We start from the raw sequence: 115,343 nt of genomic DNA, 5'->3' as shown, positions 1-115,343 counted from the left end.
GCGCCACCAGCCTGCGTCTGAAAGATGGCTCGCTGCTGGCTTTGCCCGCTGGCCTTCAGGTGGCCGACGGTCAGCAGGTGGTGTACGCCATTCGCCCTGAGCAGGTCAACGTCGTCCACGAAGCGCGCGACGATGCGCTGGCGGCGAAGGTGACGGCGGTGGAGAACACCGGCTCGGATATGCAGCTCTTCTGCGATACCGGCGGCGGAGCGTTTACCTCGGTGTTCAAACAGCGTCTGGCTGTAAAAGAGGGCGATAAGATCTGGCTGCAGCCGAAGCTCTCCGGCGTGCACCTGTTCGATGGACAAAGCGGCCAGCGCATAGCGTGCCGGGAGGAAAACTAAGGTGGCGATGAAGCTGTACACCCTTGACGAAACCTGCCTGGAAAACGCCCGGGCGGGCTTAAAGCAGCCGTTCTCGCCGCTGCAGCTGGCGTTAAGCAAGCTGGTGTCGGAGGCCGACATTCTGCGTCGAGAGGCGCCGGAAAGCGTGGTGCATAAAAAGCTGCGCCCGGCCAGCGGCGACGCGCACGATTACTACAGTCTGGGCACCTACTGGTGGCCGAATCCGCGGCGGCCCAACGGGCTGCCCTATATTCGTCGCGACGGGCATATCAATCCGCAATGTGAAAACAACGATACGGACACCTCGCGCATTATCCGCATGTGCGAACGGTGCCTGACCCTGGGGCTGGCATGGTACTTTACCGGCCAGCGCCAGTATGCGCAGGCCGCGGCTACGCAAATACGCTGCTGGTTCCTGGATGCCGACACGCGGATGAATCCGCATCTGAACTACGGCCAGGCGATCCCGGGGATTGTATCCGGTCGCGGCACCGGGCTTATCGATACTCGCTTAATGTGGATGGTGGTGGATACCATTGGCCTGATCAACACGGCGAGCGTGCTTGATACCGATGATATTATCGGCCTGCACCAGTGGTTCCGCGACTTTAACCACTGGATGTACTACAGCGAAATCGGCCACTCAGAGTACGTCTGGCACAATAACCACGGCACCTGGTACGACGCCCAGCGGACGGTTAACGCGTTATTCTATGGCGATAAAGGGCTGGCGGCGCGGATCATTGAGCAGGGAATTACCCAGCGTATGGCGGCGCAGATTGACCAGGATGGCCGACAAACGATGGAGCTGGAACGCACCATCCCGTTCCACTATTCGCTATTTAACCTGGAGGCGCATCTGCTGCTCAACCGCTACGCCGAACATGTTGAGTTCGATCGCTGGAACACCATCCGCGACGGGCGAGGGGTGAAGCAGGGCATCGACTATCTGGTGCCGTTTATTCGCGAGCCGGAGCTCTGGCCGTACAGCGATCTGCAGGGGATCGTGTGGGATAGCGCGCTGCGCGTACTGCTGCAGTCAGTGCGGGGTTATGCAAAGCAGTCTGCCAGCTATCGTGATGCGCTGAAGTGTGTGCCCCAGGAGACCTTACAGTTAAAGGAGCAACTGATGTGGTGTCCGGGCGGATAGAACAATGCTTCTTGCCTCCCGACGGCGCTGTGCCTGGTCGGCCTGGCTGATATGTAGCCCGATAAGGCGTTTACGCCGCTATCCGGGGAATGCGCCGGATAGCGGCTTTGGCGCGGCTTCTTCCCGGGCGGCGCTACGCTTGCCCGGGCTACGGGGCCTCGGCTGTCTTACACTGCGGCGATGATTTTAATCTCGACTTTATAGTTCGGATTCATCAGTTTCGCCTGTACGGTACAGCGTACCGGCGCATGACCGGCGACGACCCATGCATCCCAGGCCTGATTCATCGCCGCAAAGTCTGCACCGTCGGCGAGGAAAATAGTCGCATCAAGAATACGTGATTTGCTGCTGCCCTGTTTCTCCAGCACCGCATCGATCTGCGCCAGCGTATCAGCGGTTTGCGCGCAGGCATCGGCATCGAGGTTGGACGGTACGCCGGTGTAGTACAGCGTCTGGTTATGAATCACCACATCAGACCAGCGGGCTTCGGCATCAATACGCGTAATGGTCATGTTTATTTCCTCTCTGTTCCGGTTCATTAAGCTGCGGCAAGACTGCCATAATGTTTCATCTGCGTCACTACCTGCACTGGCGAAAACCCCTCCACCCTGACATAATCACTGTCCAAATAACCAGGGGGTAATGTGATCGACGATTTTGCAGCAGACGGCCAGCTGGCCAGCGCGATTGCCGGATTTAAGCCGCGCGAGCCGCAGCGCCAGATGGCTTTCGCCGTCGCCAGTGCAATTGAAGAAACTCGTCCGCTGGTGGTGGAGGCGGGCACCGGGACCGGGAAAACCTACGCCTACCTGGCGCCTGCGCTACGCGCCAACAAGAAAGTCATTATTTCCACCGGCTCGAAAGCGTTACAGGATCAGCTCTACAGTCGGGATTTACCCACTGTCGCTAAAGCGCTGAACTTCACCGGTAAACTGGCCCTGCTGAAAGGGCGTTCGAACTACCTGTGCCTGGAGCGTCTGGAACAGCAGGCGCTCGCCGGTGGCGACCTGCCGGTGCAAACCCTCAGCGATGTCATTCTGCTGCGCTCGTGGTCTAACCAGACCGTCGATGGCGATATCAGCACCTGCGTTAGCGTGGCCGAAGATTCCCAGGCCTGGCCGCTGGTCACCAGTACCAACGATAACTGCCTCGGCAGCGACTGCCCCTTATATAAAGACTGTTTTGTGGTGAAAGCGCGGAAAAAGGCGATGGATGCTGACGTGGTCGTCGTCAATCATCATCTGTTCCTCGCCGATATGGTGGTCAAAGAGAGCGGCTTTGCCGAACTGATTCCGGAAGCGGAAGTGATGATCTTCGATGAAGCGCATCAGCTGCCGGATATTGCCAGCCAGTACTTCGGCCAGTCGCTCTCCAGCCGCCAGCTGATGGACCTGGCGAAAGATATCACCATTGCTTATCGCACCGAACTAAAAGACACCCAGCAGCTGCAGAAGTGCGCCGACCGCCTGGCCCAGAGCACGCAGGATTTTCGTCTGCAGCTGGGGGAGCCCGGCTATCGCGGCAACCTGCGCGAGCTGCTGGCGGATAACAATATTCAGCGCGCGCTGCTGCTGCTTGATGATGCGCTCGAACTCTGTTACGACGTGGCAAAGCTGTCGCTGGGCCGCTCGGCGCTGCTCGATGCCGCTTTTGAGCGGGCCACCGTATACCGAGGCCGCCTGAAGCGGTTAAAAGAGACCAATCAGCCCGGCTTTAGCTACTGGTATGAGTGTACTTCCCGCAACTTCACCCTGGCGCTGACCCCGCTGACGGTGGCGGATAAGTTTAAAGAGGTGATGGCGCAAAAGTCCGGGAGCTGGATCTTCACCTCGGCGACGCTATCGGTCAATGACGATTTGCACCACTTTACCGATCGTCTGGGCATAGGCGACGCGCAAACGCTGCTGCTCCCCAGCCCCTTCGATTATGCCCATCAGGCGCTGCTGTGCGTGCCGCGCAATTTGCCGTTACCGAACCAGCCCGGCGCCGCGCGACATCTGGCGGCGATGCTCAAACCGCTGATTGAAGCCAACGACGGGCGCTGCTTTATGCTCTGCACTTCGCACGCCATGATGCGCGACCTGGCGGAACAGTTTCGCGCCACCATGACGCTGCCGGTTCTCCTGCAGGGAGAAACCAGCAAAGGCCAGCTTTTACAGCAATTCGTCAGCGCCGGAAATGCGCTGCTGGTGGCGACCAGCAGCTTCTGGGAAGGGGTGGACGTGCGCGGCGATGCGCTTTCTCTGGTGATTATCGACAAGCTGCCGTTCACCTCGCCGGACGATCCGCTGCTGAAAGCGCGGATGGAGGATTGTCGCCTGCGCGGCGGCGATCCTTTTGATGAGGTCCAGCTACCGGACGCCGTCATCACCCTCAAACAGGGCGTGGGGCGTCTGATTCGCGACATCGACGATCGCGGGGTCCTGGTTATCTGCGACAACCGTTTGGTTATGCGCCCCTATGGCGCCGTCTTCCTCGCGAGCCTTCCGCCTGCGCCGCGCACACGCGATATCCGTCGGGCGGTGCGTTTTCTTGCGGTGCCGTCGGCGAGGTAATCCGGCGCAAAATGTGGTAAGCTGCGCGCCATTTTGTCAATCTGCTAGAGCGAGAGCGCGACAACCCATGCGAATTTTAGCTATCGATACCGCCACGGAGGCCTGCTCCGCGGCGCTGTGGAATGATGGCACCCTCAGTGCTCATTTTGAAATCTGCCCCCGCGAACATACCCAACGTATCCTGCCTCTGGTGCAGGATGTCCTCAATGAAAGCGGCACGCTATTAACCGAGCTTGACGCGCTGGCCTTTGGCCGTGGGCCGGGCAGCTTCACCGGCGTGCGCATTGGTATCGGAATTGCACAGGGCCTGGCGCTGGGGGCCGAGCTGCCGATGATCGGCGTGTCCACGCTGGCAACCATGGCGCAGGGCGCATGGCGAAAAACCGGCGCCACCCGCGTGCTGGCCGCCATCGACGCCAGAATGGGCGAAGTTTACTGGGCGGAATATCAGTGCGATGAACAGGGCATCTGGCACGGCGAAGAGAGTGAAGCGGTGCTGAAGCCGGAAGCGGTTCGCGAGCGTCTGCAGCAACTGGAGGGGGAGTGGGCTACCGTCGGCACCGGCTGGCAGGCGTGGCCGGATATGGCTACCGGCTGCGGCTTAACGCTCGCCGACGGCGAAATTGAGCTTCCTGACGCGCAGGATATGCTGCCGCTGGCTTGCCATCTGTTTACGGTGGGAAAAACCGTGGCCGTTGAACACGCTGAACCAGTTTATTTACGCAATGAAGTGGCGTGGAAGAAACTTCCTGGCCGCGAGTGAATCTCAGTAACTATATGTCTGAGAAGAAGGAAGGAGTCGCGTCATGGCGGGTCAAAAAACGGTAGTGCGTTGGTTAGTCGCGGCAGCAGTGGTTGCTGCGCTGAGCGGGTGCGCTTCGGTACCGGATGCCATTAAGGGCACCACCCCGACGCCGCAGCAGGATTTAGTCCGCGTGATGAACGCGCCGCAGCTGTATGTCGGTCAGGAAGCGCGCTTTGGCGGGAAGGTCGTCAGCGTGCAGAATCAGCAGGGTAAAACCCGCCTGGAAATTGCCACCGTTCAGCTTGACGGCGCCGCGCGTCCGGAGCTGGGCGAGCCGTCGCGAGGTCGTATTTTTGCCGACGTAAATGGTTTTATCGACCCGGTGGATTTTCGCGGGCAGCTGGTCACCGTGGTTGGCCCGATCGTCGGCGTCGTCGACGGTAAAGTCGGCAATACGCCGTATAAATTCATGCTGATGAACGCTACGGGCTACAAGCGCTGGAACGTTGTCCAGCAGGTGGTCATGCCGCCGCAGCCGATGATGGACCCGTGGATGTTCGGCCCGCGCCCGTGGGGCTACGGATACGGCGGCTGGGGCTGGTATAATCCCGGTCCTGCCGAAGTCAGAAACGTTGTAACTGAATGATTTTGTAGTTTTTGTAAGTTCAAAGAAACAGCGGCTGGTCCGCTGTTTCTTCGTTTTCAGTCAAATAAGAAAAATAAATAGTGACGCGCTTCGCAACCTGTAAAACGCCTAATTAATAAACTGGTACGCTGAGTTAATATAATGTTAACAAAATGTTTGTTGATCAGGGGCTGTGATGACGACGAATAACTATTTCAGAGGTGATGCAGTGAAAAAGGTTTGGCTAAACCGTTATCCCGCAGACGTTCCTGCGGAGATAAACCCTGACCGCTATCAATCCCTGGTTGAACTGTTTGAACACGCCGTCCGCCGCTATGCCGACCAGCCGGCCTTTATTAACATGGGCGAGGTGATGACCTACCGCAAGCTGGAGGAGCGCAGCCGCGCGTTCGCCGCTTATCTTCAGGAAGGGTTAGGCCTGCAAAAAGGCGACCGTGTCGCGCTGATGATGCCTAATCTGCTGCAGTATCCGGTGGCGCTGTTTGGTATCCTGCGCGCTGGCATGATTGTCGTGAACGTCAATCCGCTTTATACCCCGCGCGAACTGGAGCATCAGCTTAACGACAGCGGCGCCGCCGCCATTGTGATCGTTTCCAACTTTGCGCATACCCTGGAAAAGGTGGTTGATAAAACCCAGGTCAAGCACGTGATTTTAACCCGCATGGGCGATCAGCTTTCCACGGCGAAAGGAACGCTGGTTAACTTTGTGGTGAAGTACATTAAACGGCTGGTGCCAAAATACCATCTGCCGGACGCCATCTCGTTTCGCAGCGCGCTGCAGCACGGCTACCGCATGCAGTACATTAAGCCGGAAATCGTCTCTCAGGATCTCGCTTTTCTTCAATATACCGGCGGCACAACCGGCGTGGCGAAAGGGGCAATGCTTACCCATCGCAATATGCTGGCGAACCTTGAGCAGGTGAACGGTACCTACGGGCCGCTGTTGCATCGCGGCAAAGAGCTGGTTGTTACCGCGCTACCGCTGTATCACATCTTTGCGCTGACCATGAACTGCCTGTTGTTCATTGAACTGGGCGGGCAAAACCTGCTGATCACCAACCCGCGCGACATCCCAGGCCTGGTCAAAGAGCTAGCGAAATATCCCTTCACCGCCATGACCGGAGTCAATACCCTGTTTAACGCGCTGCTTAACAACAAAGAGTTTCAGCAGCTCGACTTCTCTTCACTGCATCTCTCCGCCGGCGGCGGAATGCCGGTACAGCAGGTCGTTGCGGAGCGCTGGGTTAAGCTGACCGGGCAGTATCTTCTGGAAGGCTATGGCCTGACGGAGTGCGCGCCGTTGGTGAGCGTCAATCCGCACGATATCGACTATCACAGCGGCAGTATTGGCCTGCCAGTGCCGTCCACCGAAGCGAAGCTGGTGGATGATGACGATAATGAAGTTGCGCCGGGAGAGCCGGGGGAGCTGTGCGTGAAAGGGCCGCAGGTGATGCTGGGCTACTGGCAGCGCCCTGATGCTACCGCTGAAATCATTAAGGACGGCTGGCTGCATACCGGCGATATCGCGGTGATGGATGACGAGGGCTTCCTGCGTATCGTCGATCGCAAAAAAGATATGATCCTTGTCTCGGGCTTCAACGTCTATCCGAATGAAATCGAGGATGTGGTAATGCAGCATTCCGGGGTTCAGGAGGTTGCTGCGGTTGGCGTACCGTCCGGAAGCAGCGGTGAGGCGGTGAAAATTTTCGTGGTGAAGAAAGAGCCGACGCTGACGGAAGAGATGCTGATCGCTTTCTGCCGTCGCCAGCTGACCGGCTACAAGGTTCCGAAGCTGGTTGAGTTTCGCGATGAGCTGCCGAAATCCAACGTCGGGAAAATTTTACGTCGAGAACTGCGTGACGAAGCCCGTGCTAAAGTAGACAATAAAGCCTGAGCTAAGAGTGAATCGCCAGACGCCGGCTAAGCCGGCGTTTTTTATGGGCGCAAGTTAAGAGAGTATGATTTGAACTATCAGATGATCACCACCAACGATGGCCTTCGCGCCGTCTGTGAAGCGGCAAGCGCGGTTTCTGCCATCGCGCTGGATACGGAATTTGTCCGTACTCGTACCTACTACCCGCAGCTCGGTCTGCTCCAGCTGTTCGACGGCAACCAGGTCTCGCTGATTGACCCTCTGGTTATCACCGACTGGGAACCGATGCGTGAACTGCTGCTGAATAAAGATGTGACCAAATTTTTGCACGCTGGCAGTGAAGATCTGGAAGTATTTCTTAATGCCTTTCATTTGATGCCTCAGCCGCTGATCGACACGCAAATTCTTGCCGCTTTTTGCGGTCGTCCGATGTCCTGGGGCTTTGCGTCGATGGTAGAAGAGTATACCGGCGTGGCGCTGGACAAGAGCGAATCTCGTACCGACTGGCTGGCGCGCCCGCTGACCGAACGCCAGTGCGTTTATGCCGCCGCCGACGTCTGGTACCTGCTGCCGATTGCCGGAAAGCTGATGGCTGAAACCGACAGCGCGGGCTGGCTTTCCGCTGCCCTGGATGAATGCCAGCTGATGCAGCAGCGTCGTCAGGAGATTCAGGATCCTGCCGAGGCGTGGCGCGACATTGGCAATGCCTGGCAGCTGCGTACTCGTCAGCTGGGCTGCCTGCAGCTGCTGGCGGAGTGGCGGCTGCGTAAAGCGCGCGAACGCGACCTGGCGGTCAACTTTGTTATCCGTGAAGAGCATTTATGGAACGTGGCGCGCTATATGCCCACCAGCCTGGGGGAACTTGACAGCCTCGGACTCTCGGGCAGCGAGATTCGTTTCCACGGTAAGACGCTGATCGCCCTCGTCGAGAAGGCGCAGGCGCTGCCGGAAGAGGCGCTGCCAGAGCCGCTGCAAAATCTGATCGACATGCCCGGTTACCGCAAGCTGTTTAAGGATATCAAAGCGTTAGTTCAGACCGTAAGCGCCGAGAAGGGCGTGAGCGCGGAGCTGCTGGCTTCAAGAAGACAGATTAATCAGCTGCTGAACTGGCACTGGGGGCTAAAAAACGGCAACGGGCAGCCTGAACTGGTTTCCGGCTGGCGCGGTGAATTGATGGCCGATCGCCTGAATGCGCTATTAAGCGACTACCCGCGCTAGCGCCGATCGGCATAGTGAAAAAACCGGCTGCGCACAGCGTTGCCGGTTTTTTTATACCTCAGGCTCAGGGCTTCGACTCTTCAGTTTCCGGCAGGGTCACGTTCAGCTCCAGAATCGAAATATCACCGTCTCTCTGCTCCAGCTGTACGCTGACCATCTCCGGGTCGATTTGCACGTATTTGCAAATCACCTCAAGAATGTCTTTACGCAACTGCGGAAGATAGTGCGGTTCAGCGTCGCCGCGACGGCGCTCCGCGACGATAATTTGCAGGCGCTCTTTCGCAATATTGGCCGTGTTCTTTTTCCGCGAGAGAAAAAAGTCGAGTAATGCCATAATTTATCCTCCGAACAGGCGTTTGAGGAAACCTTTCTTCTCTTCTTCTACGAAGCGGAAAGGGCGTTCTTCTCCGAGCAGACGTTCAACCGTATCGGCATAGGCTTTACCCGCGTCCGAGGCGTCATCCAGAATCACCGGCTCGCCCTGGTTTGACGCGCGCAGCACGGACTGATCTTCCGGAATCACGCCCACCAGATTGATGCGCAGAATTTCCAGCACGTCTTCCATGCTCAGCATGTCACCCTTGTTTACGCGGCCTGGGTTATAGCGCGTCAGCAGCAGGTGCTCTTTAATTGGATCTTCGCCCCTTTCCGCGCGACGGGATTTGGAGGCCAGGATACCAAGGATACGGTCGGAGTCGCGAACGGAGGAGACTTCCGGGTTGGTGGTGATGATGGCTTCATCAGCAAAATACAGCGCCATCAGCGCACCGGTTTCGATGCCTGCAGGGGAGTCACAGACGATAAAATCAAAATCCATTTTTTTCAGTTCTTCGAGAACTTTGTCTACGCCTTCGCGGGTCAGGGCGTCTTTGTCACGCGTCTGGGAGGCCGGGAGAATATAGAGATTCTCCGTACGCTTATCTTTAATAAGCGCCTGGTTCAACGTGGCATCGCCCTGGATGACGTTGACGAAATCATAAACGACCCGGCGTTCACAGCCCATGATCAGGTCAAGGTTACGCAGGCCGATGTCGAAGTCGATAACGACCGTTTTCTTTCCCTTCTGGGCCAAACCAGTAGCGATGGCCGCGCTGGAGGTGGTCTTGCCAACGCCTCCTTTACCCGAAGTCACAACAATAATGCGTGCCATAGAAATTCCTTGTTAAAAAGGGATTAATTCAACGATTGAATCGTCAAAGCGCTGTCGTCTAAACGTAGACGGGCCGCTTTGCCATAAAATTCGGCCGGAATGTTATCACTCAGCCAGTATTCCCCCGCGATGGAAACCAGTTCCGCCGAGAGGTTGGTACAAAATATTTGGGCGTCTCTGTCGCCGCCTGCGCCAGCGAGCGCGCGTCCCCGCATCATGCCATATACATGGATGTTACCATCGGCGATAAGTTCAGCCCCGGCACTCACATGGTTTGTAACAATTAGATCACAGTGTGGCGCATAAATACGCTGACCGGAACGTACCGGCTGATCAATCAAACGCGTTTTTGTGATCTGATTAACAGCTGGAGGTGGGGCAACGGGTTCAGGCGCGGCCTGGCGAGTCACTTTTTCTTTCCCTTCGGTTAATAAAGGGATCCCGGCGCGGTCAATTTCCGTTTTCAGCCGGGGAAGTTTACATCCGCTTACGCCCATAATACGCAGGCCGGTAGCCGCGATCGCCTCATGCAGAGGGCGCCAGTCGACGTCATCTTCAATGCTGCTGATATTCACCACCACGGGAGCGTGCCGTAAAAAGGCGGGAGCCTGGGCGATTTTGTCTTCTAACGCCTGACGAATAACCTCGGGATTTGCATCGTGCAAATGAACCACAGATAAGGTGAAGCTACTGCCCTTAAGTTCGATTGGCGTATTTGACATCCTGGCCTTACTCAATTTGCTGTTTATCACTCGCTGAAGTGCGGTGATATTCCGAAGACTAAAAGGCATGTTATAGTCACTCATATATTGAGGCAAGTGACCACAGGTCTAATTCCGAGTAAAACTATGTTTTGTGTGATCTATCGAAGTACTAAACGCGAGCAAACCTATTTATATGTCGAAAAAAAGGACGATTTCTCCCGCGTTCCTGACGAATTAATGTATAGCTTCGGTACGCCCAAACTGGCAATGATTCTACCGCTCGATGGACGAAAAAAACTCATTCACGCCGATTTGGAGAAAGTGAAACAGGCGCTCACCGATCAGGGCTATTACCTTCAGCTGCCTCCTCCGTCTGAAAATTTACTCAAGAAACACCTGGCGGAACAGGGGAATAAATCTGATTAACCCACAGAGGGAATATAATGTACCAACATCATAACTGGCAGGGTGCGCTACTGGATTATCCGGTAAGCAAAGTGGTTTGCGTTGGCAGCAACTATGCAAAACACATCAAAGAGATGGGCAGTGCGACGCCGGAAGAGCCGGTGCTGTTTATTAAACCTGAGACGGCGCTATGCGACATCCGCCAGCCGTTGGTGCTGCCTGAGGGCCTGGGGTCGGTGCACCATGAAGTTGAGCTGGCGGTACTGATCGGCGGTACGCTGCGCCAGGCGACGGAAGATCATGTGCTGAAAGCCATTGCTGGCTATGGCGTGGCGCTGGACCTTACCCTGCGCGATCTGCAGGGAAAACTGAAAAAGGCCGGTCAGCCGTGGGAGAAGGCCAAAGGCTTTGATAACTCCTGTCCTGTTTCAGGCTTTATTCCCGCCGCCGAGTTTCACGGCGACGCGCAGAGTACTCCGCTGAGTCTGAAGGTGAACGGCGAAGTGCGCCAGCAGGGTTCGACCGCCGACATGATCCATAAGATTGTGCCGCTCATCGCCTATATGTCGCGCTTTTTTACCCTGAAAGCCGGGGATGTGGTGCTGACCGGTACGCCGGAAGGCGTAGGGCCGCTGAGCAGCGGAGACGAGCTGGAAGTCGGTTTTAACGGCTTTTCGCTGACTACCCGCGTGCTGTAACGTCCGCTTGCCGCCTTCTCCGGGCGGCAAAACTTGCATCGGCGTGCCAGAGTGGTTATAAGGTGCACCCTGAACTGCAATGACGGACATCCAAATGAGCGAACAACCTTTCTGGCAACAAAAAACACTGGATGAAATGAGCGATGCGGAGTGGGAATCACTATGCGATGGCTGCGGTCAGTGCTGCCTGCATAAGCTGATGGATGAAGATACCGACGAAATCTACTTTACCAACGTCGCCTGCCGTCAGCTCAATATCAAAACCTGCCAGTGTCGTAACTATGAGCGCCGCTTCGAGTATGAGCCGGATTGCATCAAGCTAACTCGCGACAATCTGCCTACGTTTGAATGGCTGCCGCCGACCTGCGCCTATCGTCTGCTGGCGGAAGGCCAGCCGCTGCCGCACTGGCATCCGCTGTTAACCGGTTCGAAGGCGGCGATGCATGGCGAACGCATCTCCGTTCGCCATATTGCGGTGAAAGAATCCACCGTGGTTGACTGGCAGGATCATATTCTGAATAAACCGGACTGGGCGCAGTAAGGCGCGCAGTTAGCCTTTCTTCGCGTGGAATAGTCCGCTTTCACCGTCGGCGTCATCTGCAACCCAAAAGTTAATATTGAACTGCGCGTCGTCGCTTAGCTCAATGCGGTGCCAGTACTGCGGCGGGCTGGTTGCGAACTGGCCAGCATTGATAACGACTTTTGCCTCAGGCTCTGTCGCCTGTTCATCGGCGAAACCATAGTAGGTTACCGTCCCTTCCATCACACAAAGCTGGCCGAAAACACCCGCTGCGGTGTTGTGGTGCGTCAGCAAAGCGGCGGGTACGTTCTGTTTAGTAAAGAATGGGGTGGAGCGTTTTACCTTCCAGCTAGCGGGAATACGCAAATGAGACATCATGTGCTCCTTAGTTAACATTTATAAGATGTATTTAATATGCAACTTTATGGCGGCAACGTCAACGCGCAGGCAAAAAAAACGCTCCCGGAGGAGCGCTTTATGAGCAATCGGTCTTAGCGACCAAACAGATCGCGCTTTTTAGGTTTAAACGGCTGAGCGATAAGCACCAGTACACCGACCACCAGATAGGCTGCGAAGATGCCGACCAGCCACTGCGGCATTTCCAGCGTCAGGAATTCCCACTGGCGTACGGAGCAGTCGCCGGTAGCGACAAACACCTGAGGCAGCCATTTATCCAGCGGCAGCCACGTTGGGAAACGAGCGGCGAAATCGCAGGTCTGGAAGGGGGAAGGGTGAAGCTGAATCATGGTGTGTTCCCATGACAGCTGCAGCCCGCGCAGGGCGCTGTAGAGCCAAATCACAATCGCGACGTAGCGCAGAGGGGTTTTTGGCGCAATGGCGCCGACGATACCGGCGCCCATCACGCCAAATAGCGCGCAGCGCTCGTAAATACACAGTACGCACGGCTGCAGCAGCATCACGTGCTGGAACCATAACGCCACCAATTCAAGAATAAACGCGGTTAGCGCCATCAGGAGCCAGGCACCGCGTCCCCTTGAGCACTGGTTTAAATATCGCAACATAATCATTTCCCTGGAACATGCTAAATCATGGCAGTGTAAACGAAAACCGTAGCGACGCCAGCAGCTAGTCTGAAAATATTACGTAAACGAATATGGAATGCCCGGCGTTTTGAGCCGGGCATGGATGATTTTATTTCAGCAGTTGTGGCGTCACCAGCCAACCGTGCTCCAGCATCCACTGGGTGGCCGGCATCAGGGTAAACTCGACGCAGGCCAGGCCGACGAGGGTCAGGACGAGAGTATAGGGCAGCGCCATCCACACCATCCGGCCATAGGAGAGGCGAATCAGCGGGGCCAGCGCGGAAGTCAGCAGGAACAAAAAAGCAGCCTGGCCGTTCGGCGTAGCGACCGATGGCAGGTTGGTGCCGGTATTGATCGCCACCGCCAGCAGCTCGAACTGCGGCAAACTGATGGTACCCTGCTCCAGCGCGGACTTGACCTCGTTGATATAGACGGTTCCAACGAAGACGTTATCAGAAATCGACGACAGCAGACCGTTAAACAGATAAAACAACGATAGCTGGGCGTGCGGCGATGCCTGAAGAACGAACTCGATCACCGGGGCAAAAAGGTGCTGGTCAATAATAACCGCCACCACGGCAAAGAAGACCGTCAGTAGGGCGGTAAACGGCAGGGCTTCGGTGAAGGCTTTGCCGATAGCGTGTTCATCGGTGATGCCGGAGAACGTTGTCGCCAGCACAATCACCGACAGGCCGATCAGGCCGACTTCCGCAAGATGCATCGCAAGGGCGATAATCAGCCAGACGCCGATAAGACCCTGAGCGATAAGACGCAGGCGATCCTGACGACTGCGGCTCTGGCGGCTGCGATCGTCAAAATCCTGTAGCACTTTGCGCACGGTTGGCGGCAGCGGTTCGCCGTAGCCAAACAGGCGGAATTTCTCCAGCAGCAGACAGGTGATCAGTCCGCATACCAGCACCGGCAGGCTAACCGGCAGCATACGCATGAAGAATTCGCCGAAGTGCCAGCCTGCCGCCTTGGCGATGATCAGGTTCTGCGGCTCGCCGACCATGGTCATCACGCCGCCGAGCGCGGTGCCGACCCCGGCATGCATCATCAGGCTGCGCAAGAAGCCGCGGAACTGCTCCAGGACATCGCGATAGTGCTGCTCAATATGGCTGTCGTCGAGCATATTGTCATCATCCGGCCGCGCCGAAGCGACTTTGTGGTAAATACCGTAGAAGCCGACGGCAACGCTTATCACCACTGCGACAACGGTCAACGCGTCGAGGAAGGCGGAGAGGAAAGCGGATGCGACGCAAAACGCCAGCGACAGCAGCATCTTGCTACGAATGCCAAGCAACAAGCGGGTGAAGATGAACAGCAGCAGCTGCTTCATGAAGTAGATCCCCGCGACCATAAACATTAGCAGCAGCAGGACTTCAAGATTACTGGCCACCTCTTCGCGGATATGCCCCGGGGTGGTCATGCCGATAAATACCGCTTCAATGGCCAGCAGGCCGCCCGGCAGCAGGGGATAGCACTTGAGCGCCATCGCCAGGGTGAAGATAAATTCGATAACCAGCAGCCATCCGGCAATAAACGGATGCAGATAAAAGACCAGCGGATTAACAATTAAGAAAATGATGAGAGCGAGTTTGTACCAGTCCGGGGACTGGCCAAGAAAATTGCGCCACAGGGCGCGGCCATAAGACATTTCCACGACAGACATCCTTTCTCCGTCAAATTCTGAAACATGATTTTATGCGTAACTATACGCAAGATTACCAGTTGCGCAAAACGAGACGCAACTTTCTTCGCATCACATTCTTTAGCAACAGAAAATGTGAAATGAAAAGTGGAAAATGAAACGGCGATCCCTTTTTAATTACTTTCTGGCGCTATCTGCCTTATGGCCGCTCTGGTATGATGAGTCGAATAGCAACGCTGTGTAATGGAAATCTTATTATGGTCATTAAGGCGCAAAGCCCTGCGGGTTTCGCTGAAGAGTACATCATTGAAAGTATCTGGAATAACCGTTTTCCCCCTGGTTCAATTCTTCCCGCTGAACGTGAACTTTCTGAACTGATTGGTGTTACCCGTACAACCTTACGTGAAGTGTTGCAGCGTCTGGCCCGCGATGGCTGGTTAACCATTCAGCATGGTAAACCGACAAAGGTGAACAATTTCTGGGAAACTTCAGGTTTGAATATTCTTGAAACCCTGGCGCGTCTCGACCATGACAGCGTACCGCAGCTGATTGATAATCTGCTGTCCGTGCGTACCAATATTTCGACCATTTTCATCCGTACCGCTTTTCGTCAGCATCCGGATAAGGCGCTGGAGGTACTGGCGAGCGCGCGTGAAATTGAAGACCACGCCGATGCGTTTGCCGAGCTGGATTACAATATCTTCCGCGGTCTGGCGTTTGCCTCAGGCAATCCCATTTATGGTCTGATCCTCAACGGTATGAAAGGCTTATATACCCGTATCGGTCGCCACTATTTTGCCAATCCGGAAGCGCGCAGCCTGGCGCTCGGCTTCTATCATCAGCTGGCTAAAGTTTGTGAAGAGGGCCTGCATGAGCAGGTTTATGACATCGTACGCCGCTACGGCCGCGACAGCGGTGAGATCTGGCATCGTATGCAGAAGAATCTACCGGGCGACTTAGCGATTAATATGCGTTAAGCCCACGGAATGAATAAAAAACGCCCGGTGATTTCCCGGGCGTTTTGCTTTTCAACGGCTACAGCGGGTTCTGCCGCGGCGGGGTGCGTTCCAGCAACTCGACGCTGCCATCGGCGTTTTGCTGCTCCAGAAGAACGTCAAATCCCCACAGGCGGTGAACGTGCTTAAGCACCTCACGGCGGCCTTTATCCAGCGGCACGCGGTTGTGCGGCACGTAGCGCAGGGTGAGCGAGCGGTCGCCGCGCAGGTCCACATTCCATACCTGAATGTTTGGCTCGAGGTTGCTCAGGTTGTACTGCGCTGAAAGTTTGGAACGAATCTCACGATATCCCTCTTCATTATGAATTGCGGATATTTCGAGATAGTTGTTGTGATCGTCATCCAGCACGGTGAAGAAGCGGAAGTCGCGCATGATTTTCGGCGACAGGAACTGGCTGATAAAGCTTTCATCCTTAAAGTCGCGCATCGCGAAGTGCAGAGTTTCAAGCCAGTCAGAGCCGGCAATATCCGGGAACCAGTATTTGTCCTCTTCCGTCGGCGACTGACAAATACGTTTGATATCCTGGAACATGGCGAACCCCAGCGCGTAGGGGTTAATACCGCTATACCACTGGCTGTTGTATGGCGGCTGGAACACCACATTGGTGTGGCTGTGCAGGAACTCCAGCATAAAGCGCTCCGTCACTTTACCTTCATCATAAAGGTGATTCAGGATGGTGTAGTGCCAGAAAGTCGCCCAGCCTTCGTTCATCACCTGAGTCTGCTTCTGCGGATAAAAATACTGGCTGACCTTGCGCACGATGCGCAGGATCTCACGCTGCCACGGCTCCAGCAGCGGCGCGTTTTTCTCCATGAAATAGAGCAGATTTTCCTGCGGTTCAGAAGGGTAGCGACGCGCGGCTTCGATGGTTTTTTCCTCTTCTCGCTTCGGCAGCGTGCGCCACAGCATATTCACCTGGCTTTGCAGATACTCTTCCCGGCTTTTTTGCCGCGCCTTCTCCTCCTGCAGCGAGATTTTTTGCGGGCGTTTATAGCGGTCAACGCCGTAATTCATCAGGGCATGACAGGAGTCGAGCAGTTTTTCAACTTCATCAACGCCGTAGCGCTCTTCACATTCGGTGATGTATTTCCGCGCGAAGATGAGATAGTCAATGATTGAGCTGGCATCGGTCCAGCTGCGAAAGAGATAGTTATTTTTGAAAAACGAGTTATGCCCGTAGCAGGCGTGCGCCATCACCAGCGCCTGCATGGTAATGGTGTTCTCTTCCATCAAATAGGCAATACAGGGGTTGGAGTTAATGACGATTTCGTAAGCCAGCCCCTGTTGGCCGTGCTTATAGGCCTGTTCGGTCTCGATGAATTTTTTACCGAACGACCAGTGCGGATAGTTAATCGGCATCCCGACGCTGGAGTAGGCATCCATCATCTGTTCGGAAGTAATGACTTCGATTTGGTGCGGATAGGTGTCAAGACGGTACAGCTTCGCCACCCGGTCGACTTCTGCCAGATAGGTCTCCAGCAGCTCAAAAGTCCAGTCGGGTCCATCGCTTAAACGGGTTGTGTCCTTGTTCATGGAATCAATCGTAGCCATTAGCGCGCCCTCGTTGTTGATGGTTCTCTCTGTACGGAAAACCTCTAAACAAGCATAGAACACGGCGTCGCAAACTGCGTCTTTCCGCATTTCCTTTCTTCGCGATTTCACAATCTTAAAGGCGCTGTTTTGCGCTTTAATCAGAATTTTATTCTGTAGAAAAATGAGGCGCAGCAGGAGATGGTAAAGCGACGGGGTCAGCGCTGGCGCAGAATCCTGTGAGATAAGTCACCATAAATAAAGCGTATGTTGAATAATATTTTCATCTGAGTTATCAATTTGTAATCAGATGATTGTTCTTTAACGATTACGGAGCCGCTATGCGCGTCGTCATACTGGGAAGTGGGGTTGTAGGAGTCGCAAGCGCCTGGTATTTAAGCCAGGCAGGACATGAAGTGACGGTTATCGACCGTCAGCCGGGACCGGCCGAAGAGACCAGCGCCGCTAACGCCGGGCAGATCTCCCCCGGCTACGCCGCGCCCTGGGCGGCGCCGGGCGTCCCTTTGAAGGCGATTAAGTGGATGTTCCAGCGCCACGCTCCGCTGGCTATCGGTCTGGATGGCACCCAGTTCCAGCTGAAATGGATGTGGCAGATGCTGCGCAACTGCGACATTCGCCACTATATGGAAAATAAAGGACGAATGGTGCGCCTGGCCGAGTACAGCCGCGACTGCCTGAAAGCGCTGCGCGAGAGCACCGGTATTCAGTATGAAGGGCGCCAGGGTGGTACGCTCCAGCTATTCCGCACTGACAAGCAGTTCGAGAACGCGACCCGCGATATTGCGGTGCTGCAGGATGCGGGCGTGCCTTACCAGCTGCTGGAAGCGAATCGCCTGCTGGAAGTTGAGCCGGCGCTGGCAGAAGTGAGCCATAAGCTCACGGGCGGTTTGCGCTTACCTAATGATGAAACCGGCGACTGCCAGCTCTTCACCACTCGTCTGGCCCGAATGGCGGAGCAGGCGGGCGTGACTTTCCGTTTTAATACTCCGGTGGATGAACTGCTCTATGAAGGGGATCTCATCTCGGGTGTGAAGTGCGGCGCTGAAATTATTAAAGCCGATGCGTACGTTATGGCATTCGGATCCTATTCGACGGCCATGCTGAAAGGGCGGGTGGATATTCCGGTCTATCCCCTGAAAGGCTATTCGCTGACGATCCCCATCGCGGAAGAGGACGGCGCGCCGGTTTCGACTATCCTTGATGAAACCTACAAAATCGCCATCACCCGTTTCGACAGGCGTATTCGCGTTGGCGGAATGGCGGAAATTGTTGGATTTAATAAAGAACTGCTGCAGCCGCGGCGTGAAACCCTGGAGATGGTAGTGCGCGATCTGTTCCCGCGCGGCGGCCACGTTGAACAGGCAACCTTCTGGACCGGACTGCGTCCGATGACTCCGGACGGTACGCCGGTGGTGGGGCGTACGGGGTATAAAAATCTGTGGCTCAACACCGGCCACGGCACGCTGGGATGGACCATGGCCTGTGGTTCAGGGCAGCTGATTAGCGACCTGATCTCCGGACGCACGCCGGCGATCCCGTATGACGATCTTGCCGTCGCCCGCTACGGACGCGGCTTTACGCCGGCCCGCGCTCAGCATCTGCATGGCGTTCACAATTAACAAGGAGCTTTCATGTCTCGTCCTGTAAAGGCCAGCATTGATATGTCAGCCTTACGCCAGAATCAACAAATTGTTCGCCGCGCGGCGCCCGGCTCGCGCCTGTGGGCGGTGGTCAAAGCCAATGCGTATGGCCACGGTCTGGCAAGGGTCTGGAATGCGCTTAGCGCCGCAGACGGTTTCGCGATGCTGAATCTTGAAGAGGCGATACTGCTGCGTGAGCTGGGCTGGAAAGGGCCGATACTGATGCTGGAAGGCTTTTTTCATGCCGATGAGCTGGCGTTATTTGATAAATACCGCTTGACCACCAGCGTGCACAGTAACTGGCAAATTAAGGCCCTTCAGCAGGCGAAGCTGCATGCGCCGCTTGATATTTACGTCAAGGTGAATAGCGGGATGAACCGGCTGGGGTTTATGCCGGATCGTCTGCAAATCGTCTGGCAGCAGCTGCGAGCGCTCAGCAACGTCAGTGAAATGACGTTGATGTCGCATTTTGCCGAAGCGGAAAATCCGGATGGCATCGCGGAGCCGATGCGGCGCATTGAGCAGGCGGCGGAAGGGCTGGATTGCCCGCGCTCGCTGGCGAACTCGGCGGCCACCTTGTGGCATCCGGAGTCGCATTTTAACTGGGTGAGGCCGGGGATCGTGCTTTATGGCGCTTCGCCTTCCGGCCAGTGGCAGGATGTGGCCAATACCGGGCTGAAACCGGTCATGACGCTAAGCAGCGAAATTATCGCCGTGCAGAATCTGAAAGCCGGTGAAGCGGTTGGATACGGCGCAACCTGGCGCACGGCTGAGGAGCGGCGAATCGGCATCGTTGCCTGCGGCTATGCCGACGGCTACCCGCGCTTAGCGCCCAGCGGAACGCCGGTGCTGGTTGATGGCGTCCGCACCGTAACGGTCGGGCGTATCTCAATGGATATGCTGGCGGTGGACCTGACAACCTGCCCGCAGGCAGGCATTGGCGCGCCGGTCGAGCTATGGGGTAAAGAGATCAAAATTGACGATGTCGCAGCCTCCTGCGGCACCGTCGGATATGAATTAATGTGCGCCCTTGCGCCGCGCGTGCCGGTTGTGACAGTGTAACCTGAACCGAGGCGGATCACTCCGCCTCATCTTCCGCCATCCGTACGCCAACCCGCAGAACGTGATCCTCTTCTTTTTCCGCCACAGTCCACACCATGCCGGCAAATTCCACCTGGTCGCCGACAACCGGGGCTGCGCCTAACAGGTGCTGTATGACGTCACCCAGCGACTGCTGACGATCGCGAAACTCTTCTCCCCCGTCAATGCCGTAAATCTGCGCCACGTCGGCGAACCTGGCGCTGGCATCGAGAATAAAATCACCGAAGAAGCGCTGATCGAGCGCCACCGGCGGCGACTGGCTGAACAGTTTACCCAGCGCGGGTAAATCGCGTTCGCGGCCAATCACGCAGAGAATATCGCCTTCCAGCAGGCGGGTGCTGCCGGTGGGGTGCAGCAGAGCGTTATCGCGGAATAGCGCGGCAATCCGCGTTTCCGGCGGCATATGCAGGTCGCGCAGCGCCGCGCCGACGCACCATTTCTCCGCGCTCAGCTGATAGACAAACTGCTCCCACGGATTTTCCGGATGGATATCAAGCCCGACGCGTGAGATGGGCGATCCGACCGGTGGCACTACTACTTTGGCTTTTTTGGCCGCCCAGGAGAGCGACGTACCCTGTAAAAGCAGCGAGACCAGCACCACGAAGAAAGCCACGTTAAAGAACAGGCGCGCATTCTCCAGGCCCGCCATCATCGGAAAGACGGCAAGAATAATCGGCACCGCGCCGCGCAGACCCACCCAGCTGATAAATATGCGCTCGCGCAGGTTAAAGCCGCGAAACGGCAGCAGGCCGGCGAATACCGACAGCGGACGGGCGATGAAAATCATCCACATCGACAGAATGAGCGCCGGGATGGCGATGGGCCACAGATCTGACGGCGTGACCAGCAGGCCGAGCACCAGGAACATGGCGATCTGCGCCAGCCACGCCAGCCCGTCAAAGTTTTGCAGAATGCCGTGGCGGTTGCGAATCGGCCGGTTGCCCAGCAGGAAGCCGCACAGGTAGACCGCGAGGATGCCGCTGCCGTCCAGCGAGGTGGTGGCGGCGAAAATCATGATCCCGCCGCTCAGCGCCAGCAGCGGGTAAAGCCCGGCGGGCAGCACAATGCGGTTAATCATCTGTAGCAGCAGATAGCCGCCGCCGAGACCGATGGCGATACCTAAGCCAAACTGCTGGACGATATGCACCAGGAACATCCAGCTCAGGCCGGTTTCATGCTGCTGAATCATCTCGATAAGCGTAATGGTCAGGAACACGGCCATCGGGTCGTTGCTGCCGGATTCAATTTCCAGCGTTGAGCCGACGCGTTCGTTTAGCCCTTTTCCGCCGAGCAGTGAGAACACCGCTGCGGCATCCGTCGAGCCGACAATCGCGCCGATCAGCATGCCTTCAATCAGGTCGAGTTTAAACAGCCAGGCCGCCATGAGTCCGGTCAGGGCCGAGGTAATTAACACCCCGACCGTGGCAAGCGACAGCGCGGGCCAAAGCGCTACGCGAAAGGAGCTGGCCTGGGTGCGCATCCCGCCGTCAAGAAGAATGACCGCCAGCGCCAGGTTACTTACCATGTAGGCGAAAGGGTAGTTGTCAAACGGAATGCCGCCGATACCGTCAATACCCGCCAGCATCCCAATGGCTAAGAAGATAACCAGAATCGGGATGCCGAGGCGTGAGGAAAAGGAACTTAATAAGATGCTACAGGTTACTAAAACAGAACCCAGGATAAACAGACTGATGACCGCAGCGGCGTCCAATGTTGACGTACTCCTTACCGGCGTGAAGATAAATTAAAAACTACACCATTTTAACAATCCGACGCCGATCAGGATATGCGTTAGAGGAATTTTTATTCTGTCAGTACCGGGTGGCCGCTGATGCTCAACGTCGTGGCAGAGGCGTTGTTGACCAGCAATGCTCTGGCGCCAAGCGGTAGGGTGACCGTGCGCTGCTCGTGGCCAAAATCCAGGCCGCTGATGACCGGAATGTTAAGCTGCTGGCGAAGGTAGTCGTATACCATCGGCAGATCGTATCCGGCATCGTAGTCGTTGGCGACAGCGCCGGTAAAGCTGCCGAGGATAATCGCCCGCTGGCGCGCCAGAATACCGCTATTAAGCAGCTGCAAGAGCATACGCTCAACGCGGAAGGGATGCTCGTTAATATCCTCCACAACCAGAACCCCGTCGCTAATCTTCGGCATCCACGGGGTACCGATAAGCGAGGTCAGCATCGCCAGGTTGCCGCCCCATAGCGTGCCGCTGGCGCGACAGTCGGGCCCCTCGCCGTGCCATTCAAGCGTAAACGCCGGGTTGCGCAGGGCCTGCCAGAAATGGTGTTCGGTAAATTCATTAAGCGCTTCGGCGCCAAAGTTTCCCGCCAGCATCGGCCCGCTAAAAGTGATTATGCTACCCTTTGCCAGCAGGCCCATCTGGATGGCGGTGAAATCGCTGTGGCCGCAAATGAGCAGCGGATCCCGCTGCTGACGGGCAATGAGCCCCTGCCAGTCAATTTGCGGCAGCAGGCGAGTCGCGCCGTAGCCGCCGCGTACCGCCAGCACGATACGGTTTTTGCCGTCGAGGGCGGCGAGCTGGTTAATATCGGCAAGGCGTTGGTTCTCAGTCCCGGCAAAGCGCAGCGCCCGGCGGGGAATGACTTCCTGGTGCGCCACCTGATGCCCGGCCTCCTGCAGACGTTGCACGCCGCGATTCGCCGCTTCCTGGTTGATGCAATAGCCGGAGGGGGCGATGAGATAAAACTGAGACATGACAATTCCTTGCTAAGAATGAAAGGGTTATCATGCCGCCTGGAGCGTTTATTGTCATCTCCGTGCGGCAAACTTCAGCCAATAAGGATAGATGTGTGAAATTGAGATGGTGTGTTTTTTTATTTGTATTGTTGGCCGGTTGTAGTTCAAAACACGATTATCGTAACCCGCCGTGGAATCCGGAAGTCCCGGTTAAGCGGGCGATGCAGTGGATGCCAATCAGCGAAAAAGCCGGCGCGGCGTGGGGCGTTGATCCCCAGCTGATTACCGCCATTATCGCCATTGAATCCGGCGGCAACCCGACGGTGGTCAGCAAATCCGGCGCGGTTGGCCTGATGCAGCTGAAACCCTCAACGTCCGGGCGCGATGTTTACCGGCGGATGGGCTGGAGCGGCGATCCTTCGGTGAGCGAACTGAAAAATCCCGAGCGTAATATTTCTATGGGGGCGGCCTACCTTAGCATTCTCGAGAACGGTCCGCTGGCGGGGATTAAAGATCCGCAGGTGATGCGCTATGCGGTGGTGGTTTCCTACGCCAACGGCGCGGGCGCGCTGCTGCGCACCTTCTCGTCTAATCGCCAGGATGCGATTGAGGAGATTAACGATATGGACGCCGATGATTTCTTTGAGCACGTGGTGAAGAAACATCCGGCACCGCAGGCCCCGCGCTATATCTGGAAGCTGCAGAAAGCGCTGGACGCCATGTAACGGGCGCTCCCCACTGGCTTAGCTTGCCGGGGGTCATCAGCCCAGCCGATTCAGGGACAGTAAAGTGAGAAAGACGCGCGGCGGAGTCCCGCCGCGCGAAGGGTCCCAGCGCGGCTTTTTTCTCCTCAACCGCAGCAGGCTGATGCGCGGCAGGCTGCGCCGAGCCGATATCGTCATTCGCCGCCGGGCGCGCGGTAGGCACGGAATCGCACGGCTTCTCTTTCGGGCACACGAGGTCCAGCATCTTCAGCGTGACGCCGTTGGTCCAGCCAAAGCCGTCCTGTAGCGGATACTCGCCGCCTCCGCCGCCGGTTCCCGTCGAACTGACATCATATTTTTCCACCAGCTTCTGTTTGCTGTCGTAAGTGTGCTGGACGTTGCTCAGGAAACGCCAGCTTACCTCCATCGCGATTTTTTGCTGGCCATATTTTTGCAAACCCTCCGCCGCGACCCACTGCAGCGGCGCCCAGCCGTTGGGGGCGTCCCACTGCTGGCCGCTATTCACCGTGGTGGTGGTCAGGCCGCCGGGCTTAAGTAGCCGCGTTTCGGTGGCGGCGGCGACTTTCGCAGCGCGTTCGCTGGAGGCGGCGTTAACGTACAGCGGGAACAGCGCCGCGGCGGTCAGCTGATTGCGCACCTTATGACTTTTAAGATCGTAATCGGCGTACCAGCCCTCTTTATCATTCCACAGGTAGTTTTCCAGCGCTTTCTGGCGGGCATTGGCTAACGCGTCATACTTCGCGGCTTTGGTCGAGTCTCCCGCCGCTTTGCTGGCGCGAGCGATGGCTTTTTCCATATGGAACATCAGCGAGTTCAAATCGACCGGAACAATAGAGGTGGTACGGATAGTGCCGAGCTGCTGCGGGTTATCCATCCAGCGTGAGCTAAAGTCCCAGCCGGATGCCGCGGCAGAGCGCAGATCGCGGTAGATTTCAGTCGCCGGACGATTGGGGTTATTTTTGGCGGTGGTCACATCGTCCAGCCAGGATTCCGGGCGCGGCGTGTCGTTATCATCCCAGTAGCGGTTGAGCAGCGCGCCGTCGGCCATGCGCACCACGCGCTTGCTGGCGCTGCCGGGCTGAAGCGCCTCAGCGCCATCCATCCAGTACTGGTACTCTTTCTCCATCTGCGGCAGCCATTTCTTGAGTGCCTCGTCGCCATCATGGGTGGCCAGCAGTTCAACCATAAACGGGAAGAATGGCGGCTGCGAACGGCTCAGATAGTAGGTGCGGTTGCCGTTGGGAATATGACCCCAGGCGTCGATCTCGGCGGCAAAGTTGGTCACCATATCTTCGATTTTATCCCAGTGGCCGCTCTCAGCCAGGCCAAGCATGGTGAAGTAGCTATCCCAGTAATAGACTTCGCGAAAGCGTCCGCCGGGCACCACGTAAGGTTTTGGCAGCGGCAGCAGCGAATCCCATTTTTCTACTTCAACGGTACTGCGGGTCAGCACTGGCCAGAGTCCATTGATATGCTGGCGCAGGGTTTGCCCTTTTGGCGGAACGTACTGGTCGTTTTCCTGAGGCAGGGTAAAATTAAGCTCGACAAAGTGCCGCAAATCAAAGCTGGTCTGATTTTTCTGCATCCGATAATCGGCAAGGATCATCAGCGGGTCGCCGTTAGGGATGGCGTCAGCGAACGTTTTCTGGTCAGAGAAAAGTTTGGCGCTTTGCACGTCGTTAAACAGCGGTCCGAGCAGGATATCGGGCGATTGCGGGGTAGGGCGGGTCTCTTCAGCCTGAGCCGTCAGCGTCGCCAGAGCGACAAATGCGCCCCCGAGCGCCAGACGAAGGGTTGCGGGGCGACGGGAAACCGGACTCGTCATAAATTGTTCTCCTTATCATTGCAGACTATGTGCCACTGCATTCGGCCATCAGAAAACCTTAGACGAATATCCGCCGCTGCGCGTGTCCGAGGTAACATTTTAAGTGAAAACAGAGTATTTACCGGGCATCGCTCTGTTCCGCGCCGACAAAATATTGGCGATTAAAACAGTGCTGTCTTGTATGGTACTTCGGAGGGCGCTGAATATCTGGTAATTGATAAAAAACATAATCCGTGAATAAGAAAAATAAATAGACAAGCGGCATGGTATTCCTATATGGCATTTTTATCGGCTCATCCCTGTCGCCTGAAAAAAGTTAGCGAAGTATTAAAACATGTGATCTGCCAAACAAAAAACCGGGTTCTAATACCATTGAAGGCTGACAGGATCACATAAATAAAAAAACATAAATAATTAATAAAAAAACATAATGGCATCTGTAGGAGGGAAAAGTAAAAAATGCAGACTTTACAGAAACCGGTTTCATTTTTTCGTAAAGGAGTGATGTATGTCTGCTGGCGACAAAATTTCTGTCAGAGAAAAAGTAGGTTACAGCCTGGGGGACGCAGCGAGCCATATTGTATTTGACTCCTCCGTTGCCATCTTAGCCTACTTCTATACCGATATTTATGGTCTACCGCCCGCCGTGATGGGGACGATGTTTTTGCTGGTTCGTCTGCTGGATGCGATTACCGATCCGATTATGGGGGCGATTGCGGATGCCACCTCAACCCGCTGGGGGCGCTTTCGTCCTTGGCTGCTGGCGATATGCGTCCCCTTTGCGGTGAGCTGCGTGCTGGTTTATTCCATTCCATCTTTCTCTGACTCGGGAAAAATTGTTTACGCCGTGGCGGCATATATATTCATGACACTGATGTATACCGCGATAAATATCCCTTACTGCTCGCTGGGCGCGGCGCTGACTTCCGATCCGCGTGAAAGCCTCTCTCTGCAATCCTGGCGTTTTGCCATCACGCCGATTGGCGGTGCGCTGGGTACCGCGTTTATTTTACCGCTGGCTGATCTTCTTTATCCGGGCGATCGGGCGACGGGTATTCAGGTCTCCATGGCGATATTTGGCGTTATAGGCTGCCTGATGTTTGTCGTCTGTTTCGCGACCACTAAAGAGCGCGTTCAGCCGATTAAAGAAGAAAATCTGAATATTGCCCGCGACGTGAAAATTCTCTTTCGTAACGATCAGTGGCGTATTCTTTCCGTTTACAATTTTATGATGCTGGTCGCCGTGGTGATTCGCGGCGGCGCCGTCGTTTATTATGTTAATAGCGTGCTGCACAAAGGCGCCGACGTGATTACGGTATTCATGCTTGGTGGGATGTTTGCCTCCATGCTGGGCTCGGTGCTGGCAAAACCGTTCGGTACGCGTTTTTGTAAAGTCAGACTCTCTTTCTGGATTAACCTGTTGACCGCTGCGCTGGGGGTCGTGTGCTTTATTGTACCGGTGCAATATTGGCTTCTGGTGCTTGGGGTCCATATTCTGATCTCCATTATTCAGGGCGGTAACGGCGCGCTGCAGTGGTCGATGATTACCGATGTGAACAACTACGGCGAATGGAAAACCCAGCGGCGTATTACCGGTATGAACGTTGCGGCCAATATCTTTGTGATAAAACTGGGCGTCGCCGTCGGTGGGGCGATCCTTGGCTGGATATTAGCCTATTACCATTACGCCGCTAACACCACGGTACAGCCGGCTTCCGCCGTACAGGGGGTGGTGCTGTTATTCACGCTGGTACCTTCTGTTTTTTATGTTCTTACCGCAGTCTCTATTAAATTCTATGGCTTAACTGAAAATAGAATGAACGGCATCGTTGATGATTTGAAAAACGGAACTTTTGCTGAATCCTGATTAAACACTAAAAAAGTGCAAGGGCTATCTGATTTATTGCCTCCGGATAGCCCGGTGGTATCCGGGATGACATATACAATAACGTAATTAGGGATGTTAAAAATGAAAGTGAAATATATCGCTCTGGTTATGAGTGCCGTATTTTCTGGCGGTCTGCTGGCCGCCCAAAATAATAACTCTGTGGATATTGAAAAACGGTTAGCACAGCTTGAACAGCGTTTAATTAACGCTGAACAGCGGGCCGCCGATGCGGAAGCGAAAATTCAGACGCTAACCCAGCAGCAGAACGTGGCGGCGAAAAATGCGCCAACCGTGAAGGTCGAGTCTGCGGAGCCCGTCGCACCGGGCGCGGCGCCAACGAAACTGACGCTCTCTGGCTATGGGGATATCAAGTTTTACGGCGATGTCGAATTCAACATGGACGGCGCCAGCAGCAGCGGTAGCCTGACGTCGGTAAAAACCTCTTCGAATAAAAACTGGGCGCCGGGTACTAAAGAACGTTGGGATATTAACGGCCGTATTCTGCTGGGCTTCGATGGTATGCGCAAAATGGATAACGGCAATTTCGCCGGTTTCTCCGCCCAGCCGCTGGCCGATATGACCGGTAAGATGAACCTTGATGATGCGGTATTCTTCTTTGGCCGGGAAGATGACTGGAAGGTCAAAGTTGGTCGTTTCGAAGCCTACGATATGTTCCCGCTGAATCAGGATACGTTTGTCGAATACTCCGGCAACACGGCTAACGACCTTTATAGCGATGGCTACGGCTATATTTACATGATGAAAGAGGGCCGCGGCCGTAGCAGCAGCGGTGGCAACTTCCTGCTCAGTAAAACGATAGATAACTGGTATTTCGAACTTAATAATCTGGTGGAAAATGGCAGCACGCTGTTCCGGGACTCCAGCTATCACGGCAATAACCTGGAAAATGAGAAAAACGTTGCCTATTTACGTCCGGTGATTGCGTGGAATAGCGGTCGCTTCTCTACCGCCGTCGCGATGGAAAAGAACGTCGTGAAGAATGCTTACGGTTATTACGACAATCGCGGCAGTTGGATCGACCAGTCGGACCGCACCGGCTATGGCTTGACGATGTCATGGAATGGACAAAAAACCGATCCGGAAGATGGGGTCACCACTAACCTGAACGTGGCCTATATGGATGCCTCCGATGAGAAGGATTTCACCGCAGCTATTAACTCCCTCTGGCATCGTTTTGAACTGGGTTATATCTACGCCCACAACAAAATCGACAAGTTCAACTCGGCTAATTATGTCTCTACTTGCGACGATGGCTGCTGGATCTCCAACGTGGGTGACTACGATATCCACACCATTCACGCGTCGTACCTGTTCCCCAATGTCATGGATATGAAGAACTTCAATATCTACCTTGGCGCTTACGCCTCGTGGATTGAAGCGAAACCAACGGATGGCGACAAACATGAAGACTCCCGCTACGGCGGCCGTCTTCGCTTCAAATATTTCTTCTGATCAAAGCCGAGCCCGCATTGCGCGGGCTCTGGTCATGATGCCATTACGCCTCCTGCGGAGGCTCGAGTTAACAGGACAACACCATGTATGACAGTAAAGCGGGGACCCCGCTGGAAGGGTTTGCCGAATTTGCCGCCGCCGCCGCTGCCGAGGGCGCGGTGCTGCTGAGAAACGATCGCGGCATGCTGCCGCTTGACGTTCAGCAGCCGGTTTCGTTATTTGGCCGTACGCAAATTGACTACTATCGTAGCGGTACCGGCTCGGGCGGGGCGGTAAACGTGGTGAGCCGAACCACCTTGTTGCAGGCCATGCGCGCGCGCAGCGGGGGGAAGCTCAATGCGCAGCTGGCCGCGCTTTACGAGAGCTGGACGCAACAGCATCCTTTTGACAACGGCGGCGGAGGCTGGGCAGCTGAGCCCTGGTATCAGCAGGAGATGCCGCTGAGCGATGAGCAGATTCGTCAGGCCCGCGCCGTCTCGACCCAGGCGGTGATTGTCCTTGGCCGTACCGCTGGTGAAGATCAGGATAACGCGGATGTTGAAGGCGGATACCGGCTCACGGCCGATGAAATGATGCTGCTACATCAGGTCTGCCGCGAGTTTGACGATGTGGCGGTCGTGCTGAATACCGCCGGGCTTATCGATCTCGCATGGGCCGACGATCCGCTGCTGCGTACTCGCATTCGCGCGCTGCTGTACGTGTGGCACGGCGGCGCCGACGGGGCGCAGGCGGCGGCTTCGCTGCTCTATGGTAAGGTAACGCCATCCGGCAAGCTGGTGGGCAGCATCGTCAAATCGCTGGATGACCATCCGGCATCGCCCTGCTGGGGAGCGGAAGCGCAAAACCTCTATCAGGAGGATATCTACGTCGGCTATCGCTACTTTGAAACCTTTTGTCCCCAGCGTCTGCAGTTTCCTTTTGGGTTTGGTCTCTCCTATACCCGCTTCACCCTGCAATCGGCGCGGGCGGAAGCCTTTGGCGACCAGATCAAGGCGACCGTCGCCGTAACCAACGACGGCGCGCGTTTTGCGGGCAAAGAAGTCGTCCAGATTTACCTTCAGGCGCCGCAGGGCGCGCTCGGGAAACCGGCCAGGGCGTTGGTGGCCTTCGCCAAAACCCGCCTGCTGCAGCCGGGTGAAAGTGAAACCTTAACGTTATCGATTCCGCTGGAGCGTTTTGCCTCCCTCGACGATAGCGGGGCTACCGGGCATCCCCATTGCTACGTGATGGAACCCGGACTGTATCGTTTATTGATCGGTAACAGCGTGCGCGATCTGCAACCTTTGCCGGTAGACGGAGAGGCGGGGTACACGCAGAAGACTCTGCGGATCCTCTCCCGCCATCAGCAGGTGCTGGTGCCAACGGTACCTTTCGTGCGCATTAGGCCCGCTGGCGATGGCGGCGATGGGCGCTACCAGATCGAATGGGAAGAAGTGCCGCGGCGGAAGATCAACCTGCGCTCGCGTATTGAGGAGCGCCTGCCAGAGAGCATCACTCTCACCGGCAACCAGGGGCTTACCCTCAGCGACGTTGCGGAAGGGCGCGCGACGATGAACGCTTTTGTTGCTCAGCTGTCGGTGGAGGAGCTGGCCTGTCTGGTGCGCGGGGAGGGCATGTGCAGCTACAAAGTCACCCCCGGCGTCGCGTCGGCCTTTGGCGGAGTGGCGGACAGCCTGCTGGAAAAAGGCATTCCGCTGGCGTGTGCCGCCGACGGGCCTTCCGGTATTCGCATGGATAACGGCGCAAAGGCCACTCTGCTGCCCAGCGGTACGCTGCTGGCCTCCAGCTGGGACCCGATACTCGTGGAGCGTTTATACGTGATGGAGGGCAAGGAGCTGCTGCGCAACGGTATCGACCTGCTGCTGGGGCCGGGGATGAACATCCAGCGCCATCCGCTCAACGGGCGCAATTTTGAATATTTTTCCGAAGATCCGCTTATCACCGGGATGATGGCGGCGGCGGTGGTGCGCGGCATTCGCAGCGGCGGCGGCGTGGCGACGCTTAAGCACTTTGCCTGTAATAATCAGGAGTTCGCCAGAGCCACAGCGGACTCGGTAGTGTCGGAGCGCGCGCTGCGTGAAATCTACCTGAAAGGCTTTGAGTACGCGGTGAAATCCGCCGGCGCCAGCGCGGTGATGACCGCCTACAACCCGGTCAACGGTTACCAGGCGGCCTCCAGCTACGATCTCACCACCACCGTACTGCGCGAAGAGTGGGGCTTTCGCGGGATCGTCATGACCGACTGGTGGGCAACGATGAACGATCCCATCGATGGCGGCGCGGCGAGCACCCGCAACACCGCGGCGATGATCCGCGCGCAGAACGATCTCTATATGGTGGTCAATAATAACGGCGCGGAGGTTAACGCTGCCGGTGATAACACCCTGGCGGCGCTGGCAAAAGGGGAACTCACGCTCGGGGAGCTTCAGCGCTGCGCGATAAACATCCTCGATTTTATGCTGCAGACTCAGGCCTTTAAGCGTGGGGAGGCGCCCCGGGCGAATGTGATTCACCTGGCGGCAGAACCGGCCTGCGCCGCCGGCTGCGAGGGGGCAATTAAAATCGCCGAGCAGTCGCGTTTGCGCTATGACGAGGACCTGGTGCTGAGCGTTGAACAGGCGGCAGTCTACGATGTGCTGGTCAGCGTGTACGCCGACGGCGCGCCGCTGGCGCAAACCGCCGGCAATCTGCTGCTCAATGACCAGTTCGTGGCAACGATACACACCCACGGCACGCTCGGCCGGGAAATGGTGCAGAAGCTGTGTCGGGTTGCGCTACAGCCGGGGAAATACCGCGTGGGGTTTGCCGTTATCAAGCCGGGTCTGGTGGTGGAGTGGCTGGAGCTGAGGCGCGTTAACGACTAACCGTGGCAGACGTTCAGGTCGCGTGCGGCCTCTTCGCGAGCCGTTATCTGGCGACGGATGCGGGCTATCGACCCGCCCGTTAACGCGGAAGCGAACGCCCCAATTTGGTGCGATTCTGGCTGACGGCAGAGCCTGAACAAGCATAATAACGGGTTGTTTTTTATTCAGATAAGCGCGGCGTTACGCTATGCCGCTGCGCTGTGCTACCTGGCATAATTAATGCTTATCTCTCCCGGGGATGACCTCAAAGTGAGTACAACCGGAGGAGACGACCATGATAAAAATAACGCTTCCTGACGGGCATTATTATGATGAGATGCTTACCGCACAGGGAGAGCAGCGTCAGCACTATAACGCCTGGTGGCAATGGTTTCGCAGTACCGATCAATTCTCTATCCGGCAGAAAAAAGAGCAGGCGGAGCTGCTCTTTCACCGCATCGGCATCACTTTTAACGTCTACGGCGAAGACGAGGGGACCGAACGTCTGATCCCTTTCGACAGCGTGCCGCGCATTATCCCCGCCGGCGAGTGGCAGCGAATCGACCGCGGCATCCGCCAGCGGGTGAAAGCGCTCAACGCCTTTCTTTACGATATTTACCACGATCAAAATATCCTGCGCGCGGGACTGATCCCGGCCGAACAGGTGCTGGCGAATGAACAGTATCAGCCCTGTATGCAGGGAATAAATTTACCCAATAACACCTATGCTCATATCACCGGGGTTGATATGGTGCGCAACAGCGACGGCCAGTATTACGTGCTGGAGGATAATCTCCGCACCCCCTCCGGCGTCTCCTACATGCTGGAAAACCGCAAAATGATGATGCGGCTCTACCCCGAAATGTTCGAACAGCATCGTATTGCGCCGGTAGAACGCTACCCCAGCTATCTGCTGCAAACGCTGCGCGAAAGCTCGCCCGTGGACGACCCGTGCGTGGTGGTGATGACCCCAGGGCGGTTTAACAGCGCCTATTTTGAACACAGCTTTCTGGCCCAGCAGATGGGCGTTGAGCTGGTGGAGAGCGCGGATCTGTTTATTAAAACCGGGGCGGTGTATATGCGCACCACCGAGGGGCCGCGGCGCGTGGACGTTATATACCGGCGGATCGACGATGCGTATCTCGACCCGCTGGCCTTTCGCGCCGACTCTATGCTGGGCGTGCCGGGGCTGCTGTCGGTGTACCGCGCCGGAGGCGTGGTGCTGGCGAATGCCATCGGCACCGGCGTCGCCGACGATAAATCGATCTACCCCTTCGTGCCGGAGATGATCCGTTTCTATCTGGGCGAGCAACCGATCCTCAGCAATATTCCCACCTGGCAATGCCGTAAAGCGGAAGATCTCAGCTACGTGCTGAGCCATCTTGAGCTGATGGTCGTGAAGGAGGTTCACGGCGCGGGCGGCTACGGCATGCTGGTCGGTCCGCGCTCGACCAAAGAGGAGCGCGAAGCGTTTCGTCAGCGTCTGCTGGCAAACCCGGCCAACTATATCGCCCAGGACACCCTGGCGCTGTCAACCTGCCCGACCTTTATAGAAGAGGGGCTGGCGCCGCGCCATATCGATCTCCGGCCCTTTGTCCTTTCCGGTCAGGAGATCCGCCTGGTTCCCGGCGGCCTGACGCGGGTGGCGCTAACCGAAGGCTCGCTGGTGGTGAACTCGTCGCAGGGCGGCGGCACCAAGGATACTTGGGTGATGGAGGAGGACGAATCATGTTAAGCCGCACAGCGAGTGAACTCTTCTGGATGGCGCGCTATCTTGAGCGCGCGGAAAGCTATGCCCGGGTGCTGGACGTGACCTGGAAGCTGTCGATGATCCCCCGCCACAGCCAGCAGTCGCGGGATTTAGCCTTGCCGCTAAATCTATCGTTGACCCACGAGCTGTTTCAGGCCCGGCACGCGCGTTTCACCATGAGCAACCTGCTTAATTTTTTCGCCCTCGACGGCAACAACCCGTACAGCATTTTTAGCTGCGTCGAGATGGCGTGGAACAACGCCCACGCGGTGCGCGGCAGCCTGTCGGCGGAAGTGTGGGAAAGCATCAACGCCACGCGTATTGAGCTGCGAAAACTGCGCCAGCAGGGGATCGGCGAGCTGGGCAACGACGCCTTCTTTGAGTGGGTAAAAGAGCGGGTTCATCTGTTTCGCGGGGCGATTCTCGGCACGCTGCTGCGTAACGACGCTCTGAGCTTTATCGGTATCGGGACGCTGATCGAACGGGCATCCGCCACCGCCCAGCTGCTGCTGATTAAGGATCAGCAGTTAAATAGCGATCCCGATCCGGTCCGCGAGTATTACCGGCTGGATACGCTGCTTAACGCGGTCAGCGCACGCGAGGCCTATAACAGCATCTACCGCCAGCCGGTCAGCCGCGAAACGGTGATGGAGCTGCTGATCCTGCGCAACGATGTGCCGAGATCGCTGCGAGCGAGCATTTCCGACCTCGTCGGGCAGCTGGAGCAGATTGCCAACGATCGTTCGCACCTGCCGCTGCGCCTGGCGCACCAGCTTAACGTCGACCTGCGTTTTAGCACCCGCGACGATCTGGCGCAGGCTGATTTGCAGGTCACCCTTAATGCACTGCTGGCGCGGATTAACGCGCTTTCCGACAGCATCAGACAAACCTATCTGGAGGCGTTATGAAACTGGTAATCGATCACCTGACCCGCTACGGCTACGATGAAGAAGTGAAGTTTTCAACCCAGTACCTGCGCCTGACGCCGCGCAGCAGCGGTCGGCAGAAGATCACCGCCTGGACATTAACCCTGCCGGACGGTTCCGCCGTCGCCACCACCGACGCGTGGGGCAACGTGCTGCACGTGCTGACGCTGGATAATCCGCATAAAGAGATTACCATCCGCGCCAGCGGGATCGTCGATATCGTGGAAGAGGGGGAAGAGATTGGCGCGGAGCCGCAGGAGCTGCTGTCGCCGCTGGTTTTCTTGCGCTGTACCCCGCTTACCCGCGCTGACGGCCCGATCCGCGAATTTGCCCAGCGCTGGTATCAGCCGGAGGCTCAGGAAGCGAGCCTGAACCGGTTAATGGCCGAGCTGCTGCTGAGAATGCCCTATTCGCCGGGCGCCACCCAGGTACAGGACTCGGCCGCCGACGCGTTCGCGCGATCGAAAGGGGTTTGCCAGGATCACACCCATGTGTTTCTCGCCTGCTGCCGGGCGCTGGCGATCCCGGCGCGCTACGTCAGCGGCTATGTCTACAGCGATAACGCCGAGCATGTCGCTATGCACGCCTGGGCCGAAGTATGGCTGAACGATCGCTGGCAGCCGTTTGATATCACGAACAATACCCGCCGTCTGAATCAGCATTTGCGGCTGGCGACCGGGCTGGACTATCTTGATGCGTGTCCGGTGCGCGGTACCCGCCTCGGCGGCGGCGGAGAAATTTTGTTAACTAACGCTGAGGTGCGCGAGCATTCACAGCAGGCGCAGCAGCAATAACCGCAGGAATGAAACGATGACCTATTGCGTGGCCATGTGTTTGTCAGATGGACTGGTGTTTGCCTCAGACTCCCGCACCAACGCGGGAGTGGACCATATTGCAACGTTTAAAAAACTGCACGTTTTCCATCAGGATGGCGAACGCGTCATGGTCCTGCAGTCTGCGGGTAACCTGGCCACGACTCAGAGCGTGATTAGCCTGCTCAGCGCCCGCATTCGTACCCAGCAGGAACCGAATCTGATGCAGGTGACTTCGTTATACGACGCGGCGATGCTGATCGGCAAAACGTTGCAGGAGGTGATTCAACGCGACGCCAGCAATCAGCAGAACTGCGGCAATACCAACTTCAACTGTAACCTGTTGCTCGGCGGGCAGATCGCCGGGGAAACGCACCGGCTGTTCCATATCTATCCGGAAGGCAACTTTATTGAAGCCACGCGCGACACGCCCTATTTCCAGATTGGCGAGAGTAAATACGGCAAACCGATCATCGACCGGGTCCTGTGCATCGATACCCCGCTTGAGCAGGCGATGTGCTGCGCGCTGATCTCGATCGACTCCACCTTGCGCAGCAATCTTTCGGTGGGACTGCCGCTGGACACGCTGCTCTACCGCAGCGGTAGCCTGAGCAGCGCCGGGCAGCATCGGATCACCGAAAGCGATCCCTATTTCAATACCATTCGCAAAGCGTGGTCCGAGGGGTTACAAAGCACCTTCCTGCAACTGCCGCCGTTCACGCCGGGCGGCCAGGATCAGGGGGCGAAATAGCGTCCCGGCGTCATGCCGGTCATGGTGCGGAAAAAGTAGATAAAGGCGCTATCGCTGGCGAAATCAAGCGTCATCGCGGTATCGGTAATCCGCTGCCCGGTAGCCAGCATCTCAACTGCCTTCATTAATCGCCACTGCTGACGCCACTGCTGGTAGGACATACCGGTATCGCGGCGGAACAGGCGGCTGATGGTTTTTTCGCTGGCGCCGCAGCGGGCTGCGAGCGTCCCAAGCGCCGGCGGTAGCGCATCGCCGGAAAGCTGCGCCAGCCGTTTATCCTGCGGCAGCGCCAGCATCATCGGCTCCTGGGCGGCGGCGCGAATTTCCGCCTGGCACAGGGCCGCGAGATGCCGCGCCGGCTCGGTTTCCCAGTCGGTATCCCAGGGGCTGGCGCTGATACGCTCTAAGAGTTCGCGCAGCAGTGGCACCACGTTGAGTATCGCCGCCTGCGTTGGCAATTGAGGGTAACGCTGCGGCTGAAACCAGACTGAACGATAATCGACAATATTTTTCATCTCCGCGCGATGGCTGATACCGGCCGGGATCCAGGCGGCGCGTCCCGGCGGAAGCAGGCACAGCAGCGCGCCATCGTCGAGCGTCAAACGTACGCATCCCTGACGGGTAAACAGGATCTGCGCCATCTTATGCTGGTGGCTGCCGGAGTCATGGTTACCCAGCGCCGACTGCACGCCAATCAGGCTTTTTATTAACGCATCCGGATCGAATGCCGCATCAGCGTCAAGCCAGGCCATAATGTCTGATTTCCGATATTTAAAGTCATTATATTTATAATGTTCGATAAACGGCTTACCTACAATAGCGCCTCTTGTTTATCAGGAGGTAGATATGTTGGGACGTGCCGCGCTGGTACTGGTTACTGCGCTATTGATGTTTCCGCAAATAGCGGAAACGATTTATAGCCCGGCGCTGACCGATATCAGCGCCCGGTTTTCCGTGAGCGCAGCGCAGGCGGCGCAAACGCTCTCCGTATACTTTATCGGTTTTGCCGTCGGCGTTCTGTTGTGGGGCGGATTCAGCGATCGCTACGGTCGGCGCCCGGCCCTGCTGGCGGGGTTAGGTGTCTACGCGGCGGGGTGCCTGCTGGCGCTGTGGGCCAGCGATTTTTCGCTGCTGCTGGTGGCGCGGATCGTCACGGCCGCTGGCGCGGCAACTGGCTCAGTGGTGACGCAGACGGTTCTGCGGGACTGCTATAGCGGGCGGCAGCTGGCGGGGATTTTTTCGTTTATCGGCCTGGCGCTGGCGGTGAGCCCGGCCATCGGGGTCTATATCGGCGGTGGGTTGACCGCCATCTGGGGTATGCGCGGTGTATTCAGCGCGCTGGCGATTTTTGCCGCCGCGCTCCTGCTGGGCTGCCTGTGGTTGATGCCGGAAACGCGCCCGCATAACCTCAGGGGAGGGTCTTTTCTTGACGTGCTGAGGCGGATGGCGGGCGACAGGCGTATCGCTCTGGCGGCAATTCTGGTGGCGGCATTTAACATCAGCCTGTTCAGCTACTACAGTCTGGCTCCCTTTCTGTTCGCCAGATTCGATCTCGATGCCCTGGCCTTTGGATACAGCGGCGTGGCGCTTGCCGCGGGTTCGCTGTTCGGCGCGCTGCTTAACCGCCGTCTGCTGCGTCAGAATGTCCCGCTGGGGCAAATGCTCGCGATCGCCTGCATCCTCCACCTGGCGGGCGCTGCCGCCGTGTACGTGCTGCGGGAATCGCTGTGGTTTGTGGCGCCGGTCGCGCTGGTCACCCTCGCGTATGCGATGGCGATCCCGCTGGTTCTGGGATCGGCGCTGAGCGCCTATGGCGACTGTCGGGGCACCGCCGGCGCCATTTTCGGCTTGTTTTATTATCTTCTGATAGGCGCCGGTCTGCTGGCGGCCGGATGGGGGCAATCGCTGGGCGCATCGCTGCTGCTGTGCGCTGGGGTAAGCCTCATCGCCGGGTGGCGCTATATGCACTCGCTCAACGACGCATAAGGCCGATTTCTGGCAAAGCTTAGTGATTTAATTTCTTTGTTATTTAACGCGTTATCTCACATCTTCGGGGGAGCAAAACGATAACGCGAAAAGGTAGCTTCAGGAATGGCAAAAAGCAGATCGGCCTATTTGCATCCGCAGCAGCGCGAGCGGATTCAGCAGTTGTCCCGCAGCTGGCTGTGGCGCAGCGAACTGCCGACCTGGCTATTGATTTTTGCGATCTACGGCGGCTGGTTTGCCTCGCTGGCCTGGTGGCGCGCGCTGGGGCTGTTCCCGGCCACGCTGCTGCTGGTCTGGTTCACCGCCTGGTATATGTCACTGCAGCACGAGCTCATTCACGGCCATCCCACTTCGCGGCCGTGGTTTAATCAACTGCTGGGGACCCTGCCGCTGGCGGTCTGGTACCCCTATGGTCTGTATCGCGACTCGCACCTGGCGCACCATAATCATCATCTGCTGACGCAGCCGGTTGACGATCCGGAATCCTACTATTTTACGCCGCAGAGCTGGCAGCATTTTGCCCCCTGGCAGCGCAGTCTTATTCATCTGCGCAATACGTTTATCGGCAGGCTGCTGGTAGCGCCGCTGCTGGATATTGCCCAGACGCTCAGCTGCGCGCTGACGGCGCTGCGTCTTCGGCGGGTGAAAACGCTAGCGATGTGGCTGGTTCACGGCCTGCTGCTGGCGGCGCTGTTCGCGTGGATGCATCACCTTGACTTTTCGCCGCTCTATTTCGTGCTGGCTGTCAGCTATCCTGCGCTGGCGTTAACCAAAGTGCGCTCTTTTCTTGAGCACCGCGCCGCGGACGATCCGCTGGCCCGTTCGGTGATTAACGAGGCGGGACTGGTCTGGCGGGTGCTGTTCCTCAATCTCAACTACCATTCAGTGCATCACGATTTGCCGGGCGTACCGTGGTACGGGCTGCGAAAAATCTATCTGCATAATCAGGCGGAGTATCAGCGGCGCAACGCCGGGTTTGTGGTGCGCGGCTACGGTGAATGGCTGCGGCATTTTTTTGCCAGACCGGTGGCGGTGAATGCGCATCCCGGGTTCAACCAGCAGGGTAAGGCGGATGAAGAGCATGAGTGAAAGGCTGGCGTTTCCGATGTACGCGGTGAATGACGAGGATACTCAGGCGCTCTGGCGGGCGGTGCGGCAGCTGCTGGCGGCTCGCGGCGTGGTGGATGAGGATGGGCTGTCATATACGGTACCTGAGGATCTGCTGGCGCACTGGCGCCATCCGGCGCTGCTGTTGAGCCAGACCTGCGGTTATCCGCTGGTGACGCTGTTGGCGAACGTGCAAACGGTCGGCTGTTTTCACTATTCGGCGCCCGGATGCGAAGGGCGGAACTACCGCAGCCTGCTGGTGGCGCGTGAAGCGGACGGAGGGAAGTCGCTGGCAGATTTTCACGGGCGTCGGGTCGCGTGCAATTCGCCGGATTCCCAGTCCGGCTATAACGTGCTGTTAAAAATGATCGCGCCGCTGTCGCGCGATGGGCGTTTCTTCTCAACGGTCGCGTTTAGCGGCAGCCATCGCCAGTCGCTGCGTGAACTTCAGCAGGGGACGGCGGATATTGCCGCCATTGATTGCGTGACCTGGGCGCTGCTGCAGCGTCATCAGCCGGAGGCGCTGGCGGGGCTGACGGTGATTGCCCATAGCCCGCTGGCCCCGGGGCTACCGCTGATTACGTCGGCGACGACGCCCGCGGCGACGCTGGAGTTGCTCAGAGAGGCATTGCAGCAGCTGGTGAGCGATGAACGCTATCAGCCGCTTTGCGAAGCGCTGTTTATCTGCGGCTACAGCGATATGCGGCGCGCGGACTATCAGCCGCTGCTGGCGTGGCGTGAAGAGGCCGCGGCCAGAGGCGTTGTGCGGCTATAGTTGGCAATTGCCCCGGGCCGCGGCGCAAGCGCCTTGCCCGGGCTACCCGATCGCAGGCGGCTGTGAACCCGTAGCCCGGTCAGCACAGCGCCACCGGGAAGCAAGTCGCAGCGCGGTCAGCGAGTCGAATTCAGGCGTTGACGTCAATTGGCGTAGGGGAGCGTCGGGCTGGCGAGCGAAGCGAGTTAAAACGCGCTGGGGCTGACGGCGTCGATCCTCTCTCCGCTAACCGGATGCACGAAATGCAGTTCGCTGGCGTGCAGCATCAGGCGCGGTGCCTGTTCTGTTCCCGGAAGCGCCATGCCGCCGTACAGATCGCAGCCCAGAATAGGGTGGCCAAGGTGCTGGCAGTGAATACGCAACTGATGGGTGCGGCCGGTTTCCGGAGTCAGCTGGACTCGCGTTACCGGCACTTGACCTTGATAGCGCAGGCGCTCCACGACCCGATAGCCGGAGCGAGCAGGTTTGCCGTGGCGCGGGCAAATCGTCATCAGCGGAAACAGCGCCGGATCTTTGGCTATCGGAGCGTCAACGGTTCCTTCATCATCCGCCAGATGCCCGCACAGCAGCGCGCTGTAGACTTTGCTCACCGCACGCTGGCTGAACTGCTGGCAGAGCGCGGCGTTGATGGCCTTGTTGCGCGCAATCACCATCAGCCCGGAGGTGCCGAAATCAAGACGGTGCGCCAGCGTGCAGCCGGGAAACTGTTGTACCAGTCGATAATGTACCGAGTCGAGATTCAGGGGATTTTTCCCCGACAGGCTCAGCAGGCCTGAGGGTTTATCGATCAGCAGCAGATGGTCATCCTGGTAGAGGATATCGATTTCAGCGTGGCACGGCGGGGCGATAAAGGTATCGATAACGGTAGACATCAGGCTGCACGGAGAGAGAGTGGAGGCGGATAATAGCGTATTATTCGCCTTCACGCGAGCTATGCGGTGACGGTACTCATGGCCTTAATATGCTGCCAGAAACGTTCGGCGGACTGGTTGAGCCGCGCACCGGAGCGATAAATATAGGCGCCGATCGGCAAGGACAGGCTCTCATCCATTATCGTCAGGCGGCCTTCCTCGAGCTCGCGCTTGATAGAGTATTGCGGCAGCCAGCCCACGCCGTCGCCGTTGAGGACCATACGTTTTAACAGCTCGCTCATTGAGGAGACAAAGGTCAGCGAGAAGGTAATTTCCGGCTTGCGGTCGATCACCTGATTCACCTGTCGTCCCATATAGCTGTCGTTGGCGTATTTCATCAGCGGCAGCACCCCGCGATGCAAATTAAAAAGCGGTCTGCCGTGCTTATCGCAGGGAGAAACGAGGTGCAACGCTGAGTCGAAAATTTTATGATTGATAAACGGATAGTTCATCAGCTCTTCATTATAAAACGACAGGATAAAATCACTTTTGCCTTCTTTAAGATTAAATACGGCATCGTTGACATTAATCGATTCAACATGAAAAGTTTTATTCTTCCGGTCGGTATAACCGGCGATAATTTCTGGCAGTAATAAAACGGAAAGCGACGGCGCGGCGTCGATTCTTATTTTCTGCGTGGTGTTGTTCAGCCCTTTAATTCGGCTGATCTGGAAGTCCATATCGTCGAGCATATTACGTGCGTAGCCAACGAAAATCTTCCCTCGGTTGGTCAGCTGCAGCGGGTTTGCCGAACGGTCGAAGATGCTGAAGCCCAGCGAAGACTCGAGCGCCTGAATGCGGCGGCTGAAGGAGGACTGCGAAATATTGCGGCTTTTGGCCGCGAGCGTAAAGCTTCTGGCTTCCTCAAGGGCAATCACATCGTAAAGCCATTTTACTTCAAGATTCGCCAGCACCGATCCATTCCTCATTCCTGCAATAAATGCTATGCAATTTTAGCATAACGCATAGAAACTATGCAATTAACATACTTACCTACAGGTGTTAACATTTTTAGCAGAGTTAGCTTATGAGGTATACGTGCCAACGATATTTCTAAAGTACAGGCGAAACCCTACACGAGCACGATTTTAAATCGCCGGCTCTGGTCTGTTCATCCTGGTTATTTAATTGCACGATGGTTTTTTTATTAAAATAAATCCATCTGCTGAACTGACGGGTTGAAATAACCGAATAGCATCTTATCCAGCCAATAGTTTGTCAGGAGTGCCATGTCACGTATTGAATCAGTAAAAGACGCTCTTCTTGCGCTCGGAATTCAGGAAAGCAGCGAGCTGTTTTATAACCCCGATTACGACTTGCTGATTGCGCATGAAACCAGTGCAGAGCTCACCGGCGCGGCGCGCGGCGTCATGACCGAGTCCGGGGCCGTTGCCGTGGATACCGGGATCTTTACCGGACGCTCTCCGCGCGACAAATATATCGTCAGAGACGAGCTGACGCGTGACACCGTCTGGTGGTCCGATTCCGGCCTTGGCCGCAACGATAATAAGCCGTTATCCACGGAGATTTGGGCTGACCTGAAGACGCTGGTTGCCGGACAGCTGAGCGGCAAAAAATTGTATGTTGTCGATGCCTGGTGCGGCGCCAGTCCGGCAACGCGCCTGGGCGTCCGCTTCGTCACCGAAGTGGCCTGGCAGGCGCACTTCGTCAAAAACATGTTTATTGCGCCGAGCGCGGAAGAGCTGGCTGAATTTACGCCGGACTTCGTCGTCCTCAACGGCGCGGGCTGCACCAACGACAAATGGCAGGAACAAGGGCTGAATTCCGAGAACTTTGTCGCCTTTAACCTGAGCGAAAAAATTCAGCTGATCGGCGGCACCTGGTACGGCGGCGAAATGAAGAAGGGTCTCTTCTCGGTGATGAACTATCTGCTCCCGCAGCAGGGGATCGCCTCGATGCACTGTTCAGCTAACCGCGGCGAAGCGGGAGACGTGGCGCTCTTCTTTGGTCTGTCAGGCACCGGCAAAACCACACTTTCCACCGACCCGCTGCGTCAGCTGATCGGCGATGACGAGCACGGCTGGGACGATGAAGGCGTGTTTAACTTCGAAGGCGGCTGCTATGCCAAGACCATTAATCTTGACCCGCATGCCGAACCGGAAATTTACGGCGCGATTCGTCGTAACGCGCTGCTGGAAAACGTGGTGGTCAGAGCCGATGGCAGCGTGGATTACGCCGACGGCAGTAAGACTGAAAATACCCGCGTTTCTTATCCGCTGTCGCATATTGACAACATCGTGAAACCGGTATCGCGCGCGGGCCATCCGTCGAAGGTCATTTTTCTTGCCGCCGATGCTTTTGGCGTGCTGCCGCCGGTATCCCGTCTGACAACCGAGCAGATGCAGTATCATTTCCTGTCGGGTTTTACCTCGAAGCTGGCCGGAACCGAACGCGGCATTACTCAGCCAACGCCAACCTTCTCCGCCTGCTATGGCGCGGCCTTCCTGCTGCTGCACCCGACGCAGTATGCCAGCGTTCTGGCAGCGAAAATGGCGGCATCGGGCGCCGAGGCCTGGCTGGTGAATACCGGCTGGAACGGAGAGGGCAAGCGCCTTTCACTACGCGATACGCGCAATATCATCAGCGCGATCTTAAACGGCACTACCGGTGAGCTGCGCGAGGAGACGGTCCCGGTGTTCGGTCTGTCTATTCCGCAAACCGTGCCAGGCGTGGATAGCGCGCTGCTTGACCCACGTAGCGGCTGGTCTTCCGCCGACAAATGGCAGGAGAAGGCCGAAAGTCTGGCGCAGTTGTTTATGGATAACTTCAGGCAATATAGCGATACCGAAGCCGGCGCCCGCCTGGCGTTAGCCGGTCCGACGCTGACAAAATCAGCCGTTACGGCCTAAGGCATTTTTTCAGCGACCAACCCGGGCAGCCGCCCGGGTTTTTTACGTTAGCCATCGCCGGGTGAATGGCGCAGGAACTTGACTCTGCCTGTTTAGCGATTATAAATAAAGGGATGCAGGGCTCAGGATTGGGTCAAAATAACCTCATGGCATTATTGTTATGAGAATTATCCTGGTAACTCCGCTGCGATGATCCCTCGATACGCTGATATCGATAAATAAAGGAATGACTATGAAACTCTGGAGTAAAACGCTAATCGCTTCTGCCGTATGCTTATTTCTTGCCGGCTGTGATGATTCCTCAAAGGTTGATGCTAATCTGGATAAAGCAAAAGATAACGCCCAACAAATTAAAGAGGCGGCGTCCGATAAAGCCGACGCAATTAAGGATGAAGCTGATAAACACATTGATGCAATAAAAAAACAGGCGGCGGACGAGGCCAACAATCTCAGCAGCCAGGCCTCCAGCATCAAGGCGGAGGCGGATAAAAAAGCGGAAGCAATTGCTCAGCAGGCCCAGGCCCAGGCTGATGCCGTCAAGCAGGATGCCCGGCAGAAAAGCGACCAAATCGTGCAGGAAGCTGGCAAAATTAAAGACAGCGCGATTGTTGATGCCAATAACCTGGCCAACGATGCGGCGAATAAAACAAAAGAAATTAAAGAGAGTATCGCTCCCGCTAAAACCGCAGAAGATGCGGCCAATGCGAACCAGCAGACATCACACTGATTATTTTTCGCCCTCCGCCTTATGCCAACATTATCTTCAGCGCGTTGGTTCGCTGAAGATAATGTGGATTCAGCCTTTTATCTGTGGGTCACCCAGACGAGTTTATCGACCGGGAAGCCCAACTTCCGCGCAATGCTCACATACTCCTGCTTCACGGAGTCAGGGATGGTCGGCGTGCGCGACAGGATCCACAGATAGCCGCGATCGGGGCCGCTGACCAGTGCATATTGATACTGGCTATCCAGCGCGATCACGTTATAGCCACCGTAAAACGGGCCAAAAAAGGAGACTTTCAGCGCCGCAGTATCAGGAGCGCCGGTGAAATAAGCTTTACCCTCGCTCTCGTTCCATTTTTGTTTCTGCGGATCGTAACCACGGTTAACTACGCTAATGCCGCCATCGCTGCGTTGACCGTAGGTCGCGGTGACCTGCTCCAGGCCGCGTTCGAAACGATTTTCAAGGCGGGCAACTTCATACCATTTGCCCAGATACCGACTCGCGTCAAAGTCGCTTATGGGCTGGACACCTTTGGGTGGCGTGGGGGATTTACAGGCGACAAGGGTTAATGCGATAGCAACGCCAGTCAGAACAGGCCATATCTTCATGTGAAGTCCTTTTGTGAACGCAGGAACAGGAAGTATAGCGCAGGCTTATTCTTTTCCCGATCGTTGAGGTTATATTCAGAAAAATCTATCGCCCCCGGGACGAATAGCATTCTGCGCTTGTTTCCATAACCGCGTTTATCACGAAAAATTGAATATATTTTCACAGCGCAGCTGCTAACGTTTAATTGTTATTATCCGCAACAGGAAAACATTGTGAAAAAATTATCCGGTCTGGTTCTGTTATCTGCTATGTCTTTCATCCCCGCAGCGTTTAGTGCTCCCACCGGGACGCTCAGCGTACATATTCTCAATCAGCAAACCGGGCTGCCTTCCTCGGGCGTGACGGTGACCCTGGAAAAACAGCAGGCGAATAAATGGACCGAGCTTGCAAGCGGCGTAACCGACAACGATGGCCGAATTAAATCGCTGTATCCGGCAGAAGAGGATATGCAGCCGGGGATTTACAAAGTGACCTTCAAAACCGGCGATGACTTCAATAAGCAGAAACTGGCATCATTTTTCCCGGAGATCCCGGTTCTCTTTACCGTGACGCGCACCAATGAAAAGCTACATATTCCTTTGCTGCTCAGCCAGTATGGCTATTCCACCTATAAAGGCAGCTGATCGCTCGCAATAAACACGCTTTACCTCACGCCATAATAAACAAAAGCCTGCTTACAAGCAGGCTTTTATCTGACGACTTTCGGTAGCGCGCCGTGCTTATTGGTTTTGCTGGAGGATCCTTAAAAAGTCCGCTTTATTGGCAATCAATGACAGCGCTCTGGCGATAACTTCATCGCTAAAGATTGACGCGACTTCTCTTAGCACATCAATGTGCTCACTCTCTTTAGCAATCACGCCAATGGCAATGAACATGACGTTATTTCTGTCCCAGATTACGCCGTCAGGGAACTGATAAATCTCAACGCCGGTTTTAACTATGATGTTTGTGGCTGATTTAGGCAGATGCGGCAGCGTAATGCCGTTACCTAAAAAGGTGGAGACCTGGCGCTCTCTTTCAGCAAGAAAGGCCACGCAATCTTCACTGACATAACCCCTGGCCTTAAAGTCAGCGCCAATCATCGCCAGCACTTCCGCTTTATTTTTCGCCCGGCATGACAGATGAAGATTATCTTGCGTAATGTTATCGATCATAATCCGCTTTCCTTTGTTGCTGCATTGAGTCGTGCTGAAGATTTATTGGCCGACAGCTCTTCTTCCAGCTGCTCCAGCGATTTATTTGATGTTTCAGGTAGCGCCGTGACGACAAAAATAATCGCCAGGTAGTTAATAGCGGCAAAAATCAGGAACACCGGGCCTAACCCGAGCTTGGCCTGCAATAATGGGAACAGATAGCTGACGATGGCGTTCATCACCCACATGAAAAATACCGATATGCCCATCGACAGTCCGCGGAACTTGAGCGGAAAGAGTTCCGCCAGCACCACCCAGGTGATAAAGCCCATCGTCCCCTGCATTACGCCAACGAACATCGCGCCGAGCAGCCAGATGGCCGTGGCTTTGATGTCGCCGACCAGGGTGTAGTCTACGCCGGCAATGATAAGGTGCAGGGTAGCCATGATCGCGAAACCATAAATAATGATGGTTTTACGCTTAAAACGATCGACCAGGAACAGAACGCCAAATAACATGCCGCCGACGGAGAACACGCCATTGAGTACGTTGCAGATGAGGGAGGTTCTTTCGGAGAATCCGGCGCTGCTCAGGATCTCAGTGCCATAGTACATGATGACGTTGACCCCGGTGGTCTGCTGCAGCGCCGCCCAAATCACCCCTACCAGCAGGAGTTTGAAAATCCATGGCGTCTGAAGGATGGTGATAAAGGCGTTTTGCGAATGGAGCTTTTTATCGGCTTCGGCCTTAATTAAGGTGGTGATATCGTTGAATTCTTTGGTTGCGCGTTCAAGCGGGCGGATTTGTTTTAAAATTTCCAGCGCTTCTTCATGGCGGTTTTTGCTAACGAGCCAGCGAGGGCTTTCCGGCGAACGCAGCATGCCGATAAACAGGCAGATAGCGGGAATGGTCTGTACCATCAGCATATAGCGCCAGACGTCGGGCAGATGGCCCCAGAGGATGCCAATAATGGCGTTGATGGCAAATGCGGCTAACTGGCCGATGACAATCGCGACTTCATTTAAGCCAGTGAGTTTTCCGCGCATTTCCGTTGGCGCGACTTCAGATATAAAGGTGGGGGCGGTGACCGAAGCGCCGCCGACGGCATAGCCGAGGATGAAACGTGAAATAAGCAGTACGGTGATATCTGGCGCCAGAGCGGACATCAGTGCGCCGATGAAAAAAATAAAGGATAAAAAAAGCAGGTATTTTCTTCTGCCAAAGAAATCGGCGAATTTTCCCCCGAACACGCTGCCTAGCGCAGCGCCGATCAGCAATACGCTCATGACCAGACCTTCAGTGGTCGGCGTCAACGCCATATATTGTTTCAGAGAGGAAAATGCGCCATTAATAACGCCGGTGTCATAACCGAATAACAGGCCGCCAAATGTCGCAACCAGGGTTATCTGGTGTAGTCGTTTTCTCTGCTGTAGGTTCAGATTCATAATAAGAGACATTTTTATACCTTTTGTTTTGATTAACGGCACGAGATAAAAACGTGTCATCCCATCCCCGTCATGGCCTGCCTTTGCGCCAGGCGAAGCACGGTCGGGATGAAATAATTTTTTGTTCTTAGTGCAACTATTTAGCGCGATTGCTATGCGCTAAATAAAACCGATCAAAGAGGTTTCTTTTTGATTAATGATGAATCATCGGTAGATGCGGGGCTGGGTCCTCCGGGATGGTCGACGTTCAGAAAGTCCCCGGCAGCGTGAGGGTGGAAAAGGGGTGGGCCAATATAAACGGTTCTGATAAATCCTGATCTCACTTCCTTCATTGCATCCTCCGGGGGGTTAGGATTTCTGCTGCGCCATTAAGGCGGGCAGAGTGCGTTTAGTGAGACGTTATTATTGACGCAATAAGTGAAATAAAAATGCAAACAGATCACATTTTGAAAGTTTTGTTTCGATTGTGTTTTGTGAGGTAAGTGTAGCAGCCTTGTTTATACAAGGGATTTGTTTATAATCATCTGATATATAGAGTAATTTTTTAGCTTGCAAATGGGGGGGGTAGCTATCAGTATGCCGATGTATTGTTAAAATTATGATATATATCACATTTGTTTACCGCATATTTTATGGAACTTAAATTCCATTATTGAAATTATTTTAATTTTTATTCGAAATTTGATGGCAAAAAGCTGCTGCCGTGGCGAGCGTTAACATTCACGGCTTAACCTCCTGAGTCCGCTTTTTGACCGCAAGCGAAGGCTGAGATCTATGTATGTCGTCAATGATTAGCGGCGGGGCGGCCCCGGGAAAGAGAATTGAGAACAACCGATTATCATAGTGATACGCCTGTTCTCTTTTTGATAATTACCCGGCAGGCTTATCCATGTCATATTATTTCAGCGGCAGGTTTTTTTAGAGATGCTTCACATAACTTACCCTCAAATAACCCTTTATTTATAGGTGGCATAGCCATTGCTTTATTCAGTCATCTTTCTTTGTGAGTGGAGACTGAATAATATGGATACAGTGCTTGTTGGCAGTGAGGTGCCCCGCGTAGACGGGCTCGCCAAGGTGACGGGTAAAGCTGTCTACGGCGATGACATCACCATGAATAATATGCTGTATGGCGTATGCCGCTACGTCGATATCCCTGCCGGGCGTATTGATTCTCTCGACCTGTCGGAGGCGGAAAAAGTCCCGGGGGTCGTGCGCATCGCCACCTGGGACGATATACCCGGCCAGCGCAAACTGGGGGCGATTGTTCCCGATCATCCGCCGATTATTGACAAGGAGATCGCCTACCGCGGCGACGTGGTAGCCGTCGTGGCGGCGGAATCCTATGAGGCGGCCTGCATTGCCGTCGATAAAATCAAAATCACCTATACCCCGTGGGAACCGATTACTTCGCCGGAAGAGGCCATGAAGCCCGGGGCGCGCCTTATCCACAGCGAACTCGATAGCAATATCATCAATCGCCACCACACGGCGAAGGGCGATATAGAAGCCGGCTTTGCCGCCTCCACCCATATCTTTGAACGTGAATATGAAGTGGGTTTTCAGGAGCATGGCTATATTGAGCCGGAGTCCATTACTGCCTATCTGGACAATAATGAACAGATCATGACCATTGAAGGGTCGATTCAGAACGCTCACCGCACCCGGGCGGTGATTGCCAAATATCTCGACCTGCCCCAGGCGAAAGTCAATATTAAGCGTTCGGTCCTCGGCGGCTCCTTCGGCGGTAAGGATGACATTATCGATAATGTCTCCTGCCGCGCGGCGCTGCTGGTGCACCTGACCGGACGGCCGGTTAAGATCTCCTATAACCGTGAACAGTCGATGCGCGAGAGCTACAAGCGCCATCCTTATAAGATGAAATACCGCATTGGCGTGGACGACGACGCGCGTATTCAGGCGATTAAAATTGACATCATCGCCGATGGCGGCAGCTACTGCGGCCAGACGGTGTTTGTCACCTGGCGCAGTTCCGTCCAGGCGGCGGGCCCCTATAATATTCCTAACGTGCGCGTCGATCTGGTGGGGGTGTATACCAACAACAACTACACTTCGGCCTACCGCGGCTACGGCGCGCCGCAGGTCATTTTCGCCAACGAATCGCTGATGGATGACGTGGCGGGCGAACTGGGACTGTCGCCCGTCGAATTCCGTTTGCGCAATATTCTCAAACAGGGCGATACCAGCATGGCCGGGCAGGTCTTCAGCGAACATACCGTCTCCGCGCAGGAGGTGCTGGAGAAGACGCTGCTCAAGGCCGAATACGAGGCCAAACGCGAGCACTATAAAAAACTTAACGCGGAAGGCGGCCCGATTCGCTACGGGATCGGCTTCGCACTGAGCCATCGCGGCTGCTCTCTGGGGGCGGAGGGGCTGGATGCGTCCTCGGCCCTGATTCAGGTGAATGCCGACGCCAGCGTGAACATTTCCACTTCGGTATCCGAGAACGGGCAGGGGCTGCAGACCACCATGTCGCTGCTGGCGGCGGAAGCGTTCGGAATTGCGCTCGACCGGGTGATGTTTAGCGAACCGGCCACCGCGATGATCGCCGACGGCGGCTCAACGGTCGCTTCGCGCGGTACCCTGATGGGCGGGCAGGCGATTCTGAGCGCGGCGAACAAAATTAAACAACGCATGGCGGACGCCGTCAGGGAAACGCTAAAAGCGCAGAGCATTGACGATATTGCCTGGCAAAATGGCAAAGTGTTCAACCGTCACAGCCCGGAGCTGAGTCTCAGTTTCCAGCAGGTGTGCGATATGACCCGGGCTACCGGGGCAAACCTCTCCGCCTACGGCTGGCACGTGGCGCCGAATATTCACTGGGATGAAGAGAAAGGCTGCGGCAGCCCCTATTTCACTTGGGTATACGGCTGCCAGCTGGCCGACGTGGCGGTGGATATGCGCACCGGTAAAATTACCGTCAATAACGTCGTCGCCACTCACGATGTGGGAAAAGTCATTAACCCGGTTGGCTTTAGCGGCCAGGTTTACGGCGGCGTGCTGCAGGGGATGATCGGCTACGGCATGCTGGAGGATTTCAACACCGAGCACGGCGTGGTGAAATCGGAAAACTTCGATACCTATCTGCTGCCGACCATCAAGGATATGCCGCACATCGATATCATCGCGGTGGAAAACTATGATAAAGCGGGCCCGATGGGGGCGAAGGTTATCGGTGAACCGGTGCTCGAACTGGGCGCTGCTGCCCTCAACAATGCGGTGAGCTTCGCCATCGACCGACCCAACCGGACCCTGCCGCTGACGCTTGAACAGGTTCGCCTCGGCTATAACCTTAAGAAGCCGGAACGCCAGAGCGAGCAGATGCTGGAATCGGGCGATAAGAAACAGGTTCACCGCCTCAACACCCTGTCCCTGAGCGTCCCGCAAACCCTGAAAGAGGCTCTGAAGCTGATGGCCGAGAAGGGGGCAATGCCTATTGCCGGCGGTACCGATGTGCTGGTTCAGGCCCGGATGCTGTCCGGCGAAGTGCCGCTTGTTAATATTGCCGGGCTGGCGGAGCTGAAGGAGATTTTTGACGTTGAGGGTGGCGTCTCAATTGGTTCCGGCGTCTGCTTTACCGATCTGGTTAAGCATCCGTTGATTCAGCAACGCTATCCGCTACTGGTCACTGCCTGTAAAACCGTCGGCTCCCTGCAGCTGCGCAATCGGGCAACGATCGGCGGCAATATCGTCAACGCCGCCCCGTGCGCGGACTCCATGCCGCCGCTCATTATCTATGATGCGGAAGTCGAGCTGCGCAGCGCGCGCGGAACGCGCCGGATGCCGGTCAGCGAATTCGTCGTGGGCGGCTATCGCACCCTTCTTGAACCCGATGAGCTGGTGGTCCGCTTTATCCTGCCGGCGCCGACGCAGCAACCGCTGATCAATCGCTATCTGCAGCTTGGCCGGCGCAATGCGTTGAACATTACGCGCCAGAGCTTAACCGGGCAGTTCATGGTCGATAAGGGCGTGGTTCGCCTGTGCCGTCTGGTGGATGGCGCGCTGATGGCTAAACCGCAGCGGCTGACTGAGGTTGAGCAGGCGCTCACCGGTAAGACGCTAGACGCCGCCACCATCGACTATGCGGCCGGCGTGCTTCACGACAAGGTAGAAAAAGCCATCGGCGGACGCTGGTCAGCCCCCTATAAAGTCCCCGTATTTATCGATATGTTCCGGCAGATGCTGCAGGAAGTCATGACAGAGCAGAAGAAATAAGGAGCCATGAACATGAACCATATTGAGCTAAAAGTGAATGGCATCCGCATTGCCCGCGATGTTAAAGACAATGTCCGCCTGATCGATTTTCTACGTGAAGATCTCAAGTTAACCGGCACCAAAGAGGGCTGTTCGGTGGGTGAGTGCGGCGCCTGCACCGTCATTCTGGACGGAAAATCGGTCTGCTCCTGCCTGCTGCTGGCCGCCCAGTGCAACGGGGCGGAGGTCACTACCGTCGAAGCGCTGCATCACGATCCGGTCGGCAAAAAATTGCAGAATGCCTTTATTCGTCACGGCGGCGTTCAGTGCGGCTTCTGCACCCCCGGCGTATTGATGAGCGCTAAAGCGCTGCTGGATGCCAACCCGGCCCCCAGCGACGATGAGCTGAAAGAGGCGCTGGAGGGAAATATCTGCCGCTGTACGGGATATCAGCCGATCATCACCTCGATTAAAGCCGTGCTGAAATCCTGACCGTCGTAAGCGCCGCCGTCGCCAGTTGACGGCGGCGCTTTTTCGGCTGCAGGAGGAGGATGACAATGAGCAAAAAAGTCGATAAGCAGTGCATTATGCTGGCTGCCGGGCTCTCAAGCCGCATGGGCAAGTGGAAAATGATGATGCCGTGGGGTGAAGGAACGATTCTGGATAGCGCCCTTGCCAGCGCCCTGGCGTTCTGCGATCGGGTGGTGCTGGTCACGGGGTTTCGCGGCGATGAGTTGGCCGCGTGCTATCAGGGCCATCCGGGCGTTGAGGTGGTCTTTAACCCGCGATATCAGGAGGGCATGTTCTCTTCGATTCAGTGCGGGGTGAGCCATATCCGCGCTTCGCGTTTCTTTCTGGCGCTGGGCGATATGCCGGAGGTCACGCCGGGCGTGTACCGCAGGCTATGGGCCAACGCCGACGCGGAAAGCTGCCTCATTCCGGCTTACGATCGCGGAAAAGGCCACCCGGTACTTCTGCCGCAGCGGGCGATATCTTTGATTAACCACGCGGCGGAAGAGGCCACCCTGAGGGAGGTCATCGGTCAGATGGCAGTACGCGTTATCCCGGTGGAGAATCAGGGAATTCACTGGGATGTAGACACTCCGCAGCAGTATCTTGCGGTCGCGCGCCGCTGCCGCAAGGATCTGACGGCTGTCGGATAGCGTTGATGGACGTCATCAGAAAAAATAAGCAGAGACAATATCGCCCCGGGGATTGACCGCCGGGGCGATATTTTTTACCCCGCGGCGCTTTCGCGCAGGCGGGCTTTCAGCTTGCTGTATTCCTCAATGACGTACCTTTCGGCGGCTTGCCGATCGGCAATGCGCTCAACGTTAACGGCGCAGTACTTGTACTCCGGGGTTTTGGTGATTGGGCTGAGATTCTCGGTGACCAGCTCGTTGCAGGCGCCGATCCACCATTGATAGGTCATATAGACGGCCCCTTTATTCGGCCTGTCGCTGATCTTCGCCCGGGAAATCACCTTGCCTTTGCGCGAGTTAACCCACACAAGTTCTTCGTCCTCAATGCCGAGACGTTTTGCGTCGGCGGTGTTGATCTGGATGTAGCCCGGTTCGTCCGCCAGTTTGGCCAGCGCCGCGCAGTTGCCGGTCATCGAACGGCAGGAGTAGTGGCCCACTTCGCGCACCGTGGAGAGCACCAGTGGATACTCGTCGCTCAGCTTATCGATCGGCGCTTGCCATTCGCAGGTGAAGAACTGCGCCAGCCCGTTCGGGGTGGAGAAACGTTCCGCAAACAGATACGAAGTGCCCTGGTCCGCCTCCGACTCGTCGCGACACGGCCACTGCACGTAGCCCAGTTCCCCCATTTTTTCGTAGGTCGCGCCGAAGAAGTTGGGGCACAAGTGGCGGAGTTCATCCCAGATCTGCTGGGTGTTGTCGTACTTCATCGGATAACCCATACGGGTGGCGATCTCGCAGATGATCTGCCAGTCGGTTTTCAGATCCCACTTCGGCTCTACCGCCTTGAAAAAACGCTGGAAGCCGCGGTCCGCTGCGGTATAGACGCCTTCATGCTCGCCCCATGAGGTCGAGGGCAGAATCACATCGGCCGCCGCGGCGGTTTTGGTCATAAAGATATCCTGGACGATGACCAGCTCCATCTCTTCGAAGGCCTGACGCACGGCGGAAAGCTCGGCATCGGTCTGGAGCGGATCCTCTCCCATGATATACGCCGCCCGCACTTCGCCGTGCGCTACGCGGTGCGGCAGCTCGCTGATGCGGTAGCCAGGGTTCTCCGGCAGGCTCCCGACGCCCCAGGCTTTGGCGAACTTTTGCCGATTCTCCGGAAATTTTACGTACTGATAGCCGGGATAGGTGTCCGGCAGCGCCCCCATGTCGCAGGCGCCCTGGACGTTATTCTGGCCGCGCACCGGATTAACGCCGACGTGCGGTTTCCCCAGATTGCCAGTGAGGATCGCCAGGCTGGTCAGGGAACGCACCGTTTCGACGCCCTGCCAGAACTGGGTCACGCCCATTCCCCACAGAATCATGGCGTTTCCGGCGGTGGCATACAGCCGCGCGCATTCGCGAATCTGCCTGGCGCTGACGCCGGTGATGGCTTCCACCGACTCCGGCGTATAGCCTTCGACGATTTTGCGATACGCTTCGAAACCTTCGGAACGCCCGGCGACAAAGGATTTATCGTAGAGATCCTCCGCAATAATCACCTGCCCGATGGCGTTGAGCAGCGCAATATTGGAACCGTTTTTCAGGGCCAGATGCAGGTCGGCAATGCGCGCGGTTTCGATTTTGCGCGGATCGCAGACGATGATTTTGGCCCCGTTGCGTTTAGCATTGAGGATGTGATTCGCCACGATCGGGTGCGAATCCGCCGGGTTATAGCCGAAAATAAACACCAGATCGGTATTATCGATCTCGGTGATGGCATTACTCATTGCGCCGTTGCCGACCGACTGGTGCAGACCTGCAACCGAAGGGCCGTGTCAGACGCGTGCGCAGCAGTCGACGTTATTGGTACCAATAACGGCGCGCGCAAATTTTTGCATGATGTAGTTGGTTTCGTTGCCGGTGGCGCGCGAAGAGCCGGTGGTCTGAATCGCGTCCGGCCCGTATTTCGCCTTGATGTCGCTGAGGCGATTTGCCACATAATCGAGCGCTTCGTCCCAGGAGACGGATTCCAGCTTGCCGCCGCGCTGGCGGCGGATCATAGGGGTTTTCAGGCGCGGCGTGAGGATCTGCGGGTCGTCAATAAAATCCCAGCCGTAGTAGCCCTTAAGGCACAGGGTGCCCTGATTGTTTTTCCCCATCGCGGCGTCGGCGTGGGTAATTTTTCCCTCCTCTACCGTGAGCTGCATTTTGCAGCCGGAGGCGCAGTAGGGGCAGACGGTCGTTACTCTCTTCATAGCAGTGGTCCTTAAACTTAGAACAGCAGGGCATAACTAAAGCGGCCGCTAAGGCCCTGCGCTATTCCCTGCTGCACGACGGGTATCGCCAGCAGCAGCAGGGTGATCAAGGCAAACAGGATTCGGGTGGGCATTACTGTCCCTCCTGGGCTTCTTCAGGCAGTCTCTCCTTCTGAACTTTGCGCAGCAGGAGCCACATTCTGACGGTTCTGACGGCCATATTGCGCGCCGCTGAGCTCGGCGGGGCCGGATCGGGGACCGGCGTTTCGTGGTTAACGCGGAAAGGTACGCTGCCGTTGAGGGTGAGGTTGGCGACGATAGCCGTCAGGGTACCGATGGTGATCCCGCTGTGCAGAAACAGCTGAACCATCGGCGGAAACTGGGTAAACAGATTGGGCACCAGCACCGGCATCATGCCGAGGCCGAGGGTCAACGCCACGACCATGCCGTTATTATTGTTGCGATAGTTCACCTGCCCCAGGGTACGAATACCGGAGACGGCCACCATACCGAACATGACGATGCCTGCGCCGCCGAGGATCGGCTTTGGTATCAGCACCACCAGCGCCGCCATCCTTGAGAACACGCCCATCAGAATCAGAATGATACCGGAGACCGACACCACAAAGCGGCTGCGTACCCCGGTTAAACCGATCAGGCCGACGTTCTGCGCGAACGCGGCGTAGGGAAACAGATTAAAAAAGCCGCAGATAGTGGTCGCGATGCCGCAGGTGTTAAGGCCGTTGCGCAGCATTTTCGCGTCAACTTTTTTCCCGACGATATCCCCGGTCGCCATCATTGAGGACATGGTTTCCACCATGACCACCACCATGACCATTGATAGCAGGGCGACGGGGATAATATGAAATTCAGGTTTGGCAAACGGCATCAGGGTCGGTAGATGGAGCCAGGGTGTGGCGTGGACCAGACTAAAGTCGAGAGGCTTAAAGCAGCTCCAGAGTACGGTGCCGATAATCAGGCCGATCAGTACCGACGTATTTTTCACCACGCCGGAGGCAAAGGTGTAAATATTAAGAATAATCACCAGAGTAATCGCCGCCATCAGCAGCGAGAAGGGGGCGCCAAAGCCGCTCATCTCGCTGCTGCCGCCGCCGATCCACCCGCCAGCGACCGGCATAATAGACATGCCGATAAGCGTGACGATGCTGCCCATGACCACCTTGGGAAAGAAGCGGATGAGCTTGCTAATCCACGGGGCGCAGCAGAGGATGAAAATACCGGAGACGATCACCGCCCCGGAAATACCGCCGATCCCATACTCCTTGCCGATCAACACCATCGGGATCAGCGCGGCGAAGGTACAACCCTGGATTAGCGGCAGCCGACAGCCGAGCCACTTACCGACCCCCAGCGACTGTACGATGGTGGCCGCGCCGCAGATAAACAGGTCGGCGCTAATCAGTAAAATAATGTGCTCCGGCGGGAGCCCTACCGCATTACCCACAACGAGCGGAACCGCCACGGCGCCCGCATACATCACCAGCACGTGCTGTAGTCCATAAAGAATCATTTGCGTAACGGGTAAAACCTCATCAACCGGTGCGGTTGAATGACCGTTGCGTGAGGCGGAATTGGCGATATCTTTCATGAAGTTGTTATCTCCTGTACGACTTCACTCCGTATAAACGTGAACGGAGCCGAAGTTACGATTCGAAGGCCGCTGCCTCCCTGAGCTGATGCGTTCACCAGCGTGTTGCGCGCACGTTGAGTGATATGCGTAAGATGTGCCAAAAATAAATATCCGGAGAATCGAAGAGGAATTGTGTGAAATAACTCACGGGAAAAAGGGCGGAATATCTCTCTGAGGGCCATATCTTTAAATAAGACGCGTTGGCAAAAAATGTGCGCTATCACATTGAGATAGGGACAATCTCATTTTGGTATTACGCACGATACGTTGAATTATCAACATGATTAAATCCAGAACGCAGCGAATAATTTTCCCTCAGCGCGCGTGGATAATTATCTCGCCGTTACGCTGAGGGGCACTTTTTTTTGAGGCGGCTCGCAAAAATGAGCAGCATATGAATACCCTGAAAAAAATCGCCTGATTATTGCATCGCTTCCCGGTGAGTCCTGGAATAATAAAGGGAAGCAAATGAATAAATTTATTGTTGCCGATTCTGCAAACTGTATTGGCTGCCACGCCTGTGAAGTGGCCTGCGTCACCTCTCATCGCCAGGACAGCTGGCCCCAGCAGCGCAGCGACTTTCTGCCGCGTATTCGGGTGTTCTTCCACCGCAACGCCAGCAGTGCGACAACCTGCCGCCACTGCAACGACGCTCCCTGCGTCGGCGCTTGTCCGACCCAGGCGCTGATCGTAGCCAACGACAGCGTTCAGTTTACAGAGGCGCTGTGCATCGGCTGTAAAAACTGCGTCATCGCCTGTCCCTTTGGGGCGATTGAGATGGTGGCCAACGATGACGACGCGCCGCAGCTGGCGCAGAAATGCGATCTTTGCCGTCAGCATCCTTCCGGTCAGCAGGCGTGCGTGGCCAGCTGTCCAACCCAGGCGCTGCGTCTGATGGATGAAGCCGCGGTTAACCAGCTGCGTACCGCGCGGCAGATCCGCTCCGCGCTGGAAACCCCGCTGGAAGCCGTTCGTGGCGTAAGACGTCGGGCGATACTCAATAAACCTCCGCGCGTTGGCGCAAAAAAAGTGCCCGCCGATGACCGCATGCAGCACTTCCGGGAAATCTATCAGCCGCTGAGCGAGTGCGATGCGGAGTATGAGAGCGAACGCTGTCTCTACTGCGCGCAGAAGGCATGGTGCAACTGGACCTGTCCTTTACATAATCATATTCCCGATTTCATTCGCCTGGTGAACGAGGGCAAGATTATCGAGGCGGCGGAGTTATGCCATCAGAGCAGCTCCCTGCCGGAGATTTGCGGCCGGGTCTGTCCACAGGACAGGCTGTGCGAAGGGGCCTGCACGCTCAAGAACGAAGGCGGCTCGGTCGCCATTGGCAACCTTGAGCGCTATATCACCGATACCGCGCTGGCGATGGGCTGGCGGCCGACAATCGGCAAAGTGGCCCCGCGACCGGAGCGGGTGGCGGTGATCGGCGCCGGGCCTGCCGGTCTGGGCTGCGCCGATATTCTCGTGCGCGAGGGCGTGCACGTTGACGTTTTTGACCGCCATCCGGAGATCGGCGGTCTGCTGACCTTCGGTATCCCGCCGTTCAAGCTGGATAAAAAGGTGCTTGAGATGCGCCGCGACATTTTTAGCGCCATGGGCGTCAATTTTCATCTCAATCAGGAGGTGGGTCGCGACGTGGCTTTTGCCGATCTGCTGAAAAACTATGACGCCGTCTTCCTCGGCGTGGGCACCTACGGTCTGATGGCCGCCGGTCTGGAGGGAGAGAACGCCCCCGGCGTGATTCAGGCCCTGCCGTTCCTGATTGCCAGCACCCGCGAGGTGATCGGGCTTGAAGAGAGCGCCGAGTATCCGCTGACCGACATCAAGGGGAAACGCGTGGTGGTGCTTGGCGGGGGAGATACGGCGATGGACTGTCTGCGCACCGCCGTTCGCCGCGGCGCAGCGAGCGTGACCTGCGCTTACCGTCGCGATGAACTGAGTATGCCCGGATCGAAAAAAGAGGTGGTGAACGCGCGGGAAGAGGGCGTGAAATTTGAGTTTAACGTGCAGCCGCAGCGCATTCAGCTCAACCGTAAGGGGCAGGTCTGCGCGGTGGAGATGATCCGCACGAAGATGGGCGAGCCGGGGCCGGACGGCCGCCGCCGGCCGCAGCCGATCCCGGATTCCGGGTTTGAACTTCAAGCCGATGTGCTCATTATGGCGTTTGGCTTTCAGGCTCACGAGATGCCGTGGCTACGCGGCCACGGCATTAAGCTGGACCGCTGGGGGCAGATAGTCACCGGTGGAAAAGGGCGCGGAACGACGCAAACCAGCCATGACAAAATCTTTGCCGGCGGCGACGCCGTGACCGGGGCGGACCTGGTGGTTACCGCCATGGTCGCCGGGCGGCAGGCGGCCAGCGAGATGTTGACGCAATTCAGGGCCCGGGAGGAGATATGACCAGTTTTATCGTTGCCAGTTCGCAGGCCTGCATCGGCTGCAGGACCTGTGAGGTTGCCTGTGCGCTGGAACATGTGGCGCCGGGGGCGGAGTTCCATCCCCGCCTGAAGGTGATGCGCCTCGACGATCTTAGCGTGCCGGTGATGTGTCATCAGTGCGAGAATGCGCCCTGCGTGGGCGCCTGCCCGACCGGGGCGCTGAGTATGGGGGCGGAGAAAGTTGAAGCCGACGGCGGACGCTGCATTGGTTGTCAGAGCTGCGTTGTCGCCTGCCCGTTTGGGGCGATTACCATCGAGGTGGAGGCCGGTCTGACGCCGGTTATCGTCAAGTGCGACCTTTGCGGTACCCGCGAGCGCGGCCCCGCCTGCGTTGATGTCTGCCCGACGGCGGCGCTGAGTATCATGACCGAAGAGCAGCTCAGAGCGCTGCAAAAGCAGCGCAATATCGCTACTGCCGCGCTGCTGTCGCTATAAACGTTGCGCCCGGCGGCGCGTAAGCTGCCGGGTCATTTCACGCGCGCTGTCTGCAAAAAAAACCGGCTTGTCAGGCCGGTTTAGCATTTTTGCACGGGCTATGCGGGGAGCGCATCCATTCGCGCCCACATTTTTTTCGCCACTTTCTGCGCTTCGCGGAATATCGGCTCGCAGTCGAAGCTGAACTGGCGATCCTCGTAGATCATCACGCCGTTCACCATCACGCTGCGCACGCTGTTTGCTCCCAGGCCGAAGGCGATATGTCCGGCGATATTTTCCGCGATCAGCGGCGTCGGCGCCATATAGTCGCAAATGGTGAGGTCCGCTTTATAGCCCGCCTCAAGGCGGCCAAAGTAGGCGTTGAAGTTGCGATTCAACAGTTCATTACCGTTACTCAGCGCCTTCGCGAAGCTGTCCGGCCACAGCGGCCCGCCGGCGTCGCGGTGTTTAAAGAAGGCAAACTTCAGCTCCTCGAACATATCGGAACCAATGCCGTCGGTGCCGAGCGCCAGATTACGGATCTGCGGCAGGTGGTAGTTGTAGCCGACGTGATTGTTCATATTGGAGCGCGCGTTATGCACCAGGAAACCGTCCTGCGCATTGAGCAGCTCCACGTCGGCATCGGAGATATACAGACCGTGAGCAATCAGCGTCTTACTGTTGATAAGGTCGAACTCCGCCAGCCGCACCAGCAGGTCCTTGCCGTAAAGGTGATGGCTGTGAGAAACATCGTAGCGGTCTTCCGCCGCGTGGATATGCAGGCCGCGACCGGTGGCTTTTAGCGCTTCGCGCAGCATCGCCAGGCCTTCATCAGGCACGGTGAACGGCGCATGGGCGCCGATATGGGCCTCCACCAGATAAGGTTGCTCTCCTTTTTCGCGGGCGGCGTCGATCTCTCTGGCAAAGCGAATGTTCTCCTCAACGCTGTCGCGCAGCTCGCGGCTGCCAAAGTTGCGGTCGGTCGTTTCGAAGCAGGTCATCCCGCGCAGCCCGATTTTGAGAAAAGCGTTGCGCAGTTGGCTCAGGGAGCCAGCGATATAGTGGGGCGACGCATGATGATCGATAACCGCCGTGCAGCCGCTACGCACGGCCTCCATGGCGCAGATCAGACCGCTGTAGAAAAGCGACTCTTCGTCCAGCGCCCGGTCAAGGCGCCACCACAGGTTTTTCAGCGTGGAGATAAAGTCCGGGCTGGGGGCGATATTAGCCTGAATCCCCCGGGACAGGCCGGAATAAAAGTGATTGTGCGAGCAGACCATGCCGGGCATTACCAGTTGCCCGCGCATCTCTTTCACCTGCGCCTGCGGATAGCGCTGGCACAGGCCGGGGCCGACGGCGAGAATTTTATCATCCTCAATGGCAATATCGACGTTCTCCCACACTTTCGCCGGATAGATCTGCGCGGCGGTGGCATTTTTCAGGATCAGGATACTCATACTTCAACGCCTCCCAGGAGATAGCTTTGATGCTGATGAATATGGCTTATGATGCGGCACATGGCGTCGAGCTGGGCCGGCACCTCGTTAAACTGGCCGCGGTCGTTAATTTCCAGCTGCCACGTCTGGTCGTTCTGACGCACTTTGACGCTGGCACCCTCGACGAAGAAGCCCGGATTGGTGCTGTTGACAAAATCCTGCTCGAGGCTGAATACGGTGATTTTGTCTTTATACGGTTTCCCCTGCCACGGGCAGAACTGAGCGCAGTTGCCGCATTCGTTGCAATAAGCGTCCAGGTGCAGGGTCTGGAAACGATTCTGGAACCCCGGGACGGCCACGGAAATATTGGCGCGGTTTGGACAGACGTCGACGCACTTGCTGCACACGTAGTTGCACTCCAGGCAGCGGCTGGCTTCCTGCTCGACAAAAGCCTCGCGCTGGTTTTTATCCACCAGCGTGACGGCGATAGCGCCTTTACGCTGATACACCTTCGCCGGATCGACATTGTTCCAGACTTTATTCCCGTAGCTGCTGGCGATATTCTCCCGCGCCAGGATCAGGTCCGTGGCCCGCCGCGCGTTGCCGATAGCGGAGACGATAGAAGAGGGGCCGCGCTGAACGTCGCCAATCAGAAAGACGTTCGGCTTGCTGGTCTCGCCATCGGCGTTGACCACCGGCCAGCCCTGCGGGTCGAGCGGGATCCCCATTGCCGACAGCGCTTCGCCGTCCTGCTGCTCGCCGATGGCGGTAATCAGGGAGTCGACTTTCAGCGTGCGAAGTTCATCGGTTTCTACCGGACGGCGGCGGCCTTTCTCATCCGGCTCGCCCAGCTTCATCACGCGTACGACGAGCGTTCCGTCGGCGTTAAACTGTTCCGGGTTGCATAGCCACTCGAAGTCGACGCCGTCGAGCAGCGCCTCATCGTACTCTTCGCGCCAGGCGGGCATCTCTTGCTGAGAACGGCGATAGACGATGGTTGCGCTCTGCACGCCCGGCACGCGTAGCGCCGCGCGGGCGCAGTCCATCGCGGTATTGCCGGCGCCGACCACGGCCACGCGTTTGCCCAGATCCAGTCGGTCGCCGCGGTTGAACTGGCGCAGGAACTGCAGCGACTTATGCACGTTCTGGTTATCGCCGCGCAGCTTCACGCCGCTGTTTTTATCGGTACCGGTGCCGACCAGCACATAACGAAAACCTTCCGCCTGCAGCTTTTCTACGCTCAGATGCGGGTCGCAGCCGTACTCAATTTTGACGCCGTGGGCGACGACAAAATCAATATCGTGCTGGATAAGCTCGCCGGGAATGCGGAACTGCGGAATGATATTCTGCACCACGCCCCCGGCGTTGGCTTCGCGTTCAAAAACCGTGACCGGATGCCCGGCGCGGGCGAGAAAGTATCCGGCGGCGAGACCCGCAGGGCCTGCGCCGATCACCGCTACCGGGTGCAGGGAGCCGGAGCCCGCGGGTTTGTGCCAGCGGCTGCGGTACTCGTCCCAGCCTTTCTCCAGCGCCACTTTTTTCAGCTCACGAATGTTGAGCGCGCTGTCGTAATCCAGGCGCGTACAGTTGTACTGGCACTGGTGGTCGCAGATATGGCCGGTAATGGCCGGCAACGCGTTACGCTGATAGATTAGCTCCAGCGCGTCGGCGTAGCGATGCTCGCCCAGCAGGCGAATATATTCCGGAATATCCTGCTTAATGGCGCAGGCCGTTACGCAGGGGGCGACGTAGCAGTCAAGCAGCGGCAGGGGCTCGCCGGTATCAATGCGCTCTTCCGGCTTCCACTGTTTCTGGGTGTAGTCCATGCTCACCGCTTTTTCCGCCAGTGCGTTGAGGCGCTCGACGTCGATCTGCGTCATGTTCCAGCCGTCGGCTTTTCCCAGCTCGCGCATGCACTCGCTCAGGCGCAGATATCCTCCCGGCTTCAGCAGGTCGGTGGCCATGGTGATAGGGCGAATGCCGGTTTCGAAAATTTCGCGAATATTCAGCTGGCTGGCGCCGCCGGAATAGGAGATCGGCAGCTTGCCGTCAAACGCCCGGGAGAGCAGGGCGGCCACGTTGATAGATAGCGGGAACAGGGCGCGGCCGGACATATACATTTCATCTCCCGGCAGCGCCCCCTTGTTATTGACGGTGCCGAGAGTGTTGGTCAGCTTGACGCCAAAGCCAAGGCTGCGCTCTTTCGCCAGCGCCATCAGGCGCGTCAGCATCTCCAGCGCCCGGTCGATCTTAAGGTCGTGGTCAAATGACTCTTCGCTAAGGCCGATATAGCCGAAGCCGCAGGCGTCGAGGATCTGGCGTACGCGTGGATAGCCGAGCAGGGTCGGATTGAGCTTCACAAAGGTGTTGAGGTTTTTCTCCGTCAGCATATAGCGGCAGATGGCTTCGATCTCATCCGGCGGACAGCCGTGCATCGTCGAGAGGGTCACCCCTTCAACCAGCCTGGCGGGCACGCGCTGGGCAAGGTTATCGAGCCCGTCTTTGCGCGCGCATGTTGGCAGGCGATCGATAAAGGTTCTATTTTGCAGCCAGCGGTTCAGGGTGTCGCGGTACTGGGCGAATTTAGGATGGGCGGAGGCGTCCATCATATTGTCGATAAATTCCTGCATTGGCGGCTGCTTAATACCGTCAAGGTTGTAGCCAACGCTCATATTGAAAATAAACGATTTGCTCTCTTTATGGGTGCCCAGCGGAAAGACCTGCTCGAGCAGATGCAGCGTGAACCAGGCTTTCAGGTATTCATCCCAGGCTTTCTTGAGGGTAAATTCGGTGGACCATTCGGTGTTAAAGCACTCATCTTCGGCATCGATACAGGGCTTTTCCAGCTCCAGACGGTCAAGGATCTGTACGGTTTTCAGCTCGATAAACCGCCCGCCGGTGAGCCATGCGGTAATGATGTTTTGCGCCAGCTGGGTATGCGGCCCTGCTGCCGGGCCGAGCGGCGTCGCACAGCTTTCGCCGAATACGCCGATCGACCTCTGCGCCTGCGGCGTGTAAAACTGTTGCTCGGGAATGCCAAAAATAGTCCGCTGACTCTGATACTCGTCGAAAATGCGCGTTAAAAGCTCCTCAAACGGCACGGGACGCATTATATCTCCCATAACCCTCTCCTTAGATATCATTGTAAGATCGACATTGCCGGTGGTAATAATCCCGACGGATAACGAAAGAGGAGCAACAATCACACCAGTTATTCAAACCGCGGCGGCGAAATAATTAATTTGTGAACCAGGTCGAAACTCGACGATGCCGGGCGAATAATTCCATAGCGGGTAAATGAGAACTCAAATCAATACGCTTTATCATTCGGCGAGATTTCTCAAAATCAGATCCGGAATATCAGAATGATAATTTATGTCGGCTATTCGGCGGTGATTTCAGCAGGCGGCTTATTTTTGCTGCGGCAACAGAGGAAATAATCGATGAGATACCATCGTTGCAGCGTCAATAGGGCTAACGAAATGACCTGGCTCACAATTTACGATGAAAAATAGCGGCTAAGTATAAATATTGCATAGTTGCTACGGGTCGCTGCGACGCTATTTCTACGCCGGGTAGACTCTCAAACTGAGAACCCGGGGAAATATCGCAGATAATCAAATAGAGCCGTAAACATCGCCTTTGAGGTTGGTATGAATATTTTTGCAGAAGCTGCACGACTTGAGGAGCAGAACCGTCCCTTTGCCCTGGCGCAGATTGTCGTAAGCCGGGGCTCTACCCCCCGACACTCCGCTCAGATGCTCATCCGGGAGGACGGCTCGATTGTGGGCACCATTGGCGGCGGGATGGTGGAGCGTAAAGTCATCGATGAGGCGCTGGAGGCGCTGAGCGAGCGGGAGTCGCGAATGTTCCACGGCCGCATGGCGCGCACCGGTAGCGACGCCGTGGGCTCCGACTGCGGCGGCGCGATGTCGGTTTATATCAGCGTTCACGGCCTGCGCCCGCGCCTGCTGTTGGTCGGCGCCGGGCACGTCAATCGTGCGGTTGCCCACGCCGCGGCGCTGGTGGATTTTGACATCTGCGTGGGCGATATCTATCCCGCCAGCCTTTGCCCGGAGGCTTTTCCGCTTTCGGCGAGGCTGGTCCATGACTCCAGCTTTACGGAAGTGGTCGAGGCGATGGCGGTGCGGCCGCAGGATTTCGTACTGATCGCCACCAACAACCAGGATCGCGAGGCGCTGGACAGGCTGATAACCCAGCCGGTAGCCTGGCTTGGGCTGCTGGCCAGCCGACGGAAAGTGCAGGCTTTTTTACGCCAGATGCGGGAGAACGGCGTGCCGGAGGCGGATATCAGCCGCCTGCGGGCGCCGATTGGTTATGACATCGGCGCCGAGACGCCAAACGAGATTGCTATCAGCGTACTGGCGGAAATCCTGCAGGTGAAAAACGGCGCGCCTGGGGGGCTTATGGATCAGGTGCGGCAATCTTGTCAGCCGGATTGTCTGGCTGAGGCGGTGGCAATCTGAAGAGCAGGGGAGAGTTGCCGGGAGGTTCCCGGCAACCCGTAGCGTACAGCTTATTGGCTTATGATGGTGCCCGTTTTTCCTTCTATCCCCTCTTTGGCTTTGCTTAGCATCGTGATCAGCGCTTTGCGCCCCGGGCCTGAGCGGGCGAAGGCGGCGGCGGCTTCCACTTTTGGCAGCATAGAGCCTTTGGCAAAGTGTCCCTCTTCGATAAAACGTTCGGCATCGCGCAGGGAGAGGTTATCCAGCCACTGCTCGTCAGGTTTACCGAAGTTGATCGCCACCTTCTCCACGGCGGTGAGGATGATCAGCAGATCGGCGTCGATCATCTCCGCCAGCTTCGCGCTGGCCCAGTCCTTGTCGATGACCGCGCTGGCGCCGCGCAGATGATTACCTTCGCGTATGACCGGAATGCCGCCGCCGCCGACGGTGATCACCACGTGGCAGTCATCCATCAGCGCTTTTACCGTTTGTTTCTCGATAATATCGACCGGCTTTGGCGACGCGACGACGCGACGGTAGCCGCGCCCGGCATCCTCTTTCATGATGTAGCCGTTTTGGCTCAGCTTCTCAGCCTCTTCTTTGCTGAAGAATGAGCCGATGGGCTTGGTCGGATTAAGAAAAGCCTCATCGTTAGCGTCCACTTCCACCTGGGTTATCAGGGTGGCCACCGGAATGTCCAGCTGGCGCGTGAGCAGTTCTTCACGAATCGCGTTCTGCAGGTCGTAGCCGATGTAGCCCTGGCTGAGAGCCACGCAGACCGACATCGGTAGCATCGGTGTGTGGGCTTCGGTTTTTGCCGCGGCCTCGAAGGCCTGATTAATCATGCCCACCTGCGGGCCGTTGCCGTGAGTGACCACCACCTGGTGACCAAGGGAGATAAGATCGACGATCGTCCGGGCGGTGTGCTGTACGGCCCGCATCTGTCCGGCGAGATCGTCGCCCAGCGCATTCCCGCCGAGAGCGAGAACAATTTTTTTACTCATAGCTTCCTCTCATTACGTTTCTGTTCCGCTGACGGTCTGGTGAGCGGTGGAAAAAGGTTGTCGGCGTAAAAAGCGGCCCTGTCCGGCGATGCCGGTAAAGGTGCCGTTATCGAAGATCACTCTGCCGTGGGAGAGCGTCTGGCGAATCGCGCCCTGGCAGATAAAGCCTTCATAGGGTGAATAGTCTGCGTTGTCGTGCAGCATGGCATGGCGGATGGTGGTCGTACGCTGTGGATCGATGATAACCACGTCGCCATCGGCGCCGGGCGCCAGCAGACCCTTCTGCGGCCACAGACCAAACAGCTTCGCCGGATTGGCGCTGGTGAGCGCCACAAAGCGCTCGGGGGTGATGCGCCCGCTCATCACGCCGTGCGAGAACAGCAGCAACAGGCGGTTTTCTACTCCGGGCAGACCGTTCGGACAGCGGCTAAAGTCGCCGCCGGAGATCTGCCTGCGCTGCTGGGCAGAGAAAGCGCAGTGGTCGGTGGCGACCGTGTCAATATCCCCATCATGGATGCCGCGCCATAGCGCATCGTTATTACTGGCGTTGCGCAGGGGAGGGCTGAGCAGGTAGTTAAGCGCATCTTCACGCTCGTAGCAGCGCTCGTCGAGCAGCAGATACTGCGGGCAGGTCTCTACCCACACCGGCTGGTGGCGTCTTCTGGCAAGACGTAGATACTCCAGGCCCAGGGCGTTGGAAAGATGAACAATATAGAGCGGCGCGTTTCCCGCCAGCCTGGCGAGGTTGATCGTTCGGGCGATGGCTTCCGCCTCGCACTCCAGCGGGCGGCTCAGGGCGTGATAGCGCGGCGCGGTTTTACCGGCGTTGATAAATTCCGCCCGGCGCTGGGCAATGGCGGCATCGTTTTCCGGATGAACCGTCGTCAGCGCGCCGGCGCGCTGCAGGTGGCGCATTGCCTGCAGCAACTCGTCATCGTTAAGTTTGTACTGGTAGGTCAGATAGAGCTTAAAGCTGCTGATGCCGCTATCCACCATCATCGGGATCTCGTCGAGAATGCCGTGGTTAACGTGCTGGATAACGCCGTGAAAACTGTAGTCGATAACGGCTTTATAGGCGGCGTAGCCGCGATAGACTTCGAACTGGTGGCGCAGGTGGCAGCCGACGGGGCCAAAGCCCATATGATCAACAATGGTGGTGGTGCCGCCGCAGGCCGCGGCCCGGGTTCCGGTAAAAAAATCATCGCAGCTGCGGGCGAGCCCCACGTCAATATTGAAATGAGTATGAACGTCGACGCCGCCGGGCATCACGTAGCAGCCCTCGGCGTCAATCACTTCGCAGGGTTGTTCTGCCTCAATAGAATCGGCAAGGCGCTTGACGAGGCCATCTTCAATGAGCAGGTCCTGCTTTACCTGTCCGTCGGCGTTGACGACGAGGCCATTTTTAATCAGTACGCGCATAGAAACCTCAACATACCGCCGCAGAGCGCGGCGGCAGACAGGACGAACAATTACTCCGTAGCCAGCCAGCTCAGCGGGATGGCGGCATACATTGCGGCGCAGGTCACCAGATGCGATTTCCAGGTTTTCTCATTTGGCGCGTGCGCTTCCGGCTCTTTCCCTGGCCCAAAACCGATAACCGGAATGCCGTGGCGGCCCATAATTGACACGCCGTTGGTGGAGAAGGTCCACTTATCCACCACCGGCGCTTTGCCGAACAGACCTTCGTAGGCGTTACTCAGGGCGCGGACGGTGAAGTGGTTCTCTTCCACTTTCCAGGTCGGGAAGTAGCATTCGGTCGGGTAGACCAGCCCGGTCCAGGAGGGGCGTTCGTAGTTGTACATTGAGACCACCGCGGCGGCTTTTTTCACCGCCGGCAGCGCGCGGATCTCTTCCAGCGCGCCTTCCCAGGTTTCGCCCCAGGTCAGACGGCGGTCAATGGAGACGGCGCAGCTATCCGCCACCGCGCAGCGGCTCGGCGAGGTGAAGAAAATCTCTGACACCGTCAGGGTGCCTTTGCCGAGGAACTCGTCGTAGCCCAGCTTCTGCGAAAGTTGTTCCAGCTCGGTGAGAATGGGGGCCATTTTGAAAATGGCGTTATCGCCGCGCTCCGGAGCGGAGCCGTGGCAGCTGACGCCCTGAACTTCCACGCGGATCTCCATACGCCCGCGCTGGCCGCGGTAAATCTGGCAGTCGGTGGGTTCGGTGCTGACGACAAATTCAGGACGAATGCCGGACTGTTCAATAATGTACTGCCAGCACAGGCCGTCGCAATCCTCCTCCTGAACGGTACCGGTCACCAGCAGGGTATACTCATCTTCCAGACCCAGATCTTTAATAATTTTACCGGCATAAACCATGGAGGCCATTCCGCCCTCCTGGTCAGACGCGCCGCGTCCGCCGATCAGCTCATCGGTCTCCATACCTTCGTACGGGTCGAAGTTCCAGTTTTTGATGTTGCCAATGCCGACGGTATCAATGTGCGCGTCCATGGCGACCAGACGCGGGCCGTGGCCGATGTAGCCCAGTACGTTGCCCATCGGATCGATTTCAACTTTGTCGAACCCGACTTTCTCCATCTCCTCTTTGATGCGGTGCACCACGCGCTTCTCATCACTGCTTTCGCTGGGGATGGCGATCATATCGCGCAGGAAGCGGGTCATCTCTTTTTCATACTGCTTTGATTTTTCCAGGATCGCGTTGAACGGAATTTGCTTAGCCATAAGGATGTTCTCCAGTTCTGAATACAGGTTTCCCGCCGGGCGGGAGGAATTTGATAAGTCGGCTACTGCGCGGCCGGATGTTTGCCTTCCCAGACGACTTCGCGATAGTGCTTAACGTCGGTGTCGCCCTCGGTGCTAATCACCAGCACCACGGAATCGCTATCCAGCTTGAGCTTGTGCATCAGCGCTTCGCGCTGCGGATGGAAATGAATCGCCGCCAGCAGGCCGAGACCGACGGCGCCGGATTCGCCGGAGATGATGCGAGGATCCTGGCCCGTCGGGTTTCCCAGCACCCGCATGCCGAGGGCGGCGACGGCGTCCTGACAGGAGACAAACTCCGTGGCGCAGTTGCGCAGCACTTCCCAGCCCAGCGGGTTAGGCTCACCGCAGGCGAGGCCGGCCATAATGGTGGCCATATCGCCGCTGACGTTAACGATCTGGCCCTTCAGGGCAGAGCGGTAGAGACAGTCGGCCAGCTCCGGTTCGACGATAATGGAATGGAGATGCTTCGCGCCGTAGACATCGGCCAGGTAGCCCAGCACGCCGCCCGCCATCGCCCCCACGCCGCCCTGCAGGAGCACGTGCGTCGGACGGGCGATACCCATCGAGGAGAGCTGTTCTACCGCTTCATCAGCGAGGGTGGCGTAGCCCTGCATAATCCAGGTCGGAATTTTTGTGTAGCCTTCCCAGGCGGTGTCCTGCACCACCTCCCAGCCGTTTTTCTGCGCGGTCTGCATGGTAAAGCGGACGGTGTCGTCGTAGTTCATGTCGGTGACGATACACTCGGCGCCGAGGCGCAGAATGGCATCAACCCGCTCCTGTGCGGAACCTTTAGGCATATAGATAACGGCGTTCTGGCCTAACTGGCGGGCCGCCCACGCCACTCCGCGGCCGTGGTTGCCATCGGTGGTGGTGGCGAACGTCATCTTCTCTTTAATGCTGGATTTGAGCGTTTCGAAGGAGAGGTCGTTGATATCTAAATGGTATTTTTCACAGAGCAGCCTGGCAATAGCGTAAGAGCCACCGAGCATTTTGAAGGCATTGAGGCCAAAGCGTCGTGACTCGTCTTTGACGAGGATTTTTTGCACGCCAAACAGGGCGGAAAGCTCGTTCAGCGCCACCAGCGGCGTAGGCTTATAGCCGGTAATTTTTTGATGAAAGCGGCGAGCCTGCTGCGCCTGCTGGCGTGAAAACAGCGGCGAAGTCTCCCCGTTGAAAAAACGGTTTTCGGCAATATCCATTTTCAGTGAGAAAGCAGACATACTCGATCCTTATCCTTTTATGGGCGAAGTCATGAGGCTGGCCCGCAGGCCAGCCTGGGGATTATTTGATGCGTTTCTGCGCTTCCTTGAGCAGCTGCTCCAGCACCTTGCCCGGATTGGCGTATTTGCGGCACACGATCATCGCGGCGATGATATACGGCTTCCAGCTGGCCTCTTTGTAGGTCGGGATACGGTACTTCTCGAAGACGCCCTCGGTGACTTCGCCCGCGTCGCAGGAGACGCCGGTGATATCCGCCGGCAGGCAGTGCATGTACAGCGCGTCGCCGTCGCGGGTGTGTTTCATCATCTCTTCCGTACAGTGCCAGTCTTTATGTCCGGCGTTCTGTTCAAGGCAGGCTTTTTCCAGCGCCTTCAGGCCTTCATGGTCATTCGCGCGCAGCAGCTCGGTGCGTTTTTCCATCACCTTGTACGGCGCCCAGGATTTCGGGTAGACGATATCGGCGTCTTTAAATGCTTCTTCCATGCTGTTTACCTGGCGGAAGCTGCCGCCGGAAGCTTTGGCGTTGTTTTTTGCCACTTCAATAACGTCCGGGATCAGGTCGTAACCTTCCGGGTGGGCGAGGGTAACGTCCATTCCGAAGCGGGTCATCAGGCCGATAATGCCCTGCGGTACCGAGAGCGGTTTGCCATAGCTCGGCGAATAGGCCCAGGTCATAGCGATTTTCTTGCCCTTCAGGTTCTCCAGCGAACCGAAGTGCTCGCGCAGCCAGGCGAGATCGGCCATGGATTGCGTCGGGTGGTCGATATCGCACTGCAGATTGATCAGCGCCGGACGCTGCGGCAGGACGCCCTGCTTGTGGCCGTCATCCAGCGCTTCGCCTACCTCACGCATGTAGGCATTGCCCGCGCCAAGGAACATGTCATCGCGGATGCCGATGGCATCGGCGCAGAAGGAGATCATGTTGGCGGTTTCACGGACCGTTTCGCCGTGGGCAATTTGCGATTTTCCCTCATCCAGATCCTGCTGGGCCAGACCTAACAGGTTGAGCGCGGAGGCATAGGAGAAGCGGGTGCGGGTTGAGTTATCGCGGAATACGGAAATACCTAATCCGCTGTTAAACACTTTGGTGGCGATATTTTCATCGCGCAGGGTTTTCAGCGCGGCGGCGACATCCAGCACCTGCTTCAGCTCATCCGGCGATTGCTCCCAGGTCAGCAAAAAGTCTTTCTCACTGAGATGAGAGTTAAGTTTATTGATATCCTTAATCAGTTCGTTAACAGTTTTCATGTTTCAATCCTGGTCGTGAATGACGGCTTAATGATTGCTGTGCGGTCGGATATGCAGAGTTGCCGAATTAGCGACTGCCAGCGCTGTATAATCACTAACAATAAGCGTGCCAAATCCTCCGCAGGAGGCGACGGTCAAAATTGAATGGTTGAGATTATGCTAACTCGGTCACGAATTCAGGCGTGTTTCTCCGGCAGGGAAACGCTGACATTTGTGCCACTGGCGTCAATTCCAGCAGTACAGGCAAGGGAGGGCGCAGTGAATAATACGATTATCATCTTCACACTGCGCCAATATGATAAAATCCGCTGTGAATTTATCATATTGATAAGGAACTGTGATAGCTATTGCATATTTAAGATAAGGTGGGGGGATCGGCCCTATCTATATCAATGCTCGTCGCTAAAGGGAGTGGTATCATTCTTCAGAGATAAATAAAACCGCCTCGCTCGATGCCGATCAGGTGAGCAATAATAGAAGGCCGATATACATGATACCGTCCAAAGCACCTTCCATTTTAATGCAGATTCAGCCTACAATTCAGAAGTTTGCAAGGATGTTGTCCAGCGTACTACAGTTGGAGGTTGAGATTGTCGATAACGAATTATACCGCGTTGCGGGAACCGGGGCTTATAGTAAGCAGATTGGCTATAAATTAAATTCAAATTCACGGCTTCTTCGTTACATTATTGAAACACAGAGCGAAAAGGTCGTCACTCATTCCCGCTTCGATCCTCTCTGCAAAGATTGTAGCAATAAGGACAAGTGCGAAGAGAAAGCGTTCCTCGGCACTCCGGTGATGTATCACGACCGCTGCGTTGGCGTTATTAGCCTGGTGGCGCTAACCCGCGAGCAGCAGGAACGTATTAATGAGAACATTCAGGAATTTTCAGATTACGTTCGCCACGTCTCCAGCATATTCGTTTCCCGCTTTTTACAGGAACGGGCGGTTGGCGATAATATCCACAAAATATTTTTAACCATGATTGAAAATATGGACCAGGGCGTGCTGGTGGTAGGCAACGATCAAAAAGTTAAATTTGCCAACCAGGCCGCGCTGAAAATAATGAGCGTGACGCAGGGCCACGTTATTGGCAAGTCCATCCAGTTTCAGCCTTTGACCTTCGAAGATAATTTCAAGCACGGCCATATGCAGCACATTATCTCCTTTGACGATCGCAAGGAGCTCATTATCGGCCAGCTGCACGCGGTGCAGGATCAATGGCTGTTTTTAATGGCCTTTCACCAGTCGCACTCTTCTGGCGATTTCAGCTGCGGGCAGGAAGGGCCGCAAATTGAAGCGATGGTTGGCGAGTGTCGGCCTATGCGGCAGTTGAAAAAGCTCATCAGCCGCGTGGCGCCAAGCCCGTCCAGCGTGATGATAGCCGGCGAGAGCGGGACCGGGAAAGAGGTTGTTGCCCGCGCTATCCACAAGCTCAGCGACCGCCACACGAAGCCCTTTATCGCCATTAACTGCGCCGCCATACCCGAGCAGCTACTGGAGAGTGAACTGTTCGGCTACGTGAAGGGGGCGTTTACCGGCGCATCGGCTAACGGTAAGACCGGCCTGATTCAGGCGGCCAACAGCGGAACGCTATTCCTGGATGAAATTGGCGATATGCCGCTCACCCTGCAGGCCAAGCTGCTGCGGGCCATCGAATCACGAGAGATTCAGCCGGTAGGCGCCAGCCATCCGGTTCAGGTCGATATCCGCATTATTTCCGCAACCAATCAAAACCTTGACCAGTACATTGCGGAAGGGAAGTTCCGCGAAGATCTCTACTATCGCCTGAACGTCATCCCGCTGCGTCTGCCGCCGCTACGCGAACGCCAGGACGACATTGAGCTACTGATTCACTATTTTCTGCATTTGCATACCGGTCGGCTCAACCTGGTTTACCCCGGCGTCGCGCAGGATGTGATCGATTTCCTCAAACGCTACCGCTGGCCGGGCAATATTCGCGAACTCAGCAATTTGATGGAGTACCTGGTCAACGTGGTGCCCTCGGGCGAGATTATCGATATGTCCCTCCTGCCGCCCAATCTGTTGAGCAGCGGTGAACTGGCGAGCCAGCCGACAGCGCCTGTTTCAGCGGCAGCGACCATCGCCCAGGAGGAAAACGTAACGGCGCTGGAAGAGATGGAGCGGCAGATGATCCGTGACGCCCTCTCTCGCTACAGTAATAAAAAGCAGGCAGCGGACGAGCTGGGTATCGGCATCGCCACGCTGTATCGCAAAATAAAGAAATATTCGCTGGCGGCGGGTCAGAACTGACGGGAACGGCGGCAATAAAAAATCCACGCGAGAGCGCGGATTTTATGACTGGTCTCAGAGCGCAGAAAGGCTTAAACGTTGAACAGGAAGTTCATCACATCGCCATCTTTTACGATGTAGTCTTTACCTTCAGCGCGCATTTTCCCGGCTTCTTTGGCACCCTGTTCGCCTTTGTAGGTAATAAAGTCTTCATAGGCGATGGTCTGCGCGCGGATAAAGCCCTTTTCGAAATCGGTGTGGATTTTACCTGCGGCCTGCGGAGCCGTTGCGCCGACCGGGATAGTCCACGCGCGAACTTCCTTCACGCCTGCGGTGAAGTAGGTCTGCAGGTTCAGCAGTTCGTAACCGGCGCGGATAACGCGGTTCAGGCCAGGCTCTTCAAGACCCAGTTCGGCCATAAACTCATCGCGGTCGGCATCGTCCAGCTCGGCGATATCGGACTCAACGGCGGCGCAAACGGCGACGACCACCGAACCTTCGGCAGCGGCGATTTCGCGGACTTTATCGAGATAAGGGTTGTTCTCAAAGCCGTCTTCGTTGACGTTGGCGATATACATGGTCGGCTTCAGGGTCAGGAAGCTCAGGTATTTAATCGCCGCTTTGTCTTCGTCGGTCAGATTTTTCAACGAACGCAGCATACCGGCATTCTCAAGGTGCGGCAGGCATTTTTCCAGCGCCGCCAGCTCGGCTTTCGCGTCTTTATCGCCGCCTTTGGCTTTCTTCTGCACGCGATGGATGGCGCGTTCGCAGGTATCCAGGTCGGAGAGCGCCAGTTCGGTATTGATCACTTCAATATCGTCAGCCGGGTCCACTTTATTGTTAACGTGGATAATGTTGTCGTTTTCGAAACAGCGCACCACGTGACCGATAGCTTCGGTTTCGCGGATGTTGGTCAGAAACTGGTTGCCCAGGCCTTCGCCTTTGGAGGCGCCTTTGACCAGGCCCGCGATATCAACGAATTCCATCGTGGTCGGCAGAATACGCTGCGGTTTAACGATTTCAGCCAGTTTGTCCAGACGCGGATCGGGCATCGGCACGACACCGGTGTTCGGCTCAATGGTACAGAAGGGGAAGTTGGCCGCTTCAATACCCGCTTTGGTGAGCGCATTGAACAGGGTGGATTTGCCGACGTTGGGCAAACCGACGATACCGCATTTGAATCCCATGATTTAAATCACCTTAATCTTTGGATAATCAACCTGTTACAGTGAACAGATTGTAGAAAAGTAAATAACTTCGCCTATTATACACGGTGCGTGACAAAAATTCCGCACGCCGACCGGTTATTGCGCTTTAAAAGCGTGTAAACGGTTGGTCGCTTTGGTCAGGCCATCCTTCATCCACACTTCGGTGCAGCGTACCGCTTCGTCAACGGCCTCATCAATCAGCTTCTGCTCGCTGGCGGGCGGCTTGCCCAGCACAAAACCGACAACTTTATTTTTATCGCCCGGATGGCCGATTCCCACGCGTAAGCGGTGAAAGTTCGGGTTATTGCCCAGCTTGCTAATGATGTCTTTCAGGCCATTATGGCCGCCGTGACCGCCGCCCAGCTTGAACTTAGCGACGCCAGGCGGTAAGTCGAGCTCATCGTGGGCGACCAGGATTTCATCCGGATTAATGCGAAAAAAGGTCGCCATCGCGCAGACGGCTTTACCGCTCAGGTTCATAAAGGTCGTTGGGACCAGCAGGCGAACATCCTCGCCCGCAAGGTTAATCCGCGAGGTATAGCCGAAGAATTTGCTCTCTTCGCGCAGCGGCGCGCGGTAGCGTTCTGCCAATAAATCCACGTACCAGGCGCCGGCGTTATGTCGGGTCGCTGCGTATTCAGCGCCGGGGTTCGCCAGGCCGACAATCAGTTTTATGCTCACTTTTTTATCCTGCTTGGATCGTTCTCTGGCGCGTAGTGTACTGTCTGCGCGCGCGGTTGACAAAATTCTGCCAGCGAAGCGCGGCCGGAACGGATAATCACGGCTTTGAACAATTAGAATTTGATGTTGTTCAGTAGGTTATTTGTAAACTTTTGTTGGCAAGATGTTCGCTTATGTGATCGTCCACGCAATCGCTATATTGGCTATTGTCTATACTACACCTATAAGATTTGGGGATATTCCCATGCAACCCAAGGTTCCGGAGGTGACATATGAAACGCAGAAACGCTTCGTTACTCGGTAATGTGCTGATGGGGTTGGGGTTGGTCGTCATGGTTGTCGGCGTTGGTTATTCCATTTTAAACCAGCTTCCGCAGCTTGACCTGCCGCAGTTTTTCGCACACGGCGCGATATTAAGTATCTTTGTCGGCGCGGTACTGTGGCTGGCGGGCGCGCGTATCGGCGGTCATGAACAGGTCAGCGACAGATACTGGTGGGTTCGCCACTACGATAAACGCTGCCGCCGCGATCAGCATCGCCACAGCTGAGTGAATTCTTTACCACCAGCCGTTGTCAACGGCTGGTGCGTTTTCATGCAGCCTGGTCAGGCTGTCTTTTTGCTGTCGTCTCAATTCCTTATTTCTCTCATTGTGCTTCTTCGGCATAGTCTGCTTAATACCCTCCCCGTATTTAGCGCTTGACCCTGACGTCACGTCAGGCAGCAGAGTCGTGCCACTGGTATACGAAAGGAGCCGTCATGTTAATTCAGGTGGGAGAACTGGCGAAGCGCGCCGGAATGACCGTCCGCACGTTACATCACTATGAACAAACGGGGTTGCTGACGCCTTCGGCCAGAAGCGCGGCGGGTTACCGGTTATATAATCTGGCGGCCGTTCAGCGGCTGCATATGATTAAAGCGCTGGCGCAGGCCGGGCTGGAACTCGCCACAATTAAGGACTATCTCGACCGGGACGCCTTCTCGCTGTCCGATCTGCTGGTCAAGCAGATCGCCACCCTCGACCGACAGCTGCAAACTCTCTCAACGCTGCGCCAGCGCCTGGCGCTGCTGCGCGAAGAGCTGGACAGCGGAGGCGAGCCCGATCTCGAGTCCTGGGTACAAACGCTGGAGCTGATGAAAATGTACGATCGCTGGTTTAGTCAACAGGAATTACAGGTGCTGCCGTTTGCGGAGCAGGATGAGCAGCGTAACCAGACATGGCTGGAGTTGGTGGGGGAAGCGCAGCAGCTCATGGGCGAACGCTGCCCGGCAGATGAGCCGCGGGCGATTGCGCTGGCAACCCGCTGGATGGAGCAGCTGGAGCAGGATACCGCCGGCAGGCCGGAGTTTCTGACTCGCCTGAATGAGATGCACGCCGCCGAACCGCAGATGCGTGAACAAACCGGGGTGACGCCGGAGATGATTGATTTCATTACCCGTGCTTTTGCCGAAAGCAAGCTGGCCATCTGGGCGCGCTATCTGAACGCCGAAGAGCTGGCCTTTACCCGGCAGCACTATTTCGATCGCCTGATGGAGTGGCCGGCGCTGGTGGCCGACCTGCATCGGGCCTGTCGTGAGAAGCGAGACCCGGCCTCCCCGGAAGGTCAGCAGCTGGCGCAGCGCTGGCTGGCGCTGTTCCAGTCTTACGCGGGTAAGGATGCGCAGACGCAGCAGAAGTTTCGCTATGCCATGGAGCAGGAGCCGCATTTGATGAAGGGAACGTGGATGACTTCGGAGGTGCTCAGCTGGCTTCAGCAGGCGATTGGCGTGATGATGCGGCAGGCGCAGGGGCCTGCCGCCGAATAATTAAATATCCGCCAGCGCGGCGTTGCGGTCCGGGTAGAAGCTCAGACGGCCCGGAATGGGTTTAACGCCGGCGCGCGCCAGCGTGCGCAGCGGCTGAAACTCCAGATTCGACACGCGCAGTTCACAGCCTTCCGGCAGCTTATTCACGAAGCGCTGGAAGGCATCCAGCCCGCCGGCATCCAGCACCGGCACCGCATCCCATTTCAGCACCACGATACGCTTACCTTCCACTCTGGTTTCGAGGTCGGTAAATAGCCCTTCCGCAGCGGCGAAAAATAGCGGGCCAATCACGCGCAGCACCAGCACGTCGTCAGGAACTTCGACGTTCACCGGCGCGAGGCGGGTCATACGCGCGATCCGGCGCATAAACAGCAGGGAGGCCAGCACAATACCGACGCTGATCGCGATGACCATATCAAACAGTACGGTCAGCGACATGCACATCAGCATGACGATAATGTCGTCTTTTGGCGCATAGCGCAGCAGGTTAACAACCTTGTGCGCTTCGCTCATATTCCATGCCACCATCAGCAGCAGTGCCGCCATAGCGGAAAGCGGCAGCCAGGAGAGCAGGGGAGCGAGGATCAGCAGCGCCATAATGACCAGCAGCGCGTGGATCACGGCGGAAATCGGCGAAGTCGCCCCGGCGCGAACGTTGGCCGCCGAGCGGGCGATGGCGGCGGTGGCGGTAATGCCGCCGAAGAACGGAGCGACGATATTGCCCAGCCCCTGGCCAATGAGCTCGCTATTGGCCTTATGTTTGGTGCCGGTCATGCCGTCCAGCACTACGGCGCACAGCAGGGACTCAATCGCCCCGAGCATGGCCATGGAAAACGCCGCCGGCAGCAGCGCCCGCAGCGAGGACCAGCTAAGCGTGAACTCCGAACCGGGCATATCCCACGGCAGCACCAGCTGCGGCAGCAGCTGCGGAATACCGTTGCCCTGACTGCCGTCGGCGAGAATATAGTGGAACTGAGAGCCGATGGTGGCGACGCTGCCGCCGAGCAGATTAACCACGCCCATGACCGCGCAGCCTGCCAGCAGCGCCGGCAGGTGGCCCGGCAGACGAATACCCAGGCGAGGCCAGATAATCAGCGTGCCCAGCGTGACAATACCGATGGCGGCATCGCCGGGATTAATCGTCGGCAGCGCCATAACCAGCGCGCCGACTTTCTGCAGATAATGTTCAGGCACGTGCGCCATCTGCAGACCGAGAAAATCTTTAATCTGCATGGTACCAATGGTGATACCGATCCCGGAGGTGAAGCCGAGGGTAACCGATAGCGGGATATATTCAATCAGCCGGCCAAAGCGTGCCAGGCCGAAAAGAATCAGGAAGATCCCAGACATCAAAGTTGCAACCAGCAGTCCCGCAAGGCCGAACTGCTGCGAGACCGGGTAGAGAATGACCACAAAAGCGGCGGTTGGCCCGGAAACGCTGAAGCGCGAGCCGCCGGTTAACGCAATCACGATCCCCGCCACAGCAGAAGTGTAGAGACCGTACTGCGGCGCCACGCCGCTGCCAATTGCCAGCGCCATCGCCAGCGGGATAGCGATAATCCCGACGGTAATCCCGGCGATCGCATCACGGGTAAACCGCGAAGCGGTATATTTTTCTTTCCAACAAGCGTCGATGAGGGCGCGGAAAGGCATCACATGTGAGGAAAATAATCTGTTCACAATAATGTTTCATCCATGAGCGCATCATCTGTCAACTAAATGGCAGGTGAAGGAGGCATTGGTCATATCCACGCCATCCTTCGGATGCCTCTCTGTTGGCTGCGTTCATTTACCTCGATCACGTACTGCCGGTACGCTCCCGGGGATTCATTCACTTGCCGCCTTGACGCATGCCGAATGATATTGTGGAAGAATAAAAGGTTCAGAGACAAAAAAACCCGCCGCAGCGGGTTTTTGTGCCGGGCTCGATTAATGTTCGAACATAGCAGAGATAGATTCTTCGTTGCTGATACGACGAATCGCTTCGGCCAGCATACCAGACAGCGTCAGAGTACGTACCTTTTCCAGCGCTTTGATTTCCGGCGTCAGCGGAATGGTATCGCAGACGACGAATTCGTCAATCACAGAGTTTTTGATGTTCTGGATGGCGTTGCCGGAGAAGATCGGGTGCGTTGCGTAGGCGAATACGCGTTTAGCACCGCGCTCTTTCAGCGCTTCTGCGGCCTTACACAGGGTGCCGCCGGTATCGATCATATCGTCAACCATCACGCAGTCACGACCAGCGACGTCACCGATGATGTGCATCACCTGAGAAACGTTAGCGCGCGGACGGCGTTTGTCGATGATAGCCATATCGGTATCGTTCAGCAGCTTGGCGATAGCGCGAGCGCGAACCACGCCGCCGATGTCCGGAGAAACCACGATAGGGTTATCCAGGTTCAGCTGCAGCATATCTTCCAGCAGGATCGGGCTGCCGAATACGTTATCCACCGGAACGTCAAAGAAGCCCTGAATTTGTTCTGCGTGCAGGTCAACGGTCAGAACGCGGTCAACGCCGACGCTTGACAGGAAATCAGCAACCACTTTCGCGGTGATAGGAACACGAGCAGAACGAACACGACGGTCCTGGCGAGCATAACCGAAGTAGGGGATAACAGCGGTGATACGACCTGCCGAAGCACGACGCAGAGCATCAACCATAACAACCAGTTCCATCAGGTTGTCGTTGGTGGGAGCACAAGTGGACTGGATGATGAAAATATCACCACCGCGTACGTTTTCATTGATTTGTACGCTGACTTCGCCGTCGCTAAAACGACCTACAGCGGCGTCGCCAAGAGAAGTGTACAGGCGGTTGGCAATACGTTGTGCTAGTTCCGGGGTGGCGTTACCAGCAAAAAGCTTCATATCAGGCACGAGAAGAACCTCAGGCATGCGTCCAGTGGTGGATGAAATGGGCCAAAAACTGTGCGGGTGGGCACGATTTCATCCAGGCGGTGTATTTAAAGAGCCCGATGCAACGTCTGGAACAGGGTGACGTTGTCACCGTAACTCAGTTTCCCCGGCGTTTTCGCCAGATTTGCTATAATAAGCAGAACTTAGCGCAGCGCCTGCTTGAGCGGAGAGATGTTAACACCTCGCGCCACGAAGCCATGCAGCCATGCCGGGGCTTTTTCAAGCACCTGACGAGCGGCGGATTCAGTGTCAAATTCAGCAAATACACATGCACCGGTGCCAGTCAGGCGCGACGGCGCATATTCTAACAGCCAGGAAAGCGCCGCATCAACCTCACGAAAACGTTTTCTTGCGATAACCTCGCAATCATTGCCGAATTTACATTTTAATAACGTATTAATTGACCTGGCCGGGGTATTGCGCGGAAGTTCCGGATCGCGAAAAATGATCGGCGTTGGAATGCTGACCCCCGGATGCGCCACCAGATACCATTTTTCCTCCGGTTCGGCCGGGGTGAGAATTTCCCCGATGCCTTCAGCAAAGGCCGCATGGCCGCGAACGAACACCGGCACGTCGGCGCCGAGCTGCAGACCCAACGCCGCCAGCTCATCTTCCGGAAGATTACAGCCCCACAAGTGATTCAGCGCCACCAGTACGGTGGCCGCGTTGGACGAGCCGCCGCCGAGGCCGCCGCCCATCGGCAGCACCTTATCAATGCTGATATCGGCGCCGCTGCCTGCAGGAAGCTTCCCGCCCTGCGCTGCGGCCTGCATTAACAGCCTGGCCGCGCGAATAATCAGATTCTCTTCATCCGGTACGCCGTCAACCGGCGTTAGCAGACGCAGTTGGCCATCGTCGCGCGGTTCAATCGTCAGCGTGTCGCCATAATCCAGAAACTGAAAAAGCGTCTGCAGCGTGTGGTAACCGTCGGCGCGCTGCCCGGTAATGTATAAAAACAGATTCAGTTTTGCGGGAGAGGGCCAGCGGGTCATCATTTCACAATCCAGTTATCCATTTTCAGCTTGATGCGCTGACTGCCGTCGTTAAGTTCCATATTGGCCGGTAGCGAAGGTTTGGTGTCTGAGGTGTAGCCGCCCCAGGTGACGTGCCAGGTTTTGCCGTTTTGCGTGTAGTTCAGCTCGCGGAGGCGATACTGGTCATCAAGCGAGTAGTCGGTGGCCTCGCCCGGCAGGCCAATGATCCACTGCCGCAGGCTGTTGAGCGGAATCGGCATGCCGGTCAGGCGGCCAATCATCTCTTCGGCGTCGGTCGCCGTGTAAGTCTGGCCTTTATTGTCAATCAGCTGCACGTTGCCCGGCTGGGCGGTTAACGACAGTTCGGTGCTGCCGAGCGGGTTAGTCAGCAGCAGGCGGTAGCGGTCCTGGCCCGTCTGCTGCCAGAAGAAGCGGGCATAGACTTTTTGCTCATCAGAAAGATAAGCAAAAGCGCCGCGCGTCTGGAACTGATTAAGATTGCGGACATCTTGCTGGTGCTGACGCCACTGTGGAGAATCCGGGCTTTTACCCGGCCCTTTCGGAGCATTAATCGCACAGGCGGTCAGAACGAGGCTTGCCAGCGGCAACAGGCGGAACAGTCGATTCATAATGATGACAAATCCTTGATGTCTACAGTGAAATGCGGCGGATGAGAGAAACAGGTGGCCGATTTGTGTAGCGGGTTACAATTATAACCATTAATGCTAGCGTTGCCGGGCGGTAGCGTCTACGTTCAAGTTGTCTGAAATCAAAAAATTACCGTTAATGGCTATTACAGATTAGCTATTACTCCAAAAGGGGAGCCTCTCTTTTATTGATTACGCGCATCCTGTATGATGCCTGCAGACTAACCTTAGCAACGCTGGTACTACTCCCTCACAATGACCCTTTTAGCTCTTGGCATTAACCACAAAACAGCTCCTGTAGCGCTGCGAGAACGCGTAACGTTTTCGCCGGATACGCTCGATCAGGCGCTGGAGAGCTTGCTGGCCCAGCCAATGGTGCAGGGCGGAGTGGTGCTGTCGACCTGTAACCGCACGGAACTTTATCTCAGCGTCGAAGAGCAGGATAACCTCCAGGAAGCTCTTATTCGCTGGCTGTGCGACTACCACGGTTTAAATGAAGAGGACCTGCGTAAAAGCCTCTACTGGCATCAGGACAACGAGGCGGTCAGTCACCTGATGCGCGTCGCCAGCGGTCTTGATTCGCTGGTGTTGGGCGAGCCGCAGATCCTCGGGCAGGTGAAAAAAGCCTTTGCGGATTCCAGCCGTGGGCACCTGAACGTCAGTGAACTGGAGCGCATGTTCCAGAAGTCGTTCTCAGTGGCCAAACGGGTGCGCACCGAAACCGATATCGGCGCCAGCGCGGTCTCCGTGGCGTTCGCTGCCTGTACTCTGGCGCGGCAAATCTTCGAATCACTCTCCAGCGTGACCGTGCTGCTGGTCGGCGCCGGTGAGACTATCGAACTGGTGGCTCGCCATCTGCGCGAACATAAAGTCCGCAAGATGGTGATTGCCAACCGCACCCGCGAGCGCGCTCAGGCGCTGGCCGATGAAGTCGGCGCGGAGGTGATCGCGCTGAGCGATATCGACGAGCGGCTGAAAGAGGCCGATATCATCATCAGTTCTACCGCCAGCCCGCTGCCGATTATCGGCAAGGGGATGGTGGAGCGCGCGCTGAAGGCGCGCCGCAATCAGCCGATGCTGCTGGTTGATATCGCCGTTCCGCGCGATGTCGAACCGGAGGTTGGCAAGCTGGCGAACGCCTATCTTTACAGCGTGGACGATCTGCAAAACATCATTCAGCACAATCTGGCGCAGCGTAAAGCCGCGGCGGTGCAGGCGGAAACCATCGTTGAGCAGGAAGCCAGCGAGTTTATGGCCTGGCTACGCGCCCAGAGCGCCAGCGAGACCATCCGCGAATATCGTTCCCAGGCCGAGCAGGTCCGCGAGGAGCTGACGGCGAAAGCGCTGGCAGCGCTCAATCAGGGCGGCGATGCGCAGGAAATCATGCAGGATCTGGCGCGCAAGCTCACTAACCGCCTGATCCACTCGCCAACCAAATCTCTTCAGCAGGCCGCTCGTGACGGGGATGATGAACGCCTGCATATTCTGCGCAACAGCCTCGGGCTGGAATAGCGCACCTTTATCTCTTTTTTAGGACAGGGTGAATTTACGCCTATGAAGCCTTCTATTGTTGCCAAACTGGAAGCCCTCTATGAACGCTATGAGGAAGTTCAGGCGCTCCTCGGCGATGCCGCAACCATCGCCGATCAGGATAAATTTCGCGCGTTGTCGCGCGAATACGCGCAGCTGAGCGACGTCGCGCGCTGCTATACCGACTGGCGTCAGCTGCAGGATGATATTGAAGCCGCGCAGATGATGCTCGACGATCCGGAGATGCGCGAAATGGCGCAGGAAGAGCTGCGCGAAGCGAAAGAAAAGGGCGAGCAGATGGAGCAGCAGCTGCAGGTTCTGCTGTTGCCAAAAGATCCGGACGACGAGCGTAACGCGTTTGTTGAAGTTCGCGCCGGCACCGGCGGTGATGAAGCGGCGCTGTTCGCGGGCGATCTGTTCCGTATGTATAGCCGTTACGCGGAATCACGCCGCTGGCGCGTGGAAATCATGAGCGCCAACGAAGGCGAGCACGGCGGCTTCAAAGAGGTGATTGCCAAAATCAGCGGCGACGGCGTCTATGGGCGACTGAAGTTCGAATCCGGCGGCCATCGCGTTCAGCGCGTCCCGGCCACCGAATCCCAGGGGCGTATCCACACCTCCGCCTGCACCGTGGCGGTGATGCCGGAGCTCCCGGAAGCCGAAATGCCGGATATCAACCCGAGCGACCTGCGCATCGATACCTTCCGCTCCTCCGGCGCGGGCGGTCAGCACGTTAACACCACCGACTCGGCAATTCGTATTACCCACCTGCCGACCGGCATTGTCGTCGAATGCCAGGACGAACGTTCCCAGCATAAAAACAAAGCCAAAGCGCTGTCGGTGCTTGGCGCGCGTATCCGCGCCGCGGAAGTCTCCAGACGCCAGCAGGCGGAAGCCTCCGAGCGCCGTAACCTGCTGGGCAGCGGCGATCGCAGCGATCGTAACCGTACCTATAACTATCCGCAGGGCCGCGTGACCGATCACCGCATCAACCTGACGCTTTACCGTCTGGATGAAGCGATGGAAGGCAAGCTGGATATGCTGATTGAGCCGATCGTTCAGGAGTATCAGGCCGATCAGCTGGCAGCCCTTTCCGAGCAGGAATGATGACTTTTCAGCAGTGGCTGACGCAGGCCATCGCTCGTCTGAGCCAAAGTGAAAGCCCGCGCCGGGATGCCGAAATCCTGCTGGGTCACGTGACCGGCAAAGCGCGGACCTATATTCTCGCCTTTGGCGAAACGGCGCTGACGGCGGAGCAGGCCGTCGAGCTGGAAACGCTGCTGAGCCGTCGCGCACGGGGCGAGCCGGTGGCTCACCTGGTGGGCCAGCGCGAATTCTGGTCGCTGCCGCTGTTCGTTTCTCCGGCCACTCTGATCCCGCGTCCGGATACCGAATGCCTTGTTGAGCAGACGCTGATGCGGTTACCCGGCAAGCCGTGCCGCATTCTCGATCTCGGTACCGGCACCGGCGCTATCGCTCTGGCGCTGGCCAGCGAACGCCCCGATTGCCACGTCACCGCCGTTGACTTTATGCCCGATGCGGTTGCGCTGGCGGCGCGTAACGTTGAGCACCTCGCCATCAAGAACGTTACCGTGCTGCAAAGCCACTGGTATAGCGCGCTCGCCGCACAGCCGTTCGACATCATCGTCAGTAATCCACCCTATATTGATGAAACCGACCCGCATCTTGCGCAGGGCGATGTGCGCTTTGAGCCAAAAACGGCGCTGGTCGCCGCCGATGGCGGCCTCGCCGATCTGGCTTACATCATTCGCGAAGGCCGCCGCTTCCTGACTCCCGGCGGTTTGATGCTGCTGGAACACGGCTGGAAGCAGGGGGAAGCGGTGCGCGCAATCTTTCGCGAGGCGGGTTATGGCAATATTGCTACCTGCCGCGACTACGGCGACAACGAGCGCCTGACGCTCGGGCAATATCAGGGAGGCGTATGAATCTGTTTAACGCTGTCCTGTATCTGCATATCGCCTGCGTGGTGGTCTCGGTCAGCCTGTTTGTCCTGCGCTACTGGTGGCACTGGAGCGGCAATCGCCGGCTCGACCAGCGCTGGGTTCGCATCGCGCCGCACTGCAGCGATACGCTGCTGTTTCTCAGCGGCGCCGGATTAATGGTAATAACGCACTATCTGCCGTTTACCGAAGAGGGTACATGGCTGACTGAGAAGCTGTTTGGCGTTATCATTTATATCGCATTGGGATTTATCGCGCTGGGCCGTCGTCGTCCGCGCAGTCAGCAGAGCCGGTTTGTCGCCTTTCTGCTGGCCCTGGTGGTGTTGTTTATCATTATTCAACTCGCCATCACAAGAACACCGTTACTGGGGTAAGGCATGAGGTCGTTAGCTGATTTCGAATTTAATAAAGCGCCGTTATGTGACGGCATGGTCCTCATTTCTGAATTAATCCGCGACGATTTTCCGACGCACTATGTGCAGGATGAGCTGGAGCGGCTGCTGGCCCTGGCGCGGGAGGAGATTGCCTCCTCGTGGGACCAGGAGCGCCAGATAGAGCGTTTGCTGGAGCTTTTCTACAATGACTGGGGCTTTAGCGATTCGCGCGGCGTTTACCGTCTGTCCGACGTGCTATGGCTTGATAAAGTGTTGAATAATCGCCAGGGTAGCGCGGTGTCGTTAGGCGCGATCCTGCTGTGGATTGCTCAGGGTCTGGCGCTACCGGTGGTGCCGGTGATTTTCCCGACCCAGATGCTGCTTCGCGCCGACCCTGAAGAGAGCGAGGAGATGTGGCTCATTAATCCGTTTAACGGCGAAACGCTCAACGAGCATACGCTGGAAGTGTGGCTGAAGGGCAATATTAGCCCGGTTGCCGAGCTGTTTAACGAAGACCTTGATGAAGCGGATAACGCGGAGGTGATCCGCAAGCTGCTCGATACCCTTAAATCGGCGCTGATGGAAGAGCGGCAGATGGAGCTGGCGCTACGCACCAGCGAAGCGCTGCTGCAGTTCAATCCGGAAGACCCGTACGAAATTCGCGACCGGGGGCTGATATACGCCCAGCTGGATTGCGATCACGTGGCGCTGCAGGACCTTAATTACTTCGTTGAACAGTGCCCGGAGGATCCCATCAGCGAGATGATCCGCGCGCAGATCAACACCATTTCGCACAAACAAATTACATTGCATTAAAGCCAATCCCAGCAGGCGTTCCTGGCGCAGCCAGTTTGGACACGGACAGCGCGCAGAAACCGGAGCGTACACGTAGTACGTGAGGATTGACTCGCGACGCTCGCCCTCCGGGCCGCCCTGAAGGGCGTTCAAAATACTTTCGTATTTTGTCGAGCACTGCCCAGGTCCAAAATGGCAAGTAAAATAGTCCTGATTGGATAGGCTTTAGTCTGAAACCATTCCGGTTACACCCTGATAAGGCGAACTTATGAAACAAAAAGTGGTTAGCATTGGTGATATCAACGTAGCAAACGACCTGCCATTCGTGCTGTTTGGCGGCATGAACGTGCTGGAGTCCCGCGATCTTGCGATGCGTATCTGCGAACACTACGTGACCGTTACGCAGAAGCTGGACATTCCTTACGTGTTCAAAGCCTCTTTTGATAAAGCTAACCGTTCTTCCATCCACTCCTATCGCGGGCCGGGTCTGGAAGAAGGGATGAAGATTTTCCAGGAGTTGAAACAGACTTTCGGCGTGAAAATCATCACCGACGTTCACGAAGCCAGCCAGGCGCAGCCGGTCGCTGACGTGGTGGATGTTATTCAGTTGCCAGCGTTCCTCGCCCGTCAGACCGATCTGGTTGAAGCGATGGCGAAAACCGGCGCGGTTATCAACGTGAAAAAACCGCAGTTCGTGAGTCCGGGCCAGATGGGCAATATCGTCGATAAGTTTATCGAAGGCGGCAACGACAAAGTGATCCTTTGCGATCGCGGCGCAAACTTCGGCTACGACAACCTGGTCGTCGATATGCTGGGCTTTGGGGTGATGAAAAAAGCCTCCAATAACTCACCGGTTATCTTCGACGTTACACACGCCCTGCAGTGCCGCGACCCGTTTGGCGCGGCCTCCGGCGGCCGTCGCGCTCAGGTTGCCGAACTGGCGCGCGCCGGGATGGCGGTTGGGATCGCGGGTCTGTTTATTGAAGCGCATCCGGATCCGGAGCACGCGAAATGCGACGGTCCTTCCGCGCTGCCGCTGGATAAACTGGAGCCGTTCCTCAAGCAGATGAAAGCCATCGACGATCTCGTTAAAAGCTATGATGAGCTCGATACCAGCAAGTAATCGCCGCTGAAACGACAAAAGCCTGCCGGTTTTACAACCGGCAGGCTTTTTTGATCTCCCCGAACGGCATGACGCCGCCGGGGGAGGCTCAGGCAAAAATGGTCATCAGGTAGGCAGCGAACAGCGCCAGATGCGCCGCACCGTTCAGCACATTGGTGCGTCCGGTAGAGAACGATATCTGGCACAGCAGCAGCGAGGCGACCATCACGACCATCTCCGGGGCGCCAAGGCCAAAACGCAGTTCGTTACCGGTGAGGAAGGCGATAAGCGTCACTACTGGTACGGTCAGGGAAATGGTGGCCAGCACGGAACCGAAAAACAGGTTCATCGCCCGCTGGACCTGATTGTTTAATACGGCCTTCAGCGCGCCAAGGCCCTCCGGGGAGAGGATCAGCAGCGCCACCAGGAAGCCGGTAAAGGCAACGGGAGCGTTCATGCTGGTCAACAGCGTCTCCAGCGGATTGGCATTCATTTTAGTGACCGCAATAACCGCAACCAGATGTATCAGCAGCCAGGCGGTGTGCCACTTGCTGCTGTGCGCCGACGGTTTGCCGTGATGCGGGTCATCGTCGTCGCCGTCATCCTCATGTTCGTAAACAAACAGGCTCTGGTGCGTTTTGGTTTGAATCAGCAGGAAGACGCCATACATAGCGGCGGAGATCAGCGCCACCAGCAGCGCCTGGCCGGTGGTAAAGTTGGCCCCGGGCAGCGCCATCGGGAAGACCAGAACGATTATCGCCAGCGGAAAGAGGGCGATAAGGTACTGTTTAATCCCGAACAGATTCATATACTGGGTGGCGAATTTGCGCCCGCCCAGCAGTAAAGAGAAACCGACAAGCCCGCCGGTAACAATCATAATGATCGAATAAAGCGTATCGCGCATCAGAGTCGGCGCGGCGTCGCCGGTAGCCATTAATGCGGAAATCAGGCTGACTTCAAGAATCACCACTGAGAGGCTTAAAATTAACGATCCGTAAGGTTCGCCAAGGCGGTGGGCCAGCACGTCGGCGTGGCGGACGACGCTAAAGGCGCTGCTTAGTATGCCGACCAGCGCCAGAATATTAATCGCAACGACCACTGGCAGTGACTGGCTGCTTCCCCAGAAGAACAGCACCGCCAGCGCCAGAACCGGAAAGGCGAGGGAGGTCTCCTTGTGGCGGGTTTTTACCGCCTCATGTGCATCGGTCATGAATTATCTCCAGCTATGCAGGTGTTATAATTATAGATATCGTAAGTTAATAAAATAACAGACATTGATTAAACTAATTTGTTTTTTTACTTAAATTTACCACTATAGTCCTGTAAAAGTGATAGATTGCCATAAACTGCGGTTACTATTTTTTTGTATTTATTATTCAGATAATTACTAAAACATCTTTCTCATTTATCTGTCGCCTTGCCAGCCGGTTGATCCTCTACCAGACTCACTATTCACCCTTAAACCGGAGGTTGCCATGCCCTATAGCAACAAAAGTGAATTGCCCGACAGCGTTCAGCACGTACTGCCCGCCCACGCCCAGGAGATTTACAAAGAAGCCTTTAATAGTGCCTGGGAGCAGTATAAACATAAAGAGGACCGGCGTGATGACGCCAGCCGCGAAGAGACGGCGCATAAAGTGGCCTGGGCAGCGGTGAAAAATGAATATCAAAAAGGTGAGGATGATAAGTGGCATAAGAAGAAATAATACCTTTTGCCGCGGCCTCCGCTGACTGTCCGCTTGCCCGCGGCCCGTTCATTGCTTATTGTCGAATAAAGCTGGATAATAATTCGGCAATACTTCACGGATGGCACCAGATAATCGCCGGAAGCGGGCAGTGGCGGAGGTAGTAGACAGTGTTAACTCGTGATTTCTTACTGAATGCAGATTGTAAAACGGCGTTTGGCGCTATTGAGGAATCGCTTCTCTGGTCGGCAGAACAACGGGCCGCCTCTTTGGCGGCGACCCTGGCCTGTCGTCCGGATGACGGCTCGGTGTGGATCTTTGGTTACGGTTCGCTAATGTGGAATCCGGCGCTGGAATATCGCGAATCCTGTACCGGTACGCTACCGGGCTGGCACCGCGCGTTCTGTTTGCGGCTCACCGCCGGGCGCGGTAGCGCCATGCAGCCGGGCCGCATGCTGGCGCTGAAAGAAGGTGGGCGCACGACCGGCGTCGCCTACCGCCTGCCCGATGAATCGCTGGAAGAAGAGCTGACGCTGCTGTGGAAGCGGGAGATGATTACCGGCTGCTACCTGCCGACCTGGTGTAAGCTGGAGCTTGACGATGGTCGCACCGTCAATGCGCTGGTCTTTATTATGGACCCGCGACATCCGCTGTTTGAGGCGGACACCAGCGCGCAGGTGATTGCGCCGCTGATAGCGCGGGCCAGCGGGCCGCTTGGTACCAACGCTCAGTATCTGTTCGCGCTCGATCAGGAGTTGCGCAAACTCGGCATGCACGACGCTTGCCTCGACGATTTAGTCGGTAAGGTACGTCATCTGCTTGGGGAGAATAGCCAGCCGGGGCTGGCGTAAGAATGAATCGCCCGGGGAGACCCGGGCGTTTGCTATCAGGCGGGAACGTAGCTGATAGAGTGTTCCAGCGACTGGCTGTGGCTGTCGATGAGAACGTTCCAGGTGCCGCTGTAAGGCACGGTCAGATACGCGCTATCTCTGTCCTGTACGCTCAGAACATCAGCGTGACTATCGCCAGGCACTTTGGCACTCATCAGGTGAATATGGCAGCGTTCAGAACAACGCACCACCAATGTGTCACCGCCAAACAACGTCAAACTTGCTTTTACCATTGCCATTTAATCTTAACCCCGTTTCTGTCTACAGCATCCTGCCAGCCCATTAACCCGCGTGATATTGTTCACACTTTGCTCTGTGCATAACACCAAAGGGGAGGGATGCGGATGCTGATTTTGATCAAAAAAAAGAATAAAGATTAAACAAAAATGACGTTGTGCCTGAAAGCTTTCAGCTGGTATTGTTTTCGATTAGTAAACGCCGCCAGCTTAATATTTAATCCCGTGAGCGCGGGGATTTTTAGAAGGTCAGGACTTTATCCGCCGCCAGCGTCCACTGCGCCAGCTCAACGAGGGTGCCAATCTCCACGCCATCAATCAGCGGCAGCGCGCTGATCCCCCGGCCATCGGTACAGGTTTTACACAGCTTCACCGGCACATTTTGCGCGGTGAGGATCTCCAGCATCTGCTGAATATTGTAGCCTTCCGCTGGCTTCTGCCCGCGCAGGCCGGCGGTGACCGCATCGGACATTAAAAACAGTTTGAGTTCAAGGTCGGACTGCTGCTCGCGCAGGGCGATCGCCAGACGCAGGCTGTTGAACAGAGATTCGCTGCCGTAGGCGGCACCGTTAGCGATAATCACAATACGTTGCATAAGGACTCCTTCTATAAGGCACGGTTATTGCTTGGCTGAAGTATAAAGCGTTAACCCGGGAGAGGGGTATGAATAATACGGCTGGCAATAGGCCTGAGGTGGTCGACTGGTTTGCGCGCGCGCGGCGACGCCAGAAACAGCAGCTACGTCAGCTGTCGCAGCTGGGGTCGCTGGCAGGAGAGATAAGTTCGCTGGTGCATATGCTGCAGTGCGAACGCGGCGCGTCGAATATCTGGCTGTGCTCGGGCGGCAGACTGTACTCGGCGGAGTGCCGGGCGGCAGCGGCGCTGGTCGATGAGCAATTCACACGTTTCAACGCCGCGCTGGAACCCGCCCGTGATGCCGCCAGCAGCGCGCTCTGCTGGCGCATTGCCTGCGCGGCGTGGTATTTGACGCAGCTTGCGGCGCTGCGCCAACGCGTGCGCGCCCGGAACATTCCTGCCGAAGAGGCGACCGGGCAGTTTAGTCGTATTATTCGCCATCTGTTGAATATTGTTCCGCAGCTCAATGACAGTATCGACGACCCGCAAATCGCTGGACGTATGGTAGCGCTCTATAGCTTTATGCAGGGAAAAGAGCTGGCCGGACAGGAACGTGCGCTGGGCGCGCTAGGCTTTGCCCGCGGGCAGTTCAGCGATGAACTGCGTCAGCAACTGGTGGACCGCATTGATGGTCAGCAGCCCTGTTTCGATAGTTTTCAGGCCTTAAGCTATCCGCCCCTCACCACTCTGTTTGCCAGCCAGTGCCTGGCCAGCCTGGAGATTGAACAGCTGCGGCGGGTTGCCTGTACCCGCCAGCCTCCAGTAGATGAGGGAGAAACGGCGCTCCGCTGGTTTTACGCACAGACCCAGCGCCTTGAGCAGCTCCGTGGCGTGGAAGAGCGGCTGATCGTCGACCTGCTCAACGCCACCGCCGCCCTGCTGGAAGGCGAAGAGCAGAGCATGCAGTTGCCGCCCGCAAACTGGGATGAGGCTGAGGACAGTATCGCCCTGCGGCTGGACAAACAGCTGCTGCCGCTGGTACGCCAGCAGGCCCTTGAGCTTCAGCAACTCTCCTGCCAGCTTGCATCGTTAAAGGAAGCCCTTGAAGAGCGCAAACTGATTGAGAAGGCGAAAAGCGTGCTGATGACCCATCAGGGGATGCCGGAGGAACAGGCCTGGCAGACGCTGCGAAAAATGGCGATGGATAAGAACCAGCGGATGGTGGAGATAGCCCGTGCGCTGCTAACGGTAAAATCACTCTGGCAGACAACCCCAAAGGAGTAGTTGCACGATTAGCGAGCATTTATTGCCAGCCGACGGTGCAGCGTTTTGCGTATAGCAAGGCCGCTGGCTAAGCAAAAGCGCACAATATGGCCTTCTGCAAATCTGGCATCTGCTTTGCATTAGAAAAAATGAGTGAATAAGGTTTTGGGCAGCGGGCCAATGGCGGTGCGTATGTCCATGGATAAAGGCGTCCTGCGGTGCGTAAGCACCGCCGGGCGCGTTTTTTTTGCGCGTTTCTGGAGCAGATATGGGCGATACGTTTTCAATTTCACGACGGCGTTTATTACAGACGGGGGCGGCGCTAGGCGGCGCGATGCTGCTGCCCGGCATGATGCAGGCGGCATGGGCGGCGGGGACGGATAAGCCGGAACAGACCACCGTGCGGGTGGGTTTTATTCCGCTGACCGACTGTGCCCCCTTAGCCATCGCTTCCCTAAAGGGATTCGATAAAAAGTACGGCATCACCCTCGTCCCGAGCAAGGAGGCCAGCTGGGCGGCAGTGCGCGACAAGCTGGTTGCCGGAGAGCTGGACGCCGCGCACATTCTGTACGGCATGCTCTACGGCCTTGAGCTGGGGATCGCCAGTAAACCCCAGGCGATGGCCAATCTGATGACTCTTAACCGCAACGGGCAGGCGATTACGCTCTCCAGCGAGCTGCAGGAGAAGGGCGTCACCGACCTGGGCGGACTGAAAAAACGGATCGACCAGCAGGCGCCGGGCAGCTACACCTTCGCCCATACCTTTCCAACCGGCACCCACGCGATGTGGCTCTATTACTGGCTGGCGAGCGGTGGAATTAACCCTTTCGACGATATCCGCACCGTCGTTGTGCCGCCGCCGCAGATGGTGATGAACATGCGTATCGGCAATATGAGCGGTTTTTGTGTCGGCGAACCGTGGAACGCGCGCGCCATTAACGATCGCATCGGCTTCACCGTCGCCACTTCTCAGGATATCTGGCCGGAACATCCGGAAAAAATTCTCGGCACCCGCAGCGAATGGGTTGAGCGTAACCCGAATACGGCTCGGGCGTTGGTGGCGGCGCTGATGGAGGCCCAACGCTGGATTGATGCTTCCGTGGAGAATACTCGCGAAACGGCGCGGATACTCGCCAGACGCGCGTGGCTGAACACGAAAGAGCAGTACCTCACCGGGCGCATGCTCGGCGCATACGACAATGGTATCGGTCGCCGCTGGCAGGATGCGCACCCGATGCGCTTCTACGAACAGGGGGAGGTGAGCTTTCCATGGCTCTCGGACGGCATGTGGTTTTTGACCCAGTTCCGCCGCTGGGGATTGTTGAAGGCGTCGCCGGATTATCAGGCGGTGGCGCAGCGCATTAATCGCATTGACGTCTGGAAAGAGGCGGCGCTGGCTGTCGGCGGGATCGGCGCGCCGAAGCAGCCGATGCGCAGCAGCACATTGCTCGACGGCAAGGTCTGGAATGGGGCCGACCCGGAAGGCTATGCCAGCAGTTTCGCGATTCAACGTAAAGGGGCATGAGATGAAACACGCATATAAAACTCAACGGCAGGCCAGCGCTGGAAAGGCGCCCGGCGAAGTGATCACCCTGCCGCCGCTGCAGGTTCGCAAAACCACGCCTCCGTTCAGCCGCTGGCTGCGCGATGCTACCCAACGTCTGCTGCCGCCGCTGCTCGGGCTGGGATTGCTGCTGTTGGGCTGGCAGCTGGCAGCAATAAACAGCAAAGGTTTCCCGACGCCGCTCAGCACGCTGGATTCCGCGTTGACCCTTTTTGCCGATCCGTTTTATCAGGACGGGCCGAACGATATGGGGATCGGCTGGAACGTGCTGGCGTCGCTGCAGCGCGTGGCGGTGGGGTTTGGCCTTGCCGCGCTGGCGGGCATTCCTCTGGGCTTTCTGATCGGTCGTTCGCCATTCTTCGCCCGGATGTTTAACCCGTTGATTGCGCTGCTGCGCCCGGTCAGCCCGCTGGCCTGGCTGCCTATTGGCCTGCTGCTGTTCCAGAAGGCGGAACCGGCCTCGAGCTGGACCATTTTTATCTGCTCGATCTGGCCGATGGTTATTAACACCGCCGAGGGCGTGCGGCGTATTCCTGAGGACTACCTCAACGTGGCCCGCGTGCTGCAGCTTTCCGAGTGGACGGTGATGCGCAAGATCCTCTTTCCGGCGGTCTTACCCGCGGTGCTGACCGGGGTTCGTCTCTCGATTGGTATCGCCTGGCTGGTGATCGTCGCCGCCGAAATGCTCACCGGCGGCTTAGGGATCGGCTTCTGGATCTGGAACGAGTGGAACAACCTCAACGTTGAAAACATCATCATTGCCATCGTCATTATCGGCGTGGTCGGGTTGCTGCTGGAACAGGGGCTGATGCTGCTCGCCCGTCGTTTTAGCTGGCAGGATAAATAAGGAGTCGCAGATGAAACCACTCATTCAGGTCCAGGGCGTCAGCCAGCGTTTCAATACCACCAGCGGCGAATTCCTCGCACTGCAGAATGTCTCATTCGATATTTACGAGGGGGAGACCATCAGCCTGATTGGTCACTCAGGGTGCGGTAAGTCAACTCTGCTGAATCTGATTGCCGGGATTACCTTGCCGACGGAGGGCGGCCTGCTGTGTGATAACCGTGAAATCGCCGGGCCGGGCCCGGAACGCGCGGTGGTGTTTCAGAACCACTCTCTGCTGCCGTGGCTGACCTGCTTCGATAACGTTGCGCTGGCGGTGGATCAGGTCTTCCGCCGCAACATGAGCAAAGGCGAGCGCAAAGAGTGGATTGAGCACAACCTCGAACGGGTCCAGATGGGGCACGCCCTGCACAAGCGCCCGGGAGAAATATCCGGCGGTATGAAGCAGCGCGTTGGCATTGCCCGGGCGCTGGCGATGAAGCCGAAAGTGCTGCTGCTGGATGAACCCTTTGGCGCCCTTGATGCCCTGACGCGGGCGCATTTACAGGACGCGGTGATGCAGATTCAGCAGTCGCTGAATACTACCATCGTGATGATTACCCATGATGTTGATGAAGCGGTGCTGCTTTCCGACCGGGTGCTGATGATGACCAATGGTCCGGCGGCGACGGTCGGGGAGATCCTCGATGTTAACCTGCCGCGCCCGCGCAATCGCGTGCAACTGGCGGACGATAGCCGTTATCACCATCTGCGTCAGCAGATCCTGCACTTCCTCTATGAAAAACAGCCGAAAGCGGCATAGGGGGCGGCGATGACGCGGCAACTGGTGATTATTGGTAACGGTATGGCGGCCACGCGCCTGGCGCAGGCATTGGTAGAACGGGATGCGCAGCGGTTTAGCATCACCATTATCGGCGATGAACCCGGCCAGGCCTATAACCGCATTCAGCTGTCGCCTGTGCTGGGCGCAGAGAAAACAGCAGGCGAGACGAGACTGATGCCCGAGACGTGGTATCAACGGCATAACGTTAAGGTACGCGCCGGCGAGACGGTTACGGCGGTGGATATTCATGCCCGTACGCTGCAAACCACCGCAGGGGTAGTTAGCTGGGATGAACTGGTGTTCGCCACAGGCTCGCTACCGTTTGTGCCGCCGTTACCGGGCATTACGCAGCCGCACGTTTTTGCTTTCCGCACTCTGGCGGACGTCGAGGGCATCCTGGCCATCGACGGCCCGGCGGTGGTTATCGGCGGTGGCGTACTCGGCGTAGAGGCCGCCGCGGCGCTGCGGCGTTATGGTGACAGTGTCACTTTACTTCATCGCGGAAGCGGGCTGATGGAGCAGCAAATCGATGCTTTTGCCGGCGAGCAGCTGCAAATGCTGCTTGCCGAGCGCGGGATTCGCTGCGTGATGGAGAGCCGTATCGCCGCTATTGATGCACATCAGGTGCGGCTGGAGGACGGCCGCGCGTTTGCCGCCTCGCGGGTGGTGCTGGCGACCGGCGTGCAGCCGAACAAACGGCTGGCCGAGCGCAGCGGGCTGGCCTGCACCCGCGGAATCCTCGTTGACCGCCAGCTGGCAACCGCGCAGCCGGGCGTCAGCGCCATCGGGGAGTGCTGTGAAATCGACGGTCGGACCTGGGGGCTGGTGGCGCCATGCCTGCGCCAGGCGGAGGTGCTGGCTGCCCGCCTGTGCGCTACCCCAGGCGAAGATTTTTGCTGGCAGGATAGCGGCACTCGTCTGAAGGTCAGCGGTATCGAGTTGTTCAGCGCGGGCGAGCTGCGGGCCGCAGAACAGGATGAAAGCTGTATCAGCTGGGACCCGCTGGACCGCCACTACCGGCGCCTGCTGCTGCGCGACGGTAAGCTGCGCGGCGTACTGCTGCTGGGCGATTGCAGCAGCGCTGCGCCCCTCACCGCTCTGCTGGGGGCGGATGCCCCGGCGCCGGCAGAGTGGCTCTTCGATCCCTCTTCAACGATGCAGCCGCGCGCTGCGGGAAAAATTATGATGACAAAACCTGTTTTAGTGCTGGTCGGACACGGTATGGTCGGCCACCATTTTCTTGAGCAATGCGTCGACCGTCGCCTTCATCAACGGTATCGGATTGTGGTGTTCTGCGAGGAACGCTATGCCGCCTACGACCGGGTTCATCTGACTGAATATTTCACCGGACGCAGCGCAGAATCGCTGTCGCTGGTTGAGGGCGATTTTTTCGCTCAGCACGGTATTGAGCTGCGCCTGAGCGAATCGGTCGCCAGCATCGACCGCGAAGCGCGGGTGGTGCGCGATGCCTTCGGCCACGAAACCCACTGGGATAAGCTGGTGCTGGCGACGGGGTCTTACCCGTTTGTTCCGCCGGTGCCGGGTCATCATCTCGAGGGCTGTTTTGTTTATCGTACGCTTGACGACCTCGACCAGATTGCCGCCCGCGCCGCAACCGCCCGACGGGGTGTGGTTATCGGCGGCGGGCTGCTCGGGCTGGAAGCGGCCAACGCGCTGAAGCAATTGGGGCTGGAAACTCACGTTGTCGAGTTTGCGCCGAACCTGATGGCGGTGCAGCTGGACAACGGCGGCGCGGCAATGCTGCGAGAAAAAATCAGTCAACTGGGCGTCGGGGTGCATACCAGCAAGGCGACGACGGAGATTGTTCGCAACGAACAGGGGCTACAGCTGAACTTTGCCGACGGTAGCTCGCTGGCGGCCGATATGCTGGTGTTCTCCGCCGGTATTCGCCCGCAGGACGGGCTGGCGCGCAGCGGCGGGCTGGAAGTGGGCGAACGCGGCGGGATTTGTATCGACAACCAGTGTCGTACCTCCGACCCGGACGTGCTGGCAATCGGCGAATGTGCCCTGTGGGAGAACAAAATTTATGGTCTGGTGGCGCCTGGCTATCAGATGGCGCGCGCCGCAGCGGCTACCCTGGCGGGCGAGGAAGGCTGCTTTAGCGGCGCGGATATGAGCACTAAGCTGAAGCTGCTGGGCGTTGATGTCGCCTCGTTCGGCGACGCCCAGGGGCGCACCCCGGGCTGTCAGAGCTATCAGTGGACCGATGGGCCGCAGCAGATCTACAAAAAAATTGTAGTCAGCGCGGAGGGCAACAAACTGCTCGGCGGGGTGCTGGTCGGGGATGCCAGCGACTATGCCACGCTGCTACAGATGATGCTTAACGGTATGGCTTTACCCAATCACCCGGAAAGCCTGATCCTTCCGGCGCTGGAGGGCTGCGCGCCAAAAGCGCTCGGCGTGGCGGCGTTGCCGGACAGCGCGCAGATTTGCTCCTGTCACAACGTCAGCAAAGGCGATATCTGCCAGGCGGTGAACGGCGGCGCGGGCGATATGGCGGCGATAAAAAGCTGCACCAAAGCGGCGACCGGCTGCGGCGGCTGTAGCGCGCTGGTAAAACAGGTGATGGAGTATCAGCTTGCCGAGCAGGGCGTTGAAGTCAAAAAGGATATCTGCGAGCATTTTGCGTGGTCGCGGCAGGAGATCTATCACCTGGTACGCGTCAACCATATTCGCACCTTCGAACAGCTTATTACCCGCTATGGACGCGGTCACGGCTGTGAGATCTGTAAACCTCTGGCGGCCTCGGTGCTGGCCTCCTGCTGGAATGAATATCTGCTGAAGCCGGCGCATTTGCCTCTTCAGGACACTAACGACCGCTACTTCGCCAATATTCAGAAAGATGGCACCTATTCGGTGGTACCGCGTATGGCGGCGGGAGAGGTGACGCCGGACGGGCTGATTGCGATCGGCCAGATCGCCAAACGCTATCAGCTGTACAGTAAAGTGACCGGCGGCCAGCGTATCGATCTGTTCGGCGCGCGCCTGGAGCAGCTCCCGGCAATCTGGCGCGAGCTGGCCGAGGCGGGATTTGAAACCGGCCACGCCTACGGCAAATCCCTGCGGACGGTGAAATCCTGCGTGGGTTCAACCTGGTGCCGCTATGGCGTCCAGGATTCCACCGGCCTGGCGGTAACCCTCGAACATCGCTATAAGGGGCTGCGCGCGCCGCACAAAATTAAAATGGCGGTCTCCGGCTGTACCCGCGAATGCGCGGAGGCCCAGAGTAAGGATATTGGCGTCATCGCTACGGAGAAGGGCTGGAATCTGTACGTTTGCGGCAACGGCGGTATGAAGCCGCGCCATGCCGACCTGTTCGCCAGCGATCTGGATGAAGCCACCCTTATCCGCAGTATCGACCGGCTGCTGATGTTCTATATTCGTACCGCCGACCGTCTGCAGCGTACCAGTACCTGGATGGATAATCTTGAGGGAGGCGTCGACTATCTGCGCGCGGTTATCCTCGAAGACAGCCTTGGCATCGGCGAAGAGCTGGAGCAGGAGATGGCGCGGGTGGTCGAGAGCTACCAGTGCGAATGGCAAACCACCCTTAACGATCCGCAGCGGCTGGCGCTGTTCCGCTCCTACGTGAACAGCGATGAGCCGGACGAAGCGGTGCAGCGGCAAACCCTGCGCGGCCAGCCGCAGCTGGCCCCGTTCGCGGCGCAGGCCGAACCGGCGCTGCCGTCCCGCCCGTGGCAGGCCATTTGCGATCTCGACGCCATCCCGCAGCAGGCGGGGATTGGCGCGCGGCTCGGCGAGCGGCAGATTGCGCTGTTCCGCTTTGGCGATCAGGTATATGCCCTCGATAATCTTGAACCGGGCAGCGAGGCCAACGTTCTTTCGCGCGGCCTGCTGGGCGATGCGGGCGGTGAACCGATCGTGATTTCGCCTCTGTATAAGCAGCGTATTCGCCTGCGCGATGGCCGCCAGTGCGACGACGGCGAACTGGCGGTACGCGCATGGCCGGTAAAAGTGGAGAACGGTAAAGTATGGGTTGGCAACCAGCAGCTGCTGGCGCGCGCGGAGGCCTCGTGATGAATGAAACCAGGACCACTTGCCCCTATTGCGGGGTCGGCTGCGGCATTATCGCCAGCCTGAATGCCGACGGCCAGGTTACCGTACGCGGGGATGAACAACATCCGGCAAACTTTGGCCGCCTGTGCGTGAAGGGGGCGGCGCTGGGCGAAACCGTCGGGCTGACGGGAAGATTGCTCTTCCCGGAAGTCGATGGCGGTCGCGCGACCTGGGCCCAGGCGCTGGCAGCGGCGGGTTCGCGTCTGCGGGAGATTATCGACGAGCACGGGCCGCAAGCGGTGGCGTTTTATGCCTCCGGCCAGCTGCTGACCGAGGATTACTACGTGGCCAATAAGCTGATGAAGGGGTTTATCGGCGCGGCAAATATCGATACTAATTCGCGGCTGTGCATGTCTTCAGCGGTCACCGGCTATAAACGGGCGCTGGGCGCTGATGTGGTGCCGTGCAGCTATGAGGACGTGGAAAACAGCGATCTGGTGGTGCTGGTCGGGTCGAACGCCGCCTGGGCGCATCCGGTACTCTATCAGCGGCTGGCGCAGGCGAAGCGCGACAATCCGCAAATGCGGGTGGTGGTCATTGATCCGCGTCGGACCGCCACCTGCGATATTGCGGACCGGCATCTGGCGCTGGCTCCCGGCAGCGACGGCGGGCTATTTGTCGGCCTGTTGAACGCCATTGCCGCCCGCGACGACATCTGCGGCGATTTTAGCGATGCGCCGCAGGCGCTGGCCATCGCGCAGGACTGGGATATCAACCACGTCGCGCAGTTCTGCGGCCTGCCGCGACAGCAGATCGCCGATTTCTACAGCGAGTTTATCGCCGCTCCCCGCGCCATCACGCTCTATACCATGGGGATTAACCAGTCCGCCAGCGGCAGCGATAAATGTAACGCTATCATTAACGTTCACCTGGCGAGCGGTAAATATGGGCGTCCGGGCTGCGGGCCTTTTTCGCTGACCGGACAACCTAACGCCATGGGCGGACGCGAGGTGGGCGGACTGGCGACCATGCTGGCGTCGCATATGAACTTTGAAACCGACGATTTACGGCGTCTGGCGCGCTTCTGGGGGACCGAACGTCTGGCGCAAACGCCGGGGCTGGCGGCGGTGGATCTGTTCGCCGCCATTGGCCGCGGCGAGGTGAAAGCGGTGTGGATTATGGGCACCAACCCGGTAGTGTCGCTGCCGGACAGCCATGCGGTAAGCAAAGCGCTGGCGGCCTGTCCGCTGGTCATCGTGTCCGACGTCGCCGCCGCTACCGATACCGGACGCTTTGCCCATATCCGCTTTCCCGCGCTGGCGTGGGGAGAGAAGAGCGGCACGGTAACCAACTCCGAACGAAGGATCTCGCGCCAGCGCGCTTTCATGGCACCACCGGGGGAGGCCAGAGCCGACTGGTGGATCGTCGCCCGCGTGGCCCAGGCGCTGGGCTTCGGCTCCGCTTTTGCCTGGCAGCACCCGCACGAGGTGTTCAGCGAACACGCCGCGCTTTCAGGATATGAAAATGATGGCCAGCGGGCATTTGATATCGGCGGACTGGCGGATCTCAGCCGCAAAGCGTGGGAGGCGCTGGAACCGGTGCGCTGGCCGGTGAGCCGCAGTGAAGCAGCCTGGAGTGTGCATAAGGGCTGGCATCGCGACGGTAAACTGCGGATGGTGCCGGTCGCGCCGCAACCTACCCGGGCGACCACCGATGCGTTCTATCCACTGATCCTCAACAGCGGGCGGATCCGCGATCAGTGGCACACCATGACCCGCACCGGCGCGTTGCCGCGTCTGATGCAGCATATTAACGAGCCGGTGGTGGAAGTCGCGCCAGCGGACGCGACGCGCTATCAGCTGCTGGAAGGCGAACTGGCGCGGGTGCGCTCACCGAATGGGGTGATGGTAGCAAAAGTGATTGTCAGCAATGGCCAGCGTCCCGGGTCGCTGTTTGTGCCGATGCACTGGAATGATCAGTTTGCTCGCCAGGGACGGGTGAATAACCTGCTGTCTGCAGTCACTGACCCGCACTCCGGGCAGCCGGAAAGTAAACAGGCGGCAGTGGCGATAGCTGCCTGGCTACCAGCGTGGAAAGGCGAGCTTTTTTCTCGCTTGTCGGTGCCGCTACCCGCTTCACTACACTGGCGGCGGCGGGCAGCGCAGGGAATCATTCATCTTTCGCTGGCGGGGGATATCGCCTCCCGCGAGTGGCTTATTGAGTGGTGCCAGCGAAAAGGGTGGCAACTACAGACAGCCAAAGGCGGTAGCATCTGGAACCTGCTGGCGTGGCAGGGGGAAGAGCTGATGCTCGGCTGGTGGAGCGATGTCAACGAACCGCGCGTGGATGCCGAGTGGATTAGCGCCGCGTTTCGCAGCCCTCCGCCGAATGCTACCCAGCGTCACGCATTATTGAGCGGCAGAAAGGGTAGCGATGAGGTACCGCGCGGACGCATTATCTGTAGCTGCTTTAGCGTGGGCGAACCGGCGATAGACGAAGCGATTGCCACTGGCTGCCGTACGCCCGCCGCACTGGGAGCAAAGCTCAAATGCGGCACCAACTGCGGCTCTTGTATCCCGGAACTTAAGGCGCTGCTGGCGGCGAAGCTGGCGCAGGCCTGATATTCGGTATATTCCTGGAATCGTGCGGGAGGCTGCCAGGGCGGGTAAAAAACGATAAACTTAACTTTTGCCGCCATCACTTTATGAGTAGACGTAACCGATTTGAGCTCCTTGTCGTTCCGTATAACCCCTTATTTACCGCTTCTCCTGCTGCTGACAGGCGCTCCCGCCCGCGCGCTGCAGGATACTCAGGCCTTTTCCAGAGGCCCTGAAAGCTTACCCGACCTTGGCCTGGCGCCGCAGGTCGATGACGACGCAAAACATTTTGCCGAGATGGCGAAAAAATTTGGCGAAGCCAGCATGAGCGATAATGGGCTGACAACCGGCGAACAGGCGCGTGTATTTGCTATGAGCCGGCTGGGCAACGAAGTCAGCCACCAGCTGGAAAGCTGGCTTTCGCCGTGGGGCAACGCCAACGTCGATTTGCTGGTCGATAAAGAGGGCAATTTTACCGGCAGCAAGGGGAGCTGGTTTGTTCCTCTGCAGGATAACGGCGACTATCTCACCTGGAACCAGTACTCGGTCACCCAGCGGGATAACGGTCTGGTCGGCAACGTCGGCCTCGGCCAGCGCTGGCGGATGGGCTCCTGGCTGCTGGGCTACAACTCCTTCTACGATAAAGTGCTTGATGAGCGCATGGCGCGCGGCAGCGTCGGGGCTGAAGCCTGGGGCGAATCGCTGCGCCTGTCGGCTAACTACTACCAGCCGCTCGGCGGCTGGCAGCAGGGGAGTAGCCTGACTCAGCAGCAGCGTATGGCGAGCGGCTACGATGTGACCGCTCAGGCGCGGCTGCCGTTTTATCAGCACATTAATACCAGCGTGAGCGTGGAGCAGTACTTCGGCGATAGCGTTGACCTGTTCCATTCGGGCACCGGCTATCACAATCCGGTCGCGGTGTCGGTGGGGCTGAATTACACCCCCGTTCCGCTGGTCACGGTGACCGCCAAACATAAGCAGGGCGAGAGCGGCGTCAGCCAAAACGATATTGGGTTAAAGCTGAACTATCGTTTTGGCGTTCCTCTGAAACAGCAGCTGGCGGCCGATGAAGTCGCCGTTAGCCGATCGCTTCGCGGCAGCCGCTACGATAGCCCGGAACGCGATAATCTGCCGGTGGTTGAATATCGCCAGCGCAAAACGCTGTCGGTTTATCTGGCGACGCCGCCCTGGGATCTTCAGCCCGGGGAGACGGTGCAGCTGAAACTACAGATTCGTAGCCTGCACGGAATTAAGTCGCTAAGCTGGCAGGGCGATACCCAGGCGCTGAGCCTGACCTCGCCGATAGAGGCCAACAGTACGGACGGCTGGACCGTGATTATGCCGCGCTGGAACAGCGAAGCCGGGGCAAGCAACCGCTGGCATCTTTCGCTGGTGGTGGAGGATAAAACGGGTCAGCGCGTCTCATCCAATGAGATCGCACTGGCGCTGACTGAGCCGTTGGTACGCGTACCGGCCGATGGCGTTTCGTGGCAGCATCTGCCCTAGAATACGCGCTCCTGATGGACCCAAACCGCCGCTTCCACGCGCGATTTCAGCTTCATTTTCTTCAACATATGTTTGACGTGCACTTTAACGGTACTTTCGGTGATATCCAGACGGCGGGCGATCATTTTGTTTGGCAGGCCCTGGGCAATCAGCTTGAGAATATCGCGCTCGCGCGGGGTTAGCTGGCTGATGTCGCGGTCTGAGGTAGCGCGATTAGCGCGCAGGCTGGCAGCCAGCACCGGGGTTAACGCTTCGCTGAGCACCATTTCGCCTGCCGCCGCCTGCTGTAGCGCTTTCAGCAAATCTTCCGGCTCCATATCCTTCAGCAGATAGCCGTCGGCGCCGCGTTTCAGCGCGGTCACCACGTCTTCTTCATGATTGGAGACGCTAAACACCACCACGCGGCCGGACAGCGACTTCTCGCGCAGCTTGTCGAGCGTTTCCAGACCGTTCATGCCCGGCATATTGAGATCCAGCAGAATCAAATCAGGATCCAATGATTCCGCCATCGCAATACCTTGCTCGCCGTTGCTGGCTTCGCCGATAACCTGGATATCCGGGGCCATGCTGATCAGCTGTTTGACGCCGGTGCGCAGCATCGGGTGATCGTCGATGAGAAGGATGGTTGCCCGTTCCTGTTGACTCATGGAGTTCTCCTTATTGGATTGAAAACGATTTTTCAGGGATAAAAGTGACCACCACTTCGGTACCGCCGGTTTCCCGGCGCCGAACCTGGCAGTCCCCGCGCAGGCTCTGAGCGCGATCGCGCATGATAATCAGGCCGTAGTGGTTGCTGCGCTCCGCATGGTCCGGTACGCCGCGACCGTTATCGGCCACCGTCAGACGGACCTGATTGTCCCGCAACGCCACGGTAACGCTGACATCGGTGGCATTGGCGTGCTTCAGCGCGTTGCTGAGCGCTTCCCGGGCGATTTGCAGCAGATGGATGGCCTGATGCGACGGCACAAAACGCGGCGGCAGCTGATAGTCCAGGCGTACCGTAAAACCGAAGTGGGCGCTGTATTCCTGGCAGCTGGCCTCCAGCGCCGGACGTAGTCCCGGCTCGGTGAGCTGTAGCCGGAAGGTCGTCAGCAGTTCGCGCAGCTGAGCCCAGGAGGTATTCAGTTCATTACGGATTTGCCCCAGCAGCTGGCGGCTCGCTTCCGGCAGGTCATCGCCCTGCATTTGCAGGCAGCTAACCTGCATTTTCATACAGGAGAGCGACTGGGCGATGGAGTCGTGGAGCTCGCGGGCGATAGTGGCGCGCTCCTCCATGACGATTAGCTGCTGCTGGCGCTCCTGATGACGATCGAGAGCGAGGGTGCCGGTAAGTTGTTCCACCAGCGTGTCAACCAGCTGCTGCTGATCGTGGCTCAGATGACGCCCGGCGGGCAGGGTGGCCAGTAAAATACCGTACTGATTATGGGCATCCGACAGCCGCCATTTTAAAGTGGTGCCGGTATCAGGCAGCGGCGGCAGGTCGCGGGGGCAGAGATAACAGCCCCTGTCGTCGCACTGAATATCGGAGTGGCAGGAAAACTCCTGATGGTTGTCTTCGTCTTCAAGGTCGTAGACGCGAACTTCAATATCGCGTAGCAGGGTCAGCCCCTGTAAACCGTTAAGAACGGGCGAAATGCGTTCACAGAGCGGCGCGTTAGAGTGCAGGCGGCGGTTGGCCTGCCACAGAAAGGCGAGGATCTCGTTTTTTTGCTCCAGGCCGGCGGTTTTTTCCTGCACCCGGCGTTCAAGCACCGAATAGCTCTCCGCCAGCTCTTTGGACATGTTGTTCAGCGCCATGCCGAGCGTCGCCATCTCGTTGCGCCCGTTAATCTGCGCCCGCTGGGTGAAATCACGTCGGCTCACCGCTCGGGCCATACCGAGCAGCTGTTTCCACGGACGTAACAGGCGGGCGCGCAGCCAGACGATGGTAAATACCAGCAGCAGCGCCATCCCCACGGCCATGATGCGCTGGATCCAGACAACGTGTTTAATCCGCTCCTCGGTGGTGTGATCGAAAGCGGTAACCAACTGGTCAATGCGGTCGACAAAGCCGGCGACATCCGTCGCGACCGAGGCCTGATTTTGCGCTTTGCGCATTCCCGGCGCCAGCTCCAGCTGCCAGTAGTGCTGCAGCGCCTGGAGCTGCCGCTGCTGATCGTCATGGCGAGCGGCGTACTGCAGTTCCGGGCTAAAGACGGTTGCCGTCATTTCATCCAGCAGCTTTTGATCGCTGTCGGTCAGCGGTATCGCCGCCAGCAGGCGATAGCTCTGCATGCGCAGCGAACCGGCTTTATTGATGGCATGCGCGCTGCCCTGAACGCCATGCACCAGGCGGGAAGAGATCGCCATTCCGGCGACGCCGATGATCGTGGCCAACAGAACGATCAGCGCGAGTTGATTAACCAGCGTCAGCGGCGTAAAAAGTCGTTTCAACATGGGATATGGGGCTCCTGACCGGCAAATTATCCGGGAGTGGCGCTTATTCTCGGACATCCCCTGGAGTATACCCATACCCCCAAAGGATTACCCCTTAATTGTCAGCCTGCGATGGGCTGGTGGCAGGCGTTGAGGTAATCCCGGCACTGGCGTGAAAAACCACACTTTTTTGCGCAGAAATAGCTACTCACTTCGGGTGATGAATTTTTTTTAGCCAAATTAGCGCCAACTTTTCCTTTGATTTATATCAACTTACCGCCGCCTGTAACCCATAAGGTAGCCAGGGTTAATATGAATCATCAGAGGTGTCTATGAGTCACTCTTCAATCCCGGAGAAGACTAACAGCTCAGTCATTAGCGACTGGCGTCCTGAAGATCCTGAATTCTGGCAGCAGCGCGGTCATCGCGTCGCCAGCCGCAATCTGTGGATCTCCGTTCCGTGTCTTTTACTGGCATTCTGCGTCTGGATGTTGTTCAGCGCCGTTGCCGTCAACCTCAATAAAGTCGGCTTTCAGTTTACTACCGACCAGTTGTTTATGCTGACCGCGCTCCCGGCGCTGTCCGGCGCGCTGCTGCGCGTGCCTTACGCGTTTATGGTGCCGCTGTTCGGCGGTCGTCGCTGGACTGCGTTCAGTACCGGGATCATGATCGTACCCTGCGTATGGTTAGGCTTCGCGGTGCAGGATACCTCTACGCCTTTTAGCGTTTTCGTGATCATCTCTCTGCTGTGCGGCTTTGCGGGGGCGAACTTTGCTTCCAGTATGGCTAACATCAGTTTCTTCTTCCCGAAACAGAAGCAGGGCGGCGCGCTGGGTATCAACGGCGGCCTCGGTAATATGGGCGTCAGCGTGATGCAGCTGGTTGCTCCTCTGGTGGTATCCCTGTCTATTTTCGCCGTCTTTGGCGGTACCGGCAGCGAACAGCCGGATGGTTCCATGCTATATCTGGAAAACGCCGCGTGGATCTGGGTGCCGTTCCTGATTATCTTCACCCTGGCGGCGTGGTTCTTCATGAACGACCTGTCGGCATCGAAGGCGTCGCTGAGCGAGCAGCTGCCGGTACTCAAGCGCGCGCATCTGTGGATTATGGCGCTGCTCTATCTTGCCACCTTCGGCTCGTTTATCGGCTTCTCGGCGGGCTTCGCCATGCTGTCCAAGACCCAGTTCCCGGATGTGCAGATTCTGCACTATGCGTTCTTCGGGCCGTTTATCGGCGCACTGGCACGCTCGACCGGCGGGGCGATCTCCGACCGACTCGGCGGGACTCGCGTGACGCTGGTGAACTTTGTGGTCATGGCTATCTTCTGCGGCCTGTTGTTCCTGACGCTGCCGACCCACGGCGAGGGCGGTAACTTTATTGCCTTCTTCGCGGTATTTATGGTGCTGTTCCTGACCGCTGGTCTGGGGAGCGCGTCTACTTTCCAGATGATCTCGGTTATCTTCCGTAAAATGACGATGGATCGTGTCAAGGCGCAGGGCGGCAGCGAAGCGCAGGCCATGCGTGAAGCGGCGACCGATACGGCGGCGGCGCTGGGCTTTATTTCAGCGATTGGCGCCATTGGCGGCTTCTTTATTCCAAAAGCGTTTGGTATCTCGCTGGATTTGACCGGCTCGCCGGCCGGAGCAATGAAGGTATTCCTGGTGTTCTATATCGCCTGCGTGGTGATTACCTGGGCAATCTACGGACGCAAGCAGAAATAATATTTTCTGGTGAGTTTCTGCAAAGGGCGCAAATATCGTTGCGCCCTTTTTTTATTTATTATTTAGTTACAACATGCTAATCGTTGAGGGTTATTTTAAAAGCAGTCCGGAGTCACAAATAAAATAGCGGCATAAGCATCTACCCCTTAATACCATGGCGAATGGCAAAACCCTGACCTTTGCAGGTTTTTTAGATGAATTTATATGTAAATCATATAGATATAAAATAGAAATAAATACTACTTTGGTGGTATCAGGCTTCCGGAGCGGCTTTTATAAGCCCTATCGTCTTGATCGTTATCAATTCTCTCCCTCTTTCATAGCGTTACCTTCGCTGCAAATCCAGCAATGTCGATTTATCAGAGAGCCGTCAGGCTCCACACAGGAGAAACCCGATGAGTAAATTCCTGGACCGGTTTCGCTACTTCAAACAGAAGGGTGAAACCTTTGCCGATGGGCACGGCCAGCTTCTAAAAACCAACCGGGACTGGGAGGATGGATACCGTCAACGTTGGCAGCATGACAAAATTGTGCGCTCCACCCACGGTGTCAACTGCACCGGCTCATGCAGCTGGAAGATTTATGTCAAAAATGGTCTTGTCACCTGGGAAACCCAGCAGACCGACTATCCGCGCACCCGTCCGGATATGCCAAACCACGAGCCTCGCGGCTGCCCGCGCGGCGCCAGCTACTCCTGGTATCTTTACAGCGCCAACCGCCTGAAGTACCCGCTGATGCGCAAACGCCTGATGAAAATGTGGCGTGAAGCGAAAGTACAGCACAGCGATCCGGTTGACGCATGGGCCTCGATAATTGAAGACGCTGATAAAGCGAAAAGCTTCAAGCAGGCGCGCGGCCGCGGCGGTTTCGTGCGTTCGTCCTGGCAGGAAGTGAACGAGCTGATTGCCGCCTCTAACGTCTATACCGTCAAAACCTACGGCCCGGACCGCGTAGCCGGCTTCTCGCCCATCCCGGCGATGTCGATGGTCTCCTATGCCTCCGGCGCGCGCTATCTGTCGCTGATCGGCGGGACCTGCCTGAGCTTCTACGACTGGTACTGCGACCTGCCGCCTGCATCACCGCAGACCTGGGGCGAGCAGACCGACGTACCGGAATCTGCCGACTGGTACAACTCCAGCTATATCATTGCCTGGGGATCCAACGTACCGCAGACCCGTACCCCGGATGCCCACTTCTTCACCGAAGTTCGCTATAAGGGCACTAAAACCGTTGCTATCACCCCTGACTACGCCGAAATCGCCAAGCTTTGCGATCTGTGGCTGGCGCCGAAGCAGGGTACCGATGCGGCGATGGCGCTGGCGATGGGTCACGTCATGCTGCGCGAGTTCCACCTCGACAAACCAAGCCAGTACTTTACCGATTACGTGCGCCGCTACACCGACATGCCGATGCTGGTAATGCTCGAAGAGCGCGATGGCTATTACGCCGCGGGCCGCATGCTGCGCGCGGCTGATCTGGTGGATGCATTAGGTCAGGAAACAAATCCGGAATGGAAAACCGTCGCCTTTGATGAGAAGGGCGAAATCACCGTACCGAACGGTTCTATCGGTTTCCGCTGGGGCGACAAAGGTAAATGGAATCTTGAACAGCGCGACGGTAAAACCGGCGAAGATGTCGAGCTACGCCTTAGCCTGCTGGGCGGCCACGACGATATCGCTAACGTCGGCTTCCCCTATTTTGGCGGCGAAGGTACCGAGCACTTTAATAAAGTCGAGCTGGAAAACGTGCTGCTGCACAAACTGCCGGTAAAACGCCTGCAGAAGGCCGACGGTTCTACCGTGCTGGTCACCACCGTCTACGACCTGACCATGGCGAACTACGGCCTGGATCGCGGACTCGGCGATGAAAACTGCGCCAGCAGCTACGATGACCTCAAAGCGTATACCCCGGCATGGGCGGAGAAAATCACCGGCGTTTCCCGGGCGCATATTATCCGCACCGCGCGGGAGTTTGCCGATAACGCCGATAAGACCCACGGCCGTTCGATGATCATCGTCGGCGCCGGTCTGAACCACTGGTTCCACCTCGATATGAACTATCGCGGTCTTATCAATATGCTGATCTTCTGCGGCTGCGTTGGTCAGAGCGGCGGCGGCTGGGCGCACTATGTCGGCCAGGAAAAACTGCGTCCGCAGACCGGCTGGCAGCCGCTGGCGTTTGCCCTTGACTGGCAGCGTCCGGCGCGCCATATGAACAGCACATCGTACTTCTATAACCACTCCAGCCAGTGGCGCTATGAAACCGTAACCGCGCAGGAACTGCTGTCGCCGTTAGCGGATAAATCCCGCTACAGCGGCCACCTGATTGATTTCAACGTGCGCGCCGAGCGTATGGGCTGGCTTCCGTCGGCGCCGCAGCTGGGCACCAACCCGCTGCGAATTGCGCAAGCGGCAAAAAAAGCGGGCATGACGCCGGTCGATTACACCGTCAAATCGCTGAAAGAGGGTTCCATTCGCTTTGCCGCAGAGCAGCCGGAAAACGGTAAAAACCATCCGCGCAACCTGTTTATCTGGCGTTCCAACCTGCTGGGCTCCTCCGGTAAAGGCCACGAGTACATGCTGAAGTACCTGCTGGGTACGGAAAACGGTATTCAGGGCAAAGATCTCGGCAAGCAGGGCGGCGTGAAGCCGGAAGAAGTGGAGTGGAAAGATAACGGTCTCGACGGCAAGCTGGATCTGGTGGTGACCCTCGACTTCCGTCTGTCGAGTACCTGCCTCTATTCCGACATCGTGCTGCCGACCGCTACCTGGTATGAAAAAGACGACATGAATACCTCGGATATGCATCCGTTTATTCATCCGCTGTCTGCCGCCGTCGACCCGGCCTGGGAATCGAAAAGCGACTGGGATATCTACAAAGATATCGCGAAAAAGTTCTCCGAAGTGTGCGTGGGTCATTTGGGTCAGGAAACCGACGTGGTAACGCTGCCTATCCAGCACGACTCCGCCGCCGAACTGGCGCAGCCGCTGGACGTTAAGGACTGGAAAAAAGGCGAATGCGACCTGATTCCAGGGAAAACCGCGCCGCATATTCTGACCGTCGAGCGCGATTATCCGGCGACATACGAACGCTTTACCTCTATCGGCCCGCTGATGGAGAAAATCGGCAACGGCGGTAAAGGCATCGCCTGGAATACCCAGAGCGAGATGGATCTGCTGCGCAAGCTCAACTACACCAAAGCGGACGGCCCGGCGAAAGGCCAGCCGATGCTTAACACCGCCATTGATGCGGCAGAGATGATTCTGGCCCTGGCGCCGGAAACCAACGGCCACGTGGCGGTTAAAGCCTGGGCGGCGCTCAGCGAATTTACCGGTCGCGACCATACGCACCTGGCGACGAATAAAGAAGAGGAAAAAATCCGCTTCCGCGATATTCAGGCCCAGCCGCGCAAAATTATCTCCAGCCCGACCTGGTCCGGACTCGAAGATGAGCACGTTTCCTATAACGCCGGCTACACCAACGTTCACGAACTGATCCCGTGGCGCACGCTTTCCGGCCGCCAGCAGCTGTATCAGGATCACCAGTGGATGCGTGATTTTGGCGAAAGCCTGCTGGTTTATCGTCCGCCAATCGACACCCGGTCGGTGAAAACGGTGATGGGCGCGAAATCCAACGGCAACCCGGAGAAGGCATTGAACTTCCTGACGCCGCACCAGAAGTGGGGGATCCACTCCACCTACAGCGACAACCTGCTGATGCTGACGCTGTCGCGCGGCGGGCCGATTGTCTGGATGAGCGAAGCGGACGCCAAAGATCTGGGGATCGAAGATAACGACTGGATCGAAGTGTTTAACAGCAACGGCGCGCTGACCGCCCGCGCGGTGGTAAGCCAGCGCGTACCGGCCGGGATGACCATGATGTACCACGCGCAGGAACGTATCGTAAACCTGCCGGGTTCTGAGATCACCGAACAGCGCGGGGGGATTCACAACTCCGTGACTCGTATTACGCCAAAGCCGACCCATATGATCGGCGGCTATGCGCAGCTGGCCTACGGCTTTAACTACTACGGCACGGTAGGGTCTAACCGCGACGAGTTCGTGGTGGTACGTAAGATGAAGAATATTAACTGGTTAGATGGCGAAGGTAACGACCAGGTACAGGAGAGCGTAAAATGAAAATTCGTTCACAAGTCGGCATGGTGCTGAATCTCGATAAGTGCATCGGCTGTCATACCTGTTCAGTCACCTGTAAAAACGTCTGGACCAGCCGCGAGGGTATGGAGTACGCGTGGTTCAACAACGTTGAAAGTAAGCCGGGCGTTGGTTTCCCGAACGACTGGGAGAATCAGGAAAAGTGGAAGGGCGGCTGGATCCGTAAGATCAATGGCAAGCTGCAGCCGCGCATGGGCAACCGCGCGATGCTGCTGGGTAAAATCTTTGCTAACCCGCATTTGCCGGGCATCGACGACTACTACGAGCCCTTTGATTACGACTACCAGAATCTGCACAACGCGCCGGAAAGCAAACATCAGCCGATCGCTCGCCCGCGCTCGCTGATCACCGGCCAGCGGATGGATAAAATCACCAGCGGTCCGAACTGGGAAGAGATTCTGGGCGGCGAATTTGAAAAACGCGCCAAAGACCAGAACTTCGAAAACATGCAGAAGGCGATGTACGGCCAGTTCGAAAACACCTTTATGATGTATCTGCCGCGCCTGTGCGAACACTGTCTGAACCCGGCGTGCGTCGCGACCTGCCCGAGCGGCGCGATCTATAAACGTGAAGAAGACGGCATCGTGCTGATCGACCAGGACAAGTGCCGCGGCTGGCGCATGTGCATCACCGGTTGCCCGTACAAGAAAATCTATTTCAACTGGAAGAGCGGCAAATCCGAGAAGTGCATTTTCTGCTACCCGCGTATCGAATCCGGGATGCCGACCGTCTGTTCGGAAACCTGCGTGGGGCGTATTCGCTACCTCGGCGTGCTGCTGTATGACGCGGACGCGATTGAAAATGCCGCCAGCACGGAGAAAGAGAAAGACCTGTATCAGCGTCAGCTGGACGTGTTCCTCAACCCGAACGACCCGAAAGTGATTGAGCAGGCGCTGAAGGACGGCGTGCCGCAGGGGGTTATCGAAGCCGCCCAGCAGTCGCCGGTGTACAAAATGGCGATGGACTGGAAGCTGGCGCTGCCGCTGCATCCGGAATATCGCACCTTGCCTATGGTCTGGTACGTGCCGCCTCTGTCGCCGATCCAGTCAGCCGCCGATGCGGGTGAACTGGGCAGCAACGGTATTCTGCCGGACGTCGAAAGCCTGCGTATCCCGGTTCAGTATCTGGCAAACCTGCTAACCGCGGGCGATACCCAGCCGGTGCTGCTGGCGCTGAAACGCATGCTGGCGATGCGCCACTTCAAACGCGCGGAAACCGTAGACGGCGTACTGGATACCCGGGCGCTGGAAGAGGTTGGCCTCACTGAAGCCCAGGCGCAGGAGATGTATCGGTATCTGGCTATCGCCAACTACGAAGACCGTTTCGTGGTGCCGAGCAGCCATCGCGAGCAGGCCCGCGATGCTTTCCCGGAGAAAAACGGTTGCGGCTTCACCTTCGGTGACGGCTGCCACGGTTCTGACAGCCAGTTTAATCTGTTCAACAGCCGCCGTATCGATGCTATCGACGTCACCAGCAAAACGGAGCCGCACCCATGATTGAACTCGTCATTGTGTCGCGCCTTCTTGAGTACCCTGACGCTGCCTTATGGCAGCATCAGCAGGAGCTGTTCGACGCTATTGCCTCTTCGGAAAAGCTCGCGCCGGAGGATGCCCATAAGCTGAGCGTTTTCTTGCGCGACCTGACCGCCCAGGATGTGCTGGACGCGCAGTCTCGCTACAGTGAGCTGTTCGATCGCGGCCGTGCGACCTCGCTGCTGCTGTTTGAGCACGTGCACGGCGAATCCCGCGATCGCGGCCAGGCAATGGTCGACCTGATGGCGCAGTATGAACGCCACGGTCTGCAGCTGGATAGCCGCGAATTGCCGGATCATCTCCCGCTGTATCTTGAGTATCTGGCGCAGCTGCCGGAGGCGGAAGCGCGCGGCGGATTGCAGGACGTTGCGCCGATTCTCGGTCTACTGAGCGCTCGCCTGCAGCAGCGCGATAGCCGCTACGCGGTACTGTTTGAGCTGCTGCTCAAGCTGGCAAACGCCCAGGTAGATAGCCAGAAAGTGGCGGAAAAAATCGCCGATGAGGCCCGCGACGATACGCCGCAGGCGCTGGACGCCGTCTGGGAAGAAGAACAGGTGAAATTCTTTGCCGATCAGGGCTGCGGCGAGTCGGAGATCTCCGCTCACCAGCGTCGTTTTGCCGGAGCCGTTGCCCCGCAATATTTGAATATCTCTAACGGAGGACAGCAATAATGCACTTCCTGAATATGTTCTTCTTTGACATCTATCCGTATATCGCCGGGACGGTATTTCTGGTCGGCAGCTGGCTACGTTACGACTATGGGCAGTACACCTGGCGTGCGGCCTCCAGCCAGATGCTGGACCGTAAAGGGATGAATCTGGCCTCGAACCTGTTCCATATTGGTATTCTGGGAATTTTTGCCGGTCATTTTCTCGGCATGCTGACGCCCCACTGGATGTACGAGTCATTCCTGCCGGTCGACGTGAAGCAGAAGATGGCGATGATCGCGGGCGGCGCCTGCGGCGTCATGACGCTGGTGGGCGGGCTACTGTTGCTGAAACGCCGTCTGCTGAGCCCCCGCGTGCGCGCCACCACCACCGGAGCGGATATTCTGATCCTCTCCCTGCTGATGGTACAGTGCGCTCTGGGTCTGCTGACTATTCCGTTCTCCGCTCAGCATATGGACGGTAGCGAAATGATGAAGCTGGTGGGCTGGGCGCAGTCGGTGGTGACCTTCCACGGCGGGGCTTCGCAGCATCTGGACGGCGTGGCGTTTATTTTCCGCGTGCATCTGGTGCTGGGGATGACGCTGTTTGTGCTGTTCCCGTTCTCCCGTCTGGTGCATATCTGGAGCGCGCCGGTCGAGTACCTGACGCGCAAATACCAGATTGTTCGCGCCCGTCGCTGATTCTATTTCGTGTAAAGCTCAACCCTGCTGCGGCAGGGTTTTTCATTGATGCGGTCTGCTCCAGGCGTAGCGCTGCTGGGGCATATATGGCAGAAATACAGAATCAGTTCTGGAGCAATAAAAGAGCTAACTAAGACGGTTTGATTATTTGATTTTGCTGAGGTACTGCAGGGAAGTGATGGTGGTGGGGAAGGATTATTCGTCGCTTCGCTCCTCACCCTTCGGGCCGTTGCCTGCGGCAACGTTGTTTCGCTGACGCTCGACTCGAACCTTAATCGAAGCTTCTCATCCTTCCCTGCATCGGAAGAATATATGGCAATGTGCTTTGAGCAGGTAGCGGTTTAACAGAGAAGTTATGGTGGTGGGGGAAGGATTCGAACCTTCGAAGTCGATGACGGCAGATTTACAGT

The 115,343-nt window shown here is 57.2% G+C and carries 92 protein-coding genes, 1 other RNA gene and 1 pseudogene (1 of these 94 running past the window's edge); 56 read left to right on the top strand and 38 right to left on the bottom strand.

The features are described from left to right. Window positions 1-344 carry the end of a sn-glycerol-3-phosphate ABC transporter ATP-binding protein UgpC gene (gene ugpC / locus ABLV12_RS26400; RefSeq protein ID WP_348867477.1) on the top strand. It extends 751 nt beyond the left edge of the window, so 344 of the gene's 1,095 nt are visible here — the last part of the coding sequence; the start codon falls outside the window, past its left edge; it ends in the stop codon at window positions 342-344. A gap of 7 nt (window positions 345-351) precedes the next feature. Continuing rightward, entirely contained in the window at window positions 352-1,494 is a 1,143-nt protein-coding gene (locus ABLV12_RS26395; protein WP_004103283.1) for an alginate lyase family protein, read from the top strand. A gap of 167 nt (window positions 1,495-1,661) precedes the next feature. Here ABLV12_RS26395 and ABLV12_RS26390 read toward each other — a convergent pair whose 3' ends face one another. Then, the gene (locus ABLV12_RS26390) at window positions 1,662-2,006 is read right to left on the bottom strand and encodes a RidA family protein (RefSeq protein WP_160885958.1); all 345 of its coding nucleotides are present in this window, start codon (window positions 2,004-2,006) and stop codon (window positions 1,662-1,664) included. A gap of 132 nt (window positions 2,007-2,138) precedes the next feature. Between ABLV12_RS26390 and ABLV12_RS26385 the strand changes: the two genes are divergently transcribed. The 5 genes from ABLV12_RS26385 (at window position 2,139) to rnd (ending at window position 8,531) form a co-directional block, all read left to right on the top strand. Then, window positions 2,139-4,049: an ATP-dependent DNA helicase gene (locus tag ABLV12_RS26385; protein WP_016808280.1), complete on the top strand. Its 1,911-nt coding sequence runs from the start codon at window positions 2,139-2,141 to the stop codon at window positions 4,047-4,049. Between the two features lie 67 nt (window positions 4,050-4,116). After that, window positions 4,117-4,812: a tRNA (adenosine(37)-N6)-threonylcarbamoyltransferase complex dimerization subunit type 1 TsaB gene (gene tsaB / locus ABLV12_RS26380; protein WP_064351659.1), complete on the top strand. Its 696-nt coding sequence runs from the start codon at window positions 4,117-4,119 to the stop codon at window positions 4,810-4,812. 43 nt (window positions 4,813-4,855) lie between these two features. Continuing rightward, window positions 4,856-5,440 carry a Slp family lipoprotein gene (locus tag ABLV12_RS26375; protein WP_004103275.1) on the top strand — a complete coding sequence of 195 codons (585 nt, stop codon included), beginning with the start codon at window positions 4,856-4,858 and terminating at the stop codon, window positions 5,438-5,440. 208 nt (window positions 5,441-5,648) lie between these two features. After that, window positions 5,649-7,334 carry a long-chain-fatty-acid--CoA ligase FadD gene (fadD, locus tag ABLV12_RS26370; RefSeq protein WP_085955773.1) on the top strand — a complete coding sequence of 562 codons (1,686 nt, stop codon included), beginning with the start codon at window positions 5,649-5,651 and terminating at the stop codon, window positions 7,332-7,334. A gap of 81 nt (window positions 7,335-7,415) precedes the next feature. Continuing rightward, window positions 7,416-8,531, top strand: a complete 1,116-nt coding sequence (gene rnd / locus ABLV12_RS26365; RefSeq protein WP_162098340.1) for a ribonuclease D — start codon at window positions 7,416-7,418, stop codon at window positions 8,529-8,531. 64 nt (window positions 8,532-8,595) lie between these two features. Here rnd and minE read toward each other — a convergent pair whose 3' ends face one another. From minE to minC, 3 genes are read right to left on the bottom strand one after another with little or no spacing between them, the layout of a single operon-like run. Then, on the bottom strand, window positions 8,596-8,865 hold the full coding sequence (gene minE, locus ABLV12_RS26360) for a cell division topological specificity factor MinE (RefSeq protein ID WP_004103270.1): 270 nt from the start codon (window positions 8,863-8,865) through the stop codon (window positions 8,596-8,598). A 3-nt stretch (window positions 8,866-8,868) separates the two neighbouring features. Beyond that, complete coding sequence (gene minD, locus ABLV12_RS26355; protein ID WP_004103267.1) at window positions 8,869-9,681, bottom strand: septum site-determining protein MinD; 813 nt, start codon at window positions 9,679-9,681, stop codon at window positions 8,869-8,871. Between the two features lie 23 nt (window positions 9,682-9,704). Further along, window positions 9,705-10,403: a septum site-determining protein MinC gene (gene minC, locus ABLV12_RS26350; RefSeq protein ID WP_004103264.1), complete on the bottom strand. Its 699-nt coding sequence runs from the start codon at window positions 10,401-10,403 to the stop codon at window positions 9,705-9,707. 126 nt (window positions 10,404-10,529) lie between these two features. Here minC and ABLV12_RS26345 point away from each other — a divergent pair, with 126 nt between their 5' ends. The 3 genes from ABLV12_RS26345 (at window position 10,530) to ABLV12_RS26335 (ending at window position 12,029) form a co-directional block, all read left to right on the top strand. Further along, the gene (locus ABLV12_RS26345; RefSeq protein ID WP_004103262.1) at window positions 10,530-10,811 is read left to right on the top strand and encodes a YcgL domain-containing protein; all 282 of its coding nucleotides are present in this window, start codon (window positions 10,530-10,532) and stop codon (window positions 10,809-10,811) included. Window positions 10,812-10,828: 17 nt separating this feature from the next. Beyond that, complete coding sequence (locus ABLV12_RS26340; protein WP_004113717.1) at window positions 10,829-11,488, top strand: fumarylacetoacetate hydrolase family protein; 660 nt, start codon at window positions 10,829-10,831, stop codon at window positions 11,486-11,488. Between the two features lie 94 nt (window positions 11,489-11,582). Beyond that, window positions 11,583-12,029, top strand: a complete 447-nt coding sequence (locus ABLV12_RS26335; RefSeq protein WP_004103257.1) for a YcgN family cysteine cluster protein — start codon at window positions 11,583-11,585, stop codon at window positions 12,027-12,029. 9 nt (window positions 12,030-12,038) lie between these two features. On the opposite strand, the gene ABLV12_RS26330 is transcribed toward ABLV12_RS26335, so the two are convergent. From ABLV12_RS26330 to nhaB, 3 genes are all read right to left on the bottom strand, one after another. Then, a complete protein-coding gene (locus tag ABLV12_RS26330; RefSeq protein WP_004103255.1) occupies window positions 12,039-12,383 on the bottom strand; it encodes a DUF1971 domain-containing protein in 345 nt (114 codons plus the stop codon). A 116-nt stretch (window positions 12,384-12,499) separates the two neighbouring features. Continuing rightward, a complete protein-coding gene (gene dsbB / locus ABLV12_RS26325; RefSeq protein WP_004103253.1) occupies window positions 12,500-13,030 on the bottom strand; it encodes a disulfide bond formation protein DsbB in 531 nt (176 codons plus the stop codon). Between the two features lie 130 nt (window positions 13,031-13,160). Beyond that, window positions 13,161-14,714, bottom strand: coding sequence for a sodium/proton antiporter NhaB (gene nhaB / locus ABLV12_RS26320; protein WP_024274390.1), 1,554 nt, complete (start codon window positions 14,712-14,714; stop codon window positions 13,161-13,163). A 245-nt stretch (window positions 14,715-14,959) separates the two neighbouring features. Between nhaB and fadR the strand changes: the two genes are divergently transcribed. Further along, window positions 14,960-15,679 (top strand): fatty acid metabolism transcriptional regulator FadR, encoded by a 720-nt coding sequence (gene fadR, locus ABLV12_RS26315; RefSeq protein WP_004103249.1) that lies wholly within the window; start codon window positions 14,960-14,962, stop codon window positions 15,677-15,679. A gap of 58 nt (window positions 15,680-15,737) precedes the next feature. Here fadR and ABLV12_RS26310 read toward each other — a convergent pair whose 3' ends face one another. After that, complete coding sequence (locus tag ABLV12_RS26310) at window positions 15,738-17,270, bottom strand: SpoVR family protein (protein WP_004103247.1); 1,533 nt, start codon at window positions 17,268-17,270, stop codon at window positions 15,738-15,740. 320 nt (window positions 17,271-17,590) lie between these two features. Here ABLV12_RS26310 and ABLV12_RS26305 point away from each other — a divergent pair, with 320 nt between their 5' ends. Both ABLV12_RS26305 and dadX read left to right on the top strand, forming a co-directional pair. Beyond that, the gene (locus ABLV12_RS26305) at window positions 17,591-18,889 is read left to right on the top strand and encodes a D-amino acid dehydrogenase (protein ID WP_348867476.1); all 1,299 of its coding nucleotides are present in this window, start codon (window positions 17,591-17,593) and stop codon (window positions 18,887-18,889) included. 12 nt (window positions 18,890-18,901) lie between these two features. Continuing rightward, window positions 18,902-19,972, top strand: coding sequence for a catabolic alanine racemase DadX (gene dadX / locus ABLV12_RS26300; protein ID WP_004103243.1), 1,071 nt, complete (start codon window positions 18,902-18,904; stop codon window positions 19,970-19,972). 16 nt (window positions 19,973-19,988) lie between these two features. Here dadX and ABLV12_RS26295 read toward each other — a convergent pair whose 3' ends face one another. Both ABLV12_RS26295 and ldcA read right to left on the bottom strand, forming a co-directional pair. Continuing rightward, window positions 19,989-21,722, bottom strand: coding sequence for a potassium/proton antiporter (locus ABLV12_RS26295; RefSeq protein ID WP_004103240.1), 1,734 nt, complete (start codon window positions 21,720-21,722; stop codon window positions 19,989-19,991). 92 nt (window positions 21,723-21,814) lie between these two features. Then, window positions 21,815-22,729: a muramoyltetrapeptide carboxypeptidase gene (gene ldcA, locus ABLV12_RS26290; RefSeq protein WP_049129085.1), complete on the bottom strand. Its 915-nt coding sequence runs from the start codon at window positions 22,727-22,729 to the stop codon at window positions 21,815-21,817. Window positions 22,730-22,824: 95 nt separating this feature from the next. Here ldcA and emtA point away from each other — a divergent pair, with 95 nt between their 5' ends. After that, a complete protein-coding gene (gene emtA / locus ABLV12_RS26285) occupies window positions 22,825-23,436 on the top strand; it encodes a membrane-bound lytic murein transglycosylase EmtA (RefSeq protein ID WP_016808276.1) in 612 nt (203 codons plus the stop codon). Here the strand turns inward: emtA and ABLV12_RS26280 are convergent. Next, window positions 23,327-25,261 (bottom strand): alpha,alpha-trehalase, encoded by a 1,935-nt coding sequence (locus ABLV12_RS26280; protein WP_348867475.1) that lies wholly within the window; start codon window positions 25,259-25,261, stop codon window positions 23,327-23,329. The two genes, emtA and ABLV12_RS26280, sit on opposite strands and share 110 nt — an antisense overlap. A gap of 508 nt (window positions 25,262-25,769) precedes the next feature. Here ABLV12_RS26280 and ABLV12_RS26275 point away from each other — a divergent pair. The 7 genes from ABLV12_RS26275 (at window position 25,770) to ABLV12_RS26245 (ending at window position 35,704) form a co-directional block, all read left to right on the top strand. Next, window positions 25,770-27,128, top strand: a complete 1,359-nt coding sequence (locus ABLV12_RS26275) for a glycoside-pentoside-hexuronide (GPH):cation symporter (protein WP_049593013.1) — start codon at window positions 25,770-25,772, stop codon at window positions 27,126-27,128. Between the two features lie 102 nt (window positions 27,129-27,230). Next, window positions 27,231-28,622 (top strand): carbohydrate porin, encoded by a 1,392-nt coding sequence (locus tag ABLV12_RS26270; protein WP_004103222.1) that lies wholly within the window; start codon window positions 27,231-27,233, stop codon window positions 28,620-28,622. Between the two features lie 83 nt (window positions 28,623-28,705). Next, a complete protein-coding gene (locus ABLV12_RS26265) occupies window positions 28,706-31,486 on the top strand; it encodes a glycoside hydrolase family 3 N-terminal domain-containing protein (protein ID WP_348867474.1) in 2,781 nt (926 codons plus the stop codon). Between the two features lie 274 nt (window positions 31,487-31,760). Continuing rightward, window positions 31,761-33,200, top strand: coding sequence for a circularly permuted type 2 ATP-grasp protein (locus ABLV12_RS26260; RefSeq protein ID WP_064371951.1), 1,440 nt, complete (start codon window positions 31,761-31,763; stop codon window positions 33,198-33,200). After that, window positions 33,194-34,123: an alpha-E domain-containing protein gene (locus ABLV12_RS26255; RefSeq protein WP_004103215.1), complete on the top strand. Its 930-nt coding sequence runs from the start codon at window positions 33,194-33,196 to the stop codon at window positions 34,121-34,123. Before ABLV12_RS26260 ends, ABLV12_RS26255 begins: the two co-directional genes overlap by 7 nt. Next, entirely contained in the window at window positions 34,120-34,935 is an 816-nt protein-coding gene (locus ABLV12_RS26250; protein ID WP_004103213.1) for a transglutaminase family protein, read from the top strand. The genes ABLV12_RS26255 and ABLV12_RS26250 overlap by 4 nt, the downstream gene beginning before the upstream one ends. A gap of 16 nt (window positions 34,936-34,951) precedes the next feature. After that, a complete protein-coding gene (locus ABLV12_RS26245; protein ID WP_047721043.1) occupies window positions 34,952-35,704 on the top strand; it encodes a proteasome-type protease in 753 nt (250 codons plus the stop codon). Here ABLV12_RS26245 and ABLV12_RS26240 read toward each other — a convergent pair. Continuing rightward, on the bottom strand, window positions 35,689-36,456 hold the full coding sequence (locus tag ABLV12_RS26240) for a helix-turn-helix transcriptional regulator (RefSeq protein WP_348867473.1): 768 nt from the start codon (window positions 36,454-36,456) through the stop codon (window positions 35,689-35,691). The two genes, ABLV12_RS26245 and ABLV12_RS26240, sit on opposite strands and share 16 nt — an antisense overlap. A 94-nt stretch (window positions 36,457-36,550) precedes the next feature. Here ABLV12_RS26240 and ABLV12_RS26235 point away from each other — a divergent pair, with 94 nt between their 5' ends. From ABLV12_RS26235 to ABLV12_RS26225, 3 genes are all read left to right on the top strand, one after another. Next, on the top strand, window positions 36,551-37,690 hold the full coding sequence (locus ABLV12_RS26235; RefSeq protein WP_024274384.1) for a multidrug effflux MFS transporter: 1,140 nt from the start codon (window positions 36,551-36,553) through the stop codon (window positions 37,688-37,690). Between the two features lie 105 nt (window positions 37,691-37,795). Continuing rightward, window positions 37,796-38,779 (top strand): fatty acid desaturase, encoded by a 984-nt coding sequence (locus ABLV12_RS26230; RefSeq protein WP_024274383.1) that lies wholly within the window; start codon window positions 37,796-37,798, stop codon window positions 38,777-38,779. Beyond that, window positions 38,772-39,572 carry a PhnD/SsuA/transferrin family substrate-binding protein gene (locus ABLV12_RS26225; RefSeq protein WP_032704698.1) on the top strand — a complete coding sequence of 267 codons (801 nt, stop codon included), beginning with the start codon at window positions 38,772-38,774 and terminating at the stop codon, window positions 39,570-39,572. Before ABLV12_RS26230 ends, ABLV12_RS26225 begins: the two co-directional genes overlap by 8 nt. Before the next feature lie 185 nt (window positions 39,573-39,757). On the opposite strand, the gene ABLV12_RS26220 is transcribed toward ABLV12_RS26225, so the two are convergent. After that, window positions 39,758-40,444, bottom strand: coding sequence for an RluA family pseudouridine synthase (locus ABLV12_RS26220; RefSeq protein ID WP_004103197.1), 687 nt, complete (start codon window positions 40,442-40,444; stop codon window positions 39,758-39,760). Between the two features lie 59 nt (window positions 40,445-40,503). Continuing rightward, a complete protein-coding gene (locus ABLV12_RS26215; protein ID WP_348867472.1) occupies window positions 40,504-41,397 on the bottom strand; it encodes a LysR substrate-binding domain-containing protein in 894 nt (297 codons plus the stop codon). 315 nt (window positions 41,398-41,712) lie between these two features. On the opposite strand from ABLV12_RS26215, the gene pckA reads away from it, so the two are divergent. Together pckA and ABLV12_RS26205 are read left to right on the top strand one after the other, a co-directional pair. After that, on the top strand, window positions 41,713-43,353 hold the full coding sequence (pckA, locus tag ABLV12_RS26210) for a phosphoenolpyruvate carboxykinase (ATP) (protein ID WP_004103194.1): 1,641 nt from the start codon (window positions 41,713-41,715) through the stop codon (window positions 43,351-43,353). Window positions 43,354-43,585: 232 nt separating this feature from the next. Further along, a complete protein-coding gene (locus ABLV12_RS26205; RefSeq protein WP_004103192.1) occupies window positions 43,586-44,080 on the top strand; it encodes a hypothetical protein in 495 nt (164 codons plus the stop codon). 77 nt (window positions 44,081-44,157) lie between these two features. Here ABLV12_RS26205 and ABLV12_RS26200 read toward each other — a convergent pair whose 3' ends face one another. Continuing rightward, window positions 44,158-44,685 (bottom strand): lipocalin family protein, encoded by a 528-nt coding sequence (locus tag ABLV12_RS26200; RefSeq protein ID WP_023321204.1) that lies wholly within the window; start codon window positions 44,683-44,685, stop codon window positions 44,158-44,160. 213 nt (window positions 44,686-44,898) lie between these two features. Between ABLV12_RS26200 and uraH the strand changes: the two genes are divergently transcribed. Further along, complete coding sequence (gene uraH / locus ABLV12_RS26195; RefSeq protein ID WP_016808859.1) at window positions 44,899-45,309, top strand: hydroxyisourate hydrolase; 411 nt, start codon at window positions 44,899-44,901, stop codon at window positions 45,307-45,309. 96 nt (window positions 45,310-45,405) lie between these two features. Here uraH and ABLV12_RS26190 read toward each other — a convergent pair whose 3' ends face one another. Both ABLV12_RS26190 and ABLV12_RS26185 read right to left on the bottom strand, forming a co-directional pair. Continuing rightward, a complete protein-coding gene (locus ABLV12_RS26190) occupies window positions 45,406-45,840 on the bottom strand; it encodes a PTS sugar transporter subunit IIA (protein ID WP_004103186.1) in 435 nt (144 codons plus the stop codon). Further along, window positions 45,837-47,276 (bottom strand): sugar porter family MFS transporter, encoded by a 1,440-nt coding sequence (locus ABLV12_RS26185; RefSeq protein WP_004113687.1) that lies wholly within the window; start codon window positions 47,274-47,276, stop codon window positions 45,837-45,839. Before ABLV12_RS26185 ends, ABLV12_RS26190 begins: the two co-directional genes overlap by 4 nt. Before the next feature lie 1,011 nt (window positions 47,277-48,287). Between ABLV12_RS26185 and ABLV12_RS26180 the strand changes: the two genes are divergently transcribed. The 3 genes from ABLV12_RS26180 (at window position 48,288) to ABLV12_RS26170 (ending at window position 52,642) form a co-directional block, all read left to right on the top strand. Next, the gene (locus ABLV12_RS26180; protein WP_325905827.1) at window positions 48,288-51,500 is read left to right on the top strand and encodes a molybdopterin cofactor-binding domain-containing protein; all 3,213 of its coding nucleotides are present in this window, start codon (window positions 48,288-48,290) and stop codon (window positions 51,498-51,500) included. Between the two features lie 12 nt (window positions 51,501-51,512). After that, the gene (locus ABLV12_RS26175) at window positions 51,513-51,971 is read left to right on the top strand and encodes a (2Fe-2S)-binding protein (RefSeq protein ID WP_004103181.1); all 459 of its coding nucleotides are present in this window, start codon (window positions 51,513-51,515) and stop codon (window positions 51,969-51,971) included. Between the two features lie 65 nt (window positions 51,972-52,036). After that, entirely contained in the window at window positions 52,037-52,642 is a 606-nt protein-coding gene (locus tag ABLV12_RS26170) for an NTP transferase domain-containing protein (protein WP_064397687.1), read from the top strand. A 74-nt stretch (window positions 52,643-52,716) separates the two neighbouring features. On the opposite strand, the gene fdhF is transcribed toward ABLV12_RS26170, so the two are convergent. Together fdhF and ABLV12_RS26160 are read right to left on the bottom strand one after the other, a co-directional pair. Further along, entirely contained in the window at window positions 52,717-54,864 is a 2,148-nt protein-coding gene (fdhF, locus tag ABLV12_RS26165; RefSeq protein WP_077878543.1) for a formate dehydrogenase subunit alpha, read from the bottom strand. A gap of 133 nt (window positions 54,865-54,997) precedes the next feature. Next, window positions 54,998-56,473 carry a nucleobase:cation symporter-2 family protein gene (locus ABLV12_RS26160; protein WP_348867471.1) on the bottom strand — a complete coding sequence of 492 codons (1,476 nt, stop codon included), beginning with the start codon at window positions 56,471-56,473 and terminating at the stop codon, window positions 54,998-55,000. Window positions 56,474-56,983: 510 nt separating this feature from the next. On the opposite strand from ABLV12_RS26160, the gene ygfT reads away from it, so the two are divergent. Then, a complete protein-coding gene (ygfT, locus tag ABLV12_RS26155) occupies window positions 56,984-58,924 on the top strand; it encodes a formate-dependent uric acid utilization protein YgfT (RefSeq protein ID WP_348867470.1) in 1,941 nt (646 codons plus the stop codon). Next, entirely contained in the window at window positions 58,921-59,397 is a 477-nt protein-coding gene (locus ABLV12_RS26150) for a 4Fe-4S dicluster domain-containing protein (protein ID WP_004103174.1), read from the top strand. The genes ygfT and ABLV12_RS26150 overlap by 4 nt, the downstream gene beginning before the upstream one ends. 98 nt (window positions 59,398-59,495) lie before the next feature. On the opposite strand, the gene ssnA is transcribed toward ABLV12_RS26150, so the two are convergent. Both ssnA and ygfK read right to left on the bottom strand, forming a co-directional pair. Beyond that, entirely contained in the window at window positions 59,496-60,827 is a 1,332-nt protein-coding gene (gene ssnA / locus ABLV12_RS26145; RefSeq protein ID WP_187416169.1) for a putative aminohydrolase SsnA, read from the bottom strand. A 2-nt stretch (window positions 60,828-60,829) separates the two neighbouring features. Then, a complete protein-coding gene (gene ygfK / locus ABLV12_RS26140) occupies window positions 60,830-63,934 on the bottom strand; it encodes a putative selenate reductase subunit YgfK (protein WP_325905824.1) in 3,105 nt (1,034 codons plus the stop codon). Window positions 63,935-64,465: 531 nt separating this feature from the next. On the opposite strand from ygfK, the pseudogene ABLV12_RS26135 reads away from it, so the two are divergent. Further along, window positions 64,466-65,242, top strand: a pseudogene (locus tag ABLV12_RS26135) (XdhC family protein); the annotation flags it as partial. Window positions 65,243-65,349: 107 nt separating this feature from the next. Here the strand turns inward: ABLV12_RS26135 and arcC are convergent. The 5 genes from arcC to ygeW all read right to left on the bottom strand — a co-directional run bounded on the left by arcC (window position 65,350) and on the right by ygeW (window position 71,474). After that, a complete protein-coding gene (gene arcC, locus ABLV12_RS26130; protein WP_004103169.1) occupies window positions 65,350-66,282 on the bottom strand; it encodes a carbamate kinase in 933 nt (310 codons plus the stop codon). A 12-nt stretch (window positions 66,283-66,294) separates the two neighbouring features. After that, window positions 66,295-67,701, bottom strand: coding sequence for a dihydropyrimidinase (hydA, locus tag ABLV12_RS26125; RefSeq protein ID WP_023321195.1), 1,407 nt, complete (start codon window positions 67,699-67,701; stop codon window positions 66,295-66,297). A 50-nt stretch (window positions 67,702-67,751) separates the two neighbouring features. Further along, a complete protein-coding gene (locus tag ABLV12_RS26120; RefSeq protein ID WP_004113674.1) occupies window positions 67,752-68,963 on the bottom strand; it encodes a YgeY family selenium metabolism-linked hydrolase in 1,212 nt (403 codons plus the stop codon). 62 nt (window positions 68,964-69,025) lie between these two features. Continuing rightward, on the bottom strand, window positions 69,026-70,225 hold the full coding sequence (gene dpaL / locus ABLV12_RS26115) for a diaminopropionate ammonia-lyase (RefSeq protein ID WP_004113673.1): 1,200 nt from the start codon (window positions 70,223-70,225) through the stop codon (window positions 69,026-69,028). A gap of 61 nt (window positions 70,226-70,286) precedes the next feature. Further along, the gene (gene ygeW / locus ABLV12_RS26110) at window positions 70,287-71,474 is read right to left on the bottom strand and encodes a knotted carbamoyltransferase YgeW (protein ID WP_004103164.1); all 1,188 of its coding nucleotides are present in this window, start codon (window positions 71,472-71,474) and stop codon (window positions 70,287-70,289) included. Between the two features lie 490 nt (window positions 71,475-71,964). On the opposite strand from ygeW, the gene ABLV12_RS26105 reads away from it, so the two are divergent. Then, window positions 71,965-73,749 carry a sigma-54-dependent Fis family transcriptional regulator gene (locus ABLV12_RS26105; protein ID WP_335269653.1) on the top strand — a complete coding sequence of 595 codons (1,785 nt, stop codon included), beginning with the start codon at window positions 71,965-71,967 and terminating at the stop codon, window positions 73,747-73,749. Between the two features lie 71 nt (window positions 73,750-73,820). Here the strand turns inward: ABLV12_RS26105 and ychF are convergent, their stop codons facing one another. Together ychF and pth are read right to left on the bottom strand one after the other, a co-directional pair. After that, window positions 73,821-74,915 (bottom strand): redox-regulated ATPase YchF, encoded by a 1,095-nt coding sequence (gene ychF / locus ABLV12_RS26100; RefSeq protein WP_004103162.1) that lies wholly within the window; start codon window positions 74,913-74,915, stop codon window positions 73,821-73,823. A gap of 117 nt (window positions 74,916-75,032) precedes the next feature. Further along, a complete protein-coding gene (gene pth / locus ABLV12_RS26095; protein WP_064397677.1) occupies window positions 75,033-75,617 on the bottom strand; it encodes an aminoacyl-tRNA hydrolase in 585 nt (194 codons plus the stop codon). A 272-nt stretch (window positions 75,618-75,889) separates the two neighbouring features. Here pth and ychH point away from each other — a divergent pair, with 272 nt between their 5' ends. Together ychH and ABLV12_RS26085 are read left to right on the top strand one after the other, a co-directional pair. Beyond that, window positions 75,890-76,165 (top strand): stress-induced protein YchH, encoded by a 276-nt coding sequence (gene ychH / locus ABLV12_RS26090; protein WP_004103160.1) that lies wholly within the window; start codon window positions 75,890-75,892, stop codon window positions 76,163-76,165. Window positions 76,166-76,374: 209 nt separating this feature from the next. Next, a complete protein-coding gene (locus ABLV12_RS26085; protein ID WP_016808841.1) occupies window positions 76,375-77,421 on the top strand; it encodes a MerR family transcriptional regulator in 1,047 nt (348 codons plus the stop codon). Here ABLV12_RS26085 and dauA read toward each other — a convergent pair whose 3' ends face one another. From dauA to lolB, 4 genes are all read right to left on the bottom strand, one after another. Continuing rightward, the gene (dauA, locus tag ABLV12_RS26080; RefSeq protein WP_026055944.1) at window positions 77,422-79,101 is read right to left on the bottom strand and encodes a C4-dicarboxylic acid transporter DauA; all 1,680 of its coding nucleotides are present in this window, start codon (window positions 79,099-79,101) and stop codon (window positions 77,422-77,424) included. A gap of 249 nt (window positions 79,102-79,350) precedes the next feature. Beyond that, window positions 79,351-80,298 (bottom strand): ribose-phosphate diphosphokinase, encoded by a 948-nt coding sequence (gene prs / locus ABLV12_RS26075; protein ID WP_004103157.1) that lies wholly within the window; start codon window positions 80,296-80,298, stop codon window positions 79,351-79,353. Between the two features lie 182 nt (window positions 80,299-80,480). Next, window positions 80,481-81,329 (bottom strand): 4-(cytidine 5'-diphospho)-2-C-methyl-D-erythritol kinase, encoded by an 849-nt coding sequence (gene ispE / locus ABLV12_RS26070; RefSeq protein ID WP_162680278.1) that lies wholly within the window; start codon window positions 81,327-81,329, stop codon window positions 80,481-80,483. Beyond that, on the bottom strand, window positions 81,329-81,940 hold the full coding sequence (lolB, locus tag ABLV12_RS26065; protein ID WP_004103154.1) for a lipoprotein insertase outer membrane protein LolB: 612 nt from the start codon (window positions 81,938-81,940) through the stop codon (window positions 81,329-81,331). Before lolB ends, ispE begins: the two co-directional genes overlap by 1 nt. 273 nt (window positions 81,941-82,213) lie before the next feature. Here lolB and hemA point away from each other — a divergent pair, with 273 nt between their 5' ends. The 6 genes from hemA to kdsA all read left to right on the top strand — a co-directional run bounded on the left by hemA (window position 82,214) and on the right by kdsA (window position 87,741). Continuing rightward, on the top strand, window positions 82,214-83,470 hold the full coding sequence (gene hemA / locus ABLV12_RS26060) for a glutamyl-tRNA reductase (RefSeq protein WP_004103152.1): 1,257 nt from the start codon (window positions 82,214-82,216) through the stop codon (window positions 83,468-83,470). 42 nt (window positions 83,471-83,512) lie between these two features. Then, complete coding sequence (gene prfA / locus ABLV12_RS26055; RefSeq protein WP_348867469.1) at window positions 83,513-84,595, top strand: peptide chain release factor 1; 1,083 nt, start codon at window positions 83,513-83,515, stop codon at window positions 84,593-84,595. Further along, on the top strand, window positions 84,595-85,434 hold the full coding sequence (prmC, locus tag ABLV12_RS26050) for a peptide chain release factor N(5)-glutamine methyltransferase (RefSeq protein ID WP_064371938.1): 840 nt from the start codon (window positions 84,595-84,597) through the stop codon (window positions 85,432-85,434). Before prfA ends, prmC begins: the two co-directional genes overlap by 1 nt. After that, entirely contained in the window at window positions 85,431-85,823 is a 393-nt protein-coding gene (gene sirB2, locus ABLV12_RS26045) for an invasion regulator SirB2 (RefSeq protein WP_348867468.1), read from the top strand. Before prmC ends, sirB2 begins: the two co-directional genes overlap by 4 nt. A 3-nt stretch (window positions 85,824-85,826) precedes the next feature. Further along, window positions 85,827-86,639 carry an invasion regulator SirB1 gene (gene sirB1 / locus ABLV12_RS26040; RefSeq protein WP_064355974.1) on the top strand — a complete coding sequence of 271 codons (813 nt, stop codon included), beginning with the start codon at window positions 85,827-85,829 and terminating at the stop codon, window positions 86,637-86,639. A gap of 247 nt (window positions 86,640-86,886) precedes the next feature. Continuing rightward, window positions 86,887-87,741 carry a 3-deoxy-8-phosphooctulonate synthase gene (kdsA, locus tag ABLV12_RS26035; protein ID WP_348867467.1) on the top strand — a complete coding sequence of 285 codons (855 nt, stop codon included), beginning with the start codon at window positions 86,887-86,889 and terminating at the stop codon, window positions 87,739-87,741. Window positions 87,742-87,829: 88 nt separating this feature from the next. Here the strand turns inward: kdsA and chaA are convergent, their stop codons facing one another. After that, window positions 87,830-88,930 (bottom strand): sodium-potassium/proton antiporter ChaA, encoded by a 1,101-nt coding sequence (gene chaA, locus ABLV12_RS26030; protein WP_004113666.1) that lies wholly within the window; start codon window positions 88,928-88,930, stop codon window positions 87,830-87,832. A gap of 265 nt (window positions 88,931-89,195) precedes the next feature. Between chaA and chaB the strand changes: the two genes are divergently transcribed. Beyond that, a complete protein-coding gene (chaB, locus tag ABLV12_RS26025) occupies window positions 89,196-89,426 on the top strand; it encodes a putative cation transport regulator ChaB (RefSeq protein WP_004103144.1) in 231 nt (76 codons plus the stop codon). Between the two features lie 149 nt (window positions 89,427-89,575). Next, window positions 89,576-90,256 carry a gamma-glutamylcyclotransferase gene (locus tag ABLV12_RS26020; protein ID WP_004103143.1) on the top strand — a complete coding sequence of 227 codons (681 nt, stop codon included), beginning with the start codon at window positions 89,576-89,578 and terminating at the stop codon, window positions 90,254-90,256. A gap of 35 nt (window positions 90,257-90,291) precedes the next feature. On the opposite strand, the gene ABLV12_RS26015 is transcribed toward ABLV12_RS26020, so the two are convergent. Both ABLV12_RS26015 and ABLV12_RS26010 read right to left on the bottom strand, forming a co-directional pair. Continuing rightward, window positions 90,292-90,534 (bottom strand): DUF1883 domain-containing protein, encoded by a 243-nt coding sequence (locus ABLV12_RS26015; protein ID WP_004103142.1) that lies wholly within the window; start codon window positions 90,532-90,534, stop codon window positions 90,292-90,294. A gap of 238 nt (window positions 90,535-90,772) precedes the next feature. After that, window positions 90,773-91,126 (bottom strand): DsrE/DsrF/TusD sulfur relay family protein, encoded by a 354-nt coding sequence (locus tag ABLV12_RS26010; RefSeq protein WP_004103141.1) that lies wholly within the window; start codon window positions 91,124-91,126, stop codon window positions 90,773-90,775. 68 nt (window positions 91,127-91,194) lie between these two features. Between ABLV12_RS26010 and nasR the strand changes: the two genes are divergently transcribed. From nasR to ABLV12_RS25975, 7 genes are all read left to right on the top strand, one after another. Next, complete coding sequence (gene nasR, locus ABLV12_RS26005) at window positions 91,195-92,391, top strand: nitrate regulatory protein NasR (protein ID WP_032745174.1); 1,197 nt, start codon at window positions 91,195-91,197, stop codon at window positions 92,389-92,391. 247 nt (window positions 92,392-92,638) lie between these two features. Continuing rightward, a complete protein-coding gene (locus ABLV12_RS26000; protein WP_004103139.1) occupies window positions 92,639-93,895 on the top strand; it encodes a CmpA/NrtA family ABC transporter substrate-binding protein in 1,257 nt (418 codons plus the stop codon). A gap of 1 nt (window position 93,896) precedes the next feature. Further along, complete coding sequence (gene ntrB, locus ABLV12_RS25995; RefSeq protein ID WP_160885984.1) at window positions 93,897-94,781, top strand: nitrate ABC transporter permease; 885 nt, start codon at window positions 93,897-93,899, stop codon at window positions 94,779-94,781. 10 nt (window positions 94,782-94,791) lie between these two features. Then, window positions 94,792-95,580 (top strand): ABC transporter ATP-binding protein, encoded by a 789-nt coding sequence (locus ABLV12_RS25990; protein WP_032745170.1) that lies wholly within the window; start codon window positions 94,792-94,794, stop codon window positions 95,578-95,580. Window positions 95,581-95,589: 9 nt separating this feature from the next. Beyond that, window positions 95,590-99,660, top strand: a complete 4,071-nt coding sequence (gene nirB, locus ABLV12_RS25985) for a nitrite reductase large subunit NirB (protein WP_348867466.1) — start codon at window positions 95,590-95,592, stop codon at window positions 99,658-99,660. Next, a complete protein-coding gene (locus ABLV12_RS25980; protein ID WP_348867465.1) occupies window positions 99,660-102,260 on the top strand; it encodes a nitrate reductase in 2,601 nt (866 codons plus the stop codon). Before nirB ends, ABLV12_RS25980 begins: the two co-directional genes overlap by 1 nt. A 102-nt stretch (window positions 102,261-102,362) precedes the next feature. Further along, entirely contained in the window at window positions 102,363-103,742 is a 1,380-nt protein-coding gene (locus ABLV12_RS25975; RefSeq protein ID WP_004103131.1) for a YchO/YchP family invasin, read from the top strand. On the opposite strand, the gene narL is transcribed toward ABLV12_RS25975, so the two are convergent. Both narL and narX read right to left on the bottom strand, forming a co-directional pair. After that, window positions 103,739-104,389 (bottom strand): two-component system response regulator NarL, encoded by a 651-nt coding sequence (narL, locus tag ABLV12_RS25970; RefSeq protein WP_004103129.1) that lies wholly within the window; start codon window positions 104,387-104,389, stop codon window positions 103,739-103,741. The genes ABLV12_RS25975 and narL overlap by 4 nt on opposite strands. Window positions 104,390-104,399: 10 nt before the next feature. Continuing rightward, complete coding sequence (gene narX, locus ABLV12_RS25965; RefSeq protein WP_004103128.1) at window positions 104,400-106,178, bottom strand: nitrate/nitrite two-component system sensor histidine kinase NarX; 1,779 nt, start codon at window positions 106,176-106,178, stop codon at window positions 104,400-104,402. Between the two features lie 311 nt (window positions 106,179-106,489). Here narX and ABLV12_RS25960 point away from each other — a divergent pair, with 311 nt between their 5' ends. The 5 genes from ABLV12_RS25960 to narI all read left to right on the top strand — a co-directional run bounded on the left by ABLV12_RS25960 (window position 106,490) and on the right by narI (window position 114,933). Further along, window positions 106,490-107,878 carry a NarK family nitrate/nitrite MFS transporter gene (locus ABLV12_RS25960; RefSeq protein WP_004103127.1) on the top strand — a complete coding sequence of 463 codons (1,389 nt, stop codon included), beginning with the start codon at window positions 106,490-106,492 and terminating at the stop codon, window positions 107,876-107,878. 395 nt (window positions 107,879-108,273) lie between these two features. Continuing rightward, window positions 108,274-112,017, top strand: coding sequence for a nitrate reductase subunit alpha (locus tag ABLV12_RS25955; RefSeq protein WP_335269649.1), 3,744 nt, complete (start codon window positions 108,274-108,276; stop codon window positions 112,015-112,017). After that, window positions 112,014-113,549: a nitrate reductase subunit beta gene (gene narH / locus ABLV12_RS25950; protein WP_325905818.1), complete on the top strand. Its 1,536-nt coding sequence runs from the start codon at window positions 112,014-112,016 to the stop codon at window positions 113,547-113,549. Before ABLV12_RS25955 ends, narH begins: the two co-directional genes overlap by 4 nt. Beyond that, a complete protein-coding gene (gene narJ, locus ABLV12_RS25945) occupies window positions 113,546-114,256 on the top strand; it encodes a nitrate reductase molybdenum cofactor assembly chaperone (RefSeq protein WP_053064981.1) in 711 nt (236 codons plus the stop codon). Before narH ends, narJ begins: the two co-directional genes overlap by 4 nt. After that, entirely contained in the window at window positions 114,256-114,933 is a 678-nt protein-coding gene (gene narI, locus ABLV12_RS25940; RefSeq protein WP_004103123.1) for a respiratory nitrate reductase subunit gamma, read from the top strand. The genes narJ and narI overlap by 1 nt, the downstream gene beginning before the upstream one ends. Window positions 114,934-115,112: 179 nt before the next feature. Here the strand turns inward: narI and ABLV12_RS25935 are convergent. Further along, a non-coding RNA gene (locus ABLV12_RS25935) (RtT sRNA) lies at window positions 115,113-115,243 on the bottom strand. Window positions 115,244-115,343 lie beyond the last annotated feature (100 nt).

Source organism: Klebsiella sp. CN_Kp100, from assembly GCF_040065315.1.
Classification (GTDB): domain Bacteria; phylum Pseudomonadota; class Gammaproteobacteria; order Enterobacterales; family Enterobacteriaceae; genus Klebsiella; species Klebsiella oxytoca.
Note: the sequence above shows the minus strand (reverse complement) of the source record. Positions and strands in the feature narration are given on the sequence as shown.

What these genes read in the sequence shown, in the direction of transcription:
- ABLV12_RS26395 (WP_004103283.1), top strand. Translation starts at nt 352, where the DNA reads ATGAAGCTGTACACCCTTGACGAAACCTGCCTGGAAAACGCCCGGGCG.
- ABLV12_RS26390 (WP_160885958.1), bottom strand. Translation starts at nt 2,006, where the DNA reads ATGACCATTACGCGTATTGATGCCGAAGCCCGCTGGTCTGATGTGGTG.
- tsaB (WP_064351659.1), top strand. Translation starts at nt 4,117, where the DNA reads ATGCGAATTTTAGCTATCGATACCGCCACGGAGGCCTGCTCCGCGGCG.
- ABLV12_RS26375 (WP_004103275.1), top strand. Translation starts at nt 4,856, where the DNA reads ATGGCGGGTCAAAAAACGGTAGTGCGTTGGTTAGTCGCGGCAGCAGTG.
- rnd (WP_162098340.1), top strand. Translation starts at nt 7,416, where the DNA reads ATGATCACCACCAACGATGGCCTTCGCGCCGTCTGTGAAGCGGCAAGC.
- minE (WP_004103270.1), bottom strand. Translation starts at nt 8,865, where the DNA reads ATGGCATTACTCGACTTTTTTCTCTCGCGGAAAAAGAACACGGCCAAT.
- minD (WP_004103267.1), bottom strand. Translation starts at nt 9,681, where the DNA reads ATGGCACGCATTATTGTTGTGACTTCGGGTAAAGGAGGCGTTGGCAAG.
- minC (WP_004103264.1), bottom strand. Translation starts at nt 10,403, where the DNA reads ATGTCAAATACGCCAATCGAACTTAAGGGCAGTAGCTTCACCTTATCT.
- ABLV12_RS26345 (WP_004103262.1), top strand. Translation starts at nt 10,530, where the DNA reads ATGTTTTGTGTGATCTATCGAAGTACTAAACGCGAGCAAACCTATTTA.
- ABLV12_RS26340 (WP_004113717.1), top strand. Translation starts at nt 10,829, where the DNA reads ATGTACCAACATCATAACTGGCAGGGTGCGCTACTGGATTATCCGGTA.
- ABLV12_RS26335 (WP_004103257.1), top strand. Translation starts at nt 11,583, where the DNA reads ATGAGCGAACAACCTTTCTGGCAACAAAAAACACTGGATGAAATGAGC.
- ABLV12_RS26330 (WP_004103255.1), bottom strand. Translation starts at nt 12,383, where the DNA reads ATGTCTCATTTGCGTATTCCCGCTAGCTGGAAGGTAAAACGCTCCACC.
- dsbB (WP_004103253.1), bottom strand. Translation starts at nt 13,030, where the DNA reads ATGTTGCGATATTTAAACCAGTGCTCAAGGGGACGCGGTGCCTGGCTC.
- fadR (WP_004103249.1), top strand. Translation starts at nt 14,960, where the DNA reads ATGGTCATTAAGGCGCAAAGCCCTGCGGGTTTCGCTGAAGAGTACATC.
- ABLV12_RS26310 (WP_004103247.1), bottom strand. Translation starts at nt 17,270, where the DNA reads ATGGCTACGATTGATTCCATGAACAAGGACACAACCCGTTTAAGCGAT.
- ABLV12_RS26305 (WP_348867476.1), top strand. Translation starts at nt 17,591, where the DNA reads ATGCGCGTCGTCATACTGGGAAGTGGGGTTGTAGGAGTCGCAAGCGCC.
- dadX (WP_004103243.1), top strand. Translation starts at nt 18,902, where the DNA reads ATGTCTCGTCCTGTAAAGGCCAGCATTGATATGTCAGCCTTACGCCAG.
- ldcA (WP_049129085.1), bottom strand. Translation starts at nt 22,729, where the DNA reads ATGTCTCAGTTTTATCTCATCGCCCCCTCCGGCTATTGCATCAACCAG.
- ABLV12_RS26280 (WP_348867475.1), bottom strand. Translation starts at nt 25,261, where the DNA reads ATGACGAGTCCGGTTTCCCGTCGCCCCGCAACCCTTCGTCTGGCGCTC.
- ABLV12_RS26275 (WP_049593013.1), top strand. Translation starts at nt 25,770, where the DNA reads ATGTCTGCTGGCGACAAAATTTCTGTCAGAGAAAAAGTAGGTTACAGC.
- ABLV12_RS26270 (WP_004103222.1), top strand. Translation starts at nt 27,231, where the DNA reads ATGAAAGTGAAATATATCGCTCTGGTTATGAGTGCCGTATTTTCTGGC.
- ABLV12_RS26265 (WP_348867474.1), top strand. Translation starts at nt 28,706, where the DNA reads ATGTATGACAGTAAAGCGGGGACCCCGCTGGAAGGGTTTGCCGAATTT.
- ABLV12_RS26260 (WP_064371951.1), top strand. Translation starts at nt 31,761, where the DNA reads ATGATAAAAATAACGCTTCCTGACGGGCATTATTATGATGAGATGCTT.
- ABLV12_RS26255 (WP_004103215.1), top strand. Translation starts at nt 33,194, where the DNA reads ATGTTAAGCCGCACAGCGAGTGAACTCTTCTGGATGGCGCGCTATCTT.
- ABLV12_RS26250 (WP_004103213.1), top strand. Translation starts at nt 34,120, where the DNA reads ATGAAACTGGTAATCGATCACCTGACCCGCTACGGCTACGATGAAGAA.
- ABLV12_RS26245 (WP_047721043.1), top strand. Translation starts at nt 34,952, where the DNA reads ATGACCTATTGCGTGGCCATGTGTTTGTCAGATGGACTGGTGTTTGCC.
- ABLV12_RS26240 (WP_348867473.1), bottom strand. Translation starts at nt 36,456, where the DNA reads ATGGCCTGGCTTGACGCTGATGCGGCATTCGATCCGGATGCGTTAATA.
- ABLV12_RS26235 (WP_024274384.1), top strand. Translation starts at nt 36,551, where the DNA reads ATGTTGGGACGTGCCGCGCTGGTACTGGTTACTGCGCTATTGATGTTT.
- ABLV12_RS26230 (WP_024274383.1), top strand. Translation starts at nt 37,796, where the DNA reads ATGGCAAAAAGCAGATCGGCCTATTTGCATCCGCAGCAGCGCGAGCGG.
- ABLV12_RS26225 (WP_032704698.1), top strand. Translation starts at nt 38,772, where the DNA reads ATGAGTGAAAGGCTGGCGTTTCCGATGTACGCGGTGAATGACGAGGAT.
- ABLV12_RS26220 (WP_004103197.1), bottom strand. Translation starts at nt 40,444, where the DNA reads ATGTCTACCGTTATCGATACCTTTATCGCCCCGCCGTGCCACGCTGAA.
- pckA (WP_004103194.1), top strand. Translation starts at nt 41,713, where the DNA reads ATGTCACGTATTGAATCAGTAAAAGACGCTCTTCTTGCGCTCGGAATT.
- ABLV12_RS26205 (WP_004103192.1), top strand. Translation starts at nt 43,586, where the DNA reads ATGAAACTCTGGAGTAAAACGCTAATCGCTTCTGCCGTATGCTTATTT.
- ABLV12_RS26200 (WP_023321204.1), bottom strand. Translation starts at nt 44,685, where the DNA reads ATGAAGATATGGCCTGTTCTGACTGGCGTTGCTATCGCATTAACCCTT.
- ABLV12_RS26190 (WP_004103186.1), bottom strand. Translation starts at nt 45,840, where the DNA reads ATGATCGATAACATTACGCAAGATAATCTTCATCTGTCATGCCGGGCG.
- ABLV12_RS26185 (WP_004113687.1), bottom strand. Translation starts at nt 47,276, where the DNA reads ATGTCTCTTATTATGAATCTGAACCTACAGCAGAGAAAACGACTACAC.
- ABLV12_RS26180 (WP_325905827.1), top strand. Translation starts at nt 48,288, where the DNA reads ATGGATACAGTGCTTGTTGGCAGTGAGGTGCCCCGCGTAGACGGGCTC.
- ABLV12_RS26175 (WP_004103181.1), top strand. Translation starts at nt 51,513, where the DNA reads ATGAACCATATTGAGCTAAAAGTGAATGGCATCCGCATTGCCCGCGAT.
- ABLV12_RS26170 (WP_064397687.1), top strand. Translation starts at nt 52,037, where the DNA reads ATGAGCAAAAAAGTCGATAAGCAGTGCATTATGCTGGCTGCCGGGCTC.
- ABLV12_RS26160 (WP_348867471.1), bottom strand. Translation starts at nt 56,473, where the DNA reads ATGAAAGATATCGCCAATTCCGCCTCACGCAACGGTCATTCAACCGCA.
- ygfT (WP_348867470.1), top strand. Translation starts at nt 56,984, where the DNA reads ATGAATAAATTTATTGTTGCCGATTCTGCAAACTGTATTGGCTGCCAC.
- ABLV12_RS26150 (WP_004103174.1), top strand. Translation starts at nt 58,921, where the DNA reads ATGACCAGTTTTATCGTTGCCAGTTCGCAGGCCTGCATCGGCTGCAGG.
- ygfK (WP_325905824.1), bottom strand. Translation starts at nt 63,934, where the DNA reads ATGGGAGATATAATGCGTCCCGTGCCGTTTGAGGAGCTTTTAACGCGC.
- arcC (WP_004103169.1), bottom strand. Translation starts at nt 66,282, where the DNA reads ATGAGTAAAAAAATTGTTCTCGCTCTCGGCGGGAATGCGCTGGGCGAC.
- hydA (WP_023321195.1), bottom strand. Translation starts at nt 67,701, where the DNA reads ATGCGCGTACTGATTAAAAATGGCCTCGTCGTCAACGCCGACGGACAG.
- ABLV12_RS26120 (WP_004113674.1), bottom strand. Translation starts at nt 68,963, where the DNA reads ATGGCTAAGCAAATTCCGTTCAACGCGATCCTGGAAAAATCAAAGCAG.
- dpaL (WP_004113673.1), bottom strand. Translation starts at nt 70,225, where the DNA reads ATGTCTGCTTTCTCACTGAAAATGGATATTGCCGAAAACCGTTTTTTC.
- ygeW (WP_004103164.1), bottom strand. Translation starts at nt 71,474, where the DNA reads ATGAAAACTGTTAACGAACTGATTAAGGATATCAATAAACTTAACTCT.
- ABLV12_RS26105 (WP_335269653.1), top strand. Translation starts at nt 71,965, where the DNA reads ATGATACCGTCCAAAGCACCTTCCATTTTAATGCAGATTCAGCCTACA.
- ychF (WP_004103162.1), bottom strand. Translation starts at nt 74,915, where the DNA reads ATGGGATTCAAATGCGGTATCGTCGGTTTGCCCAACGTCGGCAAATCC.
- ychH (WP_004103160.1), top strand. Translation starts at nt 75,890, where the DNA reads ATGAAACGCAGAAACGCTTCGTTACTCGGTAATGTGCTGATGGGGTTG.
- ABLV12_RS26085 (WP_016808841.1), top strand. Translation starts at nt 76,375, where the DNA reads ATGTTAATTCAGGTGGGAGAACTGGCGAAGCGCGCCGGAATGACCGTC.
- ispE (WP_162680278.1), bottom strand. Translation starts at nt 81,329, where the DNA reads ATGACCCGCTGGCCCTCTCCCGCAAAACTGAATCTGTTTTTATACATT.
- lolB (WP_004103154.1), bottom strand. Translation starts at nt 81,940, where the DNA reads ATGAATCGACTGTTCCGCCTGTTGCCGCTGGCAAGCCTCGTTCTGACC.
- hemA (WP_004103152.1), top strand. Translation starts at nt 82,214, where the DNA reads ATGACCCTTTTAGCTCTTGGCATTAACCACAAAACAGCTCCTGTAGCG.
- prfA (WP_348867469.1), top strand. Translation starts at nt 83,513, where the DNA reads ATGAAGCCTTCTATTGTTGCCAAACTGGAAGCCCTCTATGAACGCTAT.
- prmC (WP_064371938.1), top strand. Translation starts at nt 84,595, where the DNA reads ATGACTTTTCAGCAGTGGCTGACGCAGGCCATCGCTCGTCTGAGCCAA.
- sirB2 (WP_348867468.1), top strand. Translation starts at nt 85,431, where the DNA reads ATGAATCTGTTTAACGCTGTCCTGTATCTGCATATCGCCTGCGTGGTG.
- sirB1 (WP_064355974.1), top strand. Translation starts at nt 85,827, where the DNA reads ATGAGGTCGTTAGCTGATTTCGAATTTAATAAAGCGCCGTTATGTGAC.
- kdsA (WP_348867467.1), top strand. Translation starts at nt 86,887, where the DNA reads ATGAAACAAAAAGTGGTTAGCATTGGTGATATCAACGTAGCAAACGAC.
- chaA (WP_004113666.1), bottom strand. Translation starts at nt 88,930, where the DNA reads ATGACCGATGCACATGAGGCGGTAAAAACCCGCCACAAGGAGACCTCC.
- chaB (WP_004103144.1), top strand. Translation starts at nt 89,196, where the DNA reads ATGCCCTATAGCAACAAAAGTGAATTGCCCGACAGCGTTCAGCACGTA.
- ABLV12_RS26015 (WP_004103142.1), bottom strand. Translation starts at nt 90,534, where the DNA reads ATGGCAATGGTAAAAGCAAGTTTGACGTTGTTTGGCGGTGACACATTG.
- ABLV12_RS26010 (WP_004103141.1), bottom strand. Translation starts at nt 91,126, where the DNA reads ATGCAACGTATTGTGATTATCGCTAACGGTGCCGCCTACGGCAGCGAA.
- nasR (WP_032745174.1), top strand. Translation starts at nt 91,195, where the DNA reads ATGAATAATACGGCTGGCAATAGGCCTGAGGTGGTCGACTGGTTTGCG.
- ABLV12_RS26000 (WP_004103139.1), top strand. Translation starts at nt 92,639, where the DNA reads ATGGGCGATACGTTTTCAATTTCACGACGGCGTTTATTACAGACGGGG.
- ntrB (WP_160885984.1), top strand. Translation starts at nt 93,897, where the DNA reads ATGAAACACGCATATAAAACTCAACGGCAGGCCAGCGCTGGAAAGGCG.
- ABLV12_RS25990 (WP_032745170.1), top strand. Translation starts at nt 94,792, where the DNA reads ATGAAACCACTCATTCAGGTCCAGGGCGTCAGCCAGCGTTTCAATACC.
- nirB (WP_348867466.1), top strand. Translation starts at nt 95,590, where the DNA reads ATGACGCGGCAACTGGTGATTATTGGTAACGGTATGGCGGCCACGCGC.
- ABLV12_RS25980 (WP_348867465.1), top strand. Translation starts at nt 99,660, where the DNA reads ATGAATGAAACCAGGACCACTTGCCCCTATTGCGGGGTCGGCTGCGGC.
- narL (WP_004103129.1), bottom strand. Translation starts at nt 104,389, where the DNA reads ATGAGTCAACAGGAACGGGCAACCATCCTTCTCATCGACGATCACCCG.
- narX (WP_004103128.1), bottom strand. Translation starts at nt 106,178, where the DNA reads ATGTTGAAACGACTTTTTACGCCGCTGACGCTGGTTAATCAACTCGCG.
- ABLV12_RS25960 (WP_004103127.1), top strand. Translation starts at nt 106,490, where the DNA reads ATGAGTCACTCTTCAATCCCGGAGAAGACTAACAGCTCAGTCATTAGC.
- ABLV12_RS25955 (WP_335269649.1), top strand. Translation starts at nt 108,274, where the DNA reads ATGAGTAAATTCCTGGACCGGTTTCGCTACTTCAAACAGAAGGGTGAA.
- narH (WP_325905818.1), top strand. Translation starts at nt 112,014, where the DNA reads ATGAAAATTCGTTCACAAGTCGGCATGGTGCTGAATCTCGATAAGTGC.
- narJ (WP_053064981.1), top strand. Translation starts at nt 113,546, where the DNA reads ATGATTGAACTCGTCATTGTGTCGCGCCTTCTTGAGTACCCTGACGCT.
- narI (WP_004103123.1), top strand. Translation starts at nt 114,256, where the DNA reads ATGCACTTCCTGAATATGTTCTTCTTTGACATCTATCCGTATATCGCC.